Source organism: Bifidobacterium sp. ESL0827 (assembly GCF_052606685.1).
This window is the reverse complement of the sequence record NZ_CP199597.1, coordinates 115344-230686: the sequence shown is the minus strand read 5'-3', so window position 1 is coordinate 230686 and position 115343 is coordinate 115344. Positions and strand designations below refer to the sequence as shown.

Annotated in this window: 94 protein-coding genes, 4 tRNA genes and 1 pseudogene (1 of these 99 only partly in view); 35 read left to right on the top strand and 64 right to left on the bottom strand. The window is 57.7% G+C overall.

From position 1 onward, the window contains the following. Positions 1-62: 62 nt before the first annotated feature. From ACUIAI_RS00910 to ACUIAI_RS00880, 7 genes are all read right to left on the bottom strand, one after another. Positions 63-1676 carry a xylulokinase gene (locus ACUIAI_RS00910; protein ID WP_445342315.1) on the bottom strand — a complete coding sequence of 538 codons (1614 nt, stop codon included), beginning with the start codon at positions 1674-1676 and terminating at the stop codon, positions 63-65. A 102-nt stretch (positions 1677-1778) separates the two neighbouring features. Beyond that, the gene (locus ACUIAI_RS00905; protein ID WP_110412449.1) at positions 1779-2900 is read right to left on the bottom strand and encodes a LacI family DNA-binding transcriptional regulator; all 1122 of its coding nucleotides are present in this window, start codon (positions 2898-2900) and stop codon (positions 1779-1781) included. Between the two features lie 38 nt (positions 2901-2938). Further along, entirely contained in the window at positions 2939-3646 is a 708-nt protein-coding gene (locus ACUIAI_RS00900; RefSeq protein WP_445342314.1) for a ribonuclease HII, read from the bottom strand. Between the two features lie 7 nt (positions 3647-3653). Next, entirely contained in the window at positions 3654-4418 is a 765-nt protein-coding gene (lepB, locus tag ACUIAI_RS00895; protein WP_445342313.1) for a signal peptidase I, read from the bottom strand. A gap of 155 nt (positions 4419-4573) precedes the next feature. Continuing rightward, positions 4574-4945 carry a 50S ribosomal protein L19 gene (gene rplS / locus ACUIAI_RS00890; protein WP_046322486.1) on the bottom strand — a complete coding sequence of 124 codons (372 nt, stop codon included), beginning with the start codon at positions 4943-4945 and terminating at the stop codon, positions 4574-4576. Positions 4946-5165: 220 nt separating this feature from the next. Next, the gene (gene pgi, locus ACUIAI_RS00885; protein ID WP_445342312.1) at positions 5166-6863 is read right to left on the bottom strand and encodes a glucose-6-phosphate isomerase; all 1698 of its coding nucleotides are present in this window, start codon (positions 6861-6863) and stop codon (positions 5166-5168) included. Between the two features lie 129 nt (positions 6864-6992). Further along, the gene (locus ACUIAI_RS00880; protein WP_445342311.1) at positions 6993-8117 is read right to left on the bottom strand and encodes a mannose-1-phosphate guanylyltransferase; all 1125 of its coding nucleotides are present in this window, start codon (positions 8115-8117) and stop codon (positions 6993-6995) included. 123 nt (positions 8118-8240) lie between these two features. Here ACUIAI_RS00880 and ACUIAI_RS00875 point away from each other — a divergent pair. Both ACUIAI_RS00875 and ACUIAI_RS00870 read left to right on the top strand, forming a co-directional pair. Next, a tRNA-Thr gene (locus tag ACUIAI_RS00875) sits at positions 8241-8313 on the top strand. A 40-nt stretch (positions 8314-8353) separates the two neighbouring features. After that, a tRNA-Leu gene (locus tag ACUIAI_RS00870) sits at positions 8354-8434 on the top strand. A 78-nt stretch (positions 8435-8512) separates the two neighbouring features. Here the strand turns inward: ACUIAI_RS00870 and ACUIAI_RS00865 are convergent. From ACUIAI_RS00865 to ACUIAI_RS00850, 4 genes are all read right to left on the bottom strand, one after another. Beyond that, positions 8513-11368, bottom strand: a complete 2856-nt coding sequence (locus tag ACUIAI_RS00865) for a hypothetical protein (protein ID WP_445342310.1) — start codon at positions 11366-11368, stop codon at positions 8513-8515. A gap of 309 nt (positions 11369-11677) precedes the next feature. Beyond that, complete coding sequence (gene rdgB, locus ACUIAI_RS00860) at positions 11678-12364, bottom strand: RdgB/HAM1 family non-canonical purine NTP pyrophosphatase (RefSeq protein WP_445342309.1); 687 nt, start codon at positions 12362-12364, stop codon at positions 11678-11680. 35 nt (positions 12365-12399) lie between these two features. Next, on the bottom strand, positions 12400-13164 hold the full coding sequence (rph, locus tag ACUIAI_RS00855) for a ribonuclease PH (RefSeq protein WP_046322477.1): 765 nt from the start codon (positions 13162-13164) through the stop codon (positions 12400-12402). Between the two features lie 65 nt (positions 13165-13229). Beyond that, on the bottom strand, positions 13230-13868 hold the full coding sequence (locus ACUIAI_RS00850; protein ID WP_198191619.1) for a Pr6Pr family membrane protein: 639 nt from the start codon (positions 13866-13868) through the stop codon (positions 13230-13232). A 103-nt stretch (positions 13869-13971) separates the two neighbouring features. On the opposite strand from ACUIAI_RS00850, the gene ACUIAI_RS00845 reads away from it, so the two are divergent. Together ACUIAI_RS00845 and ACUIAI_RS00840 are read left to right on the top strand one after the other, a co-directional pair. Further along, a complete protein-coding gene (locus tag ACUIAI_RS00845; RefSeq protein WP_445342308.1) occupies positions 13972-15318 on the top strand; it encodes a nicotinate phosphoribosyltransferase in 1347 nt (448 codons plus the stop codon). Beyond that, the gene (locus ACUIAI_RS00840) at positions 15318-16337 is read left to right on the top strand and encodes an aldo/keto reductase (protein WP_445342307.1); all 1020 of its coding nucleotides are present in this window, start codon (positions 15318-15320) and stop codon (positions 16335-16337) included. Before ACUIAI_RS00845 ends, ACUIAI_RS00840 begins: the two co-directional genes overlap by 1 nt. 25 nt (positions 16338-16362) lie before the next feature. On the opposite strand, the gene ACUIAI_RS00835 is transcribed toward ACUIAI_RS00840, so the two are convergent. Then, a complete protein-coding gene (locus ACUIAI_RS00835; protein ID WP_024627652.1) occupies positions 16363-16674 on the bottom strand; it encodes a DUF3039 domain-containing protein in 312 nt (103 codons plus the stop codon). A gap of 62 nt (positions 16675-16736) precedes the next feature. Here ACUIAI_RS00835 and coaD point away from each other — a divergent pair, with 62 nt between their 5' ends. The 9 genes from coaD (at position 16737) to ACUIAI_RS00790 (ending at position 25104) form a co-directional block, all read left to right on the top strand. Next, entirely contained in the window at positions 16737-17246 is a 510-nt protein-coding gene (gene coaD, locus ACUIAI_RS00830; RefSeq protein WP_445342306.1) for a pantetheine-phosphate adenylyltransferase, read from the top strand. Further along, positions 17243-17935 (top strand): cell division protein, encoded by a 693-nt coding sequence (locus ACUIAI_RS00825; RefSeq protein WP_144178060.1) that lies wholly within the window; start codon positions 17243-17245, stop codon positions 17933-17935. Before coaD ends, ACUIAI_RS00825 begins: the two co-directional genes overlap by 4 nt. Continuing rightward, a complete protein-coding gene (locus tag ACUIAI_RS00820; protein ID WP_445342305.1) occupies positions 17932-18552 on the top strand; it encodes a YceD family protein in 621 nt (206 codons plus the stop codon). Before ACUIAI_RS00825 ends, ACUIAI_RS00820 begins: the two co-directional genes overlap by 4 nt. A 64-nt stretch (positions 18553-18616) precedes the next feature. Continuing rightward, the gene (rpmF, locus tag ACUIAI_RS00815) at positions 18617-18811 is read left to right on the top strand and encodes a 50S ribosomal protein L32 (protein ID WP_015021378.1); all 195 of its coding nucleotides are present in this window, start codon (positions 18617-18619) and stop codon (positions 18809-18811) included. 105 nt (positions 18812-18916) lie between these two features. Further along, on the top strand, positions 18917-19678 hold the full coding sequence (gene rnc, locus ACUIAI_RS00810) for a ribonuclease III (RefSeq protein WP_144178063.1): 762 nt from the start codon (positions 18917-18919) through the stop codon (positions 19676-19678). A gap of 217 nt (positions 19679-19895) precedes the next feature. Then, positions 19896-21836 (top strand): acetolactate synthase large subunit, encoded by a 1941-nt coding sequence (locus ACUIAI_RS00805; protein ID WP_445342304.1) that lies wholly within the window; start codon positions 19896-19898, stop codon positions 21834-21836. A 14-nt stretch (positions 21837-21850) separates the two neighbouring features. Next, the gene (gene ilvN / locus ACUIAI_RS00800; RefSeq protein WP_015021375.1) at positions 21851-22405 is read left to right on the top strand and encodes an acetolactate synthase small subunit; all 555 of its coding nucleotides are present in this window, start codon (positions 21851-21853) and stop codon (positions 22403-22405) included. Positions 22406-22435: 30 nt separating this feature from the next. Beyond that, complete coding sequence (locus ACUIAI_RS00795; protein ID WP_445342303.1) at positions 22436-23095, top strand: sugar O-acetyltransferase; 660 nt, start codon at positions 22436-22438, stop codon at positions 23093-23095. Between the two features lie 62 nt (positions 23096-23157). Beyond that, positions 23158-25104 carry an ABC-F family ATP-binding cassette domain-containing protein gene (locus ACUIAI_RS00790; protein WP_445342302.1) on the top strand — a complete coding sequence of 649 codons (1947 nt, stop codon included), beginning with the start codon at positions 23158-23160 and terminating at the stop codon, positions 25102-25104. A gap of 2 nt (positions 25105-25106) precedes the next feature. On the opposite strand, the gene ACUIAI_RS00785 is transcribed toward ACUIAI_RS00790, so the two are convergent. Next, positions 25107-25832 carry a type 1 glutamine amidotransferase gene (locus tag ACUIAI_RS00785; RefSeq protein ID WP_445342301.1) on the bottom strand — a complete coding sequence of 242 codons (726 nt, stop codon included), beginning with the start codon at positions 25830-25832 and terminating at the stop codon, positions 25107-25109. 91 nt (positions 25833-25923) lie between these two features. Here ACUIAI_RS00785 and cysS point away from each other — a divergent pair, with 91 nt between their 5' ends. Further along, entirely contained in the window at positions 25924-27501 is a 1578-nt protein-coding gene (gene cysS / locus ACUIAI_RS00780; RefSeq protein WP_445342300.1) for a cysteine--tRNA ligase, read from the top strand. Positions 27502-27714: 213 nt separating this feature from the next. On the opposite strand, the gene ACUIAI_RS00775 is transcribed toward cysS, so the two are convergent. Then, positions 27715-28845, bottom strand: coding sequence for a glycoside hydrolase family 172 protein (locus ACUIAI_RS00775; RefSeq protein ID WP_219997337.1), 1131 nt, complete (start codon positions 28843-28845; stop codon positions 27715-27717). 1059 nt (positions 28846-29904) lie between these two features. Between ACUIAI_RS00775 and ffh the strand changes: the two genes are divergently transcribed. Both ffh and ACUIAI_RS00765 read left to right on the top strand, forming a co-directional pair. Further along, positions 29905-31521 (top strand): signal recognition particle protein, encoded by a 1617-nt coding sequence (gene ffh / locus ACUIAI_RS00770; protein WP_445342299.1) that lies wholly within the window; start codon positions 29905-29907, stop codon positions 31519-31521. Between the two features lie 480 nt (positions 31522-32001). After that, on the top strand, positions 32002-32694 hold the full coding sequence (locus ACUIAI_RS00765; protein WP_445342298.1) for an endonuclease/exonuclease/phosphatase family protein: 693 nt from the start codon (positions 32002-32004) through the stop codon (positions 32692-32694). Positions 32695-32831: 137 nt separating this feature from the next. On the opposite strand, the gene ACUIAI_RS00760 is transcribed toward ACUIAI_RS00765, so the two are convergent. From ACUIAI_RS00760 to ACUIAI_RS00745, 4 genes are all read right to left on the bottom strand, one after another. Beyond that, a complete protein-coding gene (locus tag ACUIAI_RS00760) occupies positions 32832-33542 on the bottom strand; it encodes an N-acetylmannosamine-6-phosphate 2-epimerase (RefSeq protein WP_445342297.1) in 711 nt (236 codons plus the stop codon). 61 nt (positions 33543-33603) lie between these two features. After that, on the bottom strand, positions 33604-35256 hold the full coding sequence (locus tag ACUIAI_RS00755; RefSeq protein WP_110412431.1) for an ABC transporter permease: 1653 nt from the start codon (positions 35254-35256) through the stop codon (positions 33604-33606). Next, positions 35253-36389 (bottom strand): ABC transporter ATP-binding protein, encoded by a 1137-nt coding sequence (locus ACUIAI_RS00750; RefSeq protein WP_445342296.1) that lies wholly within the window; start codon positions 36387-36389, stop codon positions 35253-35255. Before ACUIAI_RS00750 ends, ACUIAI_RS00755 begins: the two co-directional genes overlap by 4 nt. Positions 36390-36405: 16 nt before the next feature. Continuing rightward, positions 36406-37539: an extracellular solute-binding protein gene (locus tag ACUIAI_RS00745; protein ID WP_445342295.1), complete on the bottom strand. Its 1134-nt coding sequence runs from the start codon at positions 37537-37539 to the stop codon at positions 36406-36408. 288 nt (positions 37540-37827) lie between these two features. Here ACUIAI_RS00745 and ACUIAI_RS00740 point away from each other — a divergent pair, with 288 nt between their 5' ends. The 4 genes from ACUIAI_RS00740 to rimM all read left to right on the top strand — a co-directional run bounded on the left by ACUIAI_RS00740 (position 37828) and on the right by rimM (position 40095). Further along, positions 37828-38574: a GntR family transcriptional regulator gene (locus ACUIAI_RS00740; RefSeq protein ID WP_445342294.1), complete on the top strand. Its 747-nt coding sequence runs from the start codon at positions 37828-37830 to the stop codon at positions 38572-38574. A gap of 190 nt (positions 38575-38764) precedes the next feature. Continuing rightward, the gene (gene rpsP / locus ACUIAI_RS00735) at positions 38765-39223 is read left to right on the top strand and encodes a 30S ribosomal protein S16 (RefSeq protein ID WP_254477971.1); all 459 of its coding nucleotides are present in this window, start codon (positions 38765-38767) and stop codon (positions 39221-39223) included. Between the two features lie 36 nt (positions 39224-39259). After that, the gene (locus ACUIAI_RS00730; protein ID WP_015021362.1) at positions 39260-39493 is read left to right on the top strand and encodes an RNA-binding protein; all 234 of its coding nucleotides are present in this window, start codon (positions 39260-39262) and stop codon (positions 39491-39493) included. Further along, positions 39490-40095 (top strand): ribosome maturation factor RimM, encoded by a 606-nt coding sequence (gene rimM / locus ACUIAI_RS00725; RefSeq protein ID WP_445342293.1) that lies wholly within the window; start codon positions 39490-39492, stop codon positions 40093-40095. The genes ACUIAI_RS00730 and rimM overlap by 4 nt, the downstream gene beginning before the upstream one ends. Before the next feature lie 107 nt (positions 40096-40202). Here the strand turns inward: rimM and ACUIAI_RS00720 are convergent, their stop codons facing one another. From ACUIAI_RS00720 to ACUIAI_RS00710, 3 genes are read right to left on the bottom strand one after another with little or no spacing between them, the layout of a single operon-like run. Continuing rightward, positions 40203-40907: a LutC/YkgG family protein gene (locus ACUIAI_RS00720; RefSeq protein ID WP_045923943.1), complete on the bottom strand. Its 705-nt coding sequence runs from the start codon at positions 40905-40907 to the stop codon at positions 40203-40205. Further along, entirely contained in the window at positions 40904-42409 is a 1506-nt protein-coding gene (locus ACUIAI_RS00715) for a LutB/LldF family L-lactate oxidation iron-sulfur protein (RefSeq protein WP_121912588.1), read from the bottom strand. Before ACUIAI_RS00715 ends, ACUIAI_RS00720 begins: the two co-directional genes overlap by 4 nt. After that, positions 42406-43224, bottom strand: a complete 819-nt coding sequence (locus ACUIAI_RS00710; RefSeq protein WP_445342292.1) for a (Fe-S)-binding protein — start codon at positions 43222-43224, stop codon at positions 42406-42408. Before ACUIAI_RS00710 ends, ACUIAI_RS00715 begins: the two co-directional genes overlap by 4 nt. Positions 43225-43582: 358 nt before the next feature. Between ACUIAI_RS00710 and ACUIAI_RS00705 the strand changes: the two genes are divergently transcribed. Next, on the top strand, positions 43583-44599 hold the full coding sequence (locus tag ACUIAI_RS00705; RefSeq protein ID WP_445342291.1) for a YdcF family protein: 1017 nt from the start codon (positions 43583-43585) through the stop codon (positions 44597-44599). A gap of 29 nt (positions 44600-44628) precedes the next feature. Here ACUIAI_RS00705 and ACUIAI_RS00700 read toward each other — a convergent pair whose 3' ends face one another. The 3 genes from ACUIAI_RS00700 to ACUIAI_RS00690 form a co-directional block, all read right to left on the bottom strand. Beyond that, complete coding sequence (locus tag ACUIAI_RS00700; RefSeq protein WP_445342290.1) at positions 44629-46032, bottom strand: MFS transporter; 1404 nt, start codon at positions 46030-46032, stop codon at positions 44629-44631. A gap of 522 nt (positions 46033-46554) precedes the next feature. Then, positions 46555-47664, bottom strand: a complete 1110-nt coding sequence (locus ACUIAI_RS00695) for a helix-turn-helix domain-containing protein (RefSeq protein ID WP_254477979.1) — start codon at positions 47662-47664, stop codon at positions 46555-46557. Then, positions 47661-48284 carry a hypothetical protein gene (locus ACUIAI_RS00690; RefSeq protein ID WP_029677702.1) on the bottom strand — a complete coding sequence of 208 codons (624 nt, stop codon included), beginning with the start codon at positions 48282-48284 and terminating at the stop codon, positions 47661-47663. Before ACUIAI_RS00690 ends, ACUIAI_RS00695 begins: the two co-directional genes overlap by 4 nt. Positions 48285-48632: 348 nt before the next feature. On the opposite strand from ACUIAI_RS00690, the gene trmD reads away from it, so the two are divergent. Then, positions 48633-49583 carry a tRNA (guanosine(37)-N1)-methyltransferase TrmD gene (gene trmD, locus ACUIAI_RS00685; protein ID WP_445342289.1) on the top strand — a complete coding sequence of 317 codons (951 nt, stop codon included), beginning with the start codon at positions 48633-48635 and terminating at the stop codon, positions 49581-49583. Here trmD and rsmD read toward each other — a convergent pair. The 4 genes and pseudogenes from rsmD to ACUIAI_RS00665 form a co-directional block, all read right to left on the bottom strand. After that, a pseudogene (rsmD, locus tag ACUIAI_RS00680) lies at positions 49584-50213 on the bottom strand (16S rRNA (guanine(966)-N(2))-methyltransferase RsmD); the annotation flags it as partial. A gap of 10 nt (positions 50214-50223) precedes the next feature. Continuing rightward, positions 50224-52701, bottom strand: a complete 2478-nt coding sequence (locus ACUIAI_RS00675) for an ATP-dependent DNA helicase RecG (RefSeq protein WP_445342288.1) — start codon at positions 52699-52701, stop codon at positions 50224-50226. 99 nt (positions 52702-52800) lie between these two features. Then, a complete protein-coding gene (gene rpmB, locus ACUIAI_RS00670; RefSeq protein ID WP_029677698.1) occupies positions 52801-52995 on the bottom strand; it encodes a 50S ribosomal protein L28 in 195 nt (64 codons plus the stop codon). A gap of 124 nt (positions 52996-53119) precedes the next feature. Beyond that, on the bottom strand, positions 53120-54145 hold the full coding sequence (locus tag ACUIAI_RS00665; protein ID WP_445342287.1) for a helix-turn-helix transcriptional regulator: 1026 nt from the start codon (positions 54143-54145) through the stop codon (positions 53120-53122). Positions 54146-54541: 396 nt separating this feature from the next. Here ACUIAI_RS00665 and ACUIAI_RS00660 point away from each other — a divergent pair, with 396 nt between their 5' ends. Further along, positions 54542-55354 (top strand): ABC transporter ATP-binding protein, encoded by an 813-nt coding sequence (locus ACUIAI_RS00660; RefSeq protein WP_445342286.1) that lies wholly within the window; start codon positions 54542-54544, stop codon positions 55352-55354. Here ACUIAI_RS00660 and ACUIAI_RS00655 read toward each other — a convergent pair. Beyond that, positions 55314-55910 carry a sugar O-acetyltransferase gene (locus ACUIAI_RS00655; protein WP_445342285.1) on the bottom strand — a complete coding sequence of 199 codons (597 nt, stop codon included), beginning with the start codon at positions 55908-55910 and terminating at the stop codon, positions 55314-55316. The two genes, ACUIAI_RS00660 and ACUIAI_RS00655, sit on opposite strands and share 41 nt — an antisense overlap. Before the next feature lie 276 nt (positions 55911-56186). On the opposite strand from ACUIAI_RS00655, the gene ACUIAI_RS00650 reads away from it, so the two are divergent. Both ACUIAI_RS00650 and ACUIAI_RS00645 read left to right on the top strand, forming a co-directional pair. Further along, positions 56187-56639, top strand: a complete 453-nt coding sequence (locus ACUIAI_RS00650; RefSeq protein ID WP_445342284.1) for a GNAT family N-acetyltransferase — start codon at positions 56187-56189, stop codon at positions 56637-56639. A gap of 59 nt (positions 56640-56698) precedes the next feature. Beyond that, complete coding sequence (locus ACUIAI_RS00645; protein ID WP_254477996.1) at positions 56699-57550, top strand: mechanosensitive ion channel family protein; 852 nt, start codon at positions 56699-56701, stop codon at positions 57548-57550. A 26-nt stretch (positions 57551-57576) separates the two neighbouring features. On the opposite strand, the gene ACUIAI_RS00640 is transcribed toward ACUIAI_RS00645, so the two are convergent. The 10 genes from ACUIAI_RS00640 to leuC form a co-directional block, all read right to left on the bottom strand. Continuing rightward, entirely contained in the window at positions 57577-60105 is a 2529-nt protein-coding gene (locus ACUIAI_RS00640; protein WP_445342283.1) for a DUF4268 domain-containing protein, read from the bottom strand. Positions 60106-60174: 69 nt separating this feature from the next. Further along, positions 60175-61323 (bottom strand): D-alanine--D-alanine ligase family protein, encoded by a 1149-nt coding sequence (locus ACUIAI_RS00635; RefSeq protein WP_445342778.1) that lies wholly within the window; start codon positions 61321-61323, stop codon positions 60175-60177. Positions 61324-61616: 293 nt separating this feature from the next. Further along, on the bottom strand, positions 61617-62615 hold the full coding sequence (locus ACUIAI_RS00630) for an NAD(P)H-dependent glycerol-3-phosphate dehydrogenase (RefSeq protein WP_445342777.1): 999 nt from the start codon (positions 62613-62615) through the stop codon (positions 61617-61619). 116 nt (positions 62616-62731) lie between these two features. Next, positions 62732-63625, bottom strand: a complete 894-nt coding sequence (locus tag ACUIAI_RS00625; protein ID WP_445342282.1) for a lysophospholipid acyltransferase family protein — start codon at positions 63623-63625, stop codon at positions 62732-62734. Positions 63626-63640: 15 nt separating this feature from the next. Next, positions 63641-64972 carry a UDP-N-acetylglucosamine 1-carboxyvinyltransferase gene (gene murA / locus ACUIAI_RS00620; RefSeq protein WP_445342281.1) on the bottom strand — a complete coding sequence of 444 codons (1332 nt, stop codon included), beginning with the start codon at positions 64970-64972 and terminating at the stop codon, positions 63641-63643. A gap of 140 nt (positions 64973-65112) precedes the next feature. Then, entirely contained in the window at positions 65113-66165 is a 1053-nt protein-coding gene (locus ACUIAI_RS00615; RefSeq protein ID WP_445342280.1) for a lysostaphin resistance A-like protein, read from the bottom strand. Between the two features lie 103 nt (positions 66166-66268). After that, entirely contained in the window at positions 66269-68557 is a 2289-nt protein-coding gene (locus ACUIAI_RS00610) for a CPBP family glutamic-type intramembrane protease (protein ID WP_445342279.1), read from the bottom strand. 168 nt (positions 68558-68725) lie between these two features. Next, a complete protein-coding gene (locus ACUIAI_RS00605) occupies positions 68726-69685 on the bottom strand; it encodes a lysostaphin resistance A-like protein (RefSeq protein ID WP_445342278.1) in 960 nt (319 codons plus the stop codon). A gap of 114 nt (positions 69686-69799) precedes the next feature. Continuing rightward, on the bottom strand, positions 69800-70486 hold the full coding sequence (gene leuD / locus ACUIAI_RS00600; RefSeq protein WP_046322421.1) for a 3-isopropylmalate dehydratase small subunit: 687 nt from the start codon (positions 70484-70486) through the stop codon (positions 69800-69802). Between the two features lie 45 nt (positions 70487-70531). Then, complete coding sequence (leuC, locus tag ACUIAI_RS00595; protein ID WP_261254011.1) at positions 70532-71935, bottom strand: 3-isopropylmalate dehydratase large subunit; 1404 nt, start codon at positions 71933-71935, stop codon at positions 70532-70534. A 151-nt stretch (positions 71936-72086) separates the two neighbouring features. Between leuC and ACUIAI_RS00590 the strand changes: the two genes are divergently transcribed. Further along, positions 72087-72875 (top strand): IclR family transcriptional regulator, encoded by a 789-nt coding sequence (locus tag ACUIAI_RS00590; RefSeq protein ID WP_046322418.1) that lies wholly within the window; start codon positions 72087-72089, stop codon positions 72873-72875. 17 nt (positions 72876-72892) lie between these two features. Here the strand turns inward: ACUIAI_RS00590 and ACUIAI_RS00585 are convergent, their stop codons facing one another. Continuing rightward, on the bottom strand, positions 72893-74347 hold the full coding sequence (locus ACUIAI_RS00585) for a serine/threonine protein phosphatase (protein ID WP_445342277.1): 1455 nt from the start codon (positions 74345-74347) through the stop codon (positions 72893-72895). Between the two features lie 228 nt (positions 74348-74575). Between ACUIAI_RS00585 and ACUIAI_RS00580 the strand changes: the two genes are divergently transcribed. Further along, positions 74576-75535 carry a polyprenyl synthetase family protein gene (locus ACUIAI_RS00580; protein ID WP_445342276.1) on the top strand — a complete coding sequence of 320 codons (960 nt, stop codon included), beginning with the start codon at positions 74576-74578 and terminating at the stop codon, positions 75533-75535. A 217-nt stretch (positions 75536-75752) separates the two neighbouring features. On the opposite strand, the gene ACUIAI_RS00575 is transcribed toward ACUIAI_RS00580, so the two are convergent. The 11 genes from ACUIAI_RS00575 to ACUIAI_RS00525 form a co-directional block, all read right to left on the bottom strand. Continuing rightward, positions 75753-77246 carry a cytochrome ubiquinol oxidase subunit I gene (locus ACUIAI_RS00575; RefSeq protein ID WP_445342275.1) on the bottom strand — a complete coding sequence of 498 codons (1494 nt, stop codon included), beginning with the start codon at positions 77244-77246 and terminating at the stop codon, positions 75753-75755. A 261-nt stretch (positions 77247-77507) separates the two neighbouring features. Further along, entirely contained in the window at positions 77508-79367 is a 1860-nt protein-coding gene (gene cydC / locus ACUIAI_RS00570; RefSeq protein ID WP_445342274.1) for a thiol reductant ABC exporter subunit CydC, read from the bottom strand. Between the two features lie 19 nt (positions 79368-79386). Next, positions 79387-81357 (bottom strand): ABC transporter ATP-binding protein/permease, encoded by a 1971-nt coding sequence (locus tag ACUIAI_RS00565; RefSeq protein ID WP_445342273.1) that lies wholly within the window; start codon positions 81355-81357, stop codon positions 79387-79389. Between the two features lie 61 nt (positions 81358-81418). Further along, positions 81419-82471: a cytochrome d ubiquinol oxidase subunit II gene (gene cydB, locus ACUIAI_RS00560; RefSeq protein WP_445342272.1), complete on the bottom strand. Its 1053-nt coding sequence runs from the start codon at positions 82469-82471 to the stop codon at positions 81419-81421. A 280-nt stretch (positions 82472-82751) separates the two neighbouring features. Beyond that, the gene (locus tag ACUIAI_RS00555; protein WP_110412400.1) at positions 82752-83927 is read right to left on the bottom strand and encodes an NAD(P)/FAD-dependent oxidoreductase; all 1176 of its coding nucleotides are present in this window, start codon (positions 83925-83927) and stop codon (positions 82752-82754) included. Positions 83928-84242: 315 nt separating this feature from the next. Further along, positions 84243-84314: transfer RNA gene (locus ACUIAI_RS00550), tRNA-Gln, on the bottom strand. Between the two features lie 42 nt (positions 84315-84356). Further along, positions 84357-84429 (bottom strand) — tRNA-Glu (locus ACUIAI_RS00545). 68 nt (positions 84430-84497) lie between these two features. Next, on the bottom strand, positions 84498-86024 hold the full coding sequence (gene gltX / locus ACUIAI_RS00540) for a glutamate--tRNA ligase (RefSeq protein ID WP_445342271.1): 1527 nt from the start codon (positions 86022-86024) through the stop codon (positions 84498-84500). A 56-nt stretch (positions 86025-86080) separates the two neighbouring features. Beyond that, on the bottom strand, positions 86081-86803 hold the full coding sequence (nrdG, locus tag ACUIAI_RS00535) for an anaerobic ribonucleoside-triphosphate reductase activating protein (protein ID WP_445342270.1): 723 nt from the start codon (positions 86801-86803) through the stop codon (positions 86081-86083). A 69-nt stretch (positions 86804-86872) separates the two neighbouring features. Then, positions 86873-89269: an anaerobic ribonucleoside-triphosphate reductase gene (gene nrdD / locus ACUIAI_RS00530; RefSeq protein ID WP_445342269.1), complete on the bottom strand. Its 2397-nt coding sequence runs from the start codon at positions 89267-89269 to the stop codon at positions 86873-86875. Between the two features lie 350 nt (positions 89270-89619). Continuing rightward, positions 89620-90624 (bottom strand): LacI family DNA-binding transcriptional regulator, encoded by a 1005-nt coding sequence (locus ACUIAI_RS00525; RefSeq protein ID WP_445342268.1) that lies wholly within the window; start codon positions 90622-90624, stop codon positions 89620-89622. Positions 90625-91025: 401 nt separating this feature from the next. Between ACUIAI_RS00525 and ACUIAI_RS00520 the strand changes: the two genes are divergently transcribed. From ACUIAI_RS00520 to ACUIAI_RS00510, 3 genes are all read left to right on the top strand, one after another. After that, a complete protein-coding gene (locus tag ACUIAI_RS00520) occupies positions 91026-92042 on the top strand; it encodes an ABC transporter substrate-binding protein (RefSeq protein WP_445342267.1) in 1017 nt (338 codons plus the stop codon). Continuing rightward, the gene (locus ACUIAI_RS00515) at positions 92039-92827 is read left to right on the top strand and encodes an ABC transporter permease (RefSeq protein ID WP_198191525.1); all 789 of its coding nucleotides are present in this window, start codon (positions 92039-92041) and stop codon (positions 92825-92827) included. Before ACUIAI_RS00520 ends, ACUIAI_RS00515 begins: the two co-directional genes overlap by 4 nt. A 179-nt stretch (positions 92828-93006) precedes the next feature. Continuing rightward, positions 93007-94044 carry a DUF805 domain-containing protein gene (locus ACUIAI_RS00510; RefSeq protein ID WP_445342266.1) on the top strand — a complete coding sequence of 346 codons (1038 nt, stop codon included), beginning with the start codon at positions 93007-93009 and terminating at the stop codon, positions 94042-94044. 51 nt (positions 94045-94095) lie between these two features. Here ACUIAI_RS00510 and ACUIAI_RS00505 read toward each other — a convergent pair whose 3' ends face one another. Together ACUIAI_RS00505 and ACUIAI_RS00500 are read right to left on the bottom strand one after the other, a co-directional pair. Next, positions 94096-94956, bottom strand: coding sequence for a hypothetical protein (locus ACUIAI_RS00505; protein WP_445342265.1), 861 nt, complete (start codon positions 94954-94956; stop codon positions 94096-94098). A gap of 81 nt (positions 94957-95037) precedes the next feature. Continuing rightward, entirely contained in the window at positions 95038-95694 is a 657-nt protein-coding gene (locus ACUIAI_RS00500; protein WP_445342264.1) for a histidine phosphatase family protein, read from the bottom strand. Positions 95695-95907: 213 nt separating this feature from the next. Here ACUIAI_RS00500 and ACUIAI_RS00495 point away from each other — a divergent pair, with 213 nt between their 5' ends. From ACUIAI_RS00495 to ACUIAI_RS00485, 3 genes are all read left to right on the top strand, one after another. After that, positions 95908-97245, top strand: coding sequence for an MFS transporter (locus ACUIAI_RS00495; RefSeq protein WP_445342263.1), 1338 nt, complete (start codon positions 95908-95910; stop codon positions 97243-97245). A 78-nt stretch (positions 97246-97323) separates the two neighbouring features. After that, the gene (locus ACUIAI_RS00490) at positions 97324-97830 is read left to right on the top strand and encodes a GtrA family protein (RefSeq protein ID WP_110424928.1); all 507 of its coding nucleotides are present in this window, start codon (positions 97324-97326) and stop codon (positions 97828-97830) included. Between the two features lie 109 nt (positions 97831-97939). Further along, positions 97940-98287: a phenylpyruvate tautomerase MIF-related protein gene (locus ACUIAI_RS00485; protein WP_121914342.1), complete on the top strand. Its 348-nt coding sequence runs from the start codon at positions 97940-97942 to the stop codon at positions 98285-98287. Positions 98288-98413: 126 nt separating this feature from the next. On the opposite strand, the gene rplI is transcribed toward ACUIAI_RS00485, so the two are convergent. The 7 genes from rplI to ACUIAI_RS00450 all read right to left on the bottom strand — a co-directional run bounded on the left by rplI (position 98414) and on the right by ACUIAI_RS00450 (position 103457). After that, a complete protein-coding gene (gene rplI / locus ACUIAI_RS00480) occupies positions 98414-98863 on the bottom strand; it encodes a 50S ribosomal protein L9 (protein ID WP_445342262.1) in 450 nt (149 codons plus the stop codon). Positions 98864-98877: 14 nt separating this feature from the next. Next, a complete protein-coding gene (gene rpsR, locus ACUIAI_RS00475) occupies positions 98878-99126 on the bottom strand; it encodes a 30S ribosomal protein S18 (protein ID WP_015021310.1) in 249 nt (82 codons plus the stop codon). A gap of 36 nt (positions 99127-99162) precedes the next feature. Continuing rightward, the gene (locus tag ACUIAI_RS00470; RefSeq protein WP_211120082.1) at positions 99163-99780 is read right to left on the bottom strand and encodes a single-stranded DNA-binding protein; all 618 of its coding nucleotides are present in this window, start codon (positions 99778-99780) and stop codon (positions 99163-99165) included. Positions 99781-99880: 100 nt separating this feature from the next. Continuing rightward, positions 99881-100177 carry a 30S ribosomal protein S6 gene (gene rpsF, locus ACUIAI_RS00465; RefSeq protein WP_015021308.1) on the bottom strand — a complete coding sequence of 99 codons (297 nt, stop codon included), beginning with the start codon at positions 100175-100177 and terminating at the stop codon, positions 99881-99883. Positions 100178-100345: 168 nt separating this feature from the next. Next, positions 100346-101368, bottom strand: a complete 1023-nt coding sequence (rfbB, locus tag ACUIAI_RS00460) for a dTDP-glucose 4,6-dehydratase (protein WP_445342261.1) — start codon at positions 101366-101368, stop codon at positions 100346-100348. After that, positions 101365-102630 (bottom strand): ABC transporter ATP-binding protein, encoded by a 1266-nt coding sequence (locus tag ACUIAI_RS00455; RefSeq protein WP_110412388.1) that lies wholly within the window; start codon positions 102628-102630, stop codon positions 101365-101367. Before ACUIAI_RS00455 ends, rfbB begins: the two co-directional genes overlap by 4 nt. After that, positions 102630-103457 carry an ABC transporter permease gene (locus tag ACUIAI_RS00450; protein WP_046322381.1) on the bottom strand — a complete coding sequence of 276 codons (828 nt, stop codon included), beginning with the start codon at positions 103455-103457 and terminating at the stop codon, positions 102630-102632. Before ACUIAI_RS00450 ends, ACUIAI_RS00455 begins: the two co-directional genes overlap by 1 nt. 155 nt (positions 103458-103612) lie before the next feature. Between ACUIAI_RS00450 and ACUIAI_RS00445 the strand changes: the two genes are divergently transcribed. Further along, the gene (locus tag ACUIAI_RS00445) at positions 103613-105493 is read left to right on the top strand and encodes a DUF4422 domain-containing protein (protein WP_445342260.1); all 1881 of its coding nucleotides are present in this window, start codon (positions 103613-103615) and stop codon (positions 105491-105493) included. Between the two features lie 59 nt (positions 105494-105552). Here ACUIAI_RS00445 and ACUIAI_RS00440 read toward each other — a convergent pair whose 3' ends face one another. Then, on the bottom strand, positions 105553-106737 hold the full coding sequence (locus tag ACUIAI_RS00440) for a nucleotide sugar dehydrogenase (RefSeq protein ID WP_445342259.1): 1185 nt from the start codon (positions 106735-106737) through the stop codon (positions 105553-105555). 162 nt (positions 106738-106899) lie between these two features. On the opposite strand from ACUIAI_RS00440, the gene ACUIAI_RS00435 reads away from it, so the two are divergent. After that, positions 106900-109920, top strand: coding sequence for a DUF4422 domain-containing protein (locus ACUIAI_RS00435; RefSeq protein ID WP_445342258.1), 3021 nt, complete (start codon positions 106900-106902; stop codon positions 109918-109920). A gap of 150 nt (positions 109921-110070) precedes the next feature. Here ACUIAI_RS00435 and ACUIAI_RS00430 read toward each other — a convergent pair whose 3' ends face one another. The 3 genes from ACUIAI_RS00430 to ACUIAI_RS00420 form a co-directional block, all read right to left on the bottom strand. Beyond that, a complete protein-coding gene (locus ACUIAI_RS00430; RefSeq protein ID WP_445342257.1) occupies positions 110071-111963 on the bottom strand; it encodes a DUF6541 family protein in 1893 nt (630 codons plus the stop codon). Between the two features lie 730 nt (positions 111964-112693). After that, positions 112694-114751: a cell wall-binding repeat-containing protein gene (locus ACUIAI_RS00425; RefSeq protein WP_445342256.1), complete on the bottom strand. Its 2058-nt coding sequence runs from the start codon at positions 114749-114751 to the stop codon at positions 112694-112696. Positions 114752-115074: 323 nt separating this feature from the next. After that, on the bottom strand, positions 115075-115343 hold the 3' portion of the coding sequence (locus tag ACUIAI_RS00420; RefSeq protein ID WP_445342255.1) for a glycosyltransferase family A protein. It continues 529 nt past the right edge of the window; the window shows 269 of its 798 coding nt (coding positions 530-798); its start codon lies off the right edge, out of view; its stop codon occupies positions 115075-115077.

Genomic DNA, 115343 nt, shown 5'->3' with positions numbered 1-115343 from the left:
GCAACTCCTTTTCCCGGCCCGATCCCGCTGATCCGGCCGCTTGACGTTTTCAGCTCTCGTCATCATCCCTGCAGGGGGATGGTCTTCACGGCCGCCTGCTCGATGGGCAGACCCTTGGTGAAGCGGTCGAAGAAGGTTCTGAAGCCCTTCACATCAGCCGGGTCCGGCTGCTCTGTTGTGGACTGGACGCCTGCAAAGACATTGGCATCCAGGTAGTCGGCCAGGGTCTGGTCGGCATGACCCAGGTAGTCAGCCAGGACGGCCATGCCCCAGGCGCCCCCCTCCACAGCAGTGGACATGACCTTGATGGGGGCGTTGAAGGCGGCGGCCAGGATTCGCTGGGCCACCTTGGGGGTGGCGAAGATGCCGCCGTGCCCGACCATGGTGTCCACCTGGACATGCTCCTGGCGGGTCATCACATCCATGCCGATGGTGACCGGCGAGAAGGCCGAGAAGAGCTGGGCGCGCATGAAGTTGGCTAGGGTCATCCGTCCCTCGGGGCCGCGGGCAAAGACGGGCCGGCCCTCCTCCAGGCCAGCCAGGAACTCCCCGGAATAAAAGCAGTAGTTGATCAACCCGCCGGCATCCTTGTCTCCCAGAAGGGCCTGGTTGAACAGGGTGGCGTAGAGCGCATCCCCCTTGAGATCCAGACCGGCGGCCTTGGCGAATTCCCCGAACAGCCCCACCCAGGCGTTCAGGTCCGAGGTGAAGTTGTTGGCATGGCTCATGCCGGCTGGATCCCCAGCCGGTGTGGTGACTGGATCCACCTCTGGATGGAAATCACGCAGGGGATGTTCCAGGACCACCATGGCGAAGATGGATGTGCCCGCAGACACGTTGCCGGTACGGGGACGAACCGCGTTGGTCGCCACCATGCCGGTTCCCGCGTCACCCTCGGGCGGGGCCATGGGCACGCCGGACTGCAGCTGACCACTGGGATCGAGCAGGACGGCACCTTCTGCGGTCAACGCGCCCGCATCGCTGCCGGCGGTCAATGGCTCAGGCAGCAGGTCGTGGATGTCCCAGGGCTGGGCCTGGACCTGGGGCAGTCGGGAGAAGATGTCCAGCAGGCCCTGGTCGAACTCCTTGCGGGAGGAGTCGATGGGAAACATGCCCGAGGCATCGCCGATGCCGATGACCTTGCGGCCGGAGAGCCTCCAGTGCATGTAGCCGGCCAAGGTGGTGATATAGGCCACCTTGGGCACATGCTCTTCGCCGTTCAAAATGGCCTGGTAAAGGTGGGCAATGGACCAGCGCTCAGGGATGTTGATCTTGAAGGCCTGCGAAAGCTCCTCGTGGGCCTGGCGGGTGTTGGTGTTGCGCCAGGTGCGGAAGGGCACCAGCAGCCGACCATCCTTGTCGAAGGCCAGGTAGCCGTGCATCATGGCCGAAATCCCCATGGCACCTATTTTGGTCAGCGTCACCCCGTATTGGCGACGAACGTCCTCGGCCATGGCCGCATAGGCTGCCTGCAGGCCCTGATGGATCTGGTCCATGGAGTAGGTCCAGAGGCCGTCCTCCAGCCGGTTCTCCCACTCGACATCCCCGGTGGCCAGCGTCCGGTAGTCATGGTCGATCAGCACAGCCTTGATGCGGGTGGAGCCGAATTCGATGCCCAGACTTGTCGCGCCCTCCTGTAATTCACTAACGATGACGCCTTGTTCGCCAAGAACCATGTCCGCTCCTTTGCCTGATATGTTAACGCTCACATAGTCTGGTTACAATTGTAACCGAGACCAGAGCGTCAGGCAAGCCCACTGGATGCAGGCCAACAGTAGTCAGAGGCGCTTGACGGCGTAGCCCAGAGACCGACGCTGAATCACATCCGCCTGGATCAGTCCCACCCCATGGTGGGTGACCGGGAAGTCTACCGGCTGTCCCTGGTGAAGCAGGGCCAGGACCTGCCGCATGGTGGCCACGCCCAGATCCTCAAAGCGGGGGCGAACCGTGGCCAGCGGCGGAAACATGTTGTCTACCGTGGGAACGTCGTCAAAGCCCACCAGACTGATGTCACTGGGAATGCGGATGCCGTGCTCTTGCAGGGACCGGGCCACGCCCACGGCCTGGTTGTCGTTGGCGGTAACCACGGCTGAGGGCATGGAGGTGCCGCTCATCCCACGCTGATCGATCAGATGGTTCATCAGCGTGTAGGACTCCCCCGCCTCCCAGCTGCGGGCGTGAACCACGGCCGTTCGTATACGGCAGCGGGCACAGGCCACCTTCCAGGAGGCCAGCCGGGTGGCGGCATCCCGCCACTGAGAGGGGCCGGCCATATACAGCACCCGTCGATGGCCCCGGGAGACCAGCAGCCGAGCCAGACGCTGCACAGCGCCCCACTGGTCGATTCCGGTAAGAGCTATCCGGCCGTCGCCCCGCCGGTGGCTCAGGGCTTCTTCGACGCTGGTGATGCCATGCGTGGAGGTGACGATGACACGGGGCTGGCTGACCTCTACTTGGCAGGCGGCCTGGAACATGGTGTCGGTGGGTGTCAGAAAGATGAAGGCATCCACATTCTGCTCCAGGAAGGTGCCGCAGAGCTCCTGGAATCCGGCAAGCGTGCAGGTTGACTCGTCCACCATCATGACCGACATGAACAGGCCATGGGAACGGGCCACGGTCTCAATGGCTGTGATCGATGAGACAGGTCCAAAGAGACTGACACCGCCGGCCACCAGTCCGATGGTTCGGCTGCGGCTTGAAGCCAGGGCCCGCGCAGAGTTGCTGGGTCGGTAGCCCAGCTTCCTGATGGCCTGCTGCACCTTGACCCTGGTTGCCGGCGAGACGTCCTTGGAATTGTTGATGACCCTGGACACAGTCTGGTGGGAGACACCGGCCAGACGGGCAACCTCGAACATGGAGGGGCGCTTGGACCGTGACCTGCCCCCGCTGCCTGCGGGCATGTGACCTTCTTCCGATAGCCGTTTCGACCGTTCCGATATTAGCCCTTGCCGGGACCGGATGAAGGCAAATGCCAGCTGACCCGATGCAGACGGCTGGGCCCCAGACGGTGAATGGCCTCCAGGTGTGCTGGCGACCCATAGCCCTTGTTGTGCTCCCACTGGTAGGGTGCCAGGGCGGGATCGGAGGCGGCCAGCCGAACCATGAGCTGGTCACGGGTGACCTTGGCGATGACCGCTGCGCAAGCCACACTGGCACAGTGGGCGTCCCCCTTGACCTGGGTGGAAACCTTGGGTAGAACCGGGAGGTCGGGGGCGTCAAAGCTATCGGCGGCCGGGGTGATGTAGTCATGGGGGCCGTCAAGGATGGCGGCTAGGCGGCGGTCAGGCCCCAGGTCCATCCCATGCTCCAATTCGGCCAGCGCACGCAGGGCGGCGATGCCTAGAGCGTGAACGATGCCCCACTGGTCGATCTCATGGTTGGAGCAGGCCCCCACCGCCCAGCCGGCAGCCCAATTCTCCAAATCCCGGTACATGGCCAGCCGACGCGCAGGAGTCAGCATCTTGGAATCCGCCACCCCGTCAGGAACCTTCAAATAGGGCAGGTCAGTGGACCTGACCGCCACCACGCCGACCATGGCCGGACCCGCCAGGGCTCCCCGGCCGACCTCGTCCAGGCCCAGCACATACTCAGCTCCCTGGTCAGCCAAGGCAGCCTCAGTGGCCAAGGTTGGCAGAATCCGCCTCACAACCGGTTCAGTCCTGCGTCGGGTCAGGCACAGCGTCAAAAACCTTGTGCTGGTTATTGAGCAGCTTCCAGCTGCCCACCGGGTAATAGGTCAGCAAGGCAGTGCCTTTGATGTTGTCTATGGGAACCAGACCATTATGGCCGTCGTCCTTGTGCAGGCGGGAATCTGCAGAGTTGGAGCGGTTGTCACCCATGACGAAGACATGCCCAGGATCGACCTTGATTTTGAAGGGGAAGGAGCTTGGCTCTACTCCTGGGCGCAGGTAGGAACTCTCGTCAAGGGCTACACCGTTGACGGTGACCGGGGCGCCATGACCCTTGCAGGCCACCGTGTCGCCGGGCATGCCAATCAGGCGTTTGACCAGGTGATTGCCACGGAAGCTGGGCGAGGATTCATCACCGAGCCAGTCAGCTGGATCAGTAAAGACCACCACATCCCCACGGCGGGGAGCCACCATGGATCTGGTCAGCCTATGAGTGGTCAGGATTCTGTCCCCGACGCCCAAGGTGTTCTCCATGGAGCCGGAAGGGATGATGTAGTTGCAGATCAAAAATATGCGCAGGATGGAGACGACTACCAGCAGGACAACCAGCTCGAACAGGAACTCGGGCAGAAAGCCACGCTCGCCAAGACGTGGGTGGCTGCCCCTGGCGGAGCCGCGTCCACCAGGGTGGCCGTGGGCATGACGGGGTGGCACCGGGGCTGAGGTGGCCTGCCTGCCGTCCGGGTACCAAAGTCCTGACGGGGTCGTTTCCTCATCCCGAAAGGCCATATTCACTCCTTGTCATCCGCAGAAAAACACACACTAACTAACAGAATAGGTCCCGCATGCCTCATAGCGTACACACCCAAGCATGAAAAAACCCGGGAGAACTGCATCCCGGGTGTTTACGGCCAAGGTCTGGGCTGAATCGCCCCGGCAAAATCCTACTTGTCGGACTCAGCCTTGTTGTCGCGCCGCTCGACAATGCGGGCGGCCTTGCCGTGCAGCCCACGCAGGTAGTAGAGCTTGGCACGGCGGACACGGCCGTGGCGCAGCACCTTGATGGAGTCAATCTGCGGGGAGTGCAGAGGGAAGCGACGCTCGACGCCCACGCCGAAGCTGACCTTGCGCACCAGGATGGTCTCGCGCACACCGGAGCCCTGACGGGCGATCACCACGCCCGTGAAAGCCTGGATACGGGAGTTGTTGCCCTCGGTGATGTTGACGTTGACCTCGACGGTATCGCCGGGACGGAAGTCGGGGATCTGCTCCGCAGGCTTCATGTGGCTGGCGTCAAATTCCTGAATCGCGTTCATACTGTTCCTCCATGGCCGCCGCACGTCGACCCATGTCATGGACCGCAATCCACAAGGAAGCGATCCTGAACGGAACCCAACGGTCTGCCGTCGGGGGTGCCGATCCGCCGGAACATCCGGCTGGACCTGAAAGGAAGGGAGCCCATGCGGCAGCTGCCCTTCCGGCAAACAACTGTCCAATAATATACCACGAGCCGGACCTGCAAGGCCCGGCTGGGCATCAGCGGCGGTGGGCCCTGTAGAAGGCGATCAGAGACCTAGTGGACTGATCCTGCTCGGCCAGCGCCTGGTCGTCCCGGGAGATGGCCGGAGTGATCTCACGGGCCAGCTTCTTGCCCAGCTCAACTCCCCACTGGTCGAAGGAATCAATGCCCCAGACGGTGCCCTCGGTCAGTGTGATGTGCTCGTAGAGGGCGATCAGCTCGCCCAGGGCTGCCGGGGTCAGCGCATCGCCGAAAATGGAGGTGGTGGGCCTGTTGCCAGTGAAGACCCTGGCCGGGACGATGGCCTCGGGAGTGCCCTCGGCACGGACCTCATCAGCGGTCTTGCCGAAGGCCAATGCCTTGGTCTGGGCCAGGAAGTTGGCCAGGAAGAGCTCGTGCACGTCCTGGTCGCCGTCCTTGGCCGGGTTGGGGGTGTTGGCGAAGGCGATGAAATCAGCAGGAATCAGACGGGTGCCCTGATGGATCAGCTGGTAGAAGGCATGCTGGCCGTTGGTGCCGGGCTCCCCCCAGAAGATTTCTCCGGTCAGGCTGGTCACCGGAGTGCCGTCCCAGCGCACGGACTTGCCGTTGGATTCCATGGTCAGCTGCTGCAGGTAGGCCGGGAAGCGGTGTAGATACTGGTCATAGGGCAGAACGGCGTGCGAGTGGGCACCGAAGAAGTTGACATACCAGACGTTGAGCAGACCCATCAGGGCCACCACGTTCCGATCCAGAGGAGTGGCGCGGAAGTAGCGGTCAACGGTGTTGAACCCCTTGAGGAACTCCTCGAAGCGCTCGGGACCGATGGTGATGGCCAGGGAGGTGCCCACTGCGGAATCCACCGAGTACCGGCCGCCGACCCAGTTCCAGAAGCCGAAGACGTTGTCCGGATCGATGCCGAAGTCGCGCACCTTGTCCAGGGCCGTCGAGACGGCGATGAAGTGCCGACGGATGGCCTCGGCCGAGAGGTCCTGGCCGTCCTTGGACAGCAGGCCACGTTCCCCAAGGTTCTTCAGGAGCCAGGTGCGGGCCTGGCGGGCGTTGGTCAGGGTCTCCAGGGTGGTGAAAGTCTTGGAGACGATGATGAAGAGCGTTGTTTCCGGATCCAGATCGTGCGTCTTCTCGGCCAGGTCGTTGGGATCGATGTTGGAGATGTAGCGGGCGCTGATGCCGGCATCGGCATAGGGCTTCAGAGCCTCGTAGGCCATGACCGGGCCCAGGTCGGAGCCACCGATGCCGATATTGACCACCGTGGTGATCCGCTTGCCGGTCAGACCGGTCCAGCTGCCCGAGCGGACCTGGTCGGCAAAGGCATAGATGCGCTTGAGGGTATCGCGGACGTCGCCCACCACATCCTGGCCGTCCACGATCAGCCTGCCGCGGTCCTCCTCGGGACGGCGCAGGGCTGTGTGCAAAACGGCCCTGTCCTCGGTGTTGTTGATGTGCTCGCCGTTGAACATGGCCTCGATCCGCTCCTCAAGGCCGACCTCGCGGCCCAGCTGGGCCAGCAGGGACAAGGTCTCGGGCTGAATCAGGTTCTTGGACAGATCAATATAGAGATCGCCCAGCTCGAAACTGAGCTTTTCGGTGCGCTGCGGGTCCTTGGCGAACCATGCGCGCAGATCGATCCCCTGGCGCTGCATGTCGTCGAAGTGCTGGTGCAAGGCCGCCCAGGCCTTGGTACTGGTAGCGTCCACTGGAGGATTGATGGCCATGGTTGTTCGGGTCCTTTCATGAGGTGATGCCCGGTCTGCCGAGCACCCGGTTCTGTATCCCAAACTACTCACAAAAGCAGACAGAAGACAACAAAATCGGCCAATCTTCTGAGCCGGGCCGAATTGCTGTCAGAGTATGTCGTCACAGCCGTACTGGGCCAGCTTGGCCACCATGTCCTTGACCTCCTGGCTGCGGGCCCGAGGGGCCACCAGGAGAGCGTCGGGAGTGTCGACGACGATCATGTCATCCACACCAAGAAGGGCGACCGTGCGTTCGGAGCCGGGCACGACCATGTCTCCAGCTGAATCCAAGTACATGACCCGGTCGGCATCACCCAGAATCTTGATGTTGCGTCTGTTGGACGACGGAAGCAAACCCGCCACTGAATTGAAGTCGCCGATATCATCCCAATCGAAGCCCCCGGGAACAACCGCTACGCCGCCAGCCGCCGATAGTGGCTCGGCTACGGCATAGTCGAAGGCGATCTTCTCGATGCCCGGCCAGTACTCCTCCATGGCCTGGCTGCGCGCCTGCTCGCCCTGGTCCCAGACCCGGGCAATGGCCATAACTGCGGCGTGGAGCTCCGGCTTATAACGACGCAGGCAGTCAAGGAGCACCTGCGCTTGCATGACGAACATGCCGGCATTCCACCGGTACTCCCCTGTTGACAGGTAGGCCTGGGCCGTAGAGGCATCCGGCTTCTCTACGAATTCGCTGACCAGGTGGGCATCCGGAGCCCCGGGAATGCGATCGGCCAGGGAGGGGCCTTGGTGGATGTAGCCGAAGGCGGTGGAGGGACGGGAGGCTGCGATACCGATGGTGGTCACATAACCGGCTCGGGCCGCTGCCACCGCCTGCTCCACTGAGGCAGCGAACGCTTTGTCGTCTCGGATGACGTGGTCGGCGGCGAAGGAGCCCACGATGATTTCCCCACCGTGCCGCTGGGCCAGCACAGCAGTCGCCAAGGCTATAGCCGCCGTAGAATCGCGAGGAACAGGCTCGGCGAAGAGCGCGTCCTCAGCCAGATCCGGAAGCTGCTGACGCACCTGGTCCACATGCCGCTGGCCGGTGGAGACGACCACATGATTGGCCCCGCAGATGCCAGCCAGCCGGTCAAAAGTTCCCTGGATCATTGTTCTGCCTGAACCCAACAGATCGTAGAGGAACTTGGGCCGGTCCTGGCGGCTCAATGGCCAGAGCCGGGTACCCACGCCACCGGCCGGAATGACGGCATAGAAATCATTGAGATCCATGCCTTCCATTGTGTCAAGAAGCTTGTACACCCTCGGTCCAAAGCCCAAGGCGTTTTTTATCGCGCGCATCCAGTATGATGTAGCATGTTGTCTTCTTCCGGTATGTCCGGACGGGAGGCGAAGGCCACTTTAGCTCAGTTGGCAGAGCGTCTCACTCGTAATGAGAAGGTCGACAGTTCGATTCTGTCAAGTGGCTCTTCTACCAGCTGCTTTTTAAACGGCGAGGTATGTCGTACGCGCGAGTGGCGTAATGGTAGCCGCGCAGGATTTAGGTTCCTGTGTCTTCGGACGTGTGGGTTCGAGTCCCATCTCGCGCACAGGAAACACAAGCAGGGCCTGCGCTCATACCCCAAATTCCATGGATACGAGCGCAGGCCCTGCCTTATGCCGCGGAATCAGTATCGGCTCTCTTGCCTGTTCCTTAGACAGGCGACAAAGCCGACCAGGCCCAGTGCCAGCATCGCTAGTATCTTGAGCACGGAAAGCGGCCATCCTCCAGTGAGGGGCAGGGAGGCATTGGAGGGCCGGAATTCCAGCGCGTGCGATACTGCGGCTGACTCGTTTCCTCCCTTGAAGTTGCCGCTTTGAGGATCAGGGCTTTCAGCATCATCGGAAGAAACCTGGGCAGTGATTCTCCCCTTGTTTATCCCCTCAGGAGTACTCGCCTGCCATGAACCCTGGTCTCCCACGGCGACATCGGTGCTTGTATTGCCGGGCCAGGTTATATGGACCAGAGTGCCTTTGGTCTCAGGAATCCTTATATTACCGTTGACATACTTGTATGCTTTCCCTCCTACTTGGAAAGCATCATACCGTTCCAAGGTCAGAGTGGTTGGCGTGATGTCAACCTTTTGGTTGATGGAAACCGGATCCGAAGGGGCATTCAGCGGGTTGATCATCTTGACCTGGAAGGTATACTTCTCTGTCTCGTCGTCACCGTTGTAGGCCTTGAATTTGTCAGCTGGTATGTTCAAGCTCCAGGACCATGTGGAAGCCGTCGTCTTGACGACATTCAGCACAGAGCCTGACGTGGGGTCCGTGAAGGAGGGAGGCCCAGTATTGACCGCCGAGTCCCTCTGGAAGGTGTTGGACGGAGTGGTCACCAGACTGGTCCAGTCCGAGGCAGTGTTCTGTTTCATGGAAATGGCCATCTTGGAATCGGTCATCCCCAGACCTCCCGAAGACCAGGCTGTATATATAGGTGAAACCGTGCCCTTGAAGGTGACGACCGAGTTTGCCGGCAGATTCCCGTTTTTCGTATGGGGCACCGTAACAGAGAGCTTGCCATCGGGAGCCTTCTCGTTGGAGACGAAATAGGCTGTTCCTATGTTCGAGAAGAGCGAGGTCAAACCAAACCCGGAGGCTGACTCAGTTACCCAGGCGTGATAGCGCCTGTAGCCGTTATACTTATTGCCGGGATCCGGCGACGGATACTGCTTGTTGGTGTCCTGTATCTGCCAGGACCCTCCCTGTTTGCTCTTGGGATCAACCTTGCACACGGTCTCTCCCAGCTTGAACCCCCAGGAGTCCGAACTTTTCACCAAGTCATCACTGCTCTTGCTCTGCCCTTTCTTGAAGGGTTTGCTGGGATCCTCGCCATAAAGGGTAACCGTGTTGGGATGCGTGTCGTCTTTGGAGGGAGTGCACTCACCACTGACCACCGGATCAAGCGTGCCGGTATAGACGCTCCCCGAGGCATTCAAGGAGCCGTCGGCATCATTCTGGATGTTGGTTATGGTCGGATCGTTGGGACGAGGCACGTCATACTTATAGAAGGCAGTGTCAATGGTCCATCCCGTGTCCAGATTCTTATCCTTTTGCGTAGCATCCATATCGTCCGTTATGCCGACAAGACCCACTCGCATTGGGTTGTATACTTCTGGGTTGACCGTGCAGTTGTTGCTGGTGCCGGTGTCATCCATATTCCTGGTCACAGGCCAGGTGACCAGCTTGAAGTACCCGTCGAAGCCCTCTTGTTCCGTAATGCGCTTGAAATCGATTGATCCGTCTTTTGCCTGCGGACCCGTCGGATTTGCTGCGTTCACGTTCAGCTCGTTTGCTGGACCTGTCGCCGGCTGCGCTATATTCGAGGCTTGAACGCCGGAATTATTAGCGTTGTTGGTTCCCACATCGTATTGAATGCCCCAGGAGGTTGTCTTTGCATTGTTCTTGCTGATTTGTTGTTTATTGCCTAACAGTACGGGTTTGGGGGTCAAGGAATCGACAGGCATCCACTGGCTGTTTTTAAGACCAACCCACTGGTAGTAGTAAGAATCGGTCTTGGAGCATATATTGCTCCTGCCTCGGACATTGAACCAATAGACAAAGAAGGAGTTGGGCGGTGCTATCCCTGGGTTATAGGGTTTGCTCTGACTGTTTCCCAGATCAACTGAAAGCCCATAATCGGTTACCAGGCCCCAGTTGGCCTGATTCCCGCTCCACAGCACCGGATAATTGTCCCAGCCGACAAAGGATGCAGGCCCGCTGCAGCGGTTCGGATCGTTGGCGTAGCAATCGCCCATGTACAGCTTTATGTTTTTCCCCTGATCTGCAGTGATGTTGGAGACCGTATCGCCTAAACCGACCAAAGATTCAGGATGGAAGTCATAGCAATCATCACCATTATAAGCCCACGGGGAAGAGCCGCAGGTCAAAGTATTCTGCGGACCAACAACCGCATAGAGGTTGAGCGGCTGAGGATAACCCCCCGCCTGGTAATATTGCGGGTTATCGTTTTTGTCTCCATAAGACAAATCTCCTTCAATGGAGATTACCAGAAAATCATAAAGGCCAGAGTTGATCACCTTGTGGACCGTGAAGTATTCGTTCTGGTTATACGCCCATTTCACTGCACCAGCGCCAGGGTCGGCAATAGAAGTTGGTTTATTGGGATCACTGCTGTCTGACGGTATGGTCTGCATATAACGCAGTCGCCGATAGTGCGTTTTGCTGGTCTCTCCTTCAAATTCATAGAAGAAAGACAATGCACAAGTTTGCGTTCCAGCCGCAGAGGAATCATCCCCGTTTTGGCATTGCGGATCGAAAGCGCCATGCTTCACACGCAGGATGAAGTCCATGCGCAGCTCATCCTCGTAGGAATCAATTTTGTCATTATAAGCCAGAAGTTTATAGAGCAATGGCTTTGCGCTTGCTGTTGCGCCTTGCGCATCGGTGGCATTGGCCTGGTTTGCCGAAAGAGCGCTCAACCCAAGGGGAACGACCATGGCCAGCGTCGCCAAAAGAGTTATCAAAACAGCGATGATAGGGCGATCCACATGCTGTGGACCCTTAGTGCCCCGTTCTTGCAAATGCTTCAACACGCTACCCCCCACACCACGATGAGACCATCTCTAGGATCAGATGGACTGCACGCTTGATATGTCCCCAGTGCAGGCCACAAAACCTTAGATCACAAGTGCCGCATCTTCATTTACGGTGTCTTCTATCCCCCTTACTTGCTTTAAGGGTACCGAAATTGAAGGCGTAATCTGGGATTCAAATAGGGTGTTTTCACAGCCGGTATTCCACGGCCTTTCACGGTGTTGACTCCGCCAGGCCTATCAGCCTTTTATATGGCCGTCCCCCAGCACCCAGCTGACGAGAATCGGCATGATGGCTGCCAATGCTTTGCCCCTGTGCGATATGGCATTCTTCTGGTCCGAGGTCATTTCCGCCGAGGTTAGCAGTCGCTGTTTGCCGGTGCCCTGCGGCTGATTCCTCGGTACGAAGATCGGGTCGTAGCCGAACCCGTTTTCCCCACGTGCCTGGCGGATGATGGTTCCAGGCATCTCGCCAAGCCTGGTCACCTGGCACCCACGGACGGCATATCCTGGCACATCCGGAACGACCAGGGCGGCAGCACAGACAAACCGCCCTCCCCTGTGGTCGTCAGGAATGTCGTTCAGCTGGTTCAGCAAGAGCTCCAAGTTGGCCTGGTCGTCGCCGTGGCGGCCACTCCATCTTGCCGAAAGGATCCCCGGGGCGGCGCCCATCACATCAACGACCAGCCCCGAGTCGTCCGCCAGCGCGGGCAGACCGGACTCATGGGCAGCCTGCCCAGCCTTGAGAAGGGCGTTCTCCTGAAAAGTGGTGCCGGTCTCCACCGGATCGGGCAGGCCCAACTGGCCGGCCGAAACCAACTCGATCCTCTGACCCTCATCGGCCAGGAAACCGTCAAGTATGCAACGAAGTTCACGTAGTTTGCCCTCGTTGTGTGTGGCCACAACCACTGTTTTGACCTGCCCCATACCGATCCTTTTCGCTAAAATGCCCGCCCCAGGCGTCAGTCAGCTGCCAGAGCTTTGCGCTGAGCGGCCTGAAGCTCCTTGTTCCCCTTGGATGCCAGGTCCAGCAAGAGGCCGAGCTCTTGACGGCTGAAGGGTCGATGCTCCGCCGTTCCCTGTATCTCTATGAAATCGCCGGAGCCTGTCATCGACACGTTCATATCGGTCATGGCCCGGCTGTCTTCCAAATAGGGAAGGTCCAGCATGGGCTTGCCATCGATGATGCCCACCGAGACGGCCGAGACGCAATCCTTGGTCACCTTGTCGGCGCTGCGGATGTGATGGTGGTCCTGGGCCCATCTGAGGGCATCGACCATGGCCACATAGGCGCCGGTGACTGAGGCGGTACGAGTGCCGCCGTCGGCCTGAAGCACGTCGCAGTCAAGCTGAATCTGATTCTCGCCCAGAGCCTTCATATCCACAACGCCACGCAGGCAACGGCCTATCAGCCGGCTGATCTCCTGGGTGCGGCCGCCGACCTTTCCCCGGACCGATTCTCGTGCAGTCCGGTCGCTGGTGGCCCTGGGAAGCATGGCATACTCGGCCGTAACCCAGCCCAGGCCGGAGTCCTTGCGCCAACGGGGCAGCGTCGGGGTAAAGGAGGCGGTGCACATAACCCGGGTCTTGCCACACTCGATCAGCACCGAACCCTCAGGAGCCTCCGTCCAATGCCTGGTGATGACGACCGGTCGCAACTCATCAGCCGCCCTGCCGTCAGGCCGTAGCACGGCACCCTCCTGGAGCATGTCCTTGATAGCAACCATCAGTGATGATCCTTTCCGTTCCGCCCAGGCTCCCCTGGTCTGGTCCCCATTATTCCGTCAGCCGTCTACCGATCAATGGTCAGCGGTGTCTTGGCCGGCAGGATGCGATCGATCAGGAAGATGACCAGCGATAGGGCGAAGAAGACGACCAGGTACTCAGCCAGGTTGACCATCAATTGGGCCCAGCCCAGATGTCCGAGGTCCAAGAAGGCATAGGGATAGGGGTTGCCGCCTGGCTCCGGTCCTGAATGAGGCCAAATGGCGGCCCTGATCAGCACAAAAGCTACGTAGAAGGGGAAATAGATCAGCCAGGTAAGTACGTTGTGCCAGTGGAAACGACGATGAGGGTCGAACAAGAGGAAATCCAACGATGCCAGGATGGGGCTGATGACGTGAATCATCCATGTGGTCCGGATGCCCAGGACCAGCTTGTAATCCGTGCTGTTCAGCCCCAGAACCAGAATGGCCACCAACCCGGTGATGACGATGTAGAGTGTCAGGCAGCCTTTGAGCCAAGCTGGCGGCTGGATGCCCTTGAGCAGGGTGGCCGCTCCGGCCCAGAGCATGACCAGGCCTAAGGCGATATTGGTCTGGAAGGTAAAGTAGACCCACTTATTGCCGATCCCCAGCAGCCAGGCCTCGTAGGTGCCGCCCAGGCAGAAAAAGGCGATCAGCAATCGGTAGATGCCCACAACGAATCTCATGCGGACCAGCTTATCCCGACCTTGGGAGGGCAGGGCGAGCCAGGTGGTCAGAGGATTAGACTGGGTGCCAACCAAGGGCTTTTCCACCCACAAAGGGGAAGATATGAACGCCGAAAACAACAGTAGGGACACCGGAACCTCCACGGCTCTGATGACCGATATGTACGAATACACCATGCTGGACGCCGCCTTGCAGGACGGCACGGCCGGACGCCAATCCGTCTTCGAGGTCTACACCCGGCACCTGCCGGCAGGACGCCGCTACGGGGTGGTAGCAGGCACTGGGCGGATTCTGGATGCGCTGGCGGATTTCCAGCCCAGCGAGGATGAGCTTCGCTTTTTGTCCGACCGTCACATTGTCAGCCAGTCCACCATCGACTGGCTGGAGCACTTCCGCTTCACCGGTACCATACGCGGCTATCGGGAGGGCGAGATATTCTTCCCCGACTCCCCCATTCTGCAGGTCGAAGGAGGTTTCGGCGAGTGCACCCTGCTGGAGACCCTGATTCTGTCCATACTCAACTACGACTCGGCCGTGGCCTCGGCTGCCTCCCGCATGGTCACCGCAGCCAAGGGCCGGCCCTGCATGGACATGGGCGCGCGCCGGGCCAACGAGTATGCGGCCGTGGCGGCGGCCAGAGCGGCCATAGTCGGCGGATTCCAAGGAACCTCAAACCTGCTGGCAGCCAAAGAATACGGCTTCAAGGCCATCGGAACCGCAGCCCATTCATTCACCCTCCTGCATGACAGCGAGCGCGAGGCCTTCCAAGGGCAGATTCAGGCCCTAGGCAAGGGAACAACCCTGCTGACCGACACCTACTCCATCGAGGAGGCCGTAAGGACGGCCGTCGAGGTGGCCGGACCAGAGCTGGGCGGGGTCCGCATCGACTCCGGAGACCTGGGTTCGCTCGCCCAGCAGGTCCGCGCCCAGCTGGACTCTCTGGGAGCCACCAAGGCCACCATCACCGTCACCAACGATCTGGACGAGTACGCCATTGCCTCCCTGCAGGACGCCCCGGTTGACTCCTACGGGGTGGGCACCATGCTGGTCACCGGTTCGGGAGCCCCCACCTGCGCCATGGTCTACAAGCTGACCGAGCGCGAGAACTCCGACGGGGTCATGCAGGCTGTGGCCAAGAAGTCGGTGGGCAAGGCCTCGGTGCCGGGACGCAAGCTGGCCTACCGCTCCTACCACAACGGGGTGGCCGATGCCGAGCACGTCGTCTCGGGAGCCGAGCAGGATCTGGCAGCCTATACGCCCGAGGAGGGCTGGCGGGATCTGCTGGTCACATACGTGGACCATGGCCAAAGCAGGCCAGAATACCAAGGTGGGCAGGCCGTCCTGGATGCCCGGGAGCATCGGGCCAAGGCCCTTGAGGAAATGCCCATCAACGCCCTGAGCCTGATGAAAGGCGAACCGGTCCTGCCCACCCTAGTGAGGAGCATCTGATGAACACGCAATCCGAAACCTACCAGCCCGACCCGAGCCGATACGATTCCACAACCTACCGGCGCTGCGGCGACAGCGGCCTGAAACTGCCGCCCATCTGCCTGGGCTGCTGGCACAACTTCGGCGACACCACGCCCCTGGACCGTATGCAGGAGCTGTGCACGACGGCCTTCGACCATGGCATCACCCACTTCGACCTGGCCGACAATTACGGGCCCGGACCAGGCGCCGCCGAGCGCAACATGGGAATCATCCTGCGACGGTGCTTCAGCCACCACCGCCAGGAGCTGGTCATCTCCACCAAGGCCGGTTATGAAATGTGGCCCGGCCCTTATGGGGACCTCGGCTCACGCAAGCATCTGCTGTCCGGACTGGACCAGAGCCTGAAACGGCTGGGACTCGACTATGTGGATATCTTCTACCACCACCGCCCCGACCCGGACACGCCTCTGGAAGAGACCATGGGTGCCCTGGCCCAGGCGGTCACCAGCGGCAAGGCCCTCTACCTGGGACTGTCCAACTACGACGGGCCGACCATGAAACGGGCCTCGGCCATCCTGACCGAGATGCACGTCCCCTTCGTCATCAACCAGAACCGCTATTCCATCTTCCACAGAACCATCGAGGACAACGGTCTCAAACAGGCAGTGTTAAAAGAAAGAAAGGGACTGATCACCTTCAGCCCGCTGGCTCAGGGGCTGCTGACCGACCGCTATCTGCAAGGGATTCCCGCGGACAGCCGTATTCGGGCTGACGGACGCTTCCTCAAGGAATCCGCCCTGACCCCACAGCGGCTGAAGCAGATCCAGGCGTTGAACGCCCTGGCCCGTCAACGCGGCCAGAGTCTGGCAGAGATGGCCCTGGCCTGGCTGCTCAGGGACCCCGCTGTCACCTCGGTGCTCATCGGCGCCTCCAAGCCCGAGCAGATTCTGGACAATCTCAAGGCTGTACAGTCGGCCGATTTCAGCCAGGAAGAGCTGGCAACAATCGACCGAATCGCCTTGGGCAAGCAGTCCTGAAGCAGCCTGGACCGCTCAGTGGCGCTCAGTGACTGCCGCCGGTCATCTGTTCGTAGATGCGCTTGCAATCCGGGCAGACCGGATACTGGGAGGGGTCATGCTTGGGCACCCAGACCTTGCCGCAGAGGGCCACGACAGGTCGGCCGGTCAGCTTGGACTCGGCGATGCGCTCACGGGAGACGTAATGGGCGAACCGGTCGGCATCACCCTGGTCGTTCAACCGGGTTTTCTCGGCGGTCTCGGTGTCCGGACGGTCCAGAACGGCCGTGCCAGTGCCCTGGTCGGGGTTCTGCTCCCGCTCCGGATCCTCCATGCGAATGCTCTTGCTTGCAGTCATGACACCTATGGTACGGCGGCGAGCTGCACGTCCGCTCCCTATGACGCGCTACGCTGAGAATCATGACTATCGCTGTATGCCCTGGCTCATACGATCCGGTCACCTCCGGCCACATGGATGTGATCGAACGCTGCGCCTGCTTCTTTGAGACGGTCCACGTGGTTGTGGCCGTCAACGCCGCCAAGACCCCCATGTTCAGCGAACAGGAGCGGGTGGCCATGATCCGCCGGGCCCTGGACGAGGACGGGTACCCGAACATCTCCGTAGCCTCTACCGATGGCCTGATCACCGACTACTGCCGTAAGGTGGGTGCCTCGGTCATCGTCAAGGGACTGAGGCAGAACGGGGACTATGAGGCCGAGCTGGGCATGGCCCTGGTCAATCGCAAGCTGTCCGGGGTTGAAACGCTCTTTCTGCCAGCCGACCCGGTGCGGGAGCACATCTCCAGCACCATCGTCAAAGACGTGGCCAGACACGGAGGGGACATCACCGGCATGGTCCCCGACAGCGTCGTGAACGCACTGATAGGCACTTTGCACAGGGACACACCGCACACGGAAAAGAGCCAATGATGAACGAGCAGACCCAGGAAAGGGACGATGACGAGCCTATCGATGACTCGACCAGAGCAAGCGCTCCCAGGCACGCAGTCGACATGAAGGACCTGCCCGACCTGCAGGAGGACAGAAGCGAGAGCGGGAATCCTCGATCGGAATTCACCACCGTTTATGACATCATCGACCGGATTCAGGCCATGCTGGATGAGGCCAAGGCCCCCATTTTCAGCCCGGGACTGGTCAAGGTGGACCGGGACGAGCTGTCCGACGACCTCAACGAGCTCAAGAAAATGCTGCCGGTGCAACTGGAGCGGGCCTCGGCGCTCATGAGGGAGGCGGAGCGTCGGCTGAACACGGCACAGACCCAGGCCAACGCCACCATATCCGATGCCCAGAGTCGTGCTGCGGACATCGTCAAGGAGGCCGGCGAGCAGGCACGCTTCCTGGCCGGCCAGGAGAATGTGGTGGCCATAGCCCGGCAGAATGCCCAGACCATCATTGACACGGCCCAGGCCCAGGCAGACCGTCTGGTCCAGGGAGCCAATGGCTACGCCGCCCAGGTCATGGGCGAGCTTGACACCCAGCTGGACAAGATGGGTCAGGATGTGCGTGCCGGCCTGGAGGTTCTCCACCAGCGTGAGCAAGAGGCGGCGCGTAGCATGAACGCGTCAGCTCCGGACCAAGGAGAGGAGACGCAGGGATGAGCAGACCGGAGGATTCCCCCTGGGCGGTTTCAGTGGCTCAGGTGTCGACGCGAGCAGGGCAGAGCACCCGGGTGGACCGTGATTTTCCAGCCCCGGAGGGCATCGGCGACCAGGTGGTGGGCATTCCAGCGGGGACACCTGTACATGTAGAGGGCGATATCGACTCCCTGGTGGACGGTCTTTTGTTGCAGGCCCACATCAGCGTGCCTTTGAACACCGAATGCACCCGCTGCCTGAGGCCCGTCAATACCAGCATCCAGGACGATCCGGTGGTCTTCTTCCCCTACAAGGAGCCCGAACCTGAGCCGACCCATGGCAAGGAGGAGATTCTGGCCGAACAGGAGGAGGCCAGCGGCCAGACCTACCCTCTGGTCAGCGGAGGCGCCTTCATGGATTTGGAGGCCCTCCTGCGTGACACCCTGGTGGAGGCCCTACCCCTGCAGCCCTTGTGCAGACCCGACTGCCGGGGCCTGTGCCCCCAGTGCGGCATGGATCTGAATGACCATCCCGATCACCACCACGAGATGGTGGACGATCGCTGGGCTGCCCTGGAGGGACTGAAGCAGCGTCTGGAGCAGGAGGAGAACCCCGGCAGCGCCGGCCAGGCTGGCGAATGACCGGAGGTTGCGGTAGACTGCTCTACGCTTAAGCTCGAAGTATTCGATCGAAACAGAGGACAATATGGCACTGCCAAAGTACAAGACCTCGCGCGCCAACACCCATTCCCGGCGCGCCAACTGGAAGACCCAGGCCGCCGCTACGGTGACCTGCCCCAACTGCGGAGCTCCTGCGCTGCCGCACATGGCATGCCCCAGCTGCGGCATGTACCGCGGGCGCGTCTACCGCGACGCCATTCGCTCGCAGTTCAGCAAGTGAGCCGATCGGCGATCGACACGCAATGAGAGAACCCCGGCCATCGACGGGTGGCAGGGGTTTTTCCATATCATCAGACGGCAAGGCCGGGAAAGCGAGAAAGACCATATGCAGCAGGAGGAACAGGAGCAAGTGGATTCCGGCAACCAGGCGGCTGAGGATCTCTTCCAGGCCCTGGGCGGCAGGATCAGCCCGGAGCTGCTGGTGCACGCCCTGACCCATCGCTCCTTCGCCCATGAGCACCCAGGCATGCCCAACAACGAACGGCTGGAGTTCCTGGGCGACGCGGTTCTGGAACTGGTGGCCACCGAGACCCTATACAAGGTTCATCCGGACATGACCGAGGGCCAGCTGGCCAAGATGCGGGCCAAGGCAGTCTCCGAGGAGGCCCTGTCGGCCATCGCCCGGCAGAAGCTGCATCTGGGGCAGTATATTCTTCTGGGCCGGGGAGAGAGCGAAAACGGTGGGGCCGACAAGGACTCCATACTCTGCGACACCGTCGAGTCACTGATCGGGTCGGTATTTGTGGAGCACGGCATCGAGGGGGCCAGGACCACCGTCCATACCCTTCTTGACGACACCCTGGCCGAGGTGGCCACCGAGGGGCCAGCACTGGATTGGAAGACCTCGATCACCGTCAAGGCCCACAAGCTGGGCTTGGGCGAGCCCCGGTACGCCATGGCGGTCTCCGGGCCGGAATACGCCCAGGTCTTCACCGCCGAACTGCGACTGGAGGACGGCGGGACCGTGATCGGCAAAGGCCGGGCCAGCAGCAAGCGGAAGGCCCAGCTGGCTGCTGCCGCCCAGGGGTGGAAGCGGCTGGACGATCAGGATCTGCTTGCGGCCCTGCGCGCCGAGCAATCAGCCTGAAGTTCGAGCCGGAATTCCGGCATGCGGTACTGCCGCCACGCCCCGACCAGACCCCTGTTTAGACTATGGGCATAACCCGGAGGTACGCCGTCACGAACGGCATAGGTGCCTCCTCCTGATCGGGAATCGTCCGCCCACCCCGCCGACGCACCGACAGGTTCGTATTTCGACATGCACGGCCGCAGGTCGGCGCGCAGTCTGGAGGTCGAGAGGAAACATGAGTCTGCCGACACCTCTGCAAGCGTTCAGCTCAGTACCCAAGAACTGGGACCATGACGACAAGGATGTCCCCGCCCAGGGCGAGCCCATGACGGGAGCCCAGGCGCTTATTCGGTCCCTGGAGGATTTGGGGGTCACCCAGGTCTTCGGCGTTCCGGGAGGGGCCATTCTGCCCGCCTACGACGCCATTGACGAGCAGGTGCGCTTCAACTTCACACTGACCCGCCACGAACAGGCCGCCGGTCACGCAGCCGAGGGCTATGCCGTCTCCACGGGCAAGGTGGGGGTCTGTCTGGTGACCTCCGGCCCCGGGGCCACCAACATGGTCACCCCCATAGCCGATGCCATGATGGACTCGGTTCCCCTGGTGGTGGTGACCGGCCAGGTGGGCGTGGACTCCATCGGCACCGATGCCTTCCAGGAGGCCGACATCGTGGGCATCACCTACCCGGTGGCCAAGCACTCCTATCTGGTGACCAAGGCCCAGGACATCCCTCGGGTCATGACCGAGGCCTACCACATCGCCCGCTCGGGAAGGCCGGGCCCGGTAGTGGTGGACCTGAGCAAGACGGCTCAGAACGGCAAAATGCTCTACTCCTGGCCCCAGGAGATGATCCTGCCCGGCTACAACCCGGTGACGCGGGCCCATGGACACGTCCTGGATGATGCCGCCCGGCTCCTGGTCCAGTCACACAGACCAGTCCTGTATGTGGGCGGCGGCGCAGTCCGGTCAGACGCCCGTCGGCAGGTCCAGGAACTCGTTCGGGCTACCGGTGCCCCCATGGTCACCACCCTGCCTGCGCGAGGCATCGTGCCCGACTCCGATCCAGCAGTTCTGGGAATGCCCGGCATGCACGGCACGGTGGCCGCCAACGGGGCCATCCAGCATTCCGACCTGCTGGTGGCCGTGGGCACACGCTTCGACGACCGGGTGACAGGCAGTCTGGAGGACTTCGCACCGGTGGCCCGGGTCATCCACATCGACATCGACCCGGCTGAGATCGGCAAGAACCGGCAGGCGGACGTACCCATCGTCGGGGACGTGAGCCAGGTGCTGGACGACCTGATTCCGGCGCTCAAGGCCGCTCAGCGAACCTGGGGCAAACCCGACCTCAAGCCCTGGTGGCGGCTGATCGACGGATGGCGGCACGACTACCCCACAACTTTTGAGCCCAGCCCGGACGGCACCCTGGCCCCCCAGTGGGTGGTTCAGACCCTGAGCAACAAGGCCGATCCGGATACCATCTGGGTATCTGGCGTGGGCCAGCACCAGATGTGGGCCAGCCAGTTCATCGACTTCGAACGCACCCGCTCCTGGGTCTCCTCCTGCGGACTGGGGACCATGGGCTACGGCCTGCCCGCTGCAATAGGAACAGCAATCGGCACCAGGGAAGAGGAAGATCCGCGGCCCGTCTGGCTGATCGACGGGGACGGTTCCTTCCAGATGACCTCCGAGGAGCTGGCCACGGCCGGGCAGGCGGGACTGCCCATCCGCATCGCCATACTCAACAACTCGGTCTACGGCATGGTCCGTCAGTGGCAGACCCTCTTCTACGGCAGCCACTACTCCCAGACCAACCTGGAGGACGGCGGCGCAAAGCCCACGGACGGCAGCGGCATCCCCGACTTCGTCAAACTGGCCGAGGCCTATGGCTGCCTGGGACTGCGGGCCTTTACCCAGGAGCAGGCCCTGGAGGCCATCGATAAGGCCAACGCGGTGACCGACCGGCCGGTTCTGATTGACTTCCACGTCTGGAAGGATGCCATGGTATGGCCCATGGTCCCTGCAGGCGCCTCCAACGACACCATCATCTACAAGCCTGGCGTGCAGCCCCTGGCCGGCATCCGTCCGGAGCAGGAGCAGACCGAGCCGCATGAGCAGACCGGAGCCGACCGGGCAGCCATGGCCAGCGACGCCGCCGGTCGTATGAACAAGTAGGAAAGGGTCACCACATGGCCAATTATCCAGCATCCAAGCCCGGTTCCGAACGGCACACCCTTTCCGTCCTGGTCGAGAACCGTCCCGGCGTCCTGGCCAGGGTGGCCGGCCTGTTCGCCCGGCGCGCCTTCAATATCAACTCCCTGTCTGTATCGTCCACTGAGCGGGACGATATCTCCCGGATTACGGTCACGGCTGACGTGGAGGCCGTCCCCTTGGAGCAGATCATCAAGCAGCTCAACAAGCTCCTGCATGTGCTCAAGATCGTCGAGCTCAAGGGCGACGAGGCCGTGGAGCGCGAGCTGGTCATGATCAAGGTCAAGGCCAATGAACGCAACCGCTCCGACGTGCTGGAGATTGTCAAACTCTTCCGCGTGCGCGTGGTCGACGTCCACCCCGAGTCCCTGACCATTGAGGCCACCGGGGCCGAGGGCAAGTTGGAAGCCCTGCTGCGTCTGCTTCGTCCCTTCGGCATCATCGAACTGGTCCGTTCGGGCGCCGTGGCCGTCACTCGGGGACCCCGGGCCCTGAGCGAGAAGGTACTGGGCTCGCAGATCACCGGCCGCTGACTCATCCTCAAATCCTAGAAAGTGGTGCCCATGACTGACGATGTAATGGCAGAAATGAGCCGGACGGGCCGAATCGAATGGGAGCGGATGGTATCCGGCCAAGTCTATCAGGACACCCACCCCGACATCGATCGCCAAAGGGAACGGGCCGAAAGTCTCTTCATGGAATACAACAGGACCGCCCCCGGGCAGAAGCAGGAACGCCGAAGGATTCTGGAAGACCTGCTCGGCCAGGTGGGGCAGGATGTCGTCATCAACCCGGACTTCAGATGCGAGGTCGGCTGCAACATACGGATCGGCAGCCAGACTCTGATCAATTACGGAGCCGTCATGCTGGACAACGCTCCGATCACCATAGGCAGGAACGTGTGGATAGGCCCCGGCGCGGGGCTCTTTTGCACCAACCATGCCTTGGACTATGAGGAACGGAAGGCTGGCGCCTGCCAGGCCCGACCCATCGAAATCTGCCAGAGTGCCTGGCTGGGAGGTCACGTGGTCGTCCTAGGCGGCGTGCGGATTGGCCGTGGAGCCGTCATCGGGGCTGGGTCTGTCGTCACCCATGACATACCGGATCAGGTAGTTGCAGTCGGCAACCCATGCACCGTCCTGCGGCCTATCACCGATTCGGACAAAACCGGTTACCTGGACAGAATTCATCAGCGTGACCGGGAGAACGCCCAGGACCAATAACTCCCCCACTCTGAAAAGCCCACAGCTCATTCCATCCAAGGCTGGCAGTAGATTGGGAAATCATGCCCATCTATGATCTCGGTCTGGAACACGTCGCTCTATCCTTCGCCACCAAAACCATCTTTACGGATGTGACGCAGGGCATCTTCGAGGGTGATCGAATCGGCATCGTGGGCCGAAACGGCGACGGCAAGTCCACCCTGCTGCACCTGCTGAAAGGGACCCAGGAACCCGATCAGGGCCGGGTAACCATGCGCAATGGACTCACTTTCGGCATGCTGGACCAGCGTGATCCTCTGAAGGATGAGGACACAGTCCGCAAGGCGGCCTTGGAGAACCGACAAGACTACGAATGGGCTGCCGACCCTAGATCCCGCGAAATCGTCGAGTCCCTTTTGGGCGGCATGGAGCTAGAGGCCAAGGTGGGCACCCTGTCGGGCGGTCAACGCCGCAGGGTGGATCTGGCACGGCTGCTGCTCCGAGATTGGGACATCCTGGCCCTGGACGAGCCGACCAATCATCTGGATCTGCTCACCATCCACTGGCTGGCCGAGCATCTGAAGAACCGCTGGGCCAAGAATTCCGGAGCCCTGCTGCTGGTCACCCACGACCGCTGGTTCCTGGACGAGGTCTGCACCTCCATGTGGGAGGTGCATGACGGAACCATCGACCCCTTCGAGGGCGGCTACAGCGCCTACATGCTCCAGCGGGTGGAGCGCGAGCGCCAGGCTGATCTGGCCGAGACCAAGCGCCGGAACCTGGCCCGCAAGGAACTGGCCTGGCTGACCCGAGGCGCCCGGGCCCGCTCGACCAAGCAGAAGTTCCATGTCAAGGCCGCGCAGGAGCTGATCGCGGACGTGCCACCCATGCGCAACAGCCTGGAGCTCAAACGGATGGCCACCTCCCGCTTGGGCAAGCAGGTGGTGGATCTGGTAGACGTGACCAAGATCTATCCAGGGGCCGACTCCGGTACCGATGAAAACAAGAACGACAGGGTCCCCTCCCCTCATGCGGAGCGCCCTCTGATGGGCTCGGTGACCGTGGCCGCCGATCCCGGCAAGGACCGTCCGGGCACTGCAGCGGCCGGCACCCTTACCGTCAGCGGACACAAGGTCCTGGACGACGTGACTTGGCTAATCGGGCCTGGCGACCGGTTCGGCATCGTAGGAGCCAACGGAGCGGGCAAGTCCACTCTGCTGGGTCTAATTGACGGCAGTGTGTCTCCCACCGCAGGACACGTCAAGGTCGGCAAGACGGTACGCTTTGCGGTGCTGACCCAGCGTCTGGATGAGCTGGAGAAACTGGGCCGCTATCGAATCAAAGAGGTCCTCAGCCGCTACAAGCCCACCTATCTAGTGGAAGGCAAGGAGGTGTCCCCGAGCCAATTGATGGAGCGACTGGGCTTTGAAAGCTCCCAGTTGATGACCAGAATCGGCGACCTGTCTGGCGGGCAGAAGCGCCGCATGCAGCTCCTGCTCATCCTGCTGGACGAGCCCAACGTGCTGATCATGGACGAGCCAGGCAACGACCTGGATACCGACATGCTGGCCGTCATGGAAGACATGCTGGACTCATGGCCAGGCACCCTGATCGTAGTCTCCCACGACCGCTACCTGCTGGAGCGGGTGACCGACCAGCAGTTCGCGCTGATCAACGGCAAGGTGGTTCATCTGCCAGGCGGCGTCCAGAATTACCTGGATATGGTCGAGTCTGCCGACCGGGAGGCTGCGGATGCTCCAAATCAGACATCAGCCGAGGAGGCCAAGAATCCCAATCAGGCCAAGGCCGAACGAGTCGCCAGACGAAATCTGAGCAAACAGGCTTCAGCCATCGAACGCAAGTTGGCCAAGCTGGCCGATCAGCGCAAGGCACTTGAACGGCAGATGGCTGACCACGACCCCGGCGACTATCAGGGCCTCAACGAACTCAACAGCAAGCTCAAGGATCTGACCGAGCAATCGGATCAGCTTGAGGAGGAGTGGCTGACCATCGGGGAAGAGCTGGAGTAATCTCAGGCGGCAGCCAGCTGGGCGGCCTGGGTCGAACACCGGGCTGCGAAGGCGGAGAAGATGGCATCGGCCAACGGCTGCATCTGCGGCATCCCTTTGATAAATTCGTCGCGCATTTTAGTGATCTTGGACTTTTTCATAGAGCCAACCATGCTCGGCACCTGCATCCACTCATCGAAGATGGGCGCCGTTACCTCCAGGTGGAACTGCAAACCCAGGGCCGACCCAAGTCGAAAAGCCTGAACCTTGGTGGCCTGGGAGCGTGCCAGGAGCTTGGCCCCTGGCGGCAGGGTGACTTGGTCCGCATGCCAGTGCAGCACATCCGTGTTCTTGTTCCACATGGCCACGTCGTCGTCCTGCCCCACCCAGCGGATGGGTCCCATGCCGTATTCGGGATCCTGGTCCCGCATCAAGGTGCCTCCCAATGCCCGCGCCACAATCTGATGCCCCAGGCAAATCCCCAAAATGGGCTTGTTGGCAGCCATCGCGGCCTTGGCCAGCTTGGTCTCCGCCTTGAGACCGGGGTGATGCGCGTAATCGTCAGCCGACATGGGCCCGCCCATGATGACCAGTCCTGCCAACTCACGCGAGCGCGGCAACTCAGGCTTCTTCTCGTCCACGATATTGGTGATCTCAGTTTCCAGCCCGCACTCCTGCAGATTGTCGAGAATGCGACCCGGCTTCTCCCAATCAACATGCTGGACTATCAGCACCCTTGGTTTCGCCATGACTCCATTCTTGCACATATGCTGTCGGTCCGCGTCCGCAAGCTCGGCATTTCCTCTTGAACAGTCAGTAATCCTTGATAGGCTCAAGGGTATGGATACGAGTTCGCAACCGCATGATTCCAAGGCTTCAGTCAGTTTGGCTGCAGCTGATCTGCGTCTGTATGACACGGCTGATCACCAGGTGACCTCCTTCCGGCCCATCGAACCGGGCAAGGTCGGCATCTACGTATGCGGTGCTACGGTGCAGAGCTCGCCCCACCTGGGCCATATCAGGACCACGCTGGCTTTCGACGTGATCCGTCGCTGGCTGCTCAGGCTGGGATATCAGGTGACCCTGATCCGGAACGTGACTGACATCGACGACAAGATCCTGACCAAGGCGGAGGCCAACAACCAGCGCTGGTGGGAGCGGGCCTACATCTATGAGCGCGAATTCACCCATGCCTACGACACCATGGGAGTCCTACCACCCACCTATGAACCTCGAGCTACCGGGCACATCCCCGAGATGATCGATCTGATCCAGCGCATCATCGACCGCGGCCACGCCTATGTGGTGCCCGATGAGCAGGGCCGCCCTTCAGGCAACGTCTACTTCGACGTGGCCTCCTGGCCTGAGTATGGTGCTCTAACCCACCAGCAGACCGGTACCCAGCCCACTGACGAGCAGGCCGCCGCCAACGACCGGCTGGGACCCAGTATCGACACCGATGAGCAGAATAACGATGCCGAGGAGGAGCCTGGCAAGCGTGACCCCCGTGACTTCGCACTTTGGAAGGCACCCAAGCCCACCGATCCGCCAACGGCTCGCTGGCAAACCCCCTTCGGCACAGGTCGGCCGGGCTGGCATCTGGAATGCTCGGCCATGAGCCACCGCTATCTGGGTGCGGATTTCGACATCCACGGAGGCGGCCTGGACCTGCGCTTCCCCCATCACGAGAACGAGATGGCCCAATCGCACGCAGCTGGCTGGGGATTCGCCCATCGATGGATGCACACGGCCTGGGTGACCCAGAAGGGCGAGAAGATGAGTAAGTCCCTGGGCAACGGGCTGTCCGTGGACCAGGTGCTGTCGCAGCATCCGGCCTGGGTGGTTCGCTACGCCCTGGTGTCGGTGCAGTACCGGTCCATGCTGGAATGGTCCGATCAGTCCCTGCAGGAGGCCGAGGGCGCCTACGAACGCATCAGCAACTTCGTTGACCGGGCAGGACGGATCTTGGGAGCGCAACCCGAGCGCGACCGCGTGGCGGGACTGAGTGCAGACGATCTGCCAGAGGACTTCGTACAAGCCATGAATGACGACATCAATGTCTCAGGTGGTCTGGCCGCCCTCTATGCACTGATTCGTCAAGCCAACGCGGCCATGGATGCGGACCCGTGTGTTCTGGACCGGAAGTGGCTGGCTAATGCCCTGCTCCAGGTCAGAGCCATGCTGGATGTGTTCGGACTTGACCCTCTCGATCCCCACTGGGCAAGAGCCACAGCCAACCGTGACAACCAGGCCATGAACACTCTGGATACCTTGGTACGCCAACAGTTGGAGGAACGGGATCAAGCGCGAAAGGATCATGACTTCGCCCGGGCAGATGTCATTAGGGATCAGCTGGCGGCGGCCGGCGTGACCGTGGCGGACACACCCGCTGGGAGCACCTGGGATCTGAGCCGCTGATCCCACGTCCGTCATATACGATGTCGCCAGAAAGGTCGATGTCTCGGTCAGCACAGTCTTCATGCTCCCATTCCTTCTCTGACAAGTGTCCCGTCTTTCCAAGAACCTATCAAGGGAGGGGCTTGCCCGACAAGTCCGGAACTGGTTGGAACAATCCACGGTGATCTACCTCGTTTTCATCGGCTGACAGAATCGGAAAGCAGCCTGAATCACTCAACGAGGTCGGCGATCCCGTTCTCCTGTCTCCAGCACATTTTTCGGGAAGGGCTGGTGGGGCTCCTGCTGGTACCAATATGCCACGCTGGCCAAATCGTCCTGACGCTCGAAGTATCCCTGCTCATCCACACCTATCTGCTGCAAGGTCACCTTGATGTCGCTGGCAAAAATGATGGGGTCGGGGATGTGCCAGCGGTAGAACCCCCGGGTCACCGGGGTGTCGGCATCCCAATACTGGGACTCACGGTTGTCCAGCTGCCTTGAATGGAAGGGAAAGCCCATGTAGGCCCCGCTATAGGTGGTTTCGTGCATTCGGCCATCCGGGTCCTGCCCGGCAAAGCTCCAGGCACCGCCGAAGTAGTCCTCGCTACCTGTGGAGCACCAGGTGGGATAGTCCTTGTCCCCGTCCAGGTAGACCTTCACCTCGCCCTCGCCCCACCAGCGGCTCTCCAGAGCGGTTAGTGCCAGATAGGTGCCCACATAGGAGCCCCGACCATGCACTCCGTCCAGAATGACGTAATCCTGGCCCAATTCGGTGACTCGCTGACGGCGCCACTGGGCATGGAAGGTCATGACATCCTCGGGCAGCCCATCCTTTTCCACATAGTCGATCTGATAGAAGAAAGCCTCGATGGGCTCGTTGTGCCGGTTGCGCAGGACGATCCGGGCCCCGTTGTGGAAGGGCATGGGCCAGTAGCAGTTGAATCCCCGGCGCGGGTAAACGGCCACGGGAACGGATTCCACCCGACAGGCCTGGGCATGGCCACAGCAGAAGAAGTCACCAAGGGGCACGCAAACAGACGGTGTCTGTTCGCCATCCCAGTAGCATTCAAGGATCAGATTGCGCAATACGTTGGGCCCGGTGGGCGAGGTGGCGTCGGTCACAGTCATCCAGATATGACGAATTTCCCCCGCGCCTGACAAGTCAGCAAGAACGACGTCCTGTCCCGAGGGAATGTTTTTGAGACAAGGAGTCCCTTTCCTGGAGGTACCCAGCTTACTGGCCGTCATAGCCGCCCTGCCCTTGCCCCCCTGAGGGTTCTCAGCATTGACACAGCGAGTTCGGTCCGTGGTTGTGCGAGTCAGCGCCTCCAGACCGTTTGTGATATTCGGCATGCTCATACCCATGATTGTGGTTGCCTTTCGTATTCGGGCCTTCTGCTCTTCTCCCCTGCTTTTGTAGCGGATGGCCATGTTCAGTGTACTTGTAGCTCATTAGTTACAGCTCATTAGTTACTTGACAGCGCCCTCCACTATTCCCTCCGAGAGCTATGGCGGAAATACAAAGGAGAAGGCGTCGACAGTCTACCAAGGCACCAGCATCAATGGTTGATTCCACGGCAATCTGGGTGGGAGGTCCCATATACCGCGGAAAACAGCTGAGTGCCATAGCAACACAGAAAGTCAAGGGGGTCGTTCCAGCAGTACTGCACACCACACGCTGCACCCAAATGAACGATTTGTAGAAATGGACAGGGGGAACCGCACCAAAGTAATTGTCCAGTTGTTTGTCGGCAGATAAATCAGGATGAGGGTCATTACAGACTCGCTCGATGATGTGAGGGGAACTGTACGTAGTTCAAAAATGATGGTAGAGGGAATGATGACACGGAACCTCTGCCGTGTGCAGTTCCGGACTAGATTCATCGGTTCGATTTTGCTCAAGATGCCAGTAACCGTGCAGCATTCGACTTGATATCGCAGGCTTACGATGATGACAACATCTCCAGGTAGGATCTGAAGTCCGTAGTAGAGAACCCGGCACCTTCTAAAGGCCACATGGCCGAGCTCCTTCCGGAACAATCCGGTCAAACTCAAGGCCATTCTGGGCCTTTTTCTGGCTTTCATGCCGGCTCCCTGCTCCCTCGCATTCATCGACTACGATTCAAGATGCCAACAAATTTTTGAGGGGCATGCATCATGGGATAGCACTCCTCAGAGTGTACAAGGACAATATCGAATCGTTTCGATTTAGTATAACGTCTTAACTGGGTTTGTGTCAATAAGTACGATATGCTCAACAGGTTCTGTAAGTTCAAGAACGTTCATTTTCTGCTCTTAAGAGAGTTGTAACGGAAATAGGTAGCCGATAGACAGCGACAAGCAGAAGCAAATGTCTGGAGCAGGTGGCCTTATTCCCAGTAACCGCCGACCAATCTCCCGGCTGACAGGTAGACTTGGGGCATTATGGCAGCATTTTCATCTTTGACTGATCGGCTATCCCAGGCCTTCACCCATCTGCGCTCCAAGGGGAAGCTGACCGAGGCCGACATCGACGGCACAATCCGTGAGATCCGCCGCGCCCTGCTGGATGCTGATGTCTCCCTGGACGTGGTGCGCTCCTTTACCGGACGCATTCGTGAACGCGCTCTGGGTGAAGAGGTCTCCAAGGCTCTGAATCCGGCCCAACAGGTGGTTTCTATCGTCTATGACGAACTGACCAGCATCCTGGGCGCGGGAGTGGACCGGCCGCTCAATTTCGCCAAGAACCCGCCCACAGTCATCATGCTGGCCGGTTTGCAGGGTGCAGGCAAGACCACACTGGCCGGCAAGCTGGGCTACTGGCTCAAGGATGCCGGTCACACACCCCTGCTTGTGGCGGCTGACCTGCAGCGGCCCAATGCGGTCACCCAACTCCAGGTGGTCGGCGAGCGCGCCGAAGTACCGGTATACGCACCCGAACCAGGCGTGCAGACCAGCGGATCCGAGCTGGCGGCCCCCGGACAGGTCACGGGCGACCCGGTCAAGGTGGCAGCCGACTCGATCAGGGTAGCCAAGGACAAGCTCTACGACGTGGTCATTATTGATACGGCCGGTCGACTGGGCGTGGATCAGAAGCTGATGGAGCAGGCACGCAATATCCGCGACGCCGTCCATCCCGACGAGATCCTCTTCGTCATCGATGCCATGATCGGCCAGGACGCGGTCGCCACAGCCAAGGCCTTCGATCAAGGTGTTGACTTCACCGGCGTGGTGCTGTCCAAGCTGGACGGCGATGCTCGCGGCGGCGCGGCCCTGTCGGTTGCCTCGGTGACCGGCAAGCCCATCCTTTTCGATTCCAACGGCGAGGGCCTCAAGGACTTCGAGGTCTTCCACCCCGATCGTATGGCCTCCCGCATTCTGGATATGGGCGACATCCTGACCCTGATCGAGCAGGCCCAACGCCAGTTCGATGAGGAGGAGGCCCGCAAGGCCGCTGGGAAGATGTCCGAGGGCAGCTTCGGCCTTGATGACTTTCTGGAGCAGCTCCAGCAGGTCCGCAAGCTGGGTTCCTTCAAGAGCATTCTGGGGATGATCCCAGGTATGGCCCAGCACCGCAAAGAACTGGAGCAGTTCGACGAAAAAGAGGTGGACCGGACTCAAGCCATCATCCAGTCGATGACTCCCCAGGAACGTCGTGACCCGAGCATCATCGACGGCTCACGACGGGCCCGAATCGCCTATGGCGCCGGCACTACGGTCTCGGCCGTCAACGGCCTGCTACAGCGTTTCGAGCAGGCCGCCAAGATGATGAAGCGGATGACCAATGGCAGCCGCACGGTCCCCGGTATGGGTGGTATGGGCGCTGGCGGCGGCAAGAAGGGCAAAAAGGGAAAGAAAAGCCGCAAGGGTTCCCGTTCAGGCAATCCCATGAAGCGAGAGGCCGAAGAGAAGGCATTACGTGAGCGTCTGTCTGGCAAGGGCAAATCCTCCGGCGGCTCCGCCTTCGCCAAGCGCTCCGAAACTCCGCAGATGCCCGAGGGCCTGCCGGACCTGCCTCCCAACCTTGGCGGTGGACTGGGCGGTCTCTTCGGCGGCCGCTAAACGCCTCCCTCCCGCAGGAGACGATGACACGTGAACACCCTTCTCTGGATTCTCCTGGGTCTTATCGCCTTATGGATGGCCCTGCGCTTCCTGCCTGCCGGAGCTGACTGGCACCGACCCCTGGTAGAGCTGATCGCCCTGATTGACTTGCTGGCCGCTCCTCTGCTGGCCATCTTGGTCTGCGCAATTGTGATTCAAGCCTGGCCACAGTCCGCCCTGGCCCTAATCGAGTTGACTCTGGTCACGTTGTGGAGACTTCAATACAGGTTTCACCTGCCCTCTCCTATGAGCTCTGGGCACAGAGATGGGCTACAGTCAAACAATAGACACCGCACTGATACTAGTAATCAATCAGATACGGATGCAGACAGTCCCGAATCACAGCAGTTCAATCAGGACATGCATGACTCAGCGCGGGTCCACACAAAGCCTCACGACCTGGCTCCAGCCACTAGCCACCCAGCTCTTTCTTTGAGAGTCATGACGCTAAACTGCCGCTATGGCAAAGCGGATGCGCCGTCCATCCTGGAGCAGGTTCAAAGCCAGAATGTTGACGTTTTAGCCCTGCAGGAGGTGAACTCAACTCTACTGACTCATCTGCAGAAAGCAGGGATGAGGCGGACCCTGCCGTACCTCGTGGAAGGCCCTCAGACCAAGAATGACAATGGCGGCAGGAACGCGCTCTTCTCTCGGCAGGAGCCCATTTGGTCTCAACCGGCAGTCCTTGATTTGGAAGCTTCAGCTGTCCCTCTTATGCTTTTGCGTACCCGAGCTGGAACAATCCGAGTGGCTTCGGTCCACCCCAGGTCGCCCCAGCGCGGTGCCAAGCAATGGGGCCTGGGCATTGAACGCTTGGCTCAGCTAAGCAGCGAAAATATGGAGGCCCTCCCAGACATGGAATCCCCTGCATTCACCATCATCATGGGTGACTGCAACGCCAACCTGCACCATCCAACCTTTCGTGCCATGCTGGAGTCCGGCAGGTTGCGGGATACCTCGCTGTCTTTGGGCTGCGGCCCGCATCCAACCTTTCCGCATTGCCGAGCACTTCTACCGCCGCTGATTGAAATCGACCATATTCTGGTCAGCCAGGGTATCAGAGTCAAATCAATGAAGACAACTGGAGTTCCAGACTCCGATCACTATGGCTTATTGACCGAACTATGCATATGAACCGATGTTAATGCTCTTTATCACTGAGTATGCTTGGGCGTATCCAGCATACTCAGTTGGAGCGCAGGCCATCTGCTGCTTAACCACTGTAAGAAGGCCTGTGAGCTATACGGTATCAACAAGCATGACTTAGATTCTTACTGGACTACCGAAGATTCCACGGACTGTGCTGAACGGTGGAGACCTGCGACAAACCAAGAAGTTATCGTAGTGGGATGCGTGATAGCCGTACCTACACAAACGGCAAAGGCTCCGTGTTTTAATGCTTCATAAGCCTGGTCGGGTGTATGAATACGCCCCTCTGCTACAACTGGTAGGGAAATAGTCTCCACCAACTCATCGATAAGCGCATAATCCGGTCCGTGGCTCATGACTCTGGCAGGCGTATACCCACTTAAGGTAGTTCCAACCAAATCGACGCCTGCCTCTTGGGACCAGACGGCATCAGCCAAACAACCGCAATCAGCCATAATCAAAGCCGTTGAATGAGCTCGTATTCCTTTCACTGTCTCTTTAAGTGTCAAGCCATCAGGTCGTGGCCTGTCAGTTCCATCCAAAGCTACTATGTCTGCACCGGCTTCGACTACACGTAGAGCATCAGCCAGTGTCGGCGTTATATATACTCCTTCATCGCCAACTTTGACTAAGCCTATGATCGGTACTCCAACTAAGGACCGACCAAGTTGAATGTCTTTGATACCTTGTAGACGTACCGCTGATGCCCCACCTTTGACAACAGCTGCAGCTATTTGCGCCATGGTTCGTGAATCCCGCATAGGCTCACCCGGATAGGACTGGCAGGAAACAATCAAATTTGATTGCAAAGAATTGATAACGGAACAATCCATGACGAATCACCTTCTTTCCAAAACCCCGCCGAACCATTCATTTATCCATAAACAGTCAGCTTCAGATATTGATATCCCTGCTACCTGAAATCTTGTAGAACAGGAAAAGCAGGAAGACTGTTAAAACTGTCAGCATCGTTGATAGCGCAGCAGCGACACCATAGTTTCCACTCAGCACTTCCGAATAAATTGCAATTGACATCGTGCGTGTTTTAGTGGTATACAAAAGCACGGTGGCACTGAGTTCAGTGATAATACTGATCCAGCTGAGTATGGCACCCGAAATGATTCCCGATAGAATCATGGGTACGGTTATTCGTACAAATGTACGAGCTGGCGACGCTCCTAAACTAATGGCTGCTTCCTCCACACTGACACTGGTATTGCGCAAGGTAGCTTCAGCAGAACGTACAGTGTATGGCAATCGTCTGATGACAAAGGCCAGCACGATAATAATAGAAGTACCGGCAATCACGATGGGGCCATGATTGAAAAACGTCAAGAGTGCGATACCCATGACAGAACCTGGCACAATGAAGGGCAACATTAAGATCACGTCTAGCCAACCGGTCAAACCACTTCTGCGGCGTACCATCACATAAGCCGAAAGAACTGCGATGACGACGATGATGCTCACTGCAATCAGTGAAAACAGCATAGTATTTTTGATTGCACTTCCAGCTTCATCTAAGGTCTGTCGATAACTATTAAGGGAAAAGCCTCGAGTAAATACTCGACCACTGGTGTTTTTAAATGATGTGTATGCCACATAGAGCTGCGGAATCATTGTGAAAGCTGTAAACAGATAAACCGCAACATGAGCCATCACTCGTCCAAGTGCCGTTCTAGCTTTTGCAGGAACGATTGGATGCAAGGCATTCATTTCGTAAGACATGCGGTTAGAAACATATCGCTGCGCGAAGAAAACAATGACTGCCAGTGCAACAATGACGATGCTCACTGCGGCAGCAAACCCGGTATCGCCGCCCATTTCACTGATGAACTCGGTATATATCAGGACTGGTACAGTACGATACCCCTGACCAATTAGCATTGGCGTACCAAAATCTGCAAGCGCACGCATAAAAGCCATCAGACCGCCAGCTAGTACCGTGGGCATGATCAGGGGAGCGACTACTTTCAGCACTTTCTGAACGCCCTGATATCCCAGGCTCTCTGCCGCATCGAGCAAGGATGAATCGACATTTTTCATGGCACCCAGAACGTACATGAATACCATGGGAGACAACTGTAAAGTAAGCACCAATACAATGCCTGGGAATCCATATATGCTGGGAACCCTGATGCCCATTCTGCGAAGAAAACCTGTTATCGTGCCATTGTTGCCTAGCAGGAGGATCCAAGAATATGCGCCAATGAACGGGGCTGACATGGAAGACACCAACATCAATGAACGAACGACACTCGTTCCCTTGATGCTGATGGTAGCCACGATATAGGCCAGAGGGGTGGCAATGAGCACTGAAAGCAAAGTCACCGATACGCTTACGGCTAGACTGTTCCAAATAGTTTCCAAATAGAAGCTTTTACCGAAGAAACGAGCAAAATACTTGGTAGTGAAGGAGCCGCTATTCGAATCTTTAAAAGCGCTCAATAACAAACCACCGAGAGGAATAAGCAGAGCGACAGTATAAAAAACGAAGACAGCCAAGGCTACAGTGGTCCAGCCGTCAAGACGAATTCGACGCTTCATACCTGAGTCGCCTCCATTTCCCGCTTGGCTGCATCATTTATCAACACGTTCCGCCCGCTTTCGGTATCGAATATATTGATGTCGTCCATATTGAATGACAGGCCAACTTGCTCTCCCGGGACAAGCTGAGGTGCATTTACTGAATTCTTAGATACTTCAATGTGCTCACCAGAAGTTAGCACCAGTTGATAATGCACGCTTTCACCTAGAAAAGTGCTGCCCACCACCTCGGCAGCAGTTCCATGGTCAGCCTTGACGAACGATATTTCATTCGGACGGGCAGCCATAATGACATGCTGAACCTCCTGATGCAGTAACGCTTGTGATAATTCCGGGCGCAACTCTAGACGGCTCAGGTCGTGGTCGAAGGCCAGGGAAACGGCTCCGGATTCTTTGGTCACGGTAGCTTGGAAAAAGTTGGTCCTACCAATGAATCCTGCAACAAACTTGGTTGCCGGGTGCAGGTATACCTGGCGTGGAGTATCCACCTGCTCGATCACACCCGCGTGCATAACGGCCAAACGATCGGAGACAGCCATAGCCTCCTCCTGGTCGTGGGTAACGTAAACCGTTGTAATACCAACAGCTTGTTGCACGTGCCTGACGACATTGCGCATCTCGACACGCAGTTTTGCATCCAAATTCGACAAGGGCTCGTCCATCAGCAAGAGTCTCGGCTGAATAACAATGGCACGCGCCAGTGCGACCCGCTGTTGTTGCCCTCCGCTGAGGTCCTTGGGATAACGATTTTCCCACTGCCGGATCTGAACGACATCCATGACCCTGTCAGCTTTCTGGCGCATTTCCTCCTTGCTAAGTCCACGATTTTTCAACCCAAAAAGAATATTGCCTCTGACGGTCATGTTGGGGAAAACGGCATAATTCTGAAAAACCATACCGATATTGCGTTTCGCCGGCACAAGATCATTAATGACAGTTCCGTCGAAAGCAATTGTTCCTGATGTGATCTGGTTGAAACCCGCAATCATACGAAGCAGTGTCGTCTTGCCACATCCTGATGGACCGAGAAGAGTAAAGAACTCGCCTTCTTTAACTTGCAGATCTAGGTCAGGGATAACAAGGGTATCGCCATAGGACTTGCGAATGTGAGAAAGCTCAATTGATGTTGCCATAATAGTACTCCATCCCCTACTGCAGGCTGGCGAACAGATCGGTATACTGCCTCACGATGTCATCACGGTGTGCCTCAACATAGGCACCATCCTCCTTGATGGATTTGATACTGCTCATAGGAGCAAGCGCCTTCCCCAACGAAGCATCACTTCGCAAAGGTCGGTTGGTTAACTTGGTGCCAAAACGATCCTGCACATCCTTGCTGATGACAAAATCCACGAATTTTTCTGCCAGTTTGCGATGGGGCGCCTTCTTGACAATACCGACATAAGAATCCAGGAACACCGCCCCTTCTCGAGGGTAGACAATATGAACAGAAGCACCATCTTTCACGTAATTGGCTGCAGGCTCCTCGTAGGTGACTCCAACCGTATACTCGCCATCTGCTACCCCACGTGCCACCGCAGACGAACTGGATGCAACCTTTCCATCAAGGTTTTTTATTAAGCTACCTACATAATCCCACCCCTTGCGAGATGTATAGTTACCGCCCATAGCCTTTAATTGATTAGTCAGTTGGGCAAATGCAGAACTTGACGTGGCCGGATCACCTGCAGCGATCTTCCCTCTCAACTCAGGTCGAAGCAGGTCCTCATAAGACTGTATCTTGTGTGACCCTTCCAACTTATCGTTGACAAGGAGCACACTTCCGTTAGATATATATGCGGTTGCCAAACCAGTGACATTCCTGGAGGCCTTCTGCAAATACTTGTCGTTGGGAGAAACATATTTTTCGAAATACTTATCGAACTGATCGCGTACCGCACCAAGCAGCACGTCCGCGGATGGGCTGTTGGCTTCAGCCTTGACTCTTGTCAGAATCTCTCCTGCTCCGGCCTCCAGTACCTCCACCTTGACGCCGGTTTTCTTTTCAAAAGCCGGAACAATCTCTGCGACAATTTCCTTGCTGTTTGGAGTATAGACCACCAGTTTCCCACCAGCCGATGCGGGATCTGACTTCCCACGGCTCGACGACCCGCATCCACCTGCCAGCATCAGGGCGAATACGGTCATTGCCGTGAGCAACTTCCTTGTTCTCATGACGTTCTCCTTTTTTAGCACTCCCCCCATTGGGACATTACCAATACTGGTATAAGCCAATATTGTTATTATTGGTATATACCAATAAAGTGGTTTTTTCAAATCCAACGGTGCGTCTCCTGAACTTTATATACAAGAATCACATTTGATCTGACTTGTAAAATAAGGACCTTAGATTAGATATATCAAAATAACTTATTACTGTGACTTAACAGGAGAGGCTGAAATTAACCTTTGATTATGCTTATTGCAACGGTATATACCAATAAGATCCTTACTTGAACAGACTCACTCAGCATCTTTCATACCATTTTGGCCGCAATGGTATATTCCTATTAGGAACAAGAGGGATTCGACCGAAAGAAGGGAACGGCTTCACATCTAGGGGGACGCATCATGACCAATGAAGACCTTACATCAGCAGAAGGCCGCGGCAAGGCTCAAGCCCTGCGCGATTACCTCGATTCTCTGATAAAGCACTCGCTTCCTGCACACGCCAAGCTTCCGACAGAAAGATCTTTGGCTGCAAAATATGGCATTAACCGAGCAACGGTTCGCAATGCACTCAACCAATTGGAACTTGAAGGTGCCATATACCGCAAGCAGGGTTCAGGTACGTATGTTGCTGAGCCCAGAATCACCAAATCGATTGAGTTGACATCCTTTAGTAACGACATGGCTGCACGTGGTCTCACGCCTGGTTGCAAAGTACTCATTACAGAAGTTCAGGAAGCCAGTTCTTCCCTGGCTTTTAAACTGTCGCTTTCGCCTGGAGCTCCAGTCATCCATCTTCGGAGACTACGTACCGCAGATAATCAACCCATGTGTATCGAGGACGTCTGGATTCCCCAAACGTTGACCCCAGATCTACTTAAGCAAAATCTTGAGGGATCCCTTTATGAGCTATTGGAATCCAAGTACCATTTGTCTTTGACTGTGGCCCGGCAGATCATAGACGTGAGCACCCTCAGCCGTCGACAATCAGAGCTTCTCGGCACAGCTCCACACTCCCCTACCCTACGAGTGACCAGAATTGTTAAAGACAGTATGGATCGACACATCGAGTATGCTGTCAGTTTGTACCGCGGCGACAGGTATAACTTCGATTTCACTGTCCAAAAGGCTCGCGGAAGCAGGTTTTGAAGAGCTGCGGACTAGACATGCAGATAGATAACTTGTCTCTCGCGCTATCCTCCGGTTGAGGTATACTTTTTTCGTTATTCATGTCCGGAGGAGCCCTCTCATTCCGACGGTCGTGAGGAACACGCCAGGAGCGCCACCATGCCCCACATGGAGACGCCGCCGGGCACACCAAGTACCAAGGAGAGCCGTTTTGGCAACCAGAATTCGTCTGAAGAGAATGGGCAAGAAGTTCTATCCCTTCTACCGCGTGGTCGTGGTCGATTCCCGCAAGAAGCGCGATGGCAAGGTCATTGAGGAGATCGGCACCTACGATCCCAACACCCAACCCTCTTCAATCAAGATCGACTCCGAGCGCGCCCAGTACTGGCTGGGTGTGGGCGCTCAGCCCAGCGACCCTGTCTTCAACCTTCTGAAGATCACCGGCGACTGGCAGAAGTTCAAGGATCTGCCCGGCAAGGAAGGCACCCTTAAGGTGCCGCAGGCCGAGGTCGATGCCCAGGCCCGCATTGAGCAGGCACAGAACGAAGCTCAGAAGCTCAAGGCCGCCAAGTCTGAGGCTGATGCCAAGGCCAAGGCCCAGGCGGAGAAGGAAGCCCCCAAGGCCGATGAGTCGGCGGATGACGCCCAGGCCGAGCAGGCAGCTGAGTAAGGCACATTCACTTAAGGATTGGAAGGACCGGCTATCATGCTTGCACAGGCCGTTGAGCACCTGATCAGGAACATCGTGGACTTTCCCGATGACGTGTCGGTCAAGTCCCACGAGAACTCTCGCGGAGAGTTGTTGCGGGTGCGGGTCAACCCCGAGGACATCGGCCGCGTGATCGGCAGGGGCGGCAGGACCGCCAACGCCATCCGCACCGTGATCCAGGCTCTGGCCGACCACAAGGTGCGCGTCGACATCATGGATGTGCGCCGGTGAGCCCAAGCCGGTCCACCAATCACGACCCACAGGGTCCGGACCCTCAGCAGCGAAGGTTGCTGAGGGTCTGCCGTATCGGCCGCGCCCAGGGACTCAAGGGCGAGGTCAACGTCTATGCCTACACCGACGAGCCTGAGCGGCGCTTCGCCCCCGGCTCCAGGTTGCAGACCAAGGACGGACGGTTTTTCACTGTAGTATCCTCACGCCGCTTCAAACAGCGTTGGATAGTCCTCTTCAAAGGAGTGGAAGACAGGAACGCCTCCGAAGCGCTGAACGGCATCGAACTGTATGTCCAGGCTGATCCAGCCGAGGAGCTGGTTCAGGAGGATGCCTGGTATCCCGAGGATCTGATCGGACTCGAGGTTCGCATGGCCCCGGACAACTCACTAGGCGAACCATCTGGACGAGTGATCGGCCACGTCAGCGACGTACTGGACGGTGTAGCCCAGCAGCAGCTGCAGATCCACATGACCGCCGTAGAAAACGATGAAGAAACGGAGGGGCTGATACCCTTCGTCGAAGCCTTGGTGCCCCAGGTTGACATTGAAAACGGGTATGTGGCCATCGATCCACCTGGAGGGCTTCTGCCTGGCCTGGGCTGAATCCGTCTTTTAACAAAAACCGCAAGTGGGGAGTCAGCATCTTTCTTCAAGCCACTGACTCCCCACTTGCGGGAAATGCGCCTGCATAAGCAGGAAATTTTATCGAGCTACATGTCTTCAACCACCAGATATGTCATATCCAGGGGACCATGCACGCCCACCACGATCACCATCTCGATATCGCCCGTATTGGAGGGACCGGTGATGAAGTTGATGTTGGAGGTCTTGAGCTCGCCTGAGACCAGGGCTGGGTCATAGTAGTCCATGGCCTGCCGGGTTCGGGGCAGAATCTTCGACTTGCGAATGATGCTCAGATAGTGAACCGGCAGGAAGTGGAAGGCGCGACCCTGACCAGGAGTGGTAGCTACTGTGATGGTGCCCGACTCGGCCAGGAGGAAGTCCGCAAAGGCGATGGCCGTTCCGGACTCGTCGGCGGTCTTGATGTTCTCCTCGCGGCTGGCCCCCGGCTTCCAGAAAGTGGCGGGCGGGTTCAGGCCGTCCCTCCACTCCTCCAGCCCAAAGTCTGCGAACAGATCGGAGGTCGGCAGCATCACATGGTCGCTGTCGTCCTTGCGTGAATCGATGAACTCGTCCAATGCAGTGGGCAGTTCGGCCTTGGTGCAGGTGCGGAAGTCCACATGGACAGCCTCGCTGCTCTTCCGTGCGATCTCCAACAGCTCATCCTGGGTATGACCCGACAGGGTTGTCTCCGGCAGATCGTTAACCGGCACCAGAGGGTGGTCCTTGAGCTGGTGACGGGGCCGTCCGCTCTTCTTGGCCAGGTAATCCAGGAATACCTCACGATCGGTCATGCCTGCTGCTCCTTCTTGTGATGAGCGAACCAACTGCGGAAGTTCTCCCCGTGCTTGGGCGGATCCGGCAGATCACGCACCTTGGTCCATCCGCCGAAGACGAAGGGCATCCATTCCACATGCCGATCACTGGCGAAGAGATTCTTGGCCGTCTCCGGCTGCTTCTTGGATATGGGCGTCAGCATGGTGTGATCCACCCCCAAGGCAGTGCGGAAGAGCGAGGAGTGGCCGGTTCCCAGGCCCATGACCCTCATGACCGTGTCATCGATCAGATTGGCCTTGGACTGGTCATCCATCATGATCCTCCTGTGTTCAATCATGAGCTGATGCAGAGGAATCTTGACCGGACAGGTGGCTGTGCATGCCGCACACAGGCTGCAGGCGTAAGGCAGGTCTCCGAAGTCGTCGTAGCCGCCGTCCAGCACCGGCGAGAGCACCGAGCCCACCGGACCGGGGTAGATGGACCCGTAGCCGTGACCGCCGATGTGCCGGTAAATGGGGCAGACGTTCAGGCAGGAAGCGCAGCGGATGCACTGGAGGATGGGTTCGAAGACCGTTCCCAGTGCGTTTGAGCGCCCGTTGTCCAGAATGACCACATAGAAATCGTCCGGTCCGTCCGACTCCTGACCGGTGCGCGGCGCAGTGTAGGTCAGGTAGGAGGTCAGCTTCTGGCCGACAGCGGACCGGGCCAGCATGTTGTCCATGGTCTCGGCCTCTTTCATGGTCGGCACCAGGCGCTCCATGCCCATGACCACCACCTGGGTCTTGGGGATGCACATGGCCAGGTCGGCGTTGCCCTCGTTGGTCACCAGGTTGATCATGCCCGTGTCGGCCACGGCGAAGTTGCAGCCTGTGATGCCCATGTCCGCCTCGAGGAAGTGCTTGCGCAGAACCTTGCGCGAGAACCGAGCCATGTGCTGAGGGTCGTTGTCGCCCTTGTAACCCAGCTTCTTCTCGAAAACCTGACGAACCTGCTCGCGGTTCTTGTGCAGGGCAGGGAAGACCAGATGCGTGGGCTGGTCCCAGTCGTCCTCCTCCAGGATGAACTCGGCCAGGTCGGTCTCAAGCACTTCCAGACCGGGCACAGTCATCAGCGTGGGATCCAGGTTGATCTCGCTGGTCACCATGGACTTGCTCTTGACGACGTGCTTGGCCTTCTTTTCGATGGCGATCTGCTTAATATACTGGGCAGCCTCATCGTCGGTCTGAGCGAAGAAGACATGGCCGCCGCGCTTCTCCACGTTGTCGGCGAACTCCTCCAGGTAGTCAGGCAGGTAGCGGATGACATGCTGACGAATCTGCTCGCCAAGGTCGCGCCACTGTTCCCAGTTGCCCAGTTCCTGACGGGCGGCCTCCCGCTTGACCCACTGCGCATCCTGGGCCTTGGCCACAGCCTGTTGGGCGAATTTGTCCTGTTCGGACTCTTTGACCCTGGTCAGGAAGGGAGCCTTGCTGGTTCGCAGATATTGCGCGGCCTTCTTGCCATTGACCATGCTGCTCATACCAGAGCCCCCTCATCCTTGGCAGCCCTGACGGAATCCACAGCCCCATCGCCAGCAGAGCGGCCTTCCACGTACTTGACGCGACTCATATCCACGTTGTGATTGAGCACCTCAGCCAGGTGCATGATGGTGATCTTCTCGCCACGCCGGTTGAAGCGACCACCGATGTTCATCAGACAGCCCGGATCGCAGGAGATAAGGACGCTGGCCTTGGTGCTGAGCACGTCGTTCACCTTCTCATCCACCATCTGCTTGGAGATCTCAGGCTCCTTCATGGAGAACATGCCGCCGAACCCGCAGCAGTTCTCGATGTGCGGCAGGGGAACCATGGTCAGGCCCTTGACATGGTCCAGCAGGACGAAGGGGCTGGTCCGCTCCCCCAGCAACCGGGTCATGTGGCATGAGCGGTGATAGGTGGCCACAGCATCGAGTTCGGCGCCGGCATCCAGCACACCCAGCACCCGATAGAGGAACTGGGAGAACTCATAGGTCTTGTCAGCCATGGTCTGGGCCTTGGCTGCATAGACCGGGTCAGCCCGCAAATGGAAGGGCAGCTCCTTGAGCATGTTCACGCAGGAGCCTGCCGGACCCACGATATAGTCAGCATCCACGCTCATCAGGGCATCGACCTCGTTGCGCATGACCTGCATGCTCTCCTTGACATACCCGCTATTGAAAGTGGGTTGGGCACAGCAGATCTGCTCCTTGGGAAGATAGGTGTCGCAGCCGAACCGCTCCAACACCTCCACCATGGCCTTCCCCACGTTCGGAAACATGAGGTCCACCACGCAGGTGGAGAATATTACTACTTTCATTACCGCACCTCTCTACAACCTTGCACGCTAGGTCCGAACCATCTCCGGATCGTGGAGAAACCCGACATCACCTGAACCCCTAATCCTTCCAACGCACCGCTGCCTTGCGACCGACCACGCCCATGCGGACATCGATGTGCAATCCTGAAAGGACCCATCATTATCATGGTCTCGACCTAGAATTCGCGCCGTTGGGAATCGCCCACCCTCAGCTTTTGAACGTGTGAGATTTACCACACTTATGCTACCACGGCAGTCTGGGAGTCCTTGGCATGTCAAGGATGAGAGGTGACTTGTCGATTCGCTACAGTGGAGTCAGACCCTGCGCGGCCATCCTCGTGAAAGGGGCAATCGGCGTATGTCCAACCACCTGCAACTCCTCCTGCTCTATGCACCCGCCATCATCTTCGGCCTGCTCTTCCTCTGGGACCTGCACAAGGAGCCACGGCAGTTCCGCAATGCCATCTGGTTGCTGCTCCTGCTGCTAACCCTGGGCGGAGCGCTTCTTCTGCAATTCGGCATGCGTTGGCTGATCCTGCCCCTGGTCATCCTGCTCATCGCCGCTCCCCTGCTGGTGATTTGCTTCCTGCTGGCCAACACGGTCATCGTTATCCGACACGAGGGGGTCTCCCTGACCACCCTGCTGCCCGGCCTGCTTGCACTGGCCGTGGTGGCCTACATGGTTCTTTCACCCCTCTTGGCTGGGTTTGGCGCACCCTCATGGCTGCAGAAGCTGGCCGGGCTGATCGACCTGGAAGCCACCTGGTTCTTCTTCTCCTTCCTGGCTCTGCTGCTCTATTCCAACTTTTACAGGATGCTGCCCCGCAAGCGTCGCTACGACTACATCATCATCCACGGAGCCGGCCTGCGCGGCGAAGAACCTACGCCTCTGCTCAGGGGGCGTCTGGACAAGGCTGTAGACCTCTGGAAGCGACAGGGCCGACGCGGGCGTTTCGTGGTCTCCGGAGGGCAGGGTCCCGACGAGGTCATCAGCGAGGCCAGGGCCATGGCTCAGTATTTACGCAGCTCCTGCGGAGTGCCAGCCGAAGCCATCATCATGGAAGACAGGTCGACCACAACCCTGGAGAACCTGCGCTACTCCAAGCAGATCCTGGATGACCGCTACGAGGTAGGCACCGGGCCTGAGCATTACCGGGTGGCCCTGGTCACCAGCGACTACCACGTCTTCCGGGCCAGCGAATACGCCAGTCAGGTCGGCCTGAATGCCGACGGAATCGGCTCACACACCAAGGGCTACTACTGGCCGACCGCCTTCATCCGGGAGTTCGTGGCCATCACCCGCATGCACTGGTGGCCCTACCTGGTCCTTGCACTAGGTTGGGCCGTCTGGGTCGGCATCTCATTGCTGAATTAAAACCACTGCCTTCTAGAGGGAATCAGAGGTCATACAACCTTAATCTCGCTCTTATCCTGGCTGGCCAGGCTGCGCTCCAGGAACCAGGCCACCAGAAGGATGACCAGGACGATGATAAAGACGAAAACGAAAGCCCAAACAGCTCCGAACTGGAAGGCCTGAGCGCCGGCATGAAGCCCGCTGGCCTTAGGCATGCCCGTGATGATGGCGGCCAGAACGCCGGTCGAGGCGGCGCCTGAATACTGCTGAAGGGTGTTGAAGAGTGCGTTACCGTCAGGCACCAGTTTGGCTGGGATATGCTGCAGTCCAACCGTGAGCAGGTTATTGAAGACACAAGCCTGACCGACCATGTAGCAGGCGTAAAGAAGAATCATCAGCAGGACGGACAAGTGCCGGCTGAGGACCAAGAAACCTAAGGCCGAGAGGAAGAAGGCAGTGCTTCCCACCGCGAGCAGTCCACGCAGGCCATGGCCGTCCAGATAGCCGCCTGTGACGGGCTGGCAGAGCGCAGAGAGCAGGCTCCCCGGCAGCAGAAGCAGGCCGGCAACGGTGGAGGTCTCCCCCAGGACGGACTGGGCCATGTTGGGCAGGATAAATGTCAGGCCAATTTGAACGAACTGGACCAGGAAGTAGAGGATCAAGGCAAGGGTGAAAGTACGGTTCCGGAAGACCGCAATGTTGATCAGCCTGGTGCGCTGGTGCGTAAGGGTCCAGACGCCTGCAACAAGTGCCAGGACCCCAATGAACAAGGACAGCCAAGTGACAGGGCCATGCACATCCAAGGTGCTCAGTCCTATGGTCAGACCGGTTAGAAAGACCCCCAGAAAAAGGAACTGGAGCCAAGCGAAAGCACCGACATGGGCCGTCTCCCTGTCTACTGAGATGAGGGCGATAATCCCGAATACCAGCTCGATGGGCAGCACGATCAGGAAGATGGCCCGCCAGGATAAGGCCTGGATAACGGCTCCGCCAAAGGTCGGGCCCAGGGAGGGTGCCAGGGCCACCGCCATGCCGGCGCTGCCCACGTAACGACCCTGGATGTGAAGAGGAACCTTTTTCATGATCAATGAAAACACCAAAGGAAGAGCGATACCAGTGCTGATGCCCTGCAGGAGGCGCCCCGCCATAAGAACGGGAAAGCTTGGAGCAAGGATGCACATCAGGTCGCTGCCCAGGAATATTCCCACGCTGGCGAGAATCAGTGTGCGGGTCGTGAATGAATGTTCCAGCCAAGCGGCAGCCAGAACCGTCAGGGCCACCACCAACAGATAGCCAGTGGTCAGCCATTGGACTGTGCCCAGCCCTGTTTTGAAGTACTGGGTCATCTCCGGAAAAGTGACGTTGAGCGAGGTCTCCAAAAGGACCCCGCAGAAAGCAAGCCCGGCAGTACCGGTAATCAGCAGTTTTGTTCTCTTATCAACATGGTCGACCATGGACCGTCCGCTCCTAACGCATCAGACTGTTCGCATAGCCATCTCCACGGATCCGTACGGCATGGCATCATCCGATGCCACTCTCATTGCTGTTTACGCAACGGTTATAGCTCTCTGGCTGCGTTGATGACATCTTCCAAGCCGGATTCATACGCGACTTGTAGACCCAGACAGTGTAGCACCAACAGGCGTACCTATCCTGGTGCGCACGCCTTACCCGAACAGGCTTGGGAAAGTTGATAGCATTGAGATTTGCTGTTTGCACTGACGCGGTTTCGAACAACTTACATTCATCATCGACCAGACTAAGCTACCCGTCCGTTGATTTTCCAAACTTCGCCACGCCTGCAATAATTCTGGACGAATCTAGCCCTCGCGGTTCCAATCATACTTTTTCTGTTCCGTCGACAAAGGACCCGTTGAGATTCTTTTCGACTTGACATTACCCGTATGAAAGTTCTTCCCGAATATTTCGCTGACAAATGTGGTCTTCATGGAGATGTTCCTAGTAGCTGCTTTAGCCTATCTCATGATCGTCCAGCTCGCCGCCTTTTCCGTCAGCCTGTCGTCACACCAATCGTTCGCCAGTTCAAAAGGAATGCCAAGGAATCCCTCAATCCCATCTCTGGGCACCGTAGAACGACCGGTATCGTCCAGACCGCCAAACGCACGGCCGATCATTTGAGCAAGACGCACCGGATGCTCCGTCTTGACCTCTACGGGCTCATGCTTTATCCAGTGACGCTGCGCCATGCGAACGTATAGGGATTTGTATTTGTCCCCATCGATCAGGCCCAAATCGAAAGCTCTGCGCACAGCTGCACCAACGGAAATTCCCCACCCGGACTTTACGTACAGGTAGTCCTCGAGCATCATGCTCGGGCTGATGACCGCTCGTGCGTCAGACTCAGGAAGAAGGAATTCACCAGCGAACTCGTTAGCCTCCCTCTCCATCAAGGACACATCCTTGGGACGGCGGTACCGGTGCAGCACCAGATGACCCAGCTCATGAGCAATAGTAAATCTGAGCCGGTCGCCAGGCTTGTTTTCTGGAAAATAGCCTATAAGAGCCTTGCCTGGGTAAGTAACTCCATCACTGACTGAATCAGCCACCTTCGTCGTCAGCGGCGCAATAATCACTCCTTTACGTTCCACGATTCGAATCATGTTGCGCACCGCTCCCGTGGAAGGCAGACCCAGTATCGCACGCGTGTTGGCCGCGATGTCGCGGACTCCCTGTGCCTGCGGGTCCAAGGTAGGCGCAATCTCATCAAGCCAGGAAGCCGTATCATCCGGCACATTTGACATCGAACTCACCCTGGAGACCATGTCCGTCAACATTTCGAACTCCGCGCAGATGCGGTTACTGAGATTCAGTGTGATTCTTTTCTTGCGGCGAAAGGCTAGACGATTCCAGTCAAGACCTGGCTCGCGCAGCATAAAGAAAGACAATGGAAGGCTTGTCGCATAGGCTATCTTTTCAATGCTTGATTCCGTAAGATTCGCAGTCGGATTGCCAACCAGAATGCCAATGTAGGTCGGGGTCATGCCAGAATGCTCGGCAAGCTCTTTTTTGGTCCAACCCCGATACTTCCGGGCAAGCTCAATGCGCGTGGGGTTGAACTCATTCATCCGTTCGTCTCTTCCTTTTCTTCTTGGACAATTGTATTTGAGCGTGGGACCAACAGCTCGTTTTCTTCGTCATCACCGTTAAATGCCATACCGTTGAAACCTTCACCCATCTGAAGAACCATGAGAGCGATGCAGGGAGCGCCCTTAGGAAACCGGCCGGTTCCAGTAGGTTGGTAGGCGGAACAATGAAAAATGCCGTTTGCTTCAGTCCAAACCAAGACAATTTCTGAGTTGCTCAGCGGCTTCTTGCCGGAAAGCTCCTGGTCGAACATGGCTGGTTGCACCCATGCCTCCCTACGCCGTAAGTTCGTTCCGGCTGGAGGAACACTTCCCTCGAATTTGAACTTCTTGAGGAATCGAAGCTTGAGGCCTGAACTGATATTGCGCAGATGAAGACAAGAGGTGGACTTCGTAAGTTTCCAGCCGTCGATTGGCTCATCTGCGATTTCTGCGCGGAGCGTTGCATTGAAGTTGTCTGCATAGAGCTTCGGATACTCGATTCGAGGAGTGCCAAGCGTGTTCATGGCCGAGAGTGAGCGAAGCCTAGCCTGCGGTAACAATGTTGGAAGGGCATCATTGATTGGAATGAGGTTCTGACGGATGAGCTCAAGTTTTTCCAAGGAGTCTCCTTAAAACGCGCGTTTGTGTTTGATATTTGGAGCATTATTTTATTTTACTATCTGAGTTTGAGTTTACTGCCATAAAATTAATCTATCAAGTCAGAATAAATGCAGATTTGCTTTGTCTCTTCACCGTCACGCTGTCACGAATCCTCATGACGACAAATACAAGGCGACGATATAGCCCCACTGAGCCGACCATATTCGAACGGTTGCTGCACAGCAGCCATCAATCTGACAGACTCGTTGGAAATGAAGCTCGCCACGTAATCAACCTTTAGGCGAACTTAAAGATGCGCCAATCCGTGCCCGATCCCGACCCGAACAAGCTTGGGTAGAGTTGGTGACATGCAAATCGATATCGTCTCCGTCTTCCCCGAGTATTTTGACGTAACCGAACTCAGTCTGCTGGGCAAAGCCCAGGAGAAGGGCCTGGTTACTATACGTGCCCACAATCTGCGCGATTGGACCCATGACGTGCATCACTCGGTGGATGACACTCCGGTGGGCGGAGGAGCCGGTATGGTCATGAAACCCGAAGTCTGGGGCCAATGCCTGGACGATCTGCTGGGCTTTCCAGACGGATCGAATCTGCAGCAACCCACCCCAGACCAGACAGCCGACACTACCGATACTGAAGAAGAAAAAGAGGCAGCGAAGAGTTCCGGCGACAAAAGCTACACCATAGCATCCGAGGCAGGTTCATCTGCAGACAGCCACGAGGCCAGCGCGGCCGGACCAGTCCTGATCTTCCCCAACCCATCCGCTCCCCTGTTCACCCAGGCCGATGCAACAGAGCTGTCACGGGCGAAGAGGCTAGTATTCGGCTGCGGCCGCTATGAGGGCTACGACGCACGCATTCCCGACTACTACCGGAATCAGGGGATCAATGTCCGGGAGTACTCCATTGGCGACTACGTGCTCAATGGGGGCGAGGTGGCCGTTTCGGTCATGCTGGAGGCCATCACCCGGCTCCTGCCCGGTTTCATGGGCAATCCTGAATCCATCGTGCAAGAGTCCTACACCGGGGACGAGCCGCTGCTGGAATATCGCCAGTACACACGCCCCACCACCTGGAGGGGTATGGCCGTGCCCAAGATACTGACCAGCGGCGACCACGGAAAGGTGGACAGATTCCGGCGCGACGAAGCCATCAGGAGAACCAGTCGAATCCGTCCCGACCTGATTGCCCGATTGGATTGCTCCACTCTCGATAAGCACGACCGCCATCTCTTGGAAGACCTGGGCTGGGACACAGGGAAAACCCATCCGAGACCTCTGGACCAGCCTTCAAATTGATCAGCCGCCAAATTTGCGGGGATAATCAGCGGGCCTCAGATAGTAGACTGCTGTTTCCCCGTAAGTGCGAGCCTGATCAATGGCCCATCCTTCAGGAGCCGTAGGCGGCGGGGTGCGTGTCGATCGCTCCAGAACGACCATGCCTCTATCGTCCACCATTCCGCGGCCAGCCAGGCCGGTCATAATGCTTTGGCAGTCCTCCGTCGACAGATCATAAGGCGGGTCCATGAAGACCAGGTCGAAGCAAGCCTCGGACAGACCGGCATCCTCATGACCTGAGGAGAGGGGACGGACAAAGCGCTCGGCACGGTTTCTGCTGACGCGAATGTCCATGGCTGAATCCCAAGCCGGGTGATGGCGCAGCCCTGCAGCTGAACGTGACAGCAGCCCAGCGACACGGCCAGAAGACTCCACAGCCACCAGGCTCTGGGCACCACGGGATAGGGCTTCGAATCCCAAGGCCCCCGTACCGGCGAACAGGTCCAGGACCCGAGCACCGGACAACAGGCCTTCGGACTCCAGATGGGAGAAGATGGCTTCCTTGGTCCGATCGGTGGTGGGCCGGGTACCCTTGAGGGCTGCAGGAATGGGGAATCCCTTGAATCGGCCGGCGATGATGTGCATATGGTCTGTTGTCCTTTCAGCTGGAGACCAGGAAACCTTCGTTGCCCCTCATGAAATCCAGAACAGCGCCAGCCAGCTCGGGCTGCTCGGCCAGTGTTGGGTCAGACTCCAGGAGTTGGCCTGCCTGGGTGCGAGTACGGGCGATCATGGGCGCATCGGTGACCACCCGCAAAAGCTTCAGGGAGGAATGCCCGCCGGACTGGGCATCCCCCAGCACGTCGCCAGCTCCCCTGATGCGAATGTCCTCCTCGGCGATTTTGGCCCCGTCAGTGGTGTCGCGAATGACATTAAGCCGCTCGGCAGCCGGGGAATCCGCAGGAGCACGCGAGATCAGGAAAGCCCAGGAGTCTGTGCCGCCGCGTCCCACTCTGCCGCGCAGCTGATGAAGCTGGGAGAGCCCGAACCGATCGGCATCGAAGATGACGATGCAGGAGGCTTGGGGCACGTCTACACCCACTTCCACAACTGTGGTAGCCACAAGCAGGGGTGTCCGGCCCGAGGCAAAGTCCACCATGACGGCATTCTTGGTGGCATCGTCGTCTCGCCCGGTCAACGTGGCCATGGCGATGCCTTGGAACTGCGGCAGGGCGGCCAGACGCTGACTCATTTCAGCCACCGAATGCAGTGGCGGACGCTGTCCATCACCTTGAGCCTCCTCAACCAGCAGTTCAGGTTGGGAGTCAGACCCACCGGATTGACCGGGGCGGTCTGAGGAGACCGAAGGGTCGTCCTCATCGTCGATGCGGGCGCAGATGACATAGGCCCGTTCCCCAGCCTCAATCCGTCGACGCAAGTGCAGGAACATGGCACCCATGGTCGCTCCGTCAGACTCCGCGATGACGTGTGTGCGCACCGGTTTGCGATTGCTGGGCAGCTCGGTCAGGGCAGAGATGTCAAGATCTCCGAACCAGGTCATGGCAGCTGTACGCGGAATGGGCGTAGCGGTCATGATCAGCAGATGGGGAACGCGCTCGGATTTGCGACGCAGCTCCTCGCGCTGCTCAACCCCGAAACGATGCTGCTCGTCGATGACAGTCAGGGCCAGATTGGGAGCCTGGAAGGTCTTGGAGAAGGCCGCATGGGTGGCGATGACAATACAGGGACGACCCGAGGCCGAGACTGCCAGGGCAGAGCGGCGCTGGGCCAGTCTCATGCCTCCTGTCAGCAGCACCAGAGGCAGGACCAACTGATCTGTCATACGAATCATGGTGACGTTGTCCACAGGCTTATGGCGGCCTTCGACGGCAGTAGCGGTCACATCGGTGCCCATGGCCTTGAGCATGCCGCCGATGGAGGCATAGTGCTGCTCGGCCAACACCTGGGTAGGAGCCACCAAGACAGCCTGATGACCAGCCTGAACCGCCTGGAGCATGGCTGCCAGGGCCACCACGGTCTTGCCGGAGCCGACCTCGCCCTGCAGAAGCCGCTGCATGGGCTGATCCTTAGCCATATCGACGCCTATATCGTTGATGACCTGACGCTGGCCATCAGTCAGCTGGAATGGCAGGGAGTCAATGAAACGGGCAGGCAGGGTGTCCGGACGGTCAGCGCCCGAATCAGCGCATGGATAAGTGGGCTGCTGCTGGGTCTGGCGACGGGTCTGCAGAAGGGCTGTCTGCGAGACGAAGGCCTCCTCATAGCGCAGAGTCTTGCGCGCCGCAGCGAAGTCGTCGGGGCTGTCGGGCGCATGCATGCCCAAGAGGGCACGGGCACGGTGCAACAGCCCTTGGTCGGCACGGACCTGCTCAGGCAACACATCAGGTATAGCACGGCCCAGCGCTTCTGGATCGATGCGGACATCGGCACTGGGCTGCCCCTCTTCAGAAACACTGGCTGCAGGGATGGATCCAGGTGAATTACCAGCCTGCGCCAGCAAACGCAAAAACCCCAGAATGACATCGTGAATATGGTCCGAAGAGATGCGGGAGCTGGCATGATACACCGGCCGTGGTCGACGGACGCGGTCCAAGGCCTCATCAAGGCTGGCCGCATCGGGCCGGGATGCGTCCGCAGAAACCTCCTGATCGGCATCAGCAACAACCAGCGTTTCTGGATGGGTGAACTGGAGCTGGTCCATGTACATGCCAGGCTCACCGGCCACGACTAGATCCACCCCTACCTGCAGCCGACGGACCATCCAGTCCATATAGGGCTTCTTATGAGAGAAGAAGACCAGCCTGACCGCCAACGGAGTGCCGCCCCGACTGCCGACGAAGGCCGCATCGTCCACCATCACGTCCAGCCGGAAGCCCCGGTGGCCGCTCAGTGGCACCAGACGCACCTGATCAACCCGGGCGGCGAAGGCACAGGGCTCACCCAGCCGGATGCCGGCAATAGTGGTGACCTGCATGGGATCGGTGATGCGGAAAGGATAATAGGTTAGCGCATCCCCAACCGTGACCACGCCGAGAGCCTTGAGAGCGCTCACCCGACGCCTGTTGGCCACCAGCGAGGCCACTGTGCTGTGCAGCCCAACATGAGCCACTGCCGACATGCCCGATCACCTCCCGCAAGCGTCGATCATCATCCCTCAGGATGACAAGAACCCCCGGAGTATGCCCCCGGGGGTCCCAATACGACCGACGAACCGCCTTCAGGCGGCGACGCGCTGCACCTTGCCGGCCTTGAGGCACTTGACGCAGACGCGCAGACGCACGTTCTGTCCATCAACGGTGGTGTGCACCGACTGCAGGTTGGGGCGGAAGATGCGCTTGTTCCGGATATGCGAATGAGAAACACTGTAACCGGTCTGCGGGCCCTTGCCGCACACCGCGCAACGAGCTGCCATGATGACTTCCTTTACGTTGTTTTCCAAGTCGTCCCAGGTGTTCTTGCCCGCAGCACAGGGTTACGGATGAACACACAACTTTGTTAGACTACTACATTCCGTCAAGTTAGGCAAATTAACGGTCTCAGGCACGCGGAGGTTTGCGGAAGATGCCGATCAGAGACTGAAGCACTCCGCAAAATACCCCGCCGATGATCCAGATGGCCCAGAATGGGATGCGCCAACCGAAAAGGTTGTCGTAATTGCCGGAGAAGAGCATGGTCAGGGCCACCAGCGTGCAAAGGCCCATGATGACTCCACTGATGGCATTGCTTATCCGGTGTTCGTAACGATAGGTGTCCCAGCGACCGTCATCGACGGAATCAATCTGCCTGTTGTAGGCCCGGAGGTTCATCATTCTGTGGCTCGTTCCCGCATGGACTAGTAGGAAGATCCCCAGAGCCAGAAGAAGGAAGAAGACAAACCCTCTGACCTGATGGGACCAGCCCCAGACCAGGAACCCAGCAGAGTTGATCCCCACATCCAAGAGCACGACAGCCAAACCGCAGACCAGCTCCCAAGTAGTCTGCCGGTATACTCGCGAGCGCTCCTCATCGGTATAGAAATCCGCCACATAAGGATGCCTGCGGCGGAAATCCCTCCTGGCGGCAACTGCCGGTATCAGACAGGCCAGGCCCAGGACAATGCCAATCATCAGAGCAAGAAAGGCCAGACCATTGTGCGCGTCGGTCGGCTGGCTGACTCCGGCAAAGAGACCACCAAAAGCCAGTCCCAGCATGATAAGGGCGATGCCGAAAGCCATCCTAAGACTGTAAGCATTGCTGAAGGATGCGTAGCCGGTCACGTCTTCCATGGCAGACTGGACAGGCACAGTCGCATAGGTTGTCGGAGTCGCCTGGGCGGCATCCTGATGGTCAGGCTTGGACACACGCTGCCCTGAACCCGGATGCCGAACATCGCCCAGGACCAGGTCATCAAGGGTGCAGCCGAAGAGGTCGCAGATGGCCAGAAGCTTGTCCATCTCAGGATATGCCTTGTCCGACTCCCACTTGGATACCGCCTGACGGGACACCCCCACCAGCATGGCCAGCTGCTCCTGAGTCATATTGCGTTGCGAACGCAGATACTGCACGTTGGTTCTGAAACTCATATTGTTCTTTCTCCCGATCGACAGAATGCCGATTCAATCAGCAATGAGACCATGATGAACCGTGCAGGGCTCCGACCGCCACCAGCTTTGGGTTGCACCCGGCGAAGACACCGATATTTGCTGTCAACCGACGGTTGCATCCTTGCAATTCCAAGGAAATAAGCAATTACTAGATCCCTGGCATCCTGATGACGATTCGCCCATCAATCCCCCCTTCTGGCAAGAGGTGCGACCCCTCTACGTTCACGATACATACCCTTCAGGAGCAAATGCGAATCCTGCGGATTCCACCCTGAACTGTCCCCGATTCGACCCTGAAAACACCCTGACAGGAGCTCTCGCCATGGTCTTATAGAAGAAGAGATCAGGCAGGCGACGGCCGAAAGGAAGGCAACGATGCAGCATCGAATGGCTAAGGATCCATATGCACAAACCCCACTCGTTCTGAACAAGATCTGCTATGACTATGGAACACGGCAGAAACACAGCGCCCGGGTGTTGGACGAAATCAGTCTGGAATGTCAGGCTGGGACCTGGACGGCCATCATGGGCCCTTCAGGCGCCGGCAAATCGACTCTCCTCTATTGCGCCGCGGGGCTGCTCAAGTTCAGGCAGGGTACGGTGGCCATTGCCGGGGAGAACCTGACGCAAATGAAAGAGAGGGAGCTGACCCGACTCCGGCGTGACCATATCGGCTTCGTTTTCCAGGACTACAACCTGGTGAACGCCTTTACCTGCCTGCAGAACACTATGCTGTCGAGCCTCTTCGGCGGCAGGAAAATCTCCGCCCAAGCGGCCCTATCTGCCCTGTCGAACGTCGGCTTGGAAGGGTACGCCAACACCTATCCGGCCGACATGAGTGGTGGCCAGCAGCAGCGCGTGGCCATCGCCAGGTCCCTGGCTGCCAGCCCGGAAATCATCATGGCCGACGAGCCTACCGGCGCCCTGGACACCCATAGCTCGCGGGAGGTTATGGACCTCTTCGATCTGGCTGTCAGAAGCGGCCAGACTATCCTCATGGTGACCCACGACCCCAACGTCGCCGCCCGGGCCCACCGCGTCATCTTCCTCCAGGACGGGCGCATTCAGGCAGCATGCCCGGGCGGAGACCCGCAGACCATAGCCCAACAACTAGCCAGCATGGACGCCGTGCCGGATCAGGAGGCCTTCAGCCCTCCTCTGGCAGTTCCATCCGATCAGCCTCGGTAATGGTACGAATCACCCGGCAGGGCACACCCACAGCCAGGGAGTCAGGCGCGATGTCATGGGTGACCACGGATCCAGCCCCGATGACCGCCCCATCGCCGATGGTCACTCCCCCAGCCACAGTCACGTTTGACGCCAGCCAGCAGTTGGATCCGATGGTGATCGGAGCGCCCAACTCGTAGTCGTAGAGGGTGCCATCCTCATGGCGTCTCAGATTCCGCTCCTGCCACCGCAGGGGATGCAGGGGGGTTGCCAGGGTGACGTTGGGGCCGATCATCACATTATCGCCAATCTGTACAGGGCATGTATCCAGAACAGTGAAGTTGAAATTGGCGAAGATGCGCGAGCCGAGCTTGGTGAAGCACCCATAGTCGAAGTAGATAGGCCCCATAAAGTCCACGTCCTGACCATGTTCGGGCACCAGATCGTCCAGAAGCCGACTGCGCAGTTCCCGCTCCTGCTCGGAAGACGCGTTGAAAAGACGGCAAAGTTCGTGGGCTTTGACCCGCAGCTGGCTCAGGTCGGGATCCGATGCGTCATAAAGCTCGCCAGCAAGCATCCGCTCCTTCTGCGAGCGCCAATTCCCTTTACCAGCTCCGCCAGTCGCACTTGTCAGTTTTGAGTCCTTGTCCATGGCCATCCCATCGTTCCTGTGTCACTTCACTGTCACTTTTGCAAGCTCACACTGCTTACAGAGTCCCTGTCCATGTAATCGTCTGGGTCAGACAGCCTGCAGCCATACGTACCATTCGTCATCCTGTTGTGGACATCCGTTCACGCCAAGGGTCAGGCTTGGTAGATTAGAGACAGCGGAGGGCCGTGGCGAGGAGGAAGCATGCGGTATGAGGTGAGCGAGGTTATTCCCGAGGATGCCAAGGCCATCCGTAAGGCCGTATTCGTAGAGGAGCAGGGCTTTCACAACGAGTTCGACCCAACCGACGATGTCAGTCTTCACATCGTGGCCTACGATGGGGATGATCCCGTCGGTGTATGCCGAATCTTTCCCGACCGTGGCAAGGCATGGACCCTTGGCCGCTTGGCCGTTCTTAAGCCCTACCGCGGTCAGCACCTGGGCGCCAATTTGGTAGGCAAGGCTGAGGAAACCGCTCGGAGCCGCGGGGCCGACCGGCTCACGCTTCACGCCCAGGAACGGGTGGCGGGCTTCTATAAGTCTTTAGGCTATAGGGACATGGGCATTCATGACCAGGACGAGGGATGCCCGCACATGTGGATGGACAAGCCCCTGAAAGGCAGCACCGGAAACGAGCCAGAGGACCAGGCCTCATGAATCTGACCGCCAATTTTGCCAATGAAATATCAGCTTCAGCCAGAACAAGCATCACAGGTATGAATCCGAATAAGGATCCCATGGGAAGGTCCGAACAGGCCATCTCCAGCTTCAGCGATGCCGTCATTTACTGGTTCCGTCAGAATTTCGGAAAGATCATTCTTCTGATCGTCGTGGCTGTCTGCGCTGCCTTGATCTCCAAGATCGTAGCGGCGGCCATGCGACGTGCCCTGGAACGGACCAACCTGCCCAGTGCCTCCATCTTCGTCAACATCGTCCGCGCCCTGATCTGGATCTTCGCTGCTGCCACAGTCCTGCAACCCGTCTTCGGTATCAACCCATCCACAGTGGTCGCCGCCCTAGGCGTCAGCGGCCTGGCGCTCTCCTTCGGGTTGAAGGATACAATCGCCAACATTGTCGGCGGCTTCGGACTCATGGTCAGCAAGGTGGTCCAGCCCGGAGACATCATCACCATCCAGGGCACCACCGGAACCGTCCGCGATGTGACTTGGCGCCATACCATCGTCATCGACAGAACTGGCAACCAGCTGCTGATCCCCAACTCCATCCTCAACACCACGGCGCTCGAGAAAATCACCGAGGCCGGCGAAGCCGCCACTACGGTTCCCTTCACCCTGCGAGGAGATGCCGATATAGCCAAGTCCTCCCACTCCATTGCACAGGTGGTGGCTCAGACAACCAAGGGCATGGCCATGCCATCCAACCCGCCCATTGTCCAGCTCCAGGGCTTCACCCCTTATGGCATCAAGGGCCAAGTGGTCATGTTCGCCAAGCAGGGCGTCATCGCCGCCGATATGCAGGATGCCGCCACCCGCGCTCTTGCCGGCCAGGACTATCTGGTCCAGGAGGCCGAGCTCCAATCAGAGAACGATGTAGACCAAGCCAACTGATTGCTTTAGGTTTGGGCCCCAAATCACTAGCGGACGTATTTGCTGACGCTTTTCATCTTGAGCAAAGCGTCGGCCAGCCAGCGATAGATATCATCCCATTGGTCTTGTTTGTAATCAGTACGCCTAGTCAGAGTCAGGTGACGTGACTTCTTGTCTACATCCGTATCATCCCAGCTCAAATCACCCTCCTGGCCTGACAGGTCGCTCTCGACCAGAGACTTGTGCTCAAGGAAGTCCACGTATTTCGCAGGATCATGAAAGAGGAATTCAACAGTGGCGTACCCGTCCCTGATGCCGATGAGGCCTGCCAGATTGCAGCCAGAAACGGGCGAGCCGAAACTCAGCCGGTACTTCGTATGGTCGGTTCTGGCAAAGGCCGAGCCGAAAGCGGACATGAAGTCATTCCTAGCTTTGCAGAAGTCGACGAACCCATCCCAGAACATGGCCCTCACCTTCGAGCGGTCCAGAGACTCCATATCACCTTGCGAAACCCGGTAACGAGAACGAAACTCGTCAAGGCTGATGCCTCCATGCCCCCAGAACGTCCAGCCATTGATTGAGCTGCTGCTCGCCCCAGCCAATTTGAGAACATGCGAAGCTGCCGACGAGGGACTCTCAAATTCACGCCCGTCCGAAACCCTAATCATCATCTCTTCAGTAATCAGAGCACTGGCTTCATACTTACGGGAAAGGCTTTCGAGTTGATCGCCAGGCTTCAGCAGGCCACTGGCACCCAACATGTGCAAAGAAACCGTCTTTGCCGGAATCTTCGCCTGCTTATCAGCCTGGTACTTGTCGATAATCGCACGATCGATCTTCGGCATAGACCAGACTTGCAAAGCCTCATCGGCTAGCCGACGCGTCCTAGCCTCGATGGACTCAGCGTTCCATGTCTCCGCACCACGCAACTCACGTGAAATAGACAGGTATTCATCCTGATACCCACCGACAATTCGATCCCTCTTCTGCTTAAACAGCCCATCTGAGAGTTCCGAGTTATAAGCGGTCAGAGTTAAATTACCCAGCTTGTTGACATGCTCCGCAAAAACCCGTTCGCAATCAGCACCCAACATTTGCCGCCACTGCTCATGAGCGAGCGCATTCTGGGGCAGAATATGCTCAATGGTGTAATTCCTGGAGGAGAAGTCGATCGGGTTCTTAGGATGGTACGCGTTCTCCAGTGTTGTCAACATGTAATAACAACGCGAAAAGGGATAGAAGTCGCGCGAAAGAAGGGTCTGACGAAATTCATTATCATCAGGCATCCGATGACTTGTACCGGCACCGCCCAGCAAGGCTGCTTCAAAAGCCTGCCGATAGTCGGGTGACCCGTCTTCCTTTATCTGTCTGAGACGTGCTATGACCGAAAGCGAAAACCGGTTCAGCCCGTTGTTGGACATCTGGCAGGCAATGCGGCGGAAGAGATAACTCTCCAACAACTTCAACATGGATACAAAATCACTGCGGCTGAAGAGGTCATCCCCCTCCTGGTAATCATCCAAAAGGGTCATGAGCAAGGGGTTGATGACAGACATATTCAGAGCACGGATACGATCAAACAATCGATCTATTTCAGGATCATCCACCGAGCTCGAAGTAATGCGCGAATAGTACCCGGCAAACTTGCTCATCTGATCAAGAAGCCCGACTATTTGACCATGGTTATCGTAGCCATTGTTGGTCACGTAGTCTTTAAAGAACCGGTATACGTCTCGTGTAGGCACTGGTCTGGGGGCGTTGATGATGGCAAGCCAATCATAGAGAAAATCATCAAAAACGTCATCGTAGACGTCCACGCCTAGCGCTATTTCAATTCTTCTCCAATGATCTTCATACAACATCCCTTGAGTCTCCAAAGGCTGCCGCATGAGCACATAATTACGAACCAGATCTGCAGTCGACAGGTCCTTACCAGTTGAATTCATGGACTCGAAGATGGCCTGTGGATCATCCTGACCCTGCGTCAAGGAGATCGACACTACCTCCAAGGATCTGAGCCCAGACCACACACTGTTTGGATCCTTCATACCCTTCAATTGATGACTAAACCAATGGAAGTTATCGATAAGTCTACGGGACTCACCCGTAATCGGAACTTTAGAATTTTCCAAATGGTGAATGATGGACTCGTATGTGTCACAATCACCCTGCGATAGGCATAAACGATAATGCGCCTCGCCTTCACGAGAAAAATCAATCAGATATTCTCTTGTGAGTTCTTCGCAGGAAAACTGCAACTCATTGGCCTGGCTTTGGTGGCTGTCTGCATAGTCAGCAAGTGCCGCTAAGAGAAGATTGACAGTTGTAATTCTCTGCTGACCATCGATAATGAGGGCTGGCGTCACCCCATCGGCGCCCATGGTGCCCTCTTGAATCCAGACCAGCGAACCCATGAAATGGGCGCTCTCGTGTAAACGCTCAATAGCGAGCACATCGTTCCAAAGCTGCTCGCATTGTTCCTTATCCCACGAATAGGGGCGCTGATATACAGGGACAATAAAACGCTTGCTCTTATCGGCAATGAGACTCAGCAGCTTAACGGGACCAGCATCCATGAGGAACCTTGCCTTACCAGCGAGTACTTCGGCGGACGCTCCCATTATAGGAAGCACCCACTGCCACAGTCAGGCCGATACACCCTCGATCAGTTCAGTAATCAAATCGGTGTAGGTGATTCCAGTGGCCTCCCAGGCCTTGGCATACATGGAGATAGGCGTGAAACCAGGCATGGTGTTGATCTCATTGACGATGACCCTGCCCTCTGGCGTCACAAAGCAGTCGACACGACTCAGACCGGCGCCGTCCACGGTTTTGAAAGCCTTGGCAGCCAGGTCGCGAACCTTCTGAAGAGTCTCCTCTGGCAGGTCGGCAGGGACCTCCACGTGGGAAGCGGAGGAGTCCACATACTTGCTGTCGAAATCGTAGAAGGCCTCGTCCTGATCAGCCTTGTCCAGCACCACCTCGCCTGGCCAAGCTGTACGGGGCTGTCTGTCCTTGCTGGAGGCGAGCACGGCGCACTCGATCTCCCGCCCCTCAATGCCCTCCTCTATCAGGACCCGCCAGTCATGCTTCGCAGCCTCGGCGATCGCAGCAGCCAGGGCTTCAGCTTGAGGCTCTTCTACCTTGACCACACCAAAGCTAGATCCTGCACGGGAGGGCTTGACGAAGAGCGGATAATGCAGCTCCGCCTTCTTCACAGCGGCCAGCAAGTCGGCCCCGGATCGCTGTTCACGCGAATCAATGGTGATGCCAGGCGCCACAGGTATGCCGGCTTGGCTGAGCAGAATCTTGGTGTAGTGCTTGTCCATGCATGCAGCAGAAGCGAAGACCCCGCATCCGACGTAGGGCAGGCCCATCATTTCGAGCAAACCCTGCAGGGTGCCGTCCTCACCGTAAGGGCCGTGGAGAACCGGAAAAACCGCGTCAACATGACCCAAAGACTCCAAAGAACCAACGGTCCCGGAAGGCTCGGCTCCAGAGACCAGATCAGCATGATCGCCGATCAGAAAACCCTCTCTGCAGCGGGCCATGTCGAGAATGACCGGACGGCTGCCTTCGGTTATCTGCACGGTTGGCAGACTGGCATCGCCCAGACCCCACTGCTTGGGATCCTGACCGCCGATGGTCCATCGACCGTCCTTGGTGATGCCAATGGGGATGGGCTCATATCGGTCGGTATCGATGGCGTTGAGCACACCGGCCGCCGACACGCAGGATATGGAATGTTCGTCGGCACGCCCGCCATAAAGCACTACAACACGTTTCCTGACCATCATCCCTCGGCTTTCCTCATCCTGGACATGATTTTCAACCTCACGCACCTGCCCGAGCAGATACATCATTCAAGACAGCAGAATATCCCCTCGGCAGGCAGCAAGACCTGGTCGGAGTCGCTCATCCACAAGCTTGGCACGAACAGCCATGGTGGAGCTTATGCAGGCACCAGACAAGCTGGACCTACTGACTGATTCCGAAAACCGCACATCTTCAATCAAAAGGTTAATAGCGCTGGCTTCAAAGCCTTTGTACCCCTATAACCTTCAGGATTTTCTGATAGTAGGCAGACTTACTCTGCAGTGATTTGCCCGCCGAACAGCTCGTCGATCATGCCCCGGCAGCTCAGACCCTGATCCAGCACATGGCTCATGGCCGTAGCCAACGGAGTCGCCACCTGGTAGCGCTTGCCTAGAGCGACGACAGCATCGGTGGTGGGTACGCCTTCGGCGACACCCTTGCTGACGCGAGTGGCTTCCTCGATGCTTTTGCCCTGGCCCAAATTAAAACCAAAAGTGTAGTTCCTGCTCAGGGACGACCCACAGGTGGCCACCAAGTCGCCGACCCCAGCAAGACCGGCGAAGGTCTTGGACTTGGCCCCGCAGGCCTCCCCCAGGGCAGTGAGCTCAGCCAGCCCCCTGGCCTGGATCATGGCGGCCGTGTTCTCCCCGAATCCAGCCCCACGTGACATCCCTACAGCCAGTGCAGTGACGTTCTTCAGCGACCCACACATCTCCAGGCCGATCACATCGTCCGAGACGAAGGCCTTGAAATAGTCGGTCGTACAAGCACGGGCTACTCTCATGGCGGTATCGGCATCAGCGCTGGCGACCACGGTGGCACTTGGCTCGCGGGCGGCCACTTCCTTGCTCAGGTTGGGACCGGAGACGGCCGCAAACCTGACCGGGTCCAGATCCAGCGTCCCGCAGACTACCTGATCCATCCGCCTGTCGGTTCCCCGTTCAATCCCCTTCATCAGGGAAACTGCAATAGCATCATGATCCAATAGACTCTTGAATTCCGTCAAGGCCTCACAGGCGTGCTGAGCAGCTATGGCCACGACCACGATTTCAGCCCCCGAGACGGCTTTGGCCCGGTCACCCTCAGCGATGATGGCGTCGGGCAACCTCTCCACTGTTGGCAGGCGGCGAGTATTCGAATGTTGGCTGTTGATTTCGTCCACGACATCCGGATCGATGTCCCACATGACCACCTGGTTGCCAGCATCAGCCAGTACCTGGGCAAAAGCGGTTCCCCATGCGCCTGCGCCTAATACCGCGATCTTCGTCATCATTCTCCTTTGCATAATGCCGTGCGCACGGGAACGCCGACCAGCAGCCTCATTCTTGTCTCTACCATCCTATGACACCAACGCCAGGCAGGAGGAATTAGAGGTGGGTTTCGGCCTTATTGCTCACTTCTGGGCCGACGGGTCATGGTCACGTAGTCGAAGTATCCAGCCGCCGGGGGCTCTTCACCACGAATCTCAGCCATAACCGCTTCCATTCGATTGCGTAGACGGACACAGAGGGCATGCACGGACTGCTTGGGGGGTTCCGCGCCCCACTGATTCACATCTTCAAGCAGATCTGAATAGTCAAGGAGCCGGTCATAGCACATGACTACGTTCTTGCGAGGCCAAGGCCACTTGTGGTTGATCGATGCCGCTCCCCAGGTGATGCTGGGATAGAGAGGGACCATGCGGCCCAGCTGCCGCGAGGCTTCCAAGGCGATGAATCCGACCCCGGGCTTGAGCGACATGGGCCACTTCAGGGGGTCACGGGTCACGGTCCCTTCAGGCCAGATGGTCAGCGGCCTTCCCGAAGTGAGGATGCTGATCGACTCTTCCTCAATCGACCTGGCCTTGCCGGACTTGCGTTCCACCGGCTGCATGCCCACCATGCGGAACCAGCTGCCAATCAGGGGCCAATGGGCCATCTCGGCCTTGGCCATGTAGCGAGGACGACGACCCTGGTGGAAGAGGGCCATCATAGGAATGAAAACATCGAACTGGGTCACATGGGTGGCTGCGGTGATAAAAGGACCGGTCTGCGGCACCCGCTCCAACCCCCAGGCATAGACCCGGCAAGAGCCACGCACCACCTGAGAAACCCCACGCAATAGACGAGTGGTCCCCACAGGGTGCTGACCATCTATCTCTTCCAGGGCCGGCGTGCGGTGTCCAGTGGGATAGTAGCGTGTCGGATCCACCAGCCTGTGCCGCTGGGCCAGCAGAGCCACCTGCTGGTCGGGCAGGGCTGGTACCGCAGACCGGGGGGAGGGTGTGCCTTTGGAAGCCATCTATTGCCTGCCGGATCAGTCGATCTGCGCGTCCAGGGCTAGCAGCTTATCGCGGAAGTCCTCGTAGCCGCGGTCAATCAGGGAGATGCCGTGGACAGTGGAGGGGCCAGAGGCTGTCAGTGCCGCAATCAGGTGGCTGAAACCGCCACGCAAGTCGGGCACATCGATGTCCTGACCGGTCAACGGAGTAGGTCCGAAGATGACCGCCGAGTGGTTGAAGTTGCGCTGCTGGAAGCGGCAGGGCAGGGATCCCAGGCACTCCTTGTAGAGCTGGATGGTGGCGCCCATCTGAATCAGCGGCTTGGTGAAGCCGAAGCGGTTCTCGTAGACGGTCTCATGAACGATGGAAAGACCCTTGGCCTGGGTCAGAGCGACTACTAGAGGCTGCTGCCAATCGGTCATGAACCCGGGGTGCACGTCGGTCTCGATGGCCACGGGCCGCAGATCGCCGCCCGGATGCCAGAAGCGGATGCCGTCGTCGCGCACATCGAACTGGCCGCCGATCTTGCGGAAGACATTCAGGTAGGTCATCATGTCGGGCTGGTGGGCGCCCTTGACCATGATGTCGCCGTGGGTGGCCAGGGCGGCTGAAGCCCAGGAGGCGGCTTCGATTCGGTCGGGCAAAGAAGTATGGGTGAAGCCTTTCAGGGAGGGCACCCCCTCAATACGGATGGTCCGGTCCACGTCCACGGATATCTGTGCACCCATCTTCTGTAGGACCGCCACTAGATCCATAATCTCGGGCTCGGTAGCCGCCCCTGACAACTCGGTACGCCCCTCGGCCAGAACGGCCGCCAGCAGGGTCTGCTCCGTCGCACCTACCGAAGGGTAGGGCAGGTGGATCTTGGCTCCGTGCAGGCCGTCGGGCGCTGTGATGTGGATGCCGGCCTCATGCTCCTTGTCGACATTGGCCCCCAGCTTGCGCAGGGTCTCCAAATGGAAGTCGATGGGTCTGCTACCGATGCGACAGCCGCCCAGAACAGGAATGAAAGCCTCTCCCATCCGATGCAGGAGCGGCCCGGAGAAGAGAATGGGAATGCGGGAAGAGCCCGACAGGGTGTCCACATCGGCCACATCAGCCAGCTCTACATGGCGGGCATCAATGGTGACCACGCCCTCCTGCGGACTGACATCCACCTTGACGCCGTGCAGTCTCAGCAGATCCGAGACCACCTGGACATCACGGATTTCAGGCACGTTCTTGAGCACCGAGACATCGGGAGCCAGCAGGGCAGCCACCATGGCCTTGCTGACGAAGTTCTTGGCCCCGCGGACCTGTATGGTGCCATGCAGGGGCCTGCCGCCCACCACATGCAGCACATCATTCTGTGTATTCACCTTGGGCATTTATCGGCTTCTTTCTCGTATCCGCTCAGAGCCGGGCTTTGGCGCGTCATCGGCCCCTATTTGCAAGTCTGCCACAGGGGGTGTGGGGACACCGTGAATTGTCGCCTCCGGCATAGAGCGTCCACCCAGTCAGATACTGGTCAGGCGCCGGTTGAAACGAAGGGGGTCAGCATCGTGAAGCCCATGATCAGCAGCAGCATGATGAAGAACGGGCAGGCCCAGGCACCATAGACGTTCGTATACGTGCGGTTTTCCCGCAGAAAAGCGACGATCCTATGGCGGCCCAAGTAAAGGACCAGCACGGCTGCCAGCATGCCTGCCAACATCATGAGCACGTTGACGTAGGAGGACATATTGTCGCTCATAAACCCGAGCAGGAGTTCCAGCCCGTCGCTGACGACCAGGTTGTTGAACACGTGCAGGGCTATGGACCAGAAGATGGAGTATTCGCAGGCAAGATAGCCCAGGAGCAGACCCATAATGAAAGCAAAGAATCCTTGATCCAGATCGCCGTGGAAGAAGCCGAACATAACAGCGGAGGTGACGATGGCGAAGACGTGGCCGTAGGGCTTCAGCGCGTGCAGGATAGCCCCTCTGAAGACCAGCTCCTCGATGACGGGGGCCAGCAGGCTGACGTAGATGAACATGGGAATGGTACCCGAGGCCTGTTGGATCTGCTCAGTCGTGGTCCAGGACTGCTGCACTCCCAACCGCGCCGTGGTCCAGTCCATGCCTGACTGATACCAGTCCGCCAGGGTCTGCCCGGTCAGCGTCAGTGCAAAGCATCCCAGCAAAACCTGCCAGGTCATGGGGTGCAGATCAGTGTGGAATATGCCGATAGGGCCTGAATCGCAGATCTGCCGCCGCCGCGTGAAGACCAGGAAGCAGAGACCTGTGCAGGCGGCGATCAGGTTGATGATGCCTCCATACTCCTTGTCAGCATGGACGATCACATACATAAATCCCGAGTGGGCAGGCACCGGATCAAACACGGCATTCCACTCCATCTGAGCCAGAACACCGAACAGCAGACCGACGCTGTTGATGATAAGCAGATAGACCAGCAGCAGGGCGGCCTGACGGTTGAGCATCCCCCTGGCCGCACTCATCCATGCGCGATCCGCCATGCCTCGTCTGGGCTTTTGAGTCTGCCCAGTCCCTGACGCGTCGGCTGCCGTCGCTGTCTGCCCCATGTCACCATGCCCTTTCATGATCCTCTGCAGGTTTGGCCATCCGGCACTGACCCCCAGCTGGTCCAAGTCTACGCCACCACTGGCAGCCCCAATGCGTCATGCTCTAGAGCAGACCGGGCACGAACTTGAAGACTGTCAGCAGCAGGCAGAGCAGTAAATAGAGCAGGAACCAGGGCTGCCTCCAGGAGGCGTAGGTTCCCTTAGGGGCTCGATAGCGCCGCCGGTAGTCAAACAGACTGGCGCGGTGCAGGAAGAACATGACCAGTCCAGCCAGAACCAAGACCAATGCCACTGCCAAAATCGACATACGAGCAGTTTGCGGAGCGCTCATCAGGTAACGGTTGGGCAGGCCACTAAAGAGCAAATCGCCGACCATACGTGCTCCGATGGCCCAGATAAGGCCATACTCCAGAGAGCAATACCCCAGTGCCAGCCCCAGCAGGAAGATCCAGAGCCCAGAGACCGGATCACACTGCAAGAGTGCACAGAGCAGGGACGCGGTCAGGATGGCAAAGACCCTGCCGAACCGGCGCAGCCCGTTGAGGATGATGCCGCGGAAAACCAGCTCCTCGGCCAAGGGAACCGCCAACAGGGCATACACGGCCATCATCGGTGAGGAAGTTCCGGTGACCAGCAGACTGCGCGAGGCCAGGGAGGGGATGTGCAGAAGCAGACAGAAGTGGTTGAAGAACTTGTTCAGTTCATGGACCATCCCTTGGCTCAACAGGAGCACCGTCACAAGGGCCAGCAGAGCCGTCAGTGTCATTCTTCTATCTGTTCGCCAATGGACGGCGTCCTGTTCTCGCTGATCCTTACCTCGAATAACGCTCCACTCTGAAATAAAGGCATAGGCCAGCGCCAGCAGGACCGACAGGAGGGTAATCCCATCGGATAGGAAGGCAATGGCCCTTGGGTCCTTGACCCGCTCCATGATGACCGGCAGGATCATCCCCGAACCGACCATGAGCATCAGAACGGATATGGCAAGGTAGACGAAGGCGAAGGCGGCCTGGCCGTTAACAGCGTGGAGAACCCCCGAGCTGGCCCTGTAGGAGACGGGCTTGCCAGAGGATGCCGACTTGGTGGCCGTCTGTGGTTTCGCCTGGGCCTTGACCACTGCCGAAGCATTCGGCGTGCCCTCATCCAGCTTGCTTGAGACGACAACGTGCTGCGCGGCTGGAGCGGATGTATTCGCAGCCTTGGAGGAATCAGACGGAGCAGGTTGGGCGCCGGCGGATTGAACTTCACCGACTGTCTGGACGGCCTGCACAGGCTGAACGGCATAATCCGCCTGAGCGGCCGGAGTCCTCGGTGATGACGTAACGGTCCGACCGCCTGTGCTGATGCCGACGACCTCGGCCAGCTGATCAACCACCCGTGGAGTCGAACAGACCTGGCGCCCCTGATGTTTGGCACCACTGGCAACGGATTGTGCAGCGGCGACGCCCTGACCTGAAGCCGATGAACCAGCGATAAGCGAATCCCAGTCGGCATTTGAACGGCGAACGACGACCGGTCGATCAGTGAATACCACTGGGGTCGGAGACTGCTGAACATACACTTTTGCGGGTGCGGAAGCCGCTGTATTCGGCTTGGCAGACGTCGAATCCGCCGAAGCGGCAGCCGTCGGCTTGGACTCAGCCGGTTCGGCAGACGAAGAACCGGGGGCAGATGCTGTTGAAACGGCAGAACCTGTAGCCTTGCTTGGCGAGGCAGGAACAGATGCGGCAAGAGACGAAGCCTTGGCAGCAGGGGCTTTGGGCTTGCTTACACGGGTCTTTGCTGCCGACTTGCGGCCTTTGCCCATATTCCAGGAGAAAACCGGAGCATTGCTGACCTCCGGCTTGGTCCAGGACCAGACAACCTTGGCCGAAGAATGATCCTGCTGCTTCGGAGCCTTCGCAACTTTGGGGGCCTCCAGATCCCGGCGAATCACCACGCGCCTGGGTACAGACCCCTCGCCGGACCCCTTCTCTTCGTGCCCGTCGGCAGACAGATCCGCCGGAGAAAATGCTGGAACAGCCGGTTGACTGGCTATAGTGACCGATGTCAAAAAATCATCGGATCCAGGAAGCACCGAGGGACGTTCACCGACAGGCATAGACCCCGTACGTCCACGATGGCCAGCCCCTTCAGCGCCCGGAAGCGCAATCTTTCTATGGGCAATCCGTCCCGGGTAGGCCAGGCCATCATCCACGGCCTGGCCCGGCAGGCTGAGCGGCGGCAGATCGATGGACCCCTCCTGGTAGTCCCAGTGGCGGGCGTAGTCCTTGCCGGCAGTATGGGTTGCGGTCACGAGGGCAAGAGAGGAGCGCGAGGCCTTCCAGCGCCCCTGCTCATCTTGGGCATCGGCAGATTCGCTGCCGCTGTCCCGATCCTCATCATCCCTCATCCGTCGATGATCCTTCCCCTTCATGCACTACCGTACGACCGTCAAGGGCGTCCAGCGACACGAACCTTTCCCCGCGTTCATATCATGACACTACATATCCGAGTCTAGCCCGACCCCGCCCTTCCTCGACAGAATCCCAACAATGAGCCGGTGCCATAGGCCGTCCGGTCAGGCCAGCCCTGGTACGAATTCGCTCAGGGCCATCAGCAGGCACGCCAGGCAGAAGAGCAGGAACCAGGGCGCCCTCCAAGAAGCGTAGATTCCCTTGGGAGCGCGATTGCTGCGGCAGTAATCACGGAGAGTCCGAATCTTGAACAGCAGCCCGACGACACCGACCAGCAACACCAGGATCATGAGCAGGCCCAGGCCGATGCGAACCACCTCGGGTGCCAGGGGCATGTACTTGGCCAGCAAACCCGAGGAGAAGGCATTGTTGAGCATGTGCACCAGCAGGGACCAGACCAGCCCGTATTCCATGGCCAGATAGCCCAGGACCAGGCCGGAAATGAAACCGAACAGACCCTGGACCAAGGAACCATGCATGAATCCGAAAAGCAGAGAAGAGGTAATAATGGCAAAGACCCGACCAAAGCGGCGCAAGCCGTTCATGATGACCCCGCGGAAGACCAGCTCCTCGGCAAAAGGTCCCAAAAGAATGCCATAGAAGAGCATGATCGGCGTTTCCATGCCGCCGTCGTCAGGTGAGGTCGGCGGGTGCAGCCCAGTACCGGACAGAATTGCGTTTAGTCCAGAGTTAGCCGCACTGGCCACCAGCTGACTGAGGAAGAAGCAGGCCAGGGCGATGATCAACGCCAACAGGCTGAATCGGCGCGCAGTAACCCAACGCACCTGGTCCTGGCCATGCCGTTCATGGCCTACAATGACCGGCCATTGACTGATCAAGGCAAACAGCAGGGCCAACACTACAGAGATAACCACTGTCCAGTCCGACAAAGGACCGTTGAGTTGCGCTTTGGAAGCATGCGGGAAGAGAGCAGGCAGAACAACCTTGCCTCCCAAAAGGCCTACCAGGGTCTCGATGGCCACGTAGATGAAGGCAAAAGCACTTAGGGCATTCACTGCCCGTCTAACGCCCCAGTCGTGCACATCGCCGCTGCTGTGCCTCATGATAACCGCCCCTCTTCGTTTACTAACCGGTCACAGTCGATCAATGACTGTCACTTTCCATGGTAAGCGAAAAAGGGGCGGAGGACTTTCATATGAGGGCGCACGGCCCGTCGGTCAGATGATGCCGCGATCAGCCAGGGGCCCAGGCCAATCGATTTGGCCCTCCCTGGCTGAAGTGACCGGCTCTTCGGGCATATGCTGTGCCGGCAGGGTACGCGGTTTGAAGGGGAAGCGCTCAGCCCGCATGCGCTCATAGGCACGGATGTCATCCTCGTGCTGCAGAGTCAGGTCGATGTCGTCATAGCCATTCATGAGCCGCCATCGCACGTAGTCGTCAACCTGAAAGGGCAGAGTCACATCCGCGCAGGTGACCGTGCGAGCGCCCAGGTCCACAGTCATCTCGGTGCCAGGGTCCTCCTCCAGGAGCTTCCAGAGCAACTCCACTGATTCCTGGGGCATGATGGCGGCCAGAACCCCGTTCTTGGCGGTGTTCCCATAGAAGATGTCCGCGAAGCGTGGCGAAATGACCACGCGAAAACCGTAATCCCGCAGAGCCCAGACCGCATGCTCGCGCGAGGAGCCGATGCCGAAGTCCGGCCCGGCCACCAGGATGCGAGCACCTGAATATTCAGGCCGGTTGAGCACGAAATTCGGATCCCTTCGCCAGGCATAGAAGAGCGCATCCTCGAAGCCGGTCTTCTTCACCCGCTTCAGGAATACGGCGGGGATGATCTGATCGGTGTCGACGTTGGAGCGGCGCAAGGGCACTCCAACCCCAGTTACAACGGAAAGTGGCTCCATGATGACCTCCTGCCTTCTGGATGGCGATTACGAATGATTGATGGCCTACAGATCGGCCGGTGAGCAGATGGTTCCCCTGATGGCCGTCGCAGCGGCTACCTCGGGCGAGGCCAGATGCGTCCTGCCGCCCTTGCCCTGACGACCCTGGAAGTTGCGGTTGGATGTGGAAATGGAACGCTCCCCCGGCACCAGCTGGTCGGGATTCATCCCCAGGCACATGGAGCAGCCTGCGTTGCGCCACTCGGCTCCGAAGTCCTCGAAGATACGATCCAGCCCTTCCTTCTCGGCCTGAATGCGAACTCGCGAAGAGGCCGGTACAACTAGAACGCGATGCAGGTTCTTGGCCTTATGGTGCCCCTTCATGATGGCCGCCGCTGCGCGCAGATCCTCGATGCGCCCGTTGGTGCAGGAACCGATGAAGACGGTGTCCACGGCGATGTCCCTGATGGGCATCCCAGGCTTCAGACCCATGTAGTCGATGGCTTCCTGGGCCGCCTGGCGCTTGGCCGGGTCGGCGATCTTTTCTGGCACAGGCACATCAGCCCCTATGGGCAGGCCCTGTCCGGGGTTGGTGCCCCAGGTCACGTAGGGGGTCAGCTGGTCGGCATCCAGGATGACCTCCTTGTCGAAGACTGCATCCGGATCGGTGGGAAGGGTCCGCCAGTAGTCCAGAGCCTGCTCCCACATGGCCCCCTTAGGGGCGTGCGGACGGCCCTCCAGGTAAGCGAAGGTGGTCTCGTCCGGCGCGATCATCCCAGCCCTAGCCCCGGCCTCGATGGACATGTTGCAAATGGTCATGCGCGCATCCATGGACATGCGTCGAATGGCATCGCCCCGGTACTCCAGAACGTGCCCCTGGCCGCCGCCAGTGCCGATCTTGGCGATGACGGCCAAAATGACGTCCTTGGCGCCGACGCCGGGCTTGAGCTGGCCGCGGACGGTGATGGCCATGGTCTTGAAAGGCTTCAGGCTCAGGGTCTGCGTGGCCAGGACATGCTCCACCTCGGAAGTGCCGATGCCGAAAGCCAGGGCCCCGAAGGCCCCGTGGGTCGAGGTATGTGAATCGCCGCAGACGATGGTCATGCCGGGCTGGGTCAGTCCCAGGACGGGTGCAAAAGCATGGACGATGCCCTGGTCCGCATCCCCCAATGGATGCAGACGGACGCCGAACTCGCGGCAATTGCGTTCCAGGGTGGAGATCTGCAGAGCCGAGACCTTGTCGGCGATGGGCCGATCGATGTCGATGGTGGGAGTGTTGTGATCCTCGGTGGCGATGACCTGATCCAAGTGACGGATCTTCCGGCCTGCCAAGCGCAGCCCCTCGAAAGCCTGTGGACTGGTCACCTCATGCATAAGCTGCAGATCGATATAGATCAGATCGGGCTCGCCTCCCTGGCCCTTTCTGACCAAATGATCGGCCCAGACCTTTTCCGCCATTGTGCGTCCCATATCGCCTCCTGAAAACCTACGACCGGCCGGGGAGCCAACCTTATCTGCACCCCGCCGGCCTCTTACCACCGAGTATGGAACTGCCCAACCGTTATGAACTTTTGCATTTCATATACTGAGATGGCATAATTCAACCATGGACACACCTTCTATGAACGACGACGACAGATACCCCTCCGTAAACGATCAGAACATGCATCAGGAGGAGATTCATTCGGGCGTCGGCGTTCTGGACAAGACGGTGCGAATTCTGGACACCCTGGAGACCGGACCCATGACTCTGGGCCAGCTGGTCAACGCCACCGGGTTGGCTCGACCCACGGCTCACCGGCTGGCCATCGCCTTGGAGCGCCACCGCTTCGTACTGCGGGACGCGCATGGCCGCTTCGTACTGGGCTCCCGCTTCGCCGAACTGGCCGCTGCCGCCGGCGAGGATCGACTCCTGACCGCCTCGGGGCCCATCCTGCATACACTGCTCAACCGTTCGGGCGAGTCGGCACAGATTTTCCGCCGCCAAGGCGAGGTCCGGGTCTGCATCGCCGCGGTGGAACGCGCCTCCGGGCTGCGCGACTCCATCCCTGTAGGCGCCCTGCTGTCCATGGAGGCCGGGTCGGCTGCACAGATTCTGCTGGCCTGGGAGGAACCTGAGCGCCTCCATCAGGGTCTGCGACACGCCAAGTTCAACGCAGCAACCCTGGCCACGGTCCGCAAACGCGGCTGGGCCGAGTCCATCAACGAGCGGGAGGAGGGTGTCTGTTCCATCTCGGCACCCATCCGCAACGGATCCGGGCAGGTCATGGCCGCCATATCCATCTCCGGACCGGTCAACCGCATGTCCACCACGCCTGGAAGGCGCTACGCCCCCCTGGTCATGGCCGCCGGCAAATATCTGACCGAAGCCCTGTTGCGAGCCTCATCCCCTGCCCGTCGTAGGGTCTGAGCAGCATTCTGGTCCTTTTATCGCCGCCGGGAGGATCTCCAGGAGGCTATCAGCCCTGCCAGAGCCGTCAAGCCGCCCGCCAAAAACCCAGGCCGACGCAAGAGGTTGACCGCGTCCCCAGTAGAGGTAGGCACATGGCTCATGGCGAAGGTATAGACCTTGTGGGATCCGGGCCGTCCTACCAATTGCCCAAACTCCAGGAGCTGGGTGCGAGGATGATGGGGATGACGAATGTCGAACTCGAAGAGCCTGGCCGCCCGCTTGCTAGGCACCGGACCGTAGGAACCGAATCCGCATGTGGGCGTGGCCCCCAGAGTCAGATCCCCGCTGCGTCCGACGAAGCCATTGCGATGATCATGCCCGGCGAAGAGAGCGAAGTAGCCCCGGTTCCGGGTCAGCAGGTCATACTCGCCACTATCCTCGTCCGGACAGGAGACGCCTTCACCCAGGTATGAGCCCGGGTAGGTGCGCGACTCGTCCAGAATGTAGCAACGGGAATCGAAGCTTCGGTAGCCCTGAACCGCATATGCCGTGGTGGCCGGCACCGGCTTGAGCAGATTGTAGAACTGAGGGATGGGCATGTGCTGGAAGACAATGGATCGGTTGCCCAGAAGATCAGGAGCGGCTGCCAGGAAATCCAGGGCTTGATCCGAAGGTGAGCCATAGCCGCCTGCACGGGCATAGTCGCCAGAGTCCAACAGAACCAGGCCCATGACCACCCCGTGACCGTCGCAATCCGCCACAGGCAGGGCAAAGGTGCCCGGAGCACAGACGAATGCGGTCTGGGAGGGCAGGGCCGATCCAATCAGCGCATGAACCCGATCAGGATGGGCAACCGTAGCCTCCGGGTTCAGGCAGCCGGGCACCTCCCGATAGATGGCATCCATTTGATCGGTGTCCAGGCCGCACTGGAAGTCGTGGTTGCCATAGGTGACAACGAAGGGAATCCCGCGCTCAACCAGTGGGCCGGTGATCAGGCCAACGGTTCTGCGGACCAGATCCTCGGTGTGCTTGATGTTCTGCTGACGTACACGCTCGGCATCCCTACGGTCTGGTTCCCGGCGGTCCGTAGCAGCTTGGTTCTCCTGGGGCTTGGATGAGCGCTTCAGGGAGGCTCCCCCAAGCCCCAGGGCGCCGCCCATGCTCAGACCAGCAGAGTAGATGCCGTCCAGGGGGGTGCTCCAACGCCTCTTGCGGAAGGTGCGCTCGTAGGCCGTGTCATAACCGGCCACTTGGTTGCCCGAGAAAACCACTAGATCAGGCTTTGCCGCATCACAGGCCGCGGCTATGAGCCTGATTGTGTCCGGAGAGACCTTGGGGCCCTCCTGGACGTCGGCCAGCTGCAGAAGTCTGAACTTGCCCGAGTAATGGAACTGAAGTCGCCCCAGCCGGGCCGAAACGGACAGCGGTCGATCATGCTCTCCCTCGCCGCCTTGTGGGGAGACCTGATCCGCGTGGTAATGCTGACTCATATGTCTAGCCTACTTCACCCGGTTTCGCTCCCAGGTCGTTCTGTGCAGCCCTATCACGAATGGGATTCCGACCACAGCGTCCTCACAGCACGGCGACGGCCTAATGTCAGCTTGGCCACAGTGATTACGGCGACAGCCAGGACCAGGCCGACAATCTTCAGGCCTGGCCCCGGTCTTGGTATATTGGATACGTTGCGGTTCTTAACGAGATAGAGGGAGCGTACCTCCATGGCAGAAGGACAAGAGCTCCTGTTGCGCAAGGATCTTGAGCGGGTTGTCGACCGTCTGCACCAGGAGCGTACTCATGTGGCTCCTTATCAAGAGGATTACCGTCGACTGCTGGATAATCATGGCAAGATGATCCGCGCTGCCATGGTGGTCCTCTTTGCTCGTGTCGGAGCACGAACCCGAGGGCGCCTGGACGACACCGTCATCACCGGCGCCGCCGCCATCGAGATGCTTCATCTGGCTACCTTGGTCCACGACGACGTTCTGGACAATGCCCCCATCCGCCGCAACAAACCCACGGTCCACATCATCCGGGGCAACAAGGCCGCAATCTATCTAGGGGATCTGATCCTCTCACGCTATATGGAGATCATGGCCTCCATCGCCCCTGACACAGCCTTTATCCGCGAGCAGGCCGGCACGGTCTGCGAGATCGTAGGCGGCGAACTCTACCAAGAGTCAGACCGCCACCACACCCATACAACCATTAACGACTACGACCGAGCCATCTCCGGCAAGACCGCAGCCCTCTTCCGCCTTGCCTGCCTGACTGGGATCCGCCTTGATGGCCAGCCAACCGATCCCGCTTTGGAACAGACCGCCAGAGACTTCGGCAGCAATCTAGGCATGGCCTTCCAGATCATCGATGACATCAATGATTTCGATCTGGATCGTGACACCGGCAAGCCCAAGCTGGAAGACATTCGCGACGGGATCTACACTCTGCCGGTTCTGCTGGGATTCCAGGAGGATGAAAACTTCAGAACCTTGGTCCAGCAGGACGATCCCGACCGTGTGGTCGACTATCTCAAAGCCCACCCCAAGCTGATGGAGAGCAGTCGGCAAACCGCCAAGAACTATCTAAAACGAGCTTCAGACAGCCTAGAGGATTCCCACATCGACAAAGGCGTGCGCGACCTGTTGCAACGAATCACAGTTAAACTGACCGCCCAAGTCTGACCGAACCTGAACGAGTGAGGCCAGTCATGTATCAGGCATGCGCCGAATATGCATCACGTCTGCCGCTTCATGCTCGGCATTGCTCTCTTTTCTGAATCTCACCGCTGTCCGCCGCTGGTGGCATACCCTTAGGACAGCAAATCCCCCGTTCCGAACCATGCAGTCCGAAGCGGGGGATTTACCGAAGGGGAAGGAAGTGTTTAAGGTCAGTCGAGCATCAGGCCAAGGCTACCCGAGCTGGTGCGCCATGCACCTTGGCAGGTTGCGGCCCATTGCCGTCATCCGGCTTGTAGAAGGGTCCCTGGTGCAGGGTCCTCCTGGTGTAGAAGACCATGACTCCGCCCAGAACCAGGAAGAGCAGGAAGTAGACAATGCAGGTGAAGAGCAGGTTCGGCACCGTGCTTGTGGGCGAAACTCCATCGGCGATGGTCTGATAACCGTAGACCAGCCATGGATAGCGTCCCAGCTCGGTCACCAGCCAGCCACTGGTCGTCGCAGCAAAGGGGGCGAAGGTAAAGATGCCCATAATCCAGAGCTTCCAGCGCGTGGTGAAGAGCGTGTTCTTCTTCTTACGTGTGAACCACAGCACCAGTGCAGATATCAGGGCAAAGGCGAATCCGATCCCGACCATCAAGCGGAAGACCCAGAATAGGGTGGTGACAGGCACGTAGTAGTTCATGTCCTTGCCGTACTTGGCATCGTACTTCTCGTGCAGCTCCTTGTTGACGGTGTTCATGCCCTTGACGGCGCCTGTCTTCTTGCCGTAAGCCAGCTGTGACATGGCTCCGGGAATCTCGATGGACCCCTCGATCTTATGGTCCTTCTCATTGATCAGAGCCACGGCATTCCAAGGAGCGGGATCACCCGTGTCCTCGTAGATGGCCTCGGTGGCGGCCAATTTCATAGGCTGATCGGTTACGATGAACTTGCCCTGCAAATCACCGTAGGTGATTACGCAGATGGAACCGATAAGACCGAGCAGGGCGGCCAGACGGATGGACTTGGTGAACAGGTTGACCTTGGCCTGCTTCTCGGAGTCGGCTTCGACAGCGGCCACGGCCTGGTCCTTGTTCCCCATATGCATTCTCAGCAGGCTGAAAGCGCTGCAGCCCATGACCACGAAAGCACCTGTGCAGACGGCGGCGAAGAAGACGTGGGGGAACTCGATCCACAGCTGGGGATTGGATATGACGTCACCAAAACTGCGCAGCCTCACATGGCCGGTGGCCTGGTTGATCTCGAAACCGACCGGGTGCTGCATGAAGCTGTTGGCAGCCAGAATCCAGATGGCCGACATGGAGGAACCCAGGAAGGTCAGCCAGATGAAGACCGCATGCACGGCCGGCTTGAACCTATTCCAGGTGAACATCCACACGCCGATGAAAGTGGACTCCAGGAAGAAGGCCAGCAGGGCCTCAATGGCCAGAGGGGCACCGAAGATGTCACCCATGAACCTGGAGTAGTTGGACCAGTTCATGCCGAACTGGAACTCCTGGATGATGCCGGTGACCACGCCTACCGCAAAGGAGAGCAGGAAGATCTTGGACCAGAACATGGTCATCTTCTTGTAGACATCCTTCTTGGTCACCACATAGGTGGTCTCCATGATGGCGACCGCCAGGGCCAGACCGATGGTCATAGGGACATAGAAGAAGTGGAATATCGTCGTCATGGCGAACTGGAATCTTGACAATCCCAATACAGTGAACATCGTTCCTCCCAATCTCTGCAGGGTTCGTCGGGCGCGGGTACACGGGTCGAATCCGGACAAATTCAGATATGACCGGGCTTGTGCCTACAAGAACCTTTCAGCTCTCCCCGACTTCGCGATCTGGTCGCTTCCACGGGCTCAGGTTTCCATGCCGTCCAGTCCATGAACTGACGGCGCACGGTGACCGGCCGGGATGCCATCCGCCAGGATCGGCGACCCGACAACCGTGCAAAAGTCATTGCTCGGGAAACAGCCTGATGGTCATTCAACAGGGTTCCGTCCATCTGAATCTGACTGCTTCTTTGAGTATATCCCTTGACCGGCACCCTTGTCCACGTCCGAGACGTCCATGCGATAAAGTTCACGAAAACGGACGTTTTCACGGTACAGATCGACCGGGCGCCCCTGCATGGCGATGTGCCCGTCCTGCATAAAGATGACCTGGTCAGCCTCCTCCAGCCCCTGAAGGTGGTGAGTCACCCAAAGAAGTGTGCGATTCTGGCTGACCTTGAAGATCATGGCCATGAGCCGCCGCTCGGTTATGGGATCCAGACCGATGGTGGGCTCGTCCAGAAGGATGATCGGGGTGCGCTTGAGCACGATCCTGGCCAGGGCCAGACGCTGGCGCTGCCCGCCTGAGAGTCGGCCGCCGGCCTCATCAACCGGCGTGTCTATTCCTTGGGGCATGTCAGCCACGACCTGATCCAGCTGTACAGCCTTCAAGGCTTGGCGAACCTGATCGTCATCGGCCTGAGGGGCACCCAGACGCACATTGGAGGCAATGGTGGTGTTGAAGAGGAATGCCTGTTGGTTCAGGTAGCCGAAAAGCTCAGGACGCTGATCCTGCAAGGCATCGACCGGTATTCCATTGATCAGGATGCGGCCACTGGTTGGGCGCAGGTCGCCTAAGAGCAGCTGAAGGACAGTCGTCTTGCCTTCGCCGCTGGGACCGAGCAGGGCCACCCGCTGCCCACCTTCAATCCTCAGGCTGAAGTCGTCCAGCAGCAGCGGGTCATCAGGACCATAGGAGAAGCTGACGTGGTCGAAGACGATTGACTTGATCGGCCCCTCCAGCTTGGTCTGGACACTCGGCTCAATTCGCCGAGACTCGACGCGCTCGGTCAGATCGTTCAGATGGTCCAGCGAGTCCGTGTAGAGGGGAACCTCAGCCACAGCCTGGGAGACCACGATGAAGCAGTCGACCAGGGGAAAAACCGCCAGGACCACGGCTGCCGCAAAGTCCGCAATAGATGTGGAGCTGGTCATACGCAGATCCGCTCCGACAATCAAAGCCACCACCATGAGGGCGAAAATCATCTGGATGCCGCAGTTACGCCAGCGTTCGAACCGCTTCTGCTCTCTGCGGCCGGTGGCGATGTCGTTGAAGTCGCCGGACGCTGTGTCCACGAAGCGCCGCCGACGGCGGGTGATCACCCAATCCCCCAAGCCCATGTAACTCTCGGTCACTGCAGTGTACTGGTCCTGCCGCCGTGCCTTCTCCATGTCGTAACGCCCGTCTGAATAAGCCAGCGAGACCAGCGGGACCAGAATCAGGATCAGGGCAAAAAGCAAGAAAAGCAGAAGCGAGGTCAGCCAGGAGAAAACGCCTACGGCGATGGTGACTACCACCCACATCATATAAGCCACGACCGTGGGGAAGATGGTACGCAGGTAGAAGTTCTCCAGATGGTCCAGGTCGTCCGAGAGCATGCCCAGAACCGTACCAGTGCGCTCATGCTCGTTCAGGAAGGCCGCGTCCTGCGAGAGGGTGCGGTAGAGCTGAACCCGCAGCTTGGATACCACTCGGAGCACCCAGTCATGGCTCTTGATGCGCTCCAGGTACTTGAATGTGGGCCGTCCAATACCGAAGGCCCTGGTCAGAACCACCGGCACGTATACGGCGAAGATATTGAAGGGATGACGAGCCGACCTGCTGATCAGAAAGCCTGAGGTGAACATGAGTCCAGCTGCGCACACGAAGGTGATGGTTCCCAGGAAGAAGATCAGGGCAAGCAGCCCCTTGTTTTGACGAAGGTATGGCCAGAACCAATGATCCTTGTGCCAAATATGCATATAGCCCGACAGACCGCGGCCGCGTCGGGAGGCCTTCAACGATCCCATGCCGTCTCTTCCGGCGGTTTCAGTCCTGCTGGTAGTCGGCAATCTGGTTCCCTCCCATCTCATCGATCAGCGCATCCAAGGGTCCGCCCCGACCGATCAGCTCATGCGGATCGCCCTGGGCCACGATTCGTCCATGTTCCAACATGATCACCCAGTCCATATTGGCCAGCCAGTGCAGCCGGTGGGTGGCCAGGACGACCAGATGTCCATCCATGATGGGCAGCAGGGTCTGCTTCAGGTCGTATTCGGTCTCGATGTCCAGGTGAGCGGTGGGCTCGTCAAAGAACAGAATCTCGCGCGAGGGGTCCAGGATGCCCCTGGCCAGGGCGATTCGCTGGGCCTGACCGCCGCTGATGCCGCGGTTGCCCTCCCCAATTTGCGTGTTCAGACCGTCTGGCAATGTTTTCAGCCAGTCGGTCAGTCCGGCTCGATCGGCAGCACGAGCCACCTCGGCATCGTCTGCCTCTTGGTTGTAAAAGCGGATGTTGTCAGCCACAGTGCCGTGGAAGATGAAGGGGTTCTGGGGAATGTAGCTGATGTGCCGCTGCCAGGCAGCCACGTTGCAGTGCTCCAGCTGATGACCATCCAGGTCGATAGCGCCTGCCTTGGGCTGGTCAAAACCCGCCAGCAGATCCATCAGCGTAGACTTGCCTGCTCCCGAACGACCGACAACGGCCACCTTGGAAAAACCGTGCAGGTTAAAGTTCAGACCGCTCAGGGCCAGAGGCTGCTCCTCTGAACTCCTGTCGGATCCATTGATCTGTGAATCCGCAACAGCTTGGACCCCAGTTCCCTGCGATGCCATGGAACTGGACTTTACCGAGGACGGCTTCCCATCACCGTCATGAACCTTGGATGCCTTGGGCTTGCGGCTCTTCTTGCTGGTCTTTTGACTCTCGGACTTGGCCATGGCATCCATCTGCGCCCCGGCCGAGGCATTGCTCTCCACCGGCTTGGGACCAGGATAGGCGAAGTCGATTCCTTCCAGACGCAGGTGGCTGTCTTCCTTCCACCCGGACCAGTCCAGTTCCTCCAAACGCTTGGGCTCTGGCTGGTCCAGCATATCCGCGATGTCGTCCAAGGCGTTCTTACCGTTCAGAGTAGCGTGGAAGTCGTCGCCGAACTGGCGAATGGGCATGAAGTACTCAGGGGCCAGAATCAGGGCAAGGAGGGCTGGGAACAGTTCCACCTTGGCATTGATCAGATTGTTGCCAAGGAAGACGGCCATGATGGCAATAGCCAAGGTGGCAAAGAAGTCCAGAGCAAAGGTGGAGGTCATGGCTACCCTGATAACGCTCATGGTCCTCTTGCGGAAGCGATCCGAGACCGAATAGATCTCGTCCTCGTACTCCTTGTCAATGCCCAGCATCTTCAGGGTTGGCAGGCCAAGGACCGTATCCATGAACCTGGTGTTGAGCTTGCGGAACTGAGCGTACTGCCGACTTGAGCGATCCCTGGCTGCCAGGCCCAGGATGACCATAAAAAAGATAAGCAGGGGCAGCATGAGCAGGAGGATGAGCCCGGAACCTGCATCCTGGGTCCAGACAACCACCAGGACGATTAGGGGAATGAAGATGAGGTCCATCATCTTTGGCAAGACCGTCAGCACGTAGGTGCGCACCTGATCAAGACCGTCCACCAGCATGGTGACAGCCGAGCCCGTACCACGCCGAGCCAGAGCTGATGGTCCCAGCGAAAAGACCTTGTCCTGAATATGGGGCCGCAACTCAGCCACGACGGCATCGGCACGATCCGTGGCAATACGATCCTTGGCCACGTCACAGAGCTGTCGACAGGTGTAGGCGGCCAGAAAAATCAGCACTGGTACCACCAGCACGTTTAGGTTCTGAAGGTGCCAAATACGCACCAGAGCCAGGGTCAACCCATAGGCCTGAACCACCACACCTATTCCCTGGATCAGGGACAGGGCAGCCAGCAGGCCCAAGGTGGACCGGACTCCGTCGAAACGGAAGAGATTCTTGTCGATCAATGCATTATCCTCCGGATGCGCTCCGGTCCTGCCAGCACTGCCCCTCTGCCCCCTTTAACTTTCAGACGGTCTCAGCCACGGTAGCCGAAGGGGCCACAGGCGAGGTCAGGTGTGCACCATCGGTGTCCAGCCGCTTGCGCTGGATGAAGTAGCTCCAGATGAAGTAGGCCAGCATGATGGGCAGGAAGATGCAAAGCACCACGGTCATGATCTTCATGGTCAGCGGTGAAGCAGAGGCATCCTGGATCAACAGGTTGTGGGCCGGATCATCGGCGATCATCACACGTGGGAAGAGCCCGTTGAAGATAAAGGCGATGATGGCCATCAGAGTGATGCCCGAGCAGGTGAAGGCGTAGCCGCCGTGCTTCTTGAAGACGGCAACGTGGCCTCCAATGACGGATGCCAGGATGATTACGGTGATCAGCCAGGTGGACAGGGGGCGTGCCTTGTAGAAGTCAGTGTTGAAGATGGCTAGGAGCACAAAGACCACCAGAGCCGGATAAGCGATCCAGTAGGCCTTCTCACTAACGTTGAGCATGCGGCGGGAATCCATGACACCCAGCTTCAGGCTCAAGAAGTGCAGGCCATGAACAAAGCTGAAGAAGACGACAGCAATGCCGCCGACCACGGACAGCCAGTTGAACACGTCGAAGAACCCGGGCCAGGCATCGCCGTTCTTATCCATGGGAATGCCCTGGATTAAGCTGGTCAGCATCATGCCCAGGAAGAATGGCGCGAAAAGCGAACCGATGAAGTTGGCCCACTGCCAGACACCGCGCTCACGGCTAGTCAGTGCGTGGGAGGCGAACTCGAATGAGACGCCACGCAGAATCAGAGAGACCAACACCAGGAAGAGCAGGATGTAATACCCCGAGAAGAGGGAAGCATACCAGAGCGGGAAAGCGGCGAACATAGCGCCGCCGGCAGTGATCAGCCAGACCTCGTTACCATCCCAGTGGGGACCAATGGCCCTCATGAATGTGGCGCGCTCATCACCGTCGCGGGCCAAGAACCTGGTAGCCATGCCAACGCCGAAGTCGAACCCTTCAAGCAGAAGGAATCCTGCAAAAAGCAGGCCGATGACAAAGAACCACAAACCTTGTAGAAAACTCATGCTAATGCCACTCTCCTCTCGCTCCTGCCGATCCGCGCAAGGGCACGGGGATCTCCACAATTCTGGCGGAGGCCAAAATCGACCACAGTTTCCGCCGGAACGAGGAGGAGCAGGAGGTAGTCAATGATGTCGATGAACACAGAGCCGATGGACGTCGTCTCCCAAAACGATCGAAGCCGAGGTTGGATAGGGACGAACATGCGCTGCGTTCTCATGATCTGAATCATGTTCGTCCTCTTCTTCCTCGTCGTCTAGCCCCTACGTCCATTGAGACGCTGGTTCAGTTGCTCTCCAACATGGTACGCACGTCGGCCAACTCCAGGACCGACCGCTCGTTGACGATCCACTTCAGTACCGAGACCACCTTGCCCTTGAGCTTCAGCGTTCCCATTCGGTCGATTTCGGCAACCCCGTCGTGGGGACCGAGAGAGCACACGGTCCCTAGGCTCCGGAAAGTGAACCGCTGGGGCTCCTGCCCCCGCATTCTGGCAAGGACATTGGCGGCCGCGGTATCAGCCTGGGCCATCGAAATCTGTGCGGTGGTTGGGTAGAGCCGACCTGATTGGGGGTCGGGAACGGCACTGACATCACCCACCAGGAATTCCTCTGGATGCTGCTCGACCGAAAGATCATCCCTGACCACTACACGGTTACGCTTCTGATTATACCCGGAATCGGCAATAACGTGGCTGCCACGCACACCCGTTGTCCAAATGATCGTATGGGCCTTGAACTCCTGGTCATTGGAGACCACGGCATCCTGCCTGACCTCGGTGATGGGAGTCGAGGTGTGGAAGTTGACTCCCCGCTTGCGCAGGTAATCCACAGCCCAGTCGACCAGGTCCTGGCTGAACATGGGCAGGATCTTAGGCGAGGCCTCTATGCAGTCCACCTTGACCTGATCCATGGGGAAGCCCAGACGCTTTGAGAGCTGAGGTAACCGGTAGACCAGCTCACCTAGGTACTCGATGCTGGTAAAGCCTGCGCCACAGACCACGATGCTCAGATCCAGCGGATCATGGCTGGTCTGGTACCGGGCCAGCGTCTGTTCCAGCTTCTTGCGGGCCGCTAGAGCGGTGTCCACGTCAACGAGCGGCCATCCGTATTCATCGGCACCCTTGATGCCGAAGGTCTCGGACTCGAAGCCCAAGGCGTTGACCAGGTAATCATAGGACAGAGGATCGTGATGCTCCAGGCTGACCCGGCGGTTGTCCTGATCGATACCGACCACCTTGTCGACGATCAGCTCCACCGAATCGGGCAGGGACTTGCGCAGGTCGAATACCACGTCCGCCGGCTCCTTGGTTCCAGCCGCCACCTGATGCAGCTGGGTGGACTCGTAGTGGTACTCGTTCTGATTGACCAGGACTATATGGGCATCAGTCTTTGCATGAGCCAGCTTCTTGACCACCCGAAGACCCGCATAACCAGCTCCCAACACCATGATTGTCGTCATAATCACACACCTTTACCGAAAAAATCGTACAATGATTTATATACCGGGTGATGTTGCCCGATCAGCCGATGATTGGGTTCATCACTCAAGCTTCTATGCTCAAAGTATCAGATTCCATCATCGGAAACTCTGACATAGCAGTCCGCCGGGCCTCCTCTTTTTGTTTGCTTGCTCACACCGTGAACAACACTCGTGGATACCGCCGGCCGCCGCTTTGCAAACCAGAAGCATTCCTAGAATCCATGGTAATGCGTAAATAAGAAAAGCGGAACACCGTGTCGGTATTCCGCCCCTTGGGACTCTGCGTCTCTATCGCTGGGGTACCTGGACTCGAACCAAGAATGGATGAACCAGAATCACCTGTGTTGCCAATTACACCATACCCCAATTGGCTGTGCGACAACCGCTTGGACGGTTGCCACATTGTCGTACCCCCGACCGGATTTGGACCGGTGTTGGCGCCGTGAGAGGGCGTAGTCCTAGACCGCTAGACGACGGGGGCTTCACTTTTCGCCGCGTACGAACCCGGTTCAGCAGGTCAGTAGCACAACAAAAAAGAAATATACCCGTTCAGAGGTTTTGGCGCAAGTTGGCCAACCTTCGGAGTGTTGTGTTCTTGCCCAGAATTTCCAGAGACTCGAACAGGGGCGGCGAGACCCGCCTTCCCGAAACCGCCACCCTGACCGGGCCGAAGGCCAGACGGGGCTTATAGCCGCCCTCATCCACCAGTGCCCGAGTGAGCAGATCGTGCAGGTGATCGGTCTTCCAGTCCTGGTCTGACACATCCTGCAGGGCTGCAATTGCCAGGTCGAGGACCTGTCCAGCCGAGTCCTTGAGCTGTTTGCGGGCATCCGGCTCGGGCTCCAGGTACTCCTCTTGGCTGAGCAGACTTCCTACCATACCGGAGACCTCGCCCAGCAGGCGCACGCGAGGCTGGACCAGGGGGGCGGCAGCGGTCAGAACCCGCTGCTCCCGATCACTCAGGTCCTGCCAGCGCTCGGCACTCACCAGCCCGTCGCGCTTGAGGTAAGGCAGGGACCGGTTCAGGAAGTCCTGCGGTTCCAGCATGCGGATGTGCTCGGCATTGATGGCCACAGCCTTGTCGATGTCGAAGTGGGCCGGATTGGCCTTGACGTCGCGGATGTCGAAGTGCTCAACCATCTCCTCCATGGAGAAGACATCGCGGTCGGGGCCGATGGACCAGCCCAGCAGGGCCAGATAGTTGAGCAGCCCCTCGGGAATGAAGCCGTGTTCCCGGTGCAGGAAGAGGTTGGATTCGGGGTCGCGCTTGGACAGCTTCTTCTTACCCTGGCCCATGACGTAGGGCAGGTGTCCAAACAGGGGCATGGCTCGGGCTATGCCCAGCTTCATCAGATACCGGTAGAGGACGATCTGCCGCGGAGTGGAGCTGAGCAGATCCTCGCCGCGCAGAACCACGTTGATGCGCATCAAGGCATCATCCACCGGATTGGTCAGAGTGTAGAGTGGATCGCCGTTGGGGCGCACGATCACATAGTCGGGCACAGACCCGGCCTTGAACTCGATATGCCCGCGGATCAGGTCGTCGAAGGCGATGTCCTCGTCGGGCATGCGGATGCGCAGGGCAGGACGGCGACCCTGATCGCGGAAGGCCTGGCGCTGTTCGTCGCTCAGGTCGCGGTCGTAGCCGTCATAGCCGAAAGCGGCCGGACGGCCGGCGGCCAGGTTGCGCTCCTTGATCTCCTCAGCGGTGGAGTAGGACTCGTAGGCGTAGCCGGCATCCAGCAGCTGCCGGGCCACATCGCGGTAGATATCGCCGCGCTCGGACTGCCGGTAGGGGCCGTCCGGGCCGCCGACCTCAACACCCTCGTCCCAGTCCAGTCCCAGCCACTTGAGGGCCTCCAGAATCTGCTGGTAGCTCTCCTCGCTGTCGCGCTGGGCATCGGTGTCTTCAATGCGGAAGACAAAGGTGCCATGGGAGTGCCGGGCCTGGGCCCAGTTGAAGAGTGCGGTTCGAACCATGCCTACATGCGGGGTGCCGGTCGGCGAGGGGCAGAAGCGGACCCTCAGATCCTTAGGCAGGTCGGGTTTGGCGTCGTGATCATGCTCATCAGTCATGACACCCATTGTGCCCCGGCAAGGCGACGTAGACCAATTCAGGGCAGGAGCCGGTATCAGCCTCGCTGCTGCTCCTGCTGCCTGTCCTTGCTGTAGGTCTCCGGAATGAACCTGGTCTGGTCATGCAGCTTGGGCCAGATGACCACCTGGCCCTGCTCCAAGGACCGTGGCACGTCGATGATCCGCTGGTTGTCCGAGCCTCGGAACTGAAGCAGGCTGTTCTTCCGATTCTCCAAGTAGCGTCCGTCCACCAGCACATCAAGGTAGGAAATCAGCTGGGCCTTGTCCGGGGTCTCCCCCGGCCGGTTCAGCTCCTCCCAGGTGTAGCCGGTCCAGCACCAGATGTCCTTCTCATGACCGAACTCGCGCCGGATCCGCTCCGAAAGGCTGAGCAGCATGGGCGTGTTGAGCAAAGGCTCCCCGCCCAGGTAGGTGATGCCCTGCACATAGGACAGCGACAGGTCCTTGATGATGCGGTCCTCAAGCTGCTGGGTATAGGGGTGCCCGGCGCCGAAGTCCCAGATAGAGGCGTTGTAGCATCCCTGGCAGCGGAAGGGGCAGCCGCTGACGTAGAGGGAGCAGCGGATCCCCTCGCCGTCGGTCATGACCAGACGCTTATAGTCCGCCACGATACCCCGACTGAGTCGACGGCCGTCCCACTGGCCGGCCTTGGGATTGTTGGTCAGCGCAGAGGGAACCCCCGGACCGCGCCCCTGCTCATCAGCTGCGAAGTCTCGGTGGCCGCCTGTCTTCCTCATGGCTCCCTGTTCGTCCGTCATCTGGTCCTCCTCATGACAATGGCGGGCCGCAAACTACCCGGCCCGCCATTTACTGCGTCTTTTCAGAGCCTATTCGGCTTTGTCGTCGAACCACTCCTTGGTGGATCCGTCCTTGAGGACCACGTGGCCGGTCTCGCCCTCCACGTGCTTGACGCGGTGGGCGATCTCCTCGTGCCTGCCGTGGACCATGGGCCGCTGGACAGGGTTACCCAAGTAGCCGCAGGTGCGCTTGGTCACGTTGCACTTGTCAGGGTCGTCATTACCGCACTCTGGGCACTTGAAGCCCTCTTCAGTAGGCTCGAAATCGCCCTCATAGCCGCATACGAAGCAGTGGTCGATGGGGGTGTTGGTGCCCAGGTAACCGATGCCGATGTCGTAGGCATAGTCCCAGACCGCCTCAAGAGCCTTGGGATTCTGCTGCATAGAGGGGAACTCGCAGTAGTTGATGAACCCGCCTGAGGCCAGGTAAGGGAAGTCCCGCTCGTAACTGAGCTTCTCCATGGGCGTGGGCCGCAGCCAAACCGGGTAATGGAAGCTGTTGGTGTAGAAGTCGTGGTCTGTCACGCCGTCGACTACACCAAACTTCTCTTTGTCCATCCGGGCAAAGCGGTCAGTCAGCGACTCGGCCGGGGTGGAGTAGACCGAGTAGTGGTATCCCTCAGCCTTCTCCCACTGCTTGCAGAGCTGGTTCATCCGGCGAACAATGCTCAGGGCGAATTCCTTGCCATCCGGATCCCAGCTGTGGTCCTTCATCCAGTCCTTGCCGTAGAAGACGCTGGTGGCCTCGTAGAGGCCGATGTAACCCAGCGAAACGGTGGCGCGACTGTTGCGGAAGAGGGTGTCCACGCTGTCGGTCGGCTTCAGCCTGCCGAAGGCGCCGTACTGGTAGAGGGTGGGAGCGTTGATGGGCGTGGCCTGCTTGCAGCGCATGATGCGGAACTGCAGGGCGTGATGGGCCACCTCCATGCGCTGGTCGAATATCTTCCAGAAGCGATCCTTATCGCCGCGGGACTCCAGAGCAATGCGGGGGATGTTGACGGTGACGACGCCCAGGTTCATGCGTCCGTCCTCCTCATCCTCGCCCGTCTCGGGGTTGGTCCAGGCCTGCAGGAAGGAGCGGCAACCCATGGGGGCCTTGAAGGAGCCCGTGATCTTGACCAGGTTCTCGTAGAAGACCACGTCAGGGTACATGCGCTTGGTCGAGCATTCCAGGGCCAGCTGCTTCATGTCGTAGTTGGGATCGCCCTCGTCCGCGTTCAGACCATGCTTGATGGTGAAGACCAGCTTAGGGAAGATAGCGGTGTGACGGTCCTTGCCCAGTCCGCGGATACGAATCAGGAAGATGGCCCGCTGGATCTCCCTGGCGAACCAGGAGGTGCCCAGGCCGAAGCCCACAGTGACGAAGGGGGTCTGCCCGTTGGAGACACGGTTGGAGTTGATCTGGTACTCCATGGTCTGCATGGCGTCGTAGATGTTCTTGCGGGTCAGGATCTTGGCATAGACCTGACGCAGCCGAACGATCTCCGGAGCATCCAGATCAAAGGGGGCATCCTCGCCGATAGGGGCACGATCGTCCAGGTGGAGCCAATCGGCCTCCCTGGCCTTGAGTCCTCGGACGACATCCTTGGCCACATCGATGGGCTCCTCGTCCGGCAGGACGGCCTCAGCCATGGAATAGTTCTTCTTGTAGTCCAGACGCGCGTACTTGTCCAGCATCTCGTCGCAACGGTTGACCGTCTGGCCGCCGTACTGGGAGCCGGCGATGTCCTTGATGATCTGGGTGATCTGCGTGGCGGCCGTACCGATGGACTTGGGCGAGTCCATCATGGCGTTGCCCAGCTCGAAACCATGGGCCAGCATGTCGCCGAAATCAGGCAGTGAGCAGTTGGTCTCGGCCGTAAAGGGCGAGTAGTCCGCGTCGTGGAAGTGGATGTCGCCCTTCATATGGGCGTTGGAGACATCCTTGGGCAGCATGGCGAAGGCCGAGGCCTTGGAGACCGCGCCGGCCAGCAGGTCGCGCTGAGTGGCGTAGACGTTGGCGTCCTTGTTGGCGTTCTCCCGCACCAGGGTCTCGTCCTTGCTGGTCAGACGATGGACGGCCTCGTTGACATCCGTGGCCTTGGCCCGCTGAATGTCACGGTCGAGGCGGTAGGAGGTATAGGAGCGAGCGATCTCGTAAAGATGGGCATTGACCAGCGCGTGCTCTACCAGAGTCTGGATGTCCTCGATCTTGACCGGGTTGGTGTAGCGATCGGTGATCTCGGACTGAACGGTCAGGGCCATACCCCGGATCTGCTGACGATCCTCGGGACTGACCTCGTGCTTGACATCCTTGAAGGCGGCTTCGATGGCGTTCATGATGTTGACGGGATCAAAATCGACGATCCGGCCGTCGCGCTTCTCGACCAGAATGCCATCGACAGCATCGCGATCCGAAATGCCACGCTCCTTCACGCTATCGGTCATGACCTCAGTATCCATCGTCACTCCTCATATGGTCTTCTAATAACTGTTCATGTGCTCTTGCTTTGGCGTTCCCGAATTCCATGCCGGGAACGGCGAATCACATGGATGTCATTCTTTGCTGACAGAACTCACTCTATCACGCCGTGACCACCATATGTAGTGTCTGCGGATGATTCGTTTCCTACATTTAGTAATTCGTAGGTTTTGTGAACTGAGTCACAAATAGTGGGGCCTGGACAAGCGCGGCAAATGGCCGAAAGGTCATTGGAGGCTAATGACAGGGACGACACGGCCGCCCGACACGCACATATTTTGTCGAGACCCGACCCCTGCGTCAAGCAGGAACGGACCTAAGCCAGCAGGCCCCTTGGCACGAAGAGGGTTTGGGTGCGCAGACGGCGATCCACGCTCATGCCTTCCGGAGCCTGCCGCCCCGGCTCAATCATGGACAGGAGCATGTCAACGCCCTGGCGGCCCATGCGATCCACCTGCTGGGAGATGACCGACACCTGGGGACGGATCAGTTGAAAGACCTCCAGGTCGTCGAAGGAGACCAGGGGCACACGCGAGCGCTGGTCGCCGTCCCACTCCATGGCGACGGCCATGATGGCATCGGCCGAGTAGCCGAAGATGACGGCATCCACCCCCTGACCGAGCAGGTGGCGCATGGTCGAGGCCGCGCGGGGACGGTCCTCGAACCCCTGGCGGACCACCAACCCCGTCAACCCCTGACGGGCATCCACGCCGTCCAGGAAAGCCTGTTCGCGCTCGCGGAAGGTGTAGGAACGGCTCTCTGGGCCCGGAACGAAGGCCACTCGTCTACTCCCCCTGGCTGCCAGAGCGTCCAGGGCCGCCTCCATGCCAGGCACAGGGTCGGAATCCACCAGAGGGACACCGGGCAGGGTCCGGTCCGGACGATCCACGAAGACCACAGGGAATTCCCTTGCCAGCATGGTGCGCAGCATGGGCGAGGTCGGACCGTCGGGGACAACCAAAACGCCGTCCATATGACGAGAAAGAAGGATGCGGTAATAGTCCTCCTGCCTGCGGGCCTGGCAAGAGGACACGCCGATCAGGGGCGCATAGCCTGCCGAGTAGAGCTGGTCCTGAACAGCGTAGACCAGCTCGGAGAAGTAGGGGTTGCGAATATCGGGGACCAGCAGACCTACGGCATGCGAGCGCGAGGATCGCATGGAACGGGCTCGGCTGTCGGGGATGTAGCCCAGCTCCATGGCCGCCCTGCGGACCCTGTCCTTGGTGGGTGGAGAGATGCGCCCCTTGTCGTTGAGCGCCTGGGAGACCGTGGATACGGACATGCCCGCCTGCTTGGCCACATCATTGATGGTCACCGACATGGGAACCCTCCGTCGAACCCTACCGAAATCGGATGTCTTGCTCTGGACGAGGCCAACATCGGTCGGCCCGCACAAACCTCTCGTGAGTTTCCAGTATAAGGGCAAATGATGCAACCTTTCACCACGGCGAGGCAGAACCACCTAGGTTGGACTAGAGTGGTCTTGTTCGCGCGGCTGGTGGCAGCAGCCGTGGCACACATCGCAGAATTCCATCGGTCAAGACCGTACCGGATCGTCGCGCGGGCTCCTCACCTTCCCGTAGCGGCCCCGATGCGGATGGGCACCAGGGGTGCCGGAGAGGCAAGGTGACAGTGATGAGCATGTCGGAGAATAGTGGCTTCAGGAGAACTCCCGGCCACAGACTGATTGTACGGGCGCTCGCCCTGGCAGCTGCGCTCTGCATGGCAGCTACGAGCGCAGCCTGCGGGGCCAAGGGGGCAGATGACAAGGCCGATGACGGCTCCAAGCTCTCCTTCATGCTGGATTGGACGCCCAACACCAATCATGTGGGCATCTACGTGGCCCGGCATCTGGGCTACTTCGACAAGGCCGGCCTGAAGCTGACCATCCTGCCGACGGCCCAGGCGGGAGCCGAGACCTCCGTCCAGAACGGGGTCGCCGATGTAGGCTTCTCCAAGCTGAGCAACCTGGCCACCTTCAACTCCCAGGGATCCGACCTGCGCCAGGTCTTCAACATAGGCCAGCATTCCGTGGCACGTTGGTGCTCGCTGGCTTCGCGCACCGACATTCAGACCCCCAAGGATTTCGACGGCAAGACCTTCGTCAGCTTCGGATCAGCCGAACAGACGGCCGTGGTCAAGCAGATGATCCGCTATGCAGGCGGCAAGGGCGACTTCAAGCGGGTAACCAGCGGCACCAACACCTTCGCCACCTTGACCAGCGGCAAGGGCGACTTCGCCGGCTTCTACGCCAACTGGGAGGGCGTGGAGAGCGAGCTCAAGGGCCCAGCACTGCACTGCTTCACACAGGCCGACTGGGGAGTGCCCGGCAACCCCGATCAGCTGGGCTTCGTGGTCAAGAATTCCTGGCTGCAGCAGGCCGGCCACCGTCGCGCCCTGACAGCATTCGTCAAGGCCTGCCTGAAGGGATACAACTACGCCCTGAACCACCCCGACCAGGCGGCGGACATCCTGGTCAAGGAGACCAAGGGATCGGCCATCGACCCGACCCTGGCCAAGCGCTCCATGGAGAGCATCGTCAAGGAGGGCTACTGGGTTGACAGTCCGGATCAAAAGAGCATCACCGGACTAATCAACGTCAAGGATGCCCAGGACTATCTGGACTTCCAGTTCAAGGCGGGCACATACCGGGACGCCAAGAAGGGAGACCCCAACAAGGCCCCTCAGGCCACGGATCTGTGGACCGATCGGTATGTTCGGGAAGCAGCCGGTCAATGAGGTCGCGGAAGCAGAGCAGAACCCGGGCGCTGCCTCCGACCATCACCCTGCTTGCGCTGCTGATCATCTGGGAACTGGCTGCCCGCTTGGGCGGAGTCAGCGAACAGGTTCTGCCGGCGCCCAGCCGAATCTTGGCTGCCACAGTGCAGTCCCGGGAGGACCTGCTGCCCGCCACCACCATCACCGCTCTTGAGGGCCTTCTGGGCTTCCTCCTGGCCTCGGTCCTGGGAATAGTGATCGGCCTGGCCCTCTACAGCTGGCGCACCCTGCATGATGCCCTCTACCCCCTGATCGCCGGCGCTCAGATGATTCCGCTGATCACCATCGCACCCTTGTTCGTGATCTGGTTCGGATTCGAGCCTCTGGGCAAGGTGGTCATCGTGGCCGTCTTCGCCATCTTCCCCATCGTGGTCCAGACCTACCGGGGGCTCAAGTCCGTGCCACGCTTCTACCAGGATGTAGCGCTGAACTGCGGTGCAACCCGGACTTGGACCCTATGGCACGTCAAGCTGAGGGTGGCTGCGGGGCAGATCTTCGGCGGTCTGCGCATCAGCGCCGCCTATGTCTTCGCCACCGCGGCCACCTCGGAGTATCTGGGCGCCAGGAACGGCCTGGGCATATGGCTGCAGTCAGCCTTCAACTCCTTTAGAACCCCGCTGATCTTCTCGGCCACCCTGGTCATCATCTTGCTGACCGCCCTCCTGTTGGGTCTGATCACCCTAACCGAGCGGCTACTGCTCGGCGATGCCGGCGATGATCACATGGTCAATCCGGACGACGAGTAAAGAGCACTGCGACAGCAATTACATCCCGAATCTGACGGCTTGGCCCAAGTAAGTGTGACAAGTCCCCCATCCTCTGCACTGGCCACGACTGGCAAGCAAAAGAACTGGCCTGCCATAATAGAGATGTACGCAAAAGTCAGATTCAGGATTATCAATAGAAGATAAGAGGGACGATATCCATGAGCCATCCAGATGATACGAACGACGGGAACCAGACCCCCACTGACCAGGGCTCCGCCAACGGCTGGTCCCAGAACAGTCACACAGATGGAACCGGTTCAGGGCCCGCAGCCTACCCGAATCAGCCGCAACCAGACCAACCCGGCTATGCACAAGCAGCTTCTGACCAGAGCGACATCTACCATCCAATCAACGAAGCCCAAAAACCTGCTGTCGATTACCAGCGGGAACAGTCATACCAAGGGCAGCCATACGGTCAACAGCCGCAAGGTCAACAACCAGGCTACAACCAGCAACAGCCCTATGGTCAACAGTCCAATGAACAGCAGTACTACGGGCAGCAGCAGGCGCCCTACGGTCAAAATCCGAATCCCGGCCAGGCCAATGGCCAGCCCAATGGTACGACCCCACCGTCTGGCTATGCATCGGACAACCCTTATCAATCACCTGAAGGTTGGTCGCAGGCAGGCTATCAATCGGGATATCAGGCAGGGTACCAGCCCGGACCCCAAGTCCCGCAGTATCCGGCCTACCCCTATGCGGACGCCGGTTTCAACGGCGAGCCGCCACTGAACGCACCCTGGTACGGCATTGACTTCGTAAACGCTTGCAAGCGTTTCTTCGTCAAATATTCCGTCTTCTCCGGGAGGGCCTCCCGTGGGGAATTTTGGTGGGTTTTTCTAATGATCTTCCTCATCGACTTTGCGGTTTCGATCATCACCTCAGGATCCGTCTTTGTGGGACGGATCCTATCCTTCCTGGTCGCCCTTGGACTTTTCATACCGAATCTGGCCGTGGGCATACGGCGACTTCACGACACCAACATGTCCGGCTTCTGGATACTCCTGCCCTTCGTAAGCGAGCTGGTGGGCGGCATCCCTCTGGTCTTCGCCATCGTGGCTATTATCGACGGGCATCCAGGATCCTCGCTCTCCCTACTTGGCTTGGGCGTATTGATCATGATCGCCGGAGCCGTCGCCGGGATCATTCTGCTGGCCCGACCTAGCGATCCACGAGGAGCCCGTTTCGACCGCTGAGTTCACCCTGCCCTTCGCCTTGACCGATGCCGGGGCGAAGGGCAGAAGGCCTTAAAGCTCCACAGGAGGCTTGTTGGGGTCCTCTGGCACATGGGCAAACTTGGCCTGCAGGGCCTCGCGGCTCTTACGCTCGTCGTCCTCCTTGGCCTTGCGCTTGGCCTCCTCGGGGTCCCAGAGCACCTCCTGACGATGGTGGTCCCACTCAGCGCCCACCAGAGGGGCCAGTAGGTCGGCGAAAGCCTCAGGATCATCCAGCACCTTTAGGGCACGGACGACATCCTCATCAGACAGAAAAGCCCGGGGAATGCCCAGTCGCTCGTTGAGCTCATTGACATAGACCAGAATTGGCGCGGCGGTCGCAGCATGGTCAGAGTCAGCGCCTGCACGCTGAAGCAGATCACGGCAGATCTCCAGGCTCGTAGCCAAGACCTGGGCCACTTCCTCCTTGCCCTGAGGGGATTCGGGAGATTCGTTCTGGTCATTCACGGACTGCTCAGCCTTGGCCACGCCAGCAGCCACCTCCTGCTGCCGGGCCTGGTCCCAGCCGCTGCCCAAGGTTTCAGCTAAATCCGCAAGCGTCTTGGACTGGTCGCCCTGCGCCTGCGCAGCCGCCTCAATGGCATCGTTGGCAGCCATGAGGGCATCCACAAGCTCCTGGGGACGGCCAGGAATGTCCTCAGCGCCCTCATAGACGTATTCTGCGTCGGGAATGGTCACATCCTCGCCCGTCATCAGCTGCGCCAGCACCATGCTGATACGCACTTGCAGGTCCTCCGCATACTTGGCATCGTTGGCCAGATGCTCGGCATTCGTCAAGGGCCAAAGGTCTACCAGCCTGGCCCCCTGCTCAGCCGCCTGGGCCACGGCGGGCCGTCCTGCTATCGTCTCCGCGCTTGACTGTACATCCACCATGATCATCACGCTCCTTCATCGGGTTCTCGGACAGTCATCCACGACAGTATCCTCAGCCATCCTAGGCCCTGCAAGCGGTCTTCACACGCCTGCCGCCGGATCCGCATAGGTGATTCCCAGCACTTTGCCGGTTTCACAGTCCAGGGTGATGGAGGTCACCGAGGCCAGGGCGGTGGCCCTGAGGAGCATATTGTGCTCGGGGTGGCCGGTCTCCAAGAGATGACGATACGACCAGATGGGCGACTCATGCGAAACAGCCAGGACCTGTGCGTCAGGGTGGCTACGAACCACCTGCCGGACGAAATCCCCCACTCGTCTAGCGATCTGCCTATATGACTCCCCCCAGCTGGGACGGCGCAGATCCAGGATCAGCCGCAGGTTGGAGGGTCGCCAGAGGGCCCCCTGCCCGTGACCGATGCGCTTGCCGCGGAATTCATTGCCAGCTTCGATCAGACGACGGTCGTAAATGGGCTCCAACGGTTTCAAGCCGTGCTGGACACGAGCAGGGTTGATCTGCTCAAGCAGGATGGCCGTGGTCTCCCTGGTCCTGTCCAGCGGGGAGGAGTAAACGGCTTCCAGATCGCGCATACCGGGAGCTTCGGCCATAAAGCGGGCCGTCGCCTCGACCATGGCCCTGCCCCTGTCAGACAGATGGAATCCCGGCAATCGCTCATAGAGAATATGATCGGGATTATCAACCTGGCCATGACGGACGAAATGAATGGTCGTCGCAGGCACGACCCACCTCCCAAGCTCCCCGACGGGCCCCTTAAGTGACCATGGCGGGGGGTAGAATTATCACTATCCGAATGGCACCGATCAGGCGCCGATATGGTTACCACTGTAGCAGTCCCCCCAGCACCCCCGCTTCCTCTCCATGCGTCTAAAGTTCTTGCGGAAAACATGCTTCGGGACCGTGAAGACACCCAGGGAAAGCGAGACGAACAACCCATGCCACGGCAATTGAAGGCGGCTCTGGTCGAAGCCGGTCACAGAGTCTTCGGAGGATACTCAGCGCTTCTGCGACTGCCTCATACGGCGCGGTTCGCAGTAGGGTCGGTCATTGCCTCCATGCCTTTCCCCATGGTGGGCATGACCATCACTATCTCGGTGCAACACTACTACGGCAGTTATTCCCTGGCCGGCGCCCTGACTGCGATCCAGGCTGTGGCCCTGGCCCTGGTCAGCCCCATGCTGGGCAAGATGGTTGACAAGTTCGGCCAGCGGCAGGTCTCCATCCCCACGGTTCTGGTCTGGGTTGTGGCGGCTACGGTCCTGATCACGGCCATTACCGCCCACGCTCCCACCTGGGTGCTCTATTTGGTCACCCCCTTCATGGCGGCCATTCCGCCCTGGGGAGCCATGAGCCGTAGCAGGTGGACGCATATGCTACGCGGCGACCACCGTGCCACCAACCAGGCCCTGTCCCTGTCAGGGGTCTTCGACGAGGCCATGTGGGTGATCGGCAACCCACTGGCTTCCATACTGGCGGTCATTTCGGGCGTGTTGGCTTTCTCTTTCACCGGAATCTGCGTGCTGGTGGGAGCCTTTATGTTCCTCTCCTGTCGAGAAACCGAGCCGCCTTCGCAGACGGACATGGCCCGCGCCCAGGGCATCACCCGCAAGAAGTACCGGGAACGGCAGGCTCAGCAGGTGGCTCGTCTTCGGACCCAGGAGGGCGGGAACGGCCGCAGCGGGGCCTTCTGGAGCGCCGGCATGATTGCCGTCTGTGCCACCTGGTTCGGCCTGGGAGCCTTCCAGAGTGCGGCATCCATCTCCATCATCGCCTTCGCCACCGAGCAGGGGATGAAGCAGATGACCGGGTTTGTCTTCGCCTGCTTCTCCTTCAGCTCCCTGGTCGGCGCCCTGCTCTACGGTGCCAAGAACTGGACCATTCCCCTCTGGAAGCGTTTTTACTTCTGCCTGCTAGTGGTCAACCTGGGCATCGGAACCTTCATGTTCGCCAGGAATCTGTGGACTATCATGGTCATCTACCTGATCATCGGTGTCTGCCAGGCGCCCACATGGATCAACGGCAACCAGCTCATGCTCCACCTGGTGCCGCCCATCCGCTTCACCGAAGGCATGGCCTGGCTGAGCGCCATGAATTCGATCGGTTCTTCCGCCGGTTCGGCTGTGGCCGGGCAATTCATCGACCGTTACGGGTCCCAGGGCGGGTTCGGAGTGGTCACTACTCTGGCTCTGGCCTCGTTGGCCATCGCCTTTGTAGGCTTCCGTCAGATTCGCAACAGCACTGAGGAGCCCATCCTGACCGAGCTGCCCGCCTGAAGGCGTAACGTAAGGCTTTTGCGCACAAGCGGTTCCAGACACTCCGTCAGCACAGGAGGAATGATTGAATGGGCTACCGTGCGTAGATTAATCGGACAGCTGCTCAAGTTCGGCATCGTGGGCGTCATCGCTTTCCTGATCGACATCGGCATCATGAACCTGCTGATCATGGGGCCGCACCTGAACAATGTCCTGGCCGGAGCCATCTCCTTCCTAATCTCCCTGGTTTTCAATTACCTGGCCAGCATGCGCTATGTCTTCAAGCATCGGGAGGACATGGCCCGGTGGATGGAAATGACAGTCTTCCTGGTCTCCTCAGTCATCGGCCTGGGAATCAATGAGGTGATCCTATGGATGGGCACTGCCATGCTGCCGCCGGATGCCATCACCACCATGCACGCCCGCTACCTGCTCCATGCCAACATCGCCAAGATCACTGCCACCGTCGTGGTGGCCATCTGGAACTTCCTGATCCGCAAGTGGCTGCTGGACGCGCCTGCACCTGGCAAGCCGGTCAACCCGCGTTCGGTGGCCCACCGTCTGGGAGCCTGGTCCCTGCGTCACCAGCCCTTTGGCTGGCACTGAGCCAACCTTTCCAGTCAAGGCTACTATGGGACGGGAATAGTCAGCCATCCGTCAGACGGATCGAATCATCCTGATTAGGCCATGCCAGACGGACCGGAAAGGAAGCACCATGCCCGTTATCCACACTCACGTAAGTACACCCATCACCGCCGAACAGCGTGAACGGATCAAGACAGCCTACGGCAAGGCCATCACCGCTGTCCCCGGCAAGTCCGAAGGCTGGCTCATGTGCCCCTTCGAGTCGGACATGCCCATCTACTTCGGCGGTAACGACAGCAAGCCTGCCGCCTATGTGGAAGTCAACGTCTTCGGCAGCGACGTGCCCAAGTCCGCCTGGGAAAGCCTGACCAAGACCATCATGGACACATTGGAATCGGAGCTGTCCATCCCCAAGGACCGCACCTACATCCGTTACACGGCCACTACTGACTGGGGTTGGAACGGCGGCAATTTCTAAATTGAGTAATCCCCTGTAACGCATAAGGAGGCCTTCCCGCGCATAATCTGCTGCGGGAAGGCCTCCTGCTTAAGCCCAGATCCCTATTTCAAAGGATCGTTAATGGGATAATCGGGGTCGGATTTGCTACTCAGCGACGACCTTGACCGTGAAAGCGGCCGAGATCTCGGGGTGCAGAGCTACGGTTGCCGGGAACTCGCCAGTGGTCTTGATGGTGTCCACGGAGATGGAGCGGGGATCGACGTCGGCCAGGGGGCGAAGAGCCTGGGCGATGGCATCGTTGGAAATGCCGCCGAAGAGCTTGCCTGAATCGGACACCTTGGCTGCGATCTCGACGGTCTGCCCATCGATGGCGGCCTTGGCAGCCACGGCATCCTCACGGGTGGCCATGGACTTGGCGCGACGGGCCCGCTGCAGGGACTCGATCTGCGCAGCAGCGCCCTTGGACCAGGCGAAAGCCAGGCCCTGAGGAATCAGGAAGTTGCGCGCATAACCGGGCTTGACTGCGACAACGTCGCCCTTGTGACCCAGATCGGTCACGGTATCGGTCAGAATTACCTTGGTTTCCTTTGCCATAATCCAGACCTCCCTCAGCGACCGTTGGTGGCGTAGGGCAGCAGGGCCATCTCGCGGGCGTTCTTGATGGCCTTGGAGATCTCGCGCTGCTCCTGGACGGTGACGCCGGTGATGCGACGGGAACGAATCTTGCCGCGGTCAGAGATGAACTTCCGCAGCAGAGCCACGTCCTTGTAATCGATGGTATGAATCTTGGCGGCCCTCAGAGGATTCGGCTTCTTCTTGAAGGGCTTGACCGGCGGTTGCGGCCTTTTACGTGACATTGGTACTCCTTAAATGAATGATGACGCTATGAAACTTCAGAATTCGGGTTCGTCCCCGGAACCACCGAACTCGCCGGTGGAACCGAAGGATCCGAAGGAATCGCCGGACCCAGTCGATGACCAGGGATCCTGAGCAGGGGCCTGCTGGCTCTGCGCTGGCTGCTGACGACCCATGGGGGCCGATGCCGCGCTGGCGCCGCCCTGGTAGGAAGCCCCGCCCTGGTAGCCACCATTGTTGGAGCCGGCGAAACCACCGCGGGATCCACCGCCACCAGTGTTAGCGTTCCTAGTGACCTGGGCGGTGTTCCGTGTCAAGGCAGGTCCAATCTCGTCCAGACGCAGCTCCACAACCGTCCGGTTATTGCCCTCACGATCCTGATAAGAGCGCTGTACCAGACGACCCTGAGCGATAACCCTCATGCCCTTGGTCAGGCTGGCCTGAATGTTGGAGGCCATGGGGCTGTAGGTGGAATCCCAGGCAGAGCAACGCATGAAGAGCGAGTCGCCATCCTCCCACTGCCCCGAGTTCCTATTGAACTGCCTGGGCGTGGACGCGATGGTCAGATTGGCCACCGTGCCTCCATTGGAGGTCGTACGCACCTCCGGATCCGCAGTGAGATTGCCCACCACGGTGATGTATGTATCTCCCGCCATGTCACGACCTTTCCTCGGAGTGAGGATTTGGGAATGAGCCTGTTGGGGCGAATCCCGCACCCTTGGACCTTCGACGCTTCGACGTCCTTTTGCTGTTTGCTTACTTGTCGTCCTTGCGGAGAATCTTGGTACGGATGACGGACTCGTTCAGGTTCAGTACACGATCAAGCTCGGCGCTGGCGGAGGGCTCGCAGGTGTACTCAACCACCACGTAGTTGCCTTCCTTGTGCTTGTCGATCTCATAGGCTAGCTTGCGACGGCCCCAGACATCGATATTGTCGACAGAGCCGCCTTCCTTGGTGACCACCTCGAGATACTGGTCGGTCAGCTTCTTCAGCGAGCGCTCATCCATGGCCGGATCGGCAATGAACATCAATTCATACTTATGCGCAGACATCACCCACCTCCTTTGGACTTACAGGTCACGGGCCTTCCGTGACAGGAGGGTGTAGCACATCAACCCGCTATGCAACTTATACATAGACAGATAAGCCATATATTATCTATCGTGCCAGACAACCTGGCAGGTTGACACCATCGGGTTCAGGTCCTTGGATCAGAGATTTCAGTGGCCTTCTTGCCGATACAGCAATTCCGTTGTTTGTTTTGCAGGCATCCACCACGATTCATGCCTTTTGTACCATTCAATAGTGGCCTGAAGACTCTTGGCGAAATCGGCCTGAAGAGGCTTCCACCCCAACTCGCGCCGTATTTTTGAGGCATCAATAGCGTATCTTCTGTCAGCTCCCGGCCTATCCCTTACAAACTCCACCTCGTCAAGAGGCCGGTTCATCATTGCCAGAATCATCCGAACCACAGCGAGATTGCTGAGGCGATTATCCGCTCCAACCAGATAGGTCTGCCCCAAACGACCCCGACGGTAAACATCCCAGATGGCTCTGCAATCATCCTCTACGCTGAGCCAGTCCCGAACATCCTCGCCCTGGCCATACAGCTTGGGCCTGTGACCCGTCAGAATATTGGTTATTTGCCGGGGAATGAACTTTTCCACGTGCTGGAATGGACCATAGTTGTTTGAGCTGTTCGTTATGGTCACTCTGGTGCCGTAAGTCCTCCACCAGGCCCTGACCAGATGATCAGAGGCCGCCTTCGTCGCCGAATACGGACTCGATGGACAATAGGGACTGCTCTCATCAAATCTCGTCACATCCTCAACGGATGTATCGCCAAAGACCTCATCCGTAGATACATGATGAAAACGCAGGTCATGGCGTCTCGCGGCCTCCAGAAGAACGTAGGTCCCATAAACGTTGGTATGAATAAAGGGAGCAGCATCCCTGATGGAATTGTCATTATGCGATTCCGCTGCAAAATGGATGATTCCATTAATATGATGCTGCTCGACGATTTGCTCAACCAAAGATGAATCGCAGATATCACCCCTGATCACTATGGGCTTGCGCGACAAACCATCCAGATTATGCGGATTTGCGGCGTAGGTCATCTTATCCAGAACAACGACCTTCGCCTGCGGACTCACTCGGGCAAGATATCGAACGAAGTTGGAGCCAATAAAACCTGCCCCTCCGGTGACAAGAAGGCTGGCAACTTCATCCTTATCCGTCAATCCATGTCCTCCATGCCGGTACGGACGATCTCCATGCTTCTGTCGTTGATCAGGCCTGCAAAATTGGTAGTGCCATGATTGCGCACTACAAAATCGCAGGCGTTCTCATCGCTGGTGAAAGCGAGCTGGTCGTAGTTGGAAAGGTTAGTAACGTCAGGGATGATCCGCATAGAGGCAATGATGCGGAAGTTCCCATCATTAAAGAGCTTGAGCGGCATGGAAAAATGAACCAGATGATGCCCTGGGGCATTGACGTGGAAGTGGGCTCCGCAATCGAAGGGGACCCCTCCCCGACCGGTATCCATGACCGACATGGGTATGTAGAAGTCGCTGTCGCCCCGATAGTCATACTCCACATCGAACTTAAAGGTGTCGTCACAGGTAAGCAGCTGAGGCGATACTGGCAAGACCCTAAAGATAGGTACCTGATCGCTCAGTCCCGGCTCATGGGTCTGCTTTTCCTTTTCCACCTTCTTTTCCGTTTTTTTCTGCCCAGCCTGGAGGTTCTCCAAGGTGTACTGGCTGGCAACATCATTCTTATCGCCAGAAACCACGATCTCGCCGTCACGGATCAGGATGGCTTTGTTGCAGTATTTCTTGACGGAATCCATGCTATGCGTAACGAGAATGACCGTTTTAGTCGGATCTTTCTTGATTTCAGTGAAGAAATTATCGCATTTGCGCTGGAAGGCCTCATCACCGACTGCCAAAACCTCATCAAGCACCAGAATGTCGCCTTGTGCCTTGATGGCCACGGAAAAGGCCAGTCTGACCTGCATGCCGCTGGAGTAGTTTTTGAGCTTCTGATCCATGAATTCGCCCAGCTCGGCAAAATCGACGATTTCGTCGTACATGGCTGCTACTTGGTCATGAGAGAAGCCGAGAAGCGCGCCATTCAAAAAAACGTTCTCCCGGCCGGTCAATTCAGGATTGAAACCCACGCCAAGCTCGATGAACGGCACCAACTTGCCTTGAATATCCACACTGCCGTGTTCCGGCACATATATGCCCGAGATGATTTTCAGCAGGGTGGACTTGCCCGAGCCATTTCTTCCCACGATGCCGAAGAAATCACCCTGATGGACTTGGAAGTTGATGTCTTTGAGGACGACCTGCTCTCTGTACCCTTTGATTCCCTTGGTCCAGTTGATGAAAGCCTGCTTTAGGCCAGTGGCCTGCTCGGTTGGCAACCTGAAAGACTTGGCCACATGGTCAACAGAGAGCACGACTGGCCGATCATCAAACTGATCAACATCTTGCATTACAGAACCTCCGCGAATTTTCTGCTATGCGACCGAAATACATACAGGCCGAACATGAAAATAAGAACTGTCAATAGCAAAGGAATGAAAGCAAACAGCTTATTGCCGTACAGGGTCCAAACAGTGGGCACGTTCTCAGGAGAAATGAGATTATGACGCACGTCCATGATGACCTGGGCTGCGGGATCCAATAGCATGAATTTTGCAATTAAAGGATAATTCTTTTGCACCATGGACAACGGGTAGATAATGGGAACAGCATAAAACATAGCCTGAAGAACCACTTCCCAAATATGGGCGATATCACGATAATAAACGAACATCGTAGATAGGATCATGGCAATGCCCAGGGCAAGGATATAGAGCTGAAAAACATTGAGGGGGACCAAGAGAATCCTCCATGTGAAATGAGCCGTAGTGAACAGCCCGAAAACGATGACCACGCCCAGGTTGATGGCCAGGCTGATCATGGACCCCATCGTGACTGACGCTACGATGATGTATGTAGGAAAATGAACCTTACGCAGCAGGTCTCCACGGTTGACAATCGATTGCAGCCCCATGCTGGTGGCTTCCGAGAAGAAACTCCACAGGCAGGTGCCGCAAAGCAGAACAATGGGGAATGTGGGCGTTCCGTCGGTGAAATGAAGGAATCTCACAAAGACCACATACATGACGCAGAACAGCATCAGTGGCTTGAGAACTGACCACAGTACACCCAGGAAGGACCCTTGGTACCGAAGTTGAAAATCTGTCTTCACCAACTCTTTGAAAACGATAAACGAGTAGCGATACCTTTGCTGTAGTCGCTTTAAAGAAGCTTTCACAAAACTCCTATTCTACTGAACTCGTCCAATAGCGCAAAGGCTCATTATCGCAGGGAACCTCTTGCAAGGCAGCGGTTATTACCTTATATAAACAGGAAGCCCACAATTGGGAAGTAACATAAGTACCAACCACCGAGCGAGGAGTCTTATTCGGCATGAATAACGAGGACAGGCAAAACGGGCAGCGTATAAAAATCTATGTAGCCACCCGTACACGCGTTGCAGTCCCGCAATGCGATGCGATCAGTCTCCTGCAAGTCGGAACAGCGCAGGCACCGGAAAAGCTCCCGCATATGCTTCACGACGACAGCGGAGACTCGATTTCTTCGCTCAATGCCATGTATTGCGAGCTCACTGCGCAATATTGGGCTTGGAAAAACGTCGATGCCGATTACTACGGATTCTGCCACTACCGTCGCTACTTCGATTTCAGCGGCGTGCCCCACCAGGCCAACGACTACGGCGAAATCATGGACGACTTCATCGACGAGGCCGCTGCACGGCGGTATGGCTTGGATGATGAATCCATCAAGCGCCAGGTGACCGGCTGGGATGTCATTACTTCTCCCGTCAACAATGTTGAAGCCATGGGGGGGTATCATTCGCTGATCCAGCATTATGCAGGCAACGATCACCTGCGAGTCGGCGACCTCCGCCTGATGTATGAAATCCTTTGCAAGAATTACCCTGACTACAAGCAGGATGCGGATACTGTATTGCACGGCGACAAGGGTTCTTTCTGCAACATGTTCATAATGAAGAAAGCAATCTTCCGCCAATATTGCCAGTGGCTGTTTCCGCTCCTGCAAAAGTTCACGGCCATATGGGATGCATCTACGGCCGACATCGAACGCATGAGAACGCCAGGACACCTGGCCGAAAGGCTGCTGAACATCTTCCTTCGCCATCATCAACGCATCAGCGGGAATTGGCAAATCAAGCAACTGGGATGCGTGCACTTCCGCTATCCCGATGCTCAGGAAACCGCTGAACCGGCAAGCGCAAGCGACACGGCTGTACCCGTGGTACTGGCGGCTGACAATGCCTATGTGCCTATGCTGGCCACGACATTGACGTCCATACTACGCAATTCATCAGCGAATCGTCGATACCGCATCACTGTCCTGGAGCAGGATATATCAAAGGAAAGTAAAAAGATCCTTACAGGGATATTCGCAAAATACCCCTGGTGTTCTTTGCATTTCCTTAATGTACGGCAGCGTATGGCTGGCAGGGCTCTGACGACCAATAACGGTTTTATCAGCAATGAAACCTATTACCGATTCCTGATCCAGGAGGTGCTGCCTCAATACGACAAGGTTGTGTATCTGGACTCCGATCTGGTTGTCAACCGAGACATAGCCGAGCTCTACGATACCGACGTCAGGCATTACGCTGTGGCAGCAGTCAAAGATCTGGACTTTTTAGGCAACCTGGGGTATTCCGATGGCAAGCGTCTGCAATACGCCCGCAATGTGTTGCATCTGAAGCATCCGTATTCATACTTCCAGGCCGGGGTGCTGGTGATGAACCTGAAGGCTCTCCGAACAATACACACCACCGACGAATGGATGCGGCTGGCAGCAAACCCTCACTACATATACAACGATCAGGACATACTCAATATGGAATGTCAAGGAAAAGTCAGGTTCCTTGACGGTCGGTGGAACGTCCTGCACGATTGCAACGACCGTGTCGAGACGGTCTTTCGGTATGCGCCTGCACAAGCATTCAAGGAATATGCGCAAGCCCGTGAGGAGCCCTATATTGTTCATTATGCCGGCTTCGACAAGCCCTGGCTGGATCCTTGGTGTGACCTATCCGCCTGGTATTGGCTGTACGTCCGGCACTCCCCGCTTTTCCACCAGATACTGGCGATCATGACCAAGACCGGATCTCTTTCGACCGGACATCATAAACGTCTTATTACCGAAGACAGCCCTCTTAGGCAGTATGCCGACAAAATACTGCCGATCGGCTCCAAGAGGCGCTCCCGCGTCAAATCATTGCTGCGAGTCATACTGCACAAAGCGTAAACAGCAGTGTTTTGCACCTGGAAAGCGTCCTGACGCTGCGCATAGGCAATTGACCGCGTTTACTCTCGATGCCACAAATCGCGGGTATAGACCTTGTCTGCCACATCGTTCAATTCCTCAGTCATCCGGTTGCACACGATCAGATCACATGAGGCCTTGAATTCATCGAGATCATGGGTCACCCTATGCCCAGCGAAACTATCCGCAGCCATGGGCTCGTAAATGATGAAATCCACACCCAGGCTATCCAGGTACTCCATGATGCCCTGGATGGAACTTGCACGGAAGTTATCCGAACCTTTCTTCATGACCAGCCGGTAGATTCCAGCCAGTTTTGGCTTGCGAGAGGCGATTTGCTCCGCTATGAACCGCTTTCGCGTATCGTTGGATTCAACCACGGCCTTGATCAGGGTCTGCGGCACATCCTTGTAGTTGGCCAGCAACTGCTTGGAGTCCTTGGGCAGGCAATACCCGCCATAGCCGAATGAAGGGTTGTTGTAGTAATCGCCAATCCGCGGATCCAGGCACACGCCCTTGATGATCTGTGCCGTGTCCAAGCCACGAACATCGGCGTAGGTGTCCATTTCGTTGAAGTACGAAATCCTCAGTGCTAAATAGGTGTTTGAGAAGAGCTTGATGGCCTCTGCCTCAGTGGCCCGGAGCAACAGGCAAGGAATTACGTCATCCTCAGCGCCCTGCTGGAGCAGCTGAGCGAACTGCTCACCATAATGCCTCCAGTCATGCATGTGGTCGGCAGGTATGCCAACGACAATCCTCGATGGATGCAGGTTGTCGGCAAGCGCATGGCCCTCGCGAAGAAACTCGGGTGAGAACACAATGCGCAATTGCGGATAACGCTTGCATATGGTCTCGGTATACCCTACCGGAACAGTCGATTTGATGACGATGCAAGCCTGGGTCTGCCGCTCATCCAACCTCTGGAGCTCCTGCTCGATTGATGAGGTATCAAAGTAATTGCGCTCCTCGTCATAATCGGTCGGAGTGGCAAGAACGATGAAATCCGGCTCCTCGTAAGCCCAGTCAGAATCCAGCGTAGCTTGCAGGTCGCATTTTCCGGAAGCAAGAAAAGCACTGATCTCAGAATCCTTGATGGGCGATTGCCCTTGGTTGATGGCATCGACCTTGTCCTTCAGAACATCCAAGGCTCGCACCTCATTGTGCTGCGACAACAGACAGGCCAAGGACAGACCGACATAGCCAGTACCTACGATCGTTATTTTCATACCTAACAGTCTACAGTTCATTCCATACTGAAAGTGCCAGGGAACCAGTTGTGTAATCCAGCTGAATATTCAATGGTTATGCTCCAGCCTATTGCGGCATCCAGGTAAGATACGTAAAGACTTCGTCGCCCTCGATTAGCTATACAAGGAGATGCCAGCTATATGCCAAAGATCTCAGTCGTAATTCCCGCCTACAACGTGGGCAGGTACCTTCCGGAATGCCTTGCCAGCATCAGCTCACAAGATTACAAGGACTTCGAAGCTCTGGTCATCAATGACGCAAGCACGGACAACACGGCGGCCGTTGCAGCGGAAGCAGCCGGCAAAGACGAGAGAATCCGATTGGTGGAGCACCCCAGCAATATGGGCACCCATTTGACCAGACGCACTGGTGCACAAGAAGCCAAGGGTGAGTATACCTTCTTCCTGGATGGCGACGATGCCCTGGCGCCTTCCATGCTAAGCGAGCTGTCAGAAGCCATAGACCTTCACCCTGCTGACATCATGCATTTTGGCATCACTGCGATTGCAGCGAACGGCACCCTGGACAAAGAACGGCAAGATTTCGAGAACTTTAACAACAAACCCACCAAGCCAAGCCAGGGCCTCGATATCGTTCGCGATATTTTTGATGAAGACCGCGGACAACAGGTTGACTGGCGGTTCACCCAGCGGCTCTATAAAACGGCTCTGCTCAAGAAAGCCTTTGCCGCCATGACCGACAATCGCCTAGGCCGCTCCCAGGATGGGTACGAGTGTTTTGTCACCTCAGCGCTTGCGCAGTCTTATCAGCCAATCAAGGAATGCAGGGGATACCGCTATTACTATGGCCGTGGAATCAGCGGCACCGCACAGATTACCCCCAAGCTGTATGCACGATATTGCCGGGAATTCCAATCAAACTTTGCAGCTGCGTATGATTTCGCCAACAGCCAGCACTCGGCCATATTGCAGAAATGCGCCCTGGGCTTCGAGCATAAGGGCACAGAGATACTGGCCAATGACTGGTTGCTGCGCATCGATGATGAGCATAAGGCAGAGGCCGCCCAAGAAATGAGCGACATTTTTGGCCCCGCCATCACCGGCAGGGAGATCTATCGCTTTATTCGAGATAGAGCATATGACTTTCTTGATCAGCAATCCGCCATTGATGACACGGACCCACTGTGGGGTTGGAAGGCCATAGCAGACAGGATATTTGTGAACTCCGCTCCTCCTCTGCAGCTTGAACGCTATCAAAGCATGCGCAGCAAGGCCAATGAACACCTGAGCGATCTCCAGGCCCGACAGACGCTTGATGCCTATGACCGACAGCGCATCAGGATTTTCGTAACAACGCATAAAAAAGTCGACATCCCCAAGTCCGAGATCCTGCAACCCGTGCAGGTAGGCCCTGGCCTTACAAAGGCAAGGATGAAGAATACCCTGCACGATGATGACGGCATTAACATCTCAGAGAAGAACCCCAGATACTGCGAACTCACCACGCAGTATTGGGCATGGAAAAACGTCGACGCTGACTATTACGGCTTCTGTCATTACCGTCGATACTTCGATTTCTCCAAGGACACCCACAGGGAGAACCCTTACGGGGAAATCATGGATGACTATATCGACGATGCCGCCATCAAGCGATATGGCCTGGACGACGCAACTATCTCCGCAACTGTCAAAGGCTATGACGTTATCACCACCGGCATCAAGGACCTTCGAACAACTATCGACAATTGGGGCAGCCCGCTGGCTCTGTACAGGGCCGCACCGGACCTGTACCTGAAGGATTTGCAAAAGGCCTGCGCCATCGTCATGAAGTCGCACCCTGACTATAGCGATGACGTCAAGCAGTATCTGCATGGGCATTATTCCTGCTTCTGCAATATGTTTATTATGCGCAAGGACCTCTTCTTCGCATACTGCCAGTGGCTGTTCCCCATACTCGACGAATTCGAGCGGAGCACCGACATGTCCGCATACAGCCAGGAGGGTCTGCGCACGCCGGGCCATCTGGCCGAGCGGCTTTTCAACATCTGGCTTATTCACCAGCGCCGGATCAAGCCCACATTGCGTACCAAAGAACTGCAATGCGTTCATTTTACCCACCCCGAACAGCAGACGATCTGCAGGCCTCTTGAACTTGCCGACAATGCAAAAAAGATCATTCCGGTAGTCTTCGCGGCCAATGACGCCTATGTCCCCATGCTGACTACAGCCATATACTCGCTGCTGTCAAACGCATCAGACAAGTATCACTACGATATTGTCGTTCTGGAAAGGGACATCAGCAAACAGCATAAGGCGGTCATGAGGAAGTTCCTTGTGTCCTCCCCCAACATCACCCTGCGCTTCGTGAATGTGGAACGTGAAATTGCCGGCTGCCACCTGACAACCTCCAACCAACACATCAGCATCGAAACCTACTACCGCTTTATCATCCAGACCGTCCTGCCTTTTTATGACAAGGTTTTGTATCTGGATTCAGACTTGGTAGTGAACGACGATATTGCAGAACTCTACAACACAAATCTGGGTACTGATCTCTTAGCGGCTATCCACGATATCGATTACCTGGGCAACTTGAACAACAAGGATGGCAAGCGGTTGCGCTACAGCAGGCAGGTATTAGGCATGCGGGATCCTTATTCCTACTTCCAGGCAGGCGTGCTGTTGCTGAACACTGCTGAGATGCGAAAGCTCCACTCCCTGCCGGAATGGCTGCGGCTGTCTTCGAATTCCAGGTTCATTTACAACGACCAGGATGTTCTCAACGCCCAATGCCAGGGTCGGGTGACTTACCTGGATTGGCCATGGAACGTGATACATGACTGTGACACCAGGCTGGAGCGTATATTCAGCCATGCACCAGCCAATGCCTACCGCGACTACCTCCAGTCCCGTAAGCAGCCAAGGATTATTCACTACGCTGGATTCATAAAGCCTTGGAATGATGCCAGTTGTGACCTGGCTGACGTGTATTGGTCCTACGCCAGACAAACCCCCTTCTATGAGAGCCTGATACAGCACCTGTCTGGATCCTCCCATAATCAGATACAGGTGGCACAGCATGAACGCGTGATTGCTGAGGACAATGGACTCCGCAGGTTGGTAGACCCTATCGCCCCGATCGGCAGCGCCCGTCGCGAGATCTTGAAAACGGTAGCCAGGGCAGTGGAAGGTCGGCACTAGCTCAATCCAGACGCTGCCGGTCCTTCTGTGAAGAAGGTCGGCAGCGTCTGATTTCTTTCAGCAGCAGTGCAAGGCACACTGTTCGTATGCATCCCAATCCTATAACCGACAACTACCTCTCAAGCCCTAAATATAAGACGCATAGATTGCTCATCTGCATGCGAATCGATACAGATTCCATTGACTGCCCGGCTCATTGGGAGAATCAAGGGCACTGATTTTTACCAGTGTTCCCCGTTGTTCATATTCATTGATCAAACGGTCGTCATGGAAGGGATAGTACTGCGCCTTGTAGGTGAACATACGCAGGCTTGGAGATTGTGGACCCATGGTCAAAAAGTACTTGTTGCTCCTTTCTTCAGGTTGGCTCTTTGCCTTATAGCTGGTCACGACAGGGCACACCGTATGCAGCAAGCGTTCGGAATCACCTGAGGCGAATGCACGCTCCACCCTTCCAAACACCTGGCCATTTTTCGTATCCATGGGATTATATACTGGATACAGCATATCCATTCCGTAGAGAGCCATTCCATACATGGAGCCATTCAAGGGGTCAGACACCACTACAGCATTGTCTTCCACTAACTCGTGCACCTTCTTCAAAGCATAGTATTTATCGTGGCTCAATTGCTCCCCTGGAGTTTGCGTTTCGATATTCGTGCTACCAGCGACTATGGCTGACAATTGCTTTTTTGCTGGTTCAAAACACGAGCAGAGCACCAAAACTACGACCAGAAGCAACACCGTGATCACACCGACAGGCGAGAGTTGAACCTGCGGTGAAACTGGTCGGAATAGAGCTTGCGTCTTCAGGCTTCTGACAGGACGAGACTCAAGAAGGCAACGCAGGCCAAAGGCCAGCAGGGGAACAACCGCCAAAGGTATCATGGTCAGGGGCCGAGTCTCGCCACGGTACCAGGCAGCAGTGATCACGTTGGCCACAGGCCCAGTAAGTGCAGAACTGGAAACGAAGATCAGAGCAGTAAGAAGAAATGCTCCATCCACAGCAAGTGCATCACAAAAACGCTCCCCGCAAAGCAACAAGACTGCAATAAAACATATACAAACCAAAATTGCCATAAAGATGCCTGCAAGGCCAGGAATAGCGTCAGTCAAAACTGTCTTCACCGCATTGCCAAGGCTTCTGGTAGGGCGAAAGGTATGGAACCATGACGAAGGATGCAGGTAATCCTTGCCGTGATCACGGTGAGAGACATAGGCAAAGAAAAGCCCCGCTGCAAGAAATATGCATAGAAGGAAGCAGAGAATGTCTTTTTTTGACATTTTCACCAGTATAAAAGGACCTATGAAGACCAAATAGGTAAATGCCACTCGAGGGTGAGCTAATAACATCAGCAAGATGAGAACAATTGTCAGCAGAGACCAACGGAGTACGTGAGCAACTGTGCGTTCGCTCTGTATAGTGACTGCATCCATTAACCTAAGACTGGAATACATCAGAAAAGGCAGGATCGAGGTAGCAAGCCCATAAGCAATAAGAGGTCCGGCGTTCAACATCCAATAGGGGTGGGCCACCGATACCACGGATAGCACTGGCACCGCAATATTAAGGATGATCCGACATCTCTTTGAAGCATCTAAATAAAAATAAGAGCACCACAGCAACATACCCATGGGAAAAAGAAGACCCGAGGTTACAAGCCATATCAAATTAAGTCCAGTAAATACATTGATCTGGATCCCCAACCAGCTCGATACAGTAAGCAATACGTAGACTAAAACATGAAACAGGGGTGGATAAAAACTGTCATTGGGGTTAAGCTCCCACACGACCGACAACCCGTTCTGCGTAAGCTTCCGAATGAAGTAATAGTGCGAGGGCGCATCAATAGCCTGGATAGGCAGGTTCCACATGCTCCAAGTTTTAGGTAACCAACTTACAACAATGAGAAAGGCAAGTAAAAGACCCAGGCAGTAAGACCAGTACAGTTTTGAATGGTGTCTATGACTTTTAAGGGAAAACACTGCATTACTCGACCATTCAACCCGTGCTCTTTTTTGCTCCGCTAGATCTGTCTTCACCTGTAAGCACCTCAGAAGTTTGCCGAACGTCATTGTTCTAAGCTTAGATGATCGATCCTACACTGTATTTTCTAGCAAATATTTTTTCCAGAATTAGGCATCTGCGTCTAACTTAGCAGAGAATAAGATTTCCCTCTCTACATGTTTGGTTTAGGATCTGAAACCGAAAATAGAGTAATGGAGTTTCTTTTTGTGAAAGACTGACCATCTATGAGTTAGTTCTCATAGTCAGCTAATCCATGTTGTATTTAGGCACTAAACAATCATTAAAACAATTCATCGTTGCTTTAGCTATTCAAATGCATGGCTAGAGTATTAACATTATCAAGTTTAATATAAATTGATTTTATTATAAAATGAGCAGCCGTACTTTTGCTCAATCTCATAATTACAACTCAAATTTTTCCCGCTATAACAGCTATACTAATTAACAAATACATAGTCTACTTTGTAGCGCCTTATCTACACACGCACCCTATGCTGAGGGGTGGAGGTTATCACAAATCTATAAGTTACAAGGAACACAAAACATGATGTTCTCACATTGCACAATAGTATCAACCGAATGACATAAGACTCTCAGTTGTGTGCCAACAACTAGTTTATCCACACTGAATAGAGCGTGTTCCTAACTTATAATCTCGCTAAAAAGGAATTCCCAACGACTTTCGTCGCTGGGAATTCATTTAGCTTATCTGGTTAGAGGTTCTCAACCATAAGCAGACTGAACTCAGTCTCCCAAGATTGAAGAAATCTGATCTGAAACCTCTGCACTTACTGCATCAAGCCCACCGAGGACGTATGCGAAATCGGTGTCAGGGTTGAAGCCATTGTAGGTATTCTTGCTAGCAGCATTGATCCAGTTGAGAGCATCCGTATTTACTGCTGTATCGGGGCTAACCAACACAATCGGGTTGTTCTTCTGACCAGCAAAGACACCACCAACGAGAGCATCAGGGAAATTCTCACCCGTAGCAAACACAGGGCTCTTCAGGCTTGCGCCAAAGAACTGCCTCTGGTATTGGGCAATTTGCAGCGAAGTCTGATACCTCGTTGCTCCACCGAGGCGCTGAATGTTAGCCCCAGCAACTCCAGCAGCTTTCAGCTGACTTACAACAGACTGCGGAACCGCTTGTGATCCACCAGCAATGATGACATTCGTAAATCCATGATTCTTGATAGCCTTCACTGTGTTTGCATCAAGACCATCCTGGCCGCTCAAAAAGACAGGATATGACTTCTGCCGTGCCAGAGAAGAAATAGACAGGGCATCAACGAAGTTTTCACCTGTAGCAATGATTGCAGTATCAGCATTCCAGTCCTTGTCGGGCTGGCCCTTAGCGTGCTGCTTCACGGCTTGAGCGAAAATCTCATTGGCAGTATCCCTTCGAGTCGCACCAGAGATTCTGACAACATCGGCTTCAGTGGGGGCCGTCACCCTCCTAGCAATCTGCTCGACGACACCATCTGACACAGCGGATGGGCCTCCTACCACAATGACCCTGGTAGGACGCAAACGTGCCAACTGACCATCTGCACGAGCAGAAAGCTCATACGTATCAGTCAACACAACGGGAGCTTTAAGTTGGCCCGACAGGCCGGAGGCAGCTAGTGCATCCGGGAAATTCTCACCAGACGCCACAATAACAGTGCCTCCGGTCGGATTATTCGCCTCTTCAACAATTGCACCCATAGTGTCGTATCTCACATTGCCAGAGAGTCTCTTCACTACGCTTGCATACTGTGTAACAGTACCACTGAAAGTACCAATCGTCTTATTGAGGTTTGTACTAACAGAGCCTGCGAAGGTGTAGCCTACACTCCTATATTTAGCAGGTGCTAGCCATGCGATCTGACTGCTATCTGCAGCCTTCCTTGTTTTGGCCGCAGTATTGCTTGGAGTGACCACAGGATTATTAATATCAGCGTAAGAGTTACCGTAATAATTTACCTTGATTCCGTCAAGGACCCAGTCGGCGTCTTTACTGTACTCATGACGAGGGGTCACAGTGATGGTCTGTTCCTCTGCATTCAATCCAGTGTTTGCAAGAATATGCGGCAGGCCTGTGACAGGAAGTATGTCCTTAATTTGATTCTTATACAGGTTTAGTGTTTCGAGCGAATTCAAAGATTCCAGGGGAGAAACATCAACAATCTTGTTCTCTGCCAAGTCGAGATTCTTCAGCAAAGGCAGCCCCTTGAGCGGAGTTACATCTGAAATCTTCTGCTTCTCTAGGCTCAAATCGGTCAATCTCTTAAACGAGCCAATGGCCGAGATATCACTTAACCGATACTTCCCATCTGAATTAATTGTGAGGTTCTCGAGCTTATCCTTCGCACCAAGGGCTGACAAATCACCATTGATGTAGTTCTTGGACAAATCTAGATTCACCAGATCAGTGAGGTTTGAAAGCTCACTCAAATCACGAACCTTATTATCTGACAAATTCAGTGTCGTAATCCGATTAAAGGTTCCAAGTCCACTTAGATCGAAGATTTGCGAACCATGCGCATCCACAACCAAATTATCCTTGAGTTTTGCGTCGCCCACCTTAGTTGTGGTTGCGTGCTCAGAATTACCGTCATAACCCACTGAAATAGCTTTAGCAAGGTTTTGGTCAGGGACACACTCCTGAATCGTATTGTTATCGCCACAATTCGAGACTGCTGCACGCGCTGGAAGCGTCAAAGCTCCAACGCACACAATCAGTGTGGCTCCGCCGATCAGGCTGGCTCCCAGCTTCAACGGTAGGGATTTCTTAACTTGTGACAACTTACTCTCCTTCATCTTATAAGTTGTACTACGTATTCTCTTATATCCGGAAAGAACCCAACCGGCCCCTTCGCAACATCACTATACACTGCCCTGTGCTGTTGACAATTGAGTGTGTCATGAAAAAGACACACTATTGGAAAATTGACTTGCGAATCCTTGCCAATTTAATCCAGTCAGGTTTTATAGCTACTCCTTCCCCGAGATGCCAGCATGGCTGGTTTTTGTTAAGTATAGCATCTTTATCTATCAGATTGTTTTCTACTTGAAACCTCGTCCTTAGCCAGGATAAGCAAATCGTTGAACTTACAATTGCCCATTGCGCAGTAATTAGGAAATCACAGCAAGTCATCCAGCTTGTCGTCTCGAACAGCCTTATCGAAATCCAGCTGGCATCCATTGGCGTTTAGATAGCCGAGTATTCGTTGGAAAACTTTATCGTTGCCTCCGCTCTCAGTATTGACATGGCAGAGTGCCTCTTCTTGAGTACCGGGCACATATTGCAGAAGTTGATCATCTGTGGAAGCCACTACGGGAATAGGTCGATTGGCCCTTACTTGCATAATTTTCAACCACACGTCATCCGTGGTGGGGCATAGAGACATGA

Excerpts from the sequence above, each read along its gene's own strand:
- ACUIAI_RS00910 (WP_445342315.1), bottom strand. The coding sequence starts at position 1,676 with ATGGTTCTTGGCGAACAAGGCGTCATCGTTAGTGAATTACAGGAGGGC.
- ACUIAI_RS00905 (WP_110412449.1), bottom strand. The coding sequence starts at position 2,900 with ATGCCCGCAGGCAGCGGGGGCAGGTCACGGTCCAAGCGCCCCTCCATG.
- lepB (WP_445342313.1), bottom strand. The coding sequence starts at position 4,418 with ATGGCCTTTCGGGATGAGGAAACGACCCCGTCAGGACTTTGGTACCCG.
- rplS (WP_046322486.1), bottom strand. The coding sequence starts at position 4,945 with ATGAACGCGATTCAGGAATTTGACGCCAGCCACATGAAGCCTGCGGAG.
- pgi (WP_445342312.1), bottom strand. The coding sequence starts at position 6,863 with ATGGCCATCAATCCTCCAGTGGACGCTACCAGTACCAAGGCCTGGGCG.
- ACUIAI_RS00880 (WP_445342311.1), bottom strand. The coding sequence starts at position 8,117 with ATGGATCTCAATGATTTCTATGCCGTCATTCCGGCCGGTGGCGTGGGT.
- rdgB (WP_445342309.1), bottom strand. The coding sequence starts at position 12,364 with ATGGGGCAGGTCAAAACAGTGGTTGTGGCCACACACAACGAGGGCAAA.
- rph (WP_046322477.1), bottom strand. The coding sequence starts at position 13,164 with ATGGTTGCTATCAAGGACATGCTCCAGGAGGGTGCCGTGCTACGGCCT.
- ACUIAI_RS00850 (WP_198191619.1), bottom strand. The coding sequence starts at position 13,868 with ATGAGATTCGTTGTGGGCATCTACCGATTGCTGATCGCCTTTTTCTGC.
- ACUIAI_RS00845 (WP_445342308.1), top strand. The coding sequence starts at position 13,972 with ATGAACGCCGAAAACAACAGTAGGGACACCGGAACCTCCACGGCTCTG.
- ACUIAI_RS00840 (WP_445342307.1), top strand. The coding sequence starts at position 15,318 with ATGAACACGCAATCCGAAACCTACCAGCCCGACCCGAGCCGATACGAT.
- ACUIAI_RS00835 (WP_024627652.1), bottom strand. The coding sequence starts at position 16,674 with ATGACTGCAAGCAAGAGCATTCGCATGGAGGATCCGGAGCGGGAGCAG.
- coaD (WP_445342306.1), top strand. The coding sequence starts at position 16,737 with ATGACTATCGCTGTATGCCCTGGCTCATACGATCCGGTCACCTCCGGC.
- ACUIAI_RS00825 (WP_144178060.1), top strand. The coding sequence starts at position 17,243 with ATGATGAACGAGCAGACCCAGGAAAGGGACGATGACGAGCCTATCGAT.
- ACUIAI_RS00820 (WP_445342305.1), top strand. The coding sequence starts at position 17,932 with ATGAGCAGACCGGAGGATTCCCCCTGGGCGGTTTCAGTGGCTCAGGTG.
- rpmF (WP_015021378.1), top strand. The coding sequence starts at position 18,617 with ATGGCACTGCCAAAGTACAAGACCTCGCGCGCCAACACCCATTCCCGG.
- rnc (WP_144178063.1), top strand. The coding sequence starts at position 18,917 with ATGCAGCAGGAGGAACAGGAGCAAGTGGATTCCGGCAACCAGGCGGCT.
- ACUIAI_RS00805 (WP_445342304.1), top strand. The coding sequence starts at position 19,896 with ATGAGTCTGCCGACACCTCTGCAAGCGTTCAGCTCAGTACCCAAGAAC.
- ilvN (WP_015021375.1), top strand. The coding sequence starts at position 21,851 with ATGGCCAATTATCCAGCATCCAAGCCCGGTTCCGAACGGCACACCCTT.
- ACUIAI_RS00795 (WP_445342303.1), top strand. The coding sequence starts at position 22,436 with ATGACTGACGATGTAATGGCAGAAATGAGCCGGACGGGCCGAATCGAA.
- ACUIAI_RS00790 (WP_445342302.1), top strand. The coding sequence starts at position 23,158 with ATGCCCATCTATGATCTCGGTCTGGAACACGTCGCTCTATCCTTCGCC.
- ACUIAI_RS00785 (WP_445342301.1), bottom strand. The coding sequence starts at position 25,832 with ATGGCGAAACCAAGGGTGCTGATAGTCCAGCATGTTGATTGGGAGAAG.
- cysS (WP_445342300.1), top strand. The coding sequence starts at position 25,924 with ATGGATACGAGTTCGCAACCGCATGATTCCAAGGCTTCAGTCAGTTTG.
- ACUIAI_RS00775 (WP_219997337.1), bottom strand. The coding sequence starts at position 28,845 with ATGGGTATGAGCATGCCGAATATCACAAACGGTCTGGAGGCGCTGACT.
- ffh (WP_445342299.1), top strand. The coding sequence starts at position 29,905 with ATGGCAGCATTTTCATCTTTGACTGATCGGCTATCCCAGGCCTTCACC.
- ACUIAI_RS00765 (WP_445342298.1), top strand. The coding sequence starts at position 32,002 with ATGACGCTAAACTGCCGCTATGGCAAAGCGGATGCGCCGTCCATCCTG.
- ACUIAI_RS00760 (WP_445342297.1), bottom strand. The coding sequence starts at position 33,542 with ATGGATTGTTCCGTTATCAATTCTTTGCAATCAAATTTGATTGTTTCC.
- ACUIAI_RS00755 (WP_110412431.1), bottom strand. The coding sequence starts at position 35,256 with ATGAAGCGTCGAATTCGTCTTGACGGCTGGACCACTGTAGCCTTGGCT.
- ACUIAI_RS00750 (WP_445342296.1), bottom strand. The coding sequence starts at position 36,389 with ATGGCAACATCAATTGAGCTTTCTCACATTCGCAAGTCCTATGGCGAT.
- ACUIAI_RS00740 (WP_445342294.1), top strand. The coding sequence starts at position 37,828 with ATGACCAATGAAGACCTTACATCAGCAGAAGGCCGCGGCAAGGCTCAA.
- ACUIAI_RS00730 (WP_015021362.1), top strand. The coding sequence starts at position 39,260 with ATGCTTGCACAGGCCGTTGAGCACCTGATCAGGAACATCGTGGACTTT.
- ACUIAI_RS00720 (WP_045923943.1), bottom strand. The coding sequence starts at position 40,907 with ATGACCGATCGTGAGGTATTCCTGGATTACCTGGCCAAGAAGAGCGGA.
- ACUIAI_RS00715 (WP_121912588.1), bottom strand. The coding sequence starts at position 42,409 with ATGAGCAGCATGGTCAATGGCAAGAAGGCCGCGCAATATCTGCGAACC.
- ACUIAI_RS00710 (WP_445342292.1), bottom strand. The coding sequence starts at position 43,224 with ATGAAAGTAGTAATATTCTCCACCTGCGTGGTGGACCTCATGTTTCCG.
- ACUIAI_RS00705 (WP_445342291.1), top strand. The coding sequence starts at position 43,583 with ATGTCCAACCACCTGCAACTCCTCCTGCTCTATGCACCCGCCATCATC.
- ACUIAI_RS00700 (WP_445342290.1), bottom strand. The coding sequence starts at position 46,032 with ATGGTCGACCATGTTGATAAGAGAACAAAACTGCTGATTACCGGTACT.
- ACUIAI_RS00695 (WP_254477979.1), bottom strand. The coding sequence starts at position 47,664 with ATGAATGAGTTCAACCCCACGCGCATTGAGCTTGCCCGGAAGTATCGG.
- trmD (WP_445342289.1), top strand. The coding sequence starts at position 48,633 with ATGCAAATCGATATCGTCTCCGTCTTCCCCGAGTATTTTGACGTAACC.
- ACUIAI_RS00675 (WP_445342288.1), bottom strand. The coding sequence starts at position 52,701 with ATGTCGGCAGTGGCTCATGTTGGGCTGCACAGCACAGTGGCCTCGCTG.
- rpmB (WP_029677698.1), bottom strand. The coding sequence starts at position 52,995 with ATGGCAGCTCGTTGCGCGGTGTGCGGCAAGGGCCCGCAGACCGGTTAC.
- ACUIAI_RS00665 (WP_445342287.1), bottom strand. The coding sequence starts at position 54,145 with ATGAGTTTCAGAACCAACGTGCAGTATCTGCGTTCGCAACGCAATATG.
- ACUIAI_RS00660 (WP_445342286.1), top strand. The coding sequence starts at position 54,542 with ATGCAGCATCGAATGGCTAAGGATCCATATGCACAAACCCCACTCGTT.
- ACUIAI_RS00655 (WP_445342285.1), bottom strand. The coding sequence starts at position 55,910 with ATGCTTGCTGGCGAGCTTTATGACGCATCGGATCCCGACCTGAGCCAG.
- ACUIAI_RS00650 (WP_445342284.1), top strand. The coding sequence starts at position 56,187 with ATGCGGTATGAGGTGAGCGAGGTTATTCCCGAGGATGCCAAGGCCATC.
- ACUIAI_RS00645 (WP_254477996.1), top strand. The coding sequence starts at position 56,699 with ATGAATCCGAATAAGGATCCCATGGGAAGGTCCGAACAGGCCATCTCC.
- ACUIAI_RS00640 (WP_445342283.1), bottom strand. The coding sequence starts at position 60,105 with ATGGATGCTGGTCCCGTTAAGCTGCTGAGTCTCATTGCCGATAAGAGC.
- ACUIAI_RS00635 (WP_445342778.1), bottom strand. The coding sequence starts at position 61,323 with ATGGTCAGGAAACGTGTTGTAGTGCTTTATGGCGGGCGTGCCGACGAA.
- ACUIAI_RS00630 (WP_445342777.1), bottom strand. The coding sequence starts at position 62,615 with ATGACGAAGATCGCGGTATTAGGCGCAGGCGCATGGGGAACCGCTTTT.
- ACUIAI_RS00625 (WP_445342282.1), bottom strand. The coding sequence starts at position 63,625 with ATGGCTTCCAAAGGCACACCCTCCCCCCGGTCTGCGGTACCAGCCCTG.
- murA (WP_445342281.1), bottom strand. The coding sequence starts at position 64,972 with ATGCCCAAGGTGAATACACAGAATGATGTGCTGCATGTGGTGGGCGGC.
- ACUIAI_RS00615 (WP_445342280.1), bottom strand. The coding sequence starts at position 66,165 with ATGGGGCAGACAGCGACGGCAGCCGACGCGTCAGGGACTGGGCAGACT.
- ACUIAI_RS00610 (WP_445342279.1), bottom strand. The coding sequence starts at position 68,557 with ATGAGGGATGATGAGGATCGGGACAGCGGCAGCGAATCTGCCGATGCC.
- ACUIAI_RS00605 (WP_445342278.1), bottom strand. The coding sequence starts at position 69,685 with ATGAGGCACAGCAGCGGCGATGTGCACGACTGGGGCGTTAGACGGGCA.
- leuD (WP_046322421.1), bottom strand. The coding sequence starts at position 70,486 with ATGGAGCCACTTTCCGTTGTAACTGGGGTTGGAGTGCCCTTGCGCCGC.
- leuC (WP_261254011.1), bottom strand. The coding sequence starts at position 71,935 with ATGGGACGCACAATGGCGGAAAAGGTCTGGGCCGATCATTTGGTCAGA.
- ACUIAI_RS00590 (WP_046322418.1), top strand. The coding sequence starts at position 72,087 with ATGAACGACGACGACAGATACCCCTCCGTAAACGATCAGAACATGCAT.
- ACUIAI_RS00585 (WP_445342277.1), bottom strand. The coding sequence starts at position 74,347 with ATGAGTCAGCATTACCACGCGGATCAGGTCTCCCCACAAGGCGGCGAG.
- ACUIAI_RS00580 (WP_445342276.1), top strand. The coding sequence starts at position 74,576 with ATGGCAGAAGGACAAGAGCTCCTGTTGCGCAAGGATCTTGAGCGGGTT.
- ACUIAI_RS00575 (WP_445342275.1), bottom strand. The coding sequence starts at position 77,246 with ATGTTCACTGTATTGGGATTGTCAAGATTCCAGTTCGCCATGACGACG.
- cydC (WP_445342274.1), bottom strand. The coding sequence starts at position 79,367 with ATGGGATCGTTGAAGGCCTCCCGACGCGGCCGCGGTCTGTCGGGCTAT.
- cydB (WP_445342272.1), bottom strand. The coding sequence starts at position 82,471 with ATGAGTTTTCTACAAGGTTTGTGGTTCTTTGTCATCGGCCTGCTTTTT.
- ACUIAI_RS00555 (WP_110412400.1), bottom strand. The coding sequence starts at position 83,927 with ATGACGACAATCATGGTGTTGGGAGCTGGTTATGCGGGTCTTCGGGTG.
- gltX (WP_445342271.1), bottom strand. The coding sequence starts at position 86,024 with ATGACTGATGAGCATGATCACGACGCCAAACCCGACCTGCCTAAGGAT.
- nrdG (WP_445342270.1), bottom strand. The coding sequence starts at position 86,803 with ATGACGGACGAACAGGGAGCCATGAGGAAGACAGGCGGCCACCGAGAC.
- nrdD (WP_445342269.1), bottom strand. The coding sequence starts at position 89,269 with ATGACCGATAGCGTGAAGGAGCGTGGCATTTCGGATCGCGATGCTGTC.
- ACUIAI_RS00525 (WP_445342268.1), bottom strand. The coding sequence starts at position 90,624 with ATGTCGGTGACCATCAATGATGTGGCCAAGCAGGCGGGCATGTCCGTA.
- ACUIAI_RS00520 (WP_445342267.1), top strand. The coding sequence starts at position 91,026 with ATGGCAGCTACGAGCGCAGCCTGCGGGGCCAAGGGGGCAGATGACAAG.
- ACUIAI_RS00515 (WP_198191525.1), top strand. The coding sequence starts at position 92,039 with ATGAGGTCGCGGAAGCAGAGCAGAACCCGGGCGCTGCCTCCGACCATC.
- ACUIAI_RS00510 (WP_445342266.1), top strand. The coding sequence starts at position 93,007 with ATGAGCCATCCAGATGATACGAACGACGGGAACCAGACCCCCACTGAC.
- ACUIAI_RS00505 (WP_445342265.1), bottom strand. The coding sequence starts at position 94,956 with ATGGTGGATGTACAGTCAAGCGCGGAGACGATAGCAGGACGGCCCGCC.
- ACUIAI_RS00495 (WP_445342263.1), top strand. The coding sequence starts at position 95,908 with ATGCCACGGCAATTGAAGGCGGCTCTGGTCGAAGCCGGTCACAGAGTC.
- ACUIAI_RS00485 (WP_121914342.1), top strand. The coding sequence starts at position 97,940 with ATGCCCGTTATCCACACTCACGTAAGTACACCCATCACCGCCGAACAG.
- rplI (WP_445342262.1), bottom strand. The coding sequence starts at position 98,863 with ATGGCAAAGGAAACCAAGGTAATTCTGACCGATACCGTGACCGATCTG.
- rpsR (WP_015021310.1), bottom strand. The coding sequence starts at position 99,126 with ATGTCACGTAAAAGGCCGCAACCGCCGGTCAAGCCCTTCAAGAAGAAG.
- ACUIAI_RS00470 (WP_211120082.1), bottom strand. The coding sequence starts at position 99,780 with ATGGCGGGAGATACATACATCACCGTGGTGGGCAATCTCACTGCGGAT.
- rpsF (WP_015021308.1), bottom strand. The coding sequence starts at position 100,177 with ATGTCTGCGCATAAGTATGAATTGATGTTCATTGCCGATCCGGCCATG.
- ACUIAI_RS00455 (WP_110412388.1), bottom strand. The coding sequence starts at position 102,630 with ATGCAAGATGTTGATCAGTTTGATGATCGGCCAGTCGTGCTCTCTGTT.
- ACUIAI_RS00445 (WP_445342260.1), top strand. The coding sequence starts at position 103,613 with ATGAATAACGAGGACAGGCAAAACGGGCAGCGTATAAAAATCTATGTA.
- ACUIAI_RS00440 (WP_445342259.1), bottom strand. The coding sequence starts at position 106,737 with ATGAAAATAACGATCGTAGGTACTGGCTATGTCGGTCTGTCCTTGGCC.
- ACUIAI_RS00435 (WP_445342258.1), top strand. The coding sequence starts at position 106,900 with ATGCCAAAGATCTCAGTCGTAATTCCCGCCTACAACGTGGGCAGGTAC.
- ACUIAI_RS00425 (WP_445342256.1), bottom strand. The coding sequence starts at position 114,751 with ATGAAGGAGAGTAAGTTGTCACAAGTTAAGAAATCCCTACCGTTGAAG.